The sequence below is a fragment of the Arthrobacter sp. BC5 genome (assembly GCF_056680255.1).
This window is the reverse complement of the sequence record NZ_CM155273.1, coordinates 3,276,314-3,390,026: the sequence shown is the minus strand read 5'-3', so window position 1 is coordinate 3,390,026 and position 113,713 is coordinate 3,276,314. Positions and strand designations below refer to the sequence as shown.

The 113,713-nt window shown below is 67.6% G+C and carries 107 protein-coding genes, 1 tRNA gene and 2 riboswitches (2 of these 110 cut by a window edge); of the genes, 65 read left to right on the top strand and 43 right to left on the bottom strand.

What is annotated here, in order from left to right:
* From AC1MFI_RS15955 to AC1MFI_RS15855, 21 genes are all read left to right on the top strand, one after another.
* Positions 1–1,481, top strand: partial view of an APC family permease gene (locus AC1MFI_RS15955; RefSeq protein WP_479818093.1) — the 3' portion only. 496 nt of this gene lie to the left of the window's left edge; the window shows 1,481 of its 1,977 coding nt (coding positions 497–1,977); its start codon lies off the left edge, out of view; its stop codon occupies positions 1,479–1,481.
* A 9-nt stretch (positions 1,482–1,490) separates the two neighbouring features.
* On the top strand, positions 1,491–2,873 hold the full coding sequence (locus tag AC1MFI_RS15950) for a class I SAM-dependent RNA methyltransferase (RefSeq protein ID WP_479818091.1): 1,383 nt from the start codon (positions 1,491–1,493) through the stop codon (positions 2,871–2,873).
* A 123-nt stretch (positions 2,874–2,996) separates the two neighbouring features.
* Positions 2,997–4,970, top strand: a complete 1,974-nt coding sequence (dxs, locus tag AC1MFI_RS15945) for a 1-deoxy-D-xylulose-5-phosphate synthase (protein ID WP_479818089.1) — start codon at positions 2,997–2,999, stop codon at positions 4,968–4,970.
* A gap of 444 nt (positions 4,971–5,414) precedes the next feature.
* On the top strand, positions 5,415–8,765 hold the full coding sequence (locus AC1MFI_RS15940; protein WP_479818087.1) for an Rne/Rng family ribonuclease: 3,351 nt from the start codon (positions 5,415–5,417) through the stop codon (positions 8,763–8,765).
* Between the two features lie 107 nt (positions 8,766–8,872).
* Positions 8,873–8,986, top strand: a riboswitch (TPP riboswitch).
* Complete coding sequence (thiD, locus tag AC1MFI_RS15935; RefSeq protein ID WP_479818085.1) at positions 8,977–10,560, top strand: bifunctional hydroxymethylpyrimidine kinase/phosphomethylpyrimidine kinase; 1,584 nt, start codon at positions 8,977–8,979, stop codon at positions 10,558–10,560. It overlaps the preceding riboswitch by 10 nt.
* Before the next feature lie 257 nt (positions 10,561–10,817).
* Positions 10,818–11,126 (top strand): 50S ribosomal protein L21, encoded by a 309-nt coding sequence (rplU, locus tag AC1MFI_RS15930; RefSeq protein ID WP_479820918.1) that lies wholly within the window; start codon positions 10,818–10,820, stop codon positions 11,124–11,126.
* A 57-nt stretch (positions 11,127–11,183) separates the two neighbouring features.
* Positions 11,184–11,444 carry a 50S ribosomal protein L27 gene (rpmA, locus tag AC1MFI_RS15925; protein WP_087073579.1) on the top strand — a complete coding sequence of 87 codons (261 nt, stop codon included), beginning with the start codon at positions 11,184–11,186 and terminating at the stop codon, positions 11,442–11,444.
* Between the two features lie 116 nt (positions 11,445–11,560).
* Positions 11,561–13,144, top strand: coding sequence for a GTPase ObgE (gene obgE, locus AC1MFI_RS15920; protein ID WP_479818082.1), 1,584 nt, complete (start codon positions 11,561–11,563; stop codon positions 13,142–13,144).
* Between the two features lie 6 nt (positions 13,145–13,150).
* Positions 13,151–14,308, top strand: coding sequence for a glutamate 5-kinase (gene proB, locus AC1MFI_RS15915; RefSeq protein WP_479818080.1), 1,158 nt, complete (start codon positions 13,151–13,153; stop codon positions 14,306–14,308).
* Positions 14,309–14,356: 48 nt separating this feature from the next.
* Complete coding sequence (locus AC1MFI_RS15910; RefSeq protein WP_479818078.1) at positions 14,357–15,676, top strand: glutamate-5-semialdehyde dehydrogenase; 1,320 nt, start codon at positions 14,357–14,359, stop codon at positions 15,674–15,676.
* Between the two features lie 108 nt (positions 15,677–15,784).
* On the top strand, positions 15,785–16,021 hold the full coding sequence (locus AC1MFI_RS15905; protein WP_479818076.1) for a hypothetical protein: 237 nt from the start codon (positions 15,785–15,787) through the stop codon (positions 16,019–16,021).
* A gap of 38 nt (positions 16,022–16,059) precedes the next feature.
* On the top strand, positions 16,060–16,776 hold the full coding sequence (nadD, locus tag AC1MFI_RS15900; RefSeq protein ID WP_479820916.1) for a nicotinate-nucleotide adenylyltransferase: 717 nt from the start codon (positions 16,060–16,062) through the stop codon (positions 16,774–16,776).
* A gap of 7 nt (positions 16,777–16,783) precedes the next feature.
* On the top strand, positions 16,784–17,920 hold the full coding sequence (locus AC1MFI_RS15895) for a hypothetical protein (RefSeq protein WP_479818074.1): 1,137 nt from the start codon (positions 16,784–16,786) through the stop codon (positions 17,918–17,920).
* A 27-nt stretch (positions 17,921–17,947) separates the two neighbouring features.
* On the top strand, positions 17,948–18,358 hold the full coding sequence (gene rsfS, locus AC1MFI_RS15890) for a ribosome silencing factor (RefSeq protein WP_400484461.1): 411 nt from the start codon (positions 17,948–17,950) through the stop codon (positions 18,356–18,358).
* A complete protein-coding gene (locus AC1MFI_RS15885; protein WP_479818071.1) occupies positions 18,355–19,035 on the top strand; it encodes a histidine phosphatase family protein in 681 nt (226 codons plus the stop codon). The genes rsfS and AC1MFI_RS15885 overlap by 4 nt, the downstream gene beginning before the upstream one ends.
* A 97-nt stretch (positions 19,036–19,132) precedes the next feature.
* Positions 19,133–19,205 (top strand) — tRNA-Ala (locus tag AC1MFI_RS15880).
* A 171-nt stretch (positions 19,206–19,376) separates the two neighbouring features.
* Positions 19,377–20,039, top strand: a complete 663-nt coding sequence (pnuC, locus tag AC1MFI_RS15875; protein ID WP_479818070.1) for a nicotinamide riboside transporter PnuC — start codon at positions 19,377–19,379, stop codon at positions 20,037–20,039.
* Positions 20,036–21,139 carry an AAA family ATPase gene (locus AC1MFI_RS15870; RefSeq protein WP_479818069.1) on the top strand — a complete coding sequence of 368 codons (1,104 nt, stop codon included), beginning with the start codon at positions 20,036–20,038 and terminating at the stop codon, positions 21,137–21,139. Before pnuC ends, AC1MFI_RS15870 begins: the two co-directional genes overlap by 4 nt.
* Complete coding sequence (locus tag AC1MFI_RS15865) at positions 21,139–21,882, top strand: NUDIX hydrolase (RefSeq protein WP_479818067.1); 744 nt, start codon at positions 21,139–21,141, stop codon at positions 21,880–21,882. The genes AC1MFI_RS15870 and AC1MFI_RS15865 overlap by 1 nt, the downstream gene beginning before the upstream one ends.
* On the top strand, positions 21,879–22,277 hold the full coding sequence (locus AC1MFI_RS15860; protein ID WP_479818065.1) for a hypothetical protein: 399 nt from the start codon (positions 21,879–21,881) through the stop codon (positions 22,275–22,277). The genes AC1MFI_RS15865 and AC1MFI_RS15860 overlap by 4 nt, the downstream gene beginning before the upstream one ends.
* Positions 22,274–23,119, top strand: coding sequence for a class I SAM-dependent methyltransferase (locus AC1MFI_RS15855; RefSeq protein WP_479818063.1), 846 nt, complete (start codon positions 22,274–22,276; stop codon positions 23,117–23,119). Before AC1MFI_RS15860 ends, AC1MFI_RS15855 begins: the two co-directional genes overlap by 4 nt.
* A 217-nt stretch (positions 23,120–23,336) precedes the next feature.
* Here the strand turns inward: AC1MFI_RS15855 and AC1MFI_RS15850 are convergent, their stop codons facing one another.
* From AC1MFI_RS15850 to map, 3 genes are all read right to left on the bottom strand, one after another.
* Positions 23,337–23,738 (bottom strand): tautomerase family protein, encoded by a 402-nt coding sequence (locus AC1MFI_RS15850; RefSeq protein ID WP_479818061.1) that lies wholly within the window; start codon positions 23,736–23,738, stop codon positions 23,337–23,339.
* A gap of 174 nt (positions 23,739–23,912) precedes the next feature.
* Positions 23,913–24,296, bottom strand: a complete 384-nt coding sequence (locus AC1MFI_RS15845) for a hypothetical protein (protein ID WP_479818059.1) — start codon at positions 24,294–24,296, stop codon at positions 23,913–23,915.
* Positions 24,297–24,759: 463 nt separating this feature from the next.
* Positions 24,760–25,539, bottom strand: a complete 780-nt coding sequence (gene map / locus AC1MFI_RS15840; protein ID WP_479818057.1) for a type I methionyl aminopeptidase — start codon at positions 25,537–25,539, stop codon at positions 24,760–24,762.
* A gap of 65 nt (positions 25,540–25,604) precedes the next feature.
* Here map and AC1MFI_RS15835 point away from each other — a divergent pair, with 65 nt between their 5' ends.
* From AC1MFI_RS15835 to AC1MFI_RS15820, 4 genes are all read left to right on the top strand, one after another.
* A complete protein-coding gene (locus tag AC1MFI_RS15835; protein WP_479818055.1) occupies positions 25,605–25,907 on the top strand; it encodes a helix-turn-helix domain-containing protein in 303 nt (100 codons plus the stop codon).
* Between the two features lie 118 nt (positions 25,908–26,025).
* Positions 26,026–26,748, top strand: coding sequence for a cation efflux transmembrane domain-containing protein (locus AC1MFI_RS15830; RefSeq protein ID WP_479818054.1), 723 nt, complete (start codon positions 26,026–26,028; stop codon positions 26,746–26,748).
* A gap of 41 nt (positions 26,749–26,789) precedes the next feature.
* Positions 26,790–27,473: a DsbA family protein gene (locus AC1MFI_RS15825; protein ID WP_479818052.1), complete on the top strand. Its 684-nt coding sequence runs from the start codon at positions 26,790–26,792 to the stop codon at positions 27,471–27,473.
* A gap of 33 nt (positions 27,474–27,506) precedes the next feature.
* On the top strand, positions 27,507–28,148 hold the full coding sequence (locus AC1MFI_RS15820) for a vitamin K epoxide reductase family protein (RefSeq protein WP_479818051.1): 642 nt from the start codon (positions 27,507–27,509) through the stop codon (positions 28,146–28,148).
* Positions 28,149–28,202: 54 nt separating this feature from the next.
* Here AC1MFI_RS15820 and AC1MFI_RS15815 read toward each other — a convergent pair whose 3' ends face one another.
* From AC1MFI_RS15815 to AC1MFI_RS15805, 3 genes are all read right to left on the bottom strand, one after another.
* Positions 28,203–29,042 carry an HNH endonuclease gene (locus tag AC1MFI_RS15815; RefSeq protein ID WP_479818049.1) on the bottom strand — a complete coding sequence of 280 codons (840 nt, stop codon included), beginning with the start codon at positions 29,040–29,042 and terminating at the stop codon, positions 28,203–28,205.
* Positions 29,030–29,497: a hypothetical protein gene (locus tag AC1MFI_RS15810; RefSeq protein WP_479818047.1), complete on the bottom strand. Its 468-nt coding sequence runs from the start codon at positions 29,495–29,497 to the stop codon at positions 29,030–29,032. Before AC1MFI_RS15810 ends, AC1MFI_RS15815 begins: the two co-directional genes overlap by 13 nt.
* Positions 29,498–29,598: 101 nt before the next feature.
* On the bottom strand, positions 29,599–29,952 hold the full coding sequence (locus AC1MFI_RS15805) for a hypothetical protein (protein ID WP_479818046.1): 354 nt from the start codon (positions 29,950–29,952) through the stop codon (positions 29,599–29,601).
* A 188-nt stretch (positions 29,953–30,140) separates the two neighbouring features.
* Between AC1MFI_RS15805 and AC1MFI_RS15800 the strand changes: the two genes are divergently transcribed.
* Both AC1MFI_RS15800 and AC1MFI_RS15795 read left to right on the top strand, forming a co-directional pair.
* Positions 30,141–31,280: an App1 family protein gene (locus tag AC1MFI_RS15800; RefSeq protein WP_479818044.1), complete on the top strand. Its 1,140-nt coding sequence runs from the start codon at positions 30,141–30,143 to the stop codon at positions 31,278–31,280.
* 25 nt (positions 31,281–31,305) lie between these two features.
* Entirely contained in the window at positions 31,306–32,223 is a 918-nt protein-coding gene (locus tag AC1MFI_RS15795; RefSeq protein WP_479818042.1) for a methylenetetrahydrofolate reductase, read from the top strand.
* A gap of 66 nt (positions 32,224–32,289) precedes the next feature.
* Here AC1MFI_RS15795 and AC1MFI_RS15790 read toward each other — a convergent pair whose 3' ends face one another.
* Positions 32,290–33,327, bottom strand: coding sequence for an SDR family oxidoreductase (locus tag AC1MFI_RS15790; RefSeq protein ID WP_479818041.1), 1,038 nt, complete (start codon positions 33,325–33,327; stop codon positions 32,290–32,292).
* Positions 33,328–33,419: 92 nt separating this feature from the next.
* Positions 33,420–34,373, bottom strand: a complete 954-nt coding sequence (locus AC1MFI_RS15785; protein ID WP_479818039.1) for a LysR family transcriptional regulator — start codon at positions 34,371–34,373, stop codon at positions 33,420–33,422.
* Between the two features lie 157 nt (positions 34,374–34,530).
* On the opposite strand from AC1MFI_RS15785, the gene AC1MFI_RS15780 reads away from it, so the two are divergent.
* From AC1MFI_RS15780 to nrdF, 5 genes are all read left to right on the top strand, one after another.
* Positions 34,531–36,219, top strand: coding sequence for an alkaline phosphatase D family protein (locus AC1MFI_RS15780; protein WP_479818037.1), 1,689 nt, complete (start codon positions 34,531–34,533; stop codon positions 36,217–36,219).
* Between the two features lie 413 nt (positions 36,220–36,632).
* Positions 36,633–36,878: a glutaredoxin-like protein NrdH gene (gene nrdH, locus AC1MFI_RS15775; protein WP_400484928.1), complete on the top strand. Its 246-nt coding sequence runs from the start codon at positions 36,633–36,635 to the stop codon at positions 36,876–36,878.
* 39 nt (positions 36,879–36,917) lie between these two features.
* Entirely contained in the window at positions 36,918–37,391 is a 474-nt protein-coding gene (nrdI, locus tag AC1MFI_RS15770) for a class Ib ribonucleoside-diphosphate reductase assembly flavoprotein NrdI (RefSeq protein WP_479818035.1), read from the top strand.
* Entirely contained in the window at positions 37,388–39,547 is a 2,160-nt protein-coding gene (nrdE, locus tag AC1MFI_RS15765) for a class 1b ribonucleoside-diphosphate reductase subunit alpha (protein ID WP_479818033.1), read from the top strand. Before nrdI ends, nrdE begins: the two co-directional genes overlap by 4 nt.
* 98 nt (positions 39,548–39,645) lie before the next feature.
* Positions 39,646–40,620: a class 1b ribonucleoside-diphosphate reductase subunit beta gene (nrdF, locus tag AC1MFI_RS15760; RefSeq protein ID WP_104179488.1), complete on the top strand. Its 975-nt coding sequence runs from the start codon at positions 39,646–39,648 to the stop codon at positions 40,618–40,620.
* Positions 40,621–40,792: 172 nt separating this feature from the next.
* Here the strand turns inward: nrdF and AC1MFI_RS15755 are convergent, their stop codons facing one another.
* From AC1MFI_RS15755 to AC1MFI_RS15725, 7 genes are all read right to left on the bottom strand, one after another.
* Positions 40,793–41,611, bottom strand: coding sequence for a hypothetical protein (locus AC1MFI_RS15755; RefSeq protein ID WP_479818031.1), 819 nt, complete (start codon positions 41,609–41,611; stop codon positions 40,793–40,795).
* Positions 41,612–41,695: 84 nt separating this feature from the next.
* Complete coding sequence (locus AC1MFI_RS15750) at positions 41,696–42,310, bottom strand: DUF4230 domain-containing protein (RefSeq protein WP_479818029.1); 615 nt, start codon at positions 42,308–42,310, stop codon at positions 41,696–41,698.
* Positions 42,310–42,777, bottom strand: a complete 468-nt coding sequence (locus AC1MFI_RS15745) for a hypothetical protein (protein WP_479818028.1) — start codon at positions 42,775–42,777, stop codon at positions 42,310–42,312. Before AC1MFI_RS15745 ends, AC1MFI_RS15750 begins: the two co-directional genes overlap by 1 nt.
* 124 nt (positions 42,778–42,901) lie before the next feature.
* On the bottom strand, positions 42,902–46,096 hold the full coding sequence (locus AC1MFI_RS15740) for a type I restriction endonuclease subunit R (RefSeq protein ID WP_479818027.1): 3,195 nt from the start codon (positions 46,094–46,096) through the stop codon (positions 42,902–42,904).
* A 96-nt stretch (positions 46,097–46,192) separates the two neighbouring features.
* A complete protein-coding gene (locus tag AC1MFI_RS15735) occupies positions 46,193–47,374 on the bottom strand; it encodes a restriction endonuclease subunit S (protein WP_479818025.1) in 1,182 nt (393 codons plus the stop codon).
* Positions 47,374–49,014, bottom strand: a complete 1,641-nt coding sequence (locus AC1MFI_RS15730) for a type I restriction-modification system subunit M (RefSeq protein ID WP_479818024.1) — start codon at positions 49,012–49,014, stop codon at positions 47,374–47,376. Before AC1MFI_RS15730 ends, AC1MFI_RS15735 begins: the two co-directional genes overlap by 1 nt.
* A complete protein-coding gene (locus AC1MFI_RS15725) occupies positions 49,015–51,087 on the bottom strand; it encodes a hypothetical protein (protein ID WP_479818022.1) in 2,073 nt (690 codons plus the stop codon).
* Positions 51,088–51,311: 224 nt separating this feature from the next.
* Here AC1MFI_RS15725 and AC1MFI_RS15720 point away from each other — a divergent pair, with 224 nt between their 5' ends.
* A complete protein-coding gene (locus AC1MFI_RS15720; protein WP_479818021.1) occupies positions 51,312–51,992 on the top strand; it encodes a hypothetical protein in 681 nt (226 codons plus the stop codon).
* A gap of 35 nt (positions 51,993–52,027) precedes the next feature.
* Positions 52,028–52,660, top strand: a complete 633-nt coding sequence (locus tag AC1MFI_RS15715) for a DUF4352 domain-containing protein (RefSeq protein ID WP_479818019.1) — start codon at positions 52,028–52,030, stop codon at positions 52,658–52,660.
* Positions 52,661–53,001: 341 nt separating this feature from the next.
* Here AC1MFI_RS15715 and AC1MFI_RS15710 read toward each other — a convergent pair whose 3' ends face one another.
* Positions 53,002–54,036, bottom strand: a complete 1,035-nt coding sequence (locus AC1MFI_RS15710; RefSeq protein WP_479818018.1) for an AAA family ATPase — start codon at positions 54,034–54,036, stop codon at positions 53,002–53,004.
* A 182-nt stretch (positions 54,037–54,218) separates the two neighbouring features.
* On the bottom strand, positions 54,219–55,592 hold the full coding sequence (locus tag AC1MFI_RS15705) for an HNH endonuclease (RefSeq protein ID WP_479818017.1): 1,374 nt from the start codon (positions 55,590–55,592) through the stop codon (positions 54,219–54,221).
* Positions 55,593–55,751: 159 nt separating this feature from the next.
* On the opposite strand from AC1MFI_RS15705, the gene AC1MFI_RS15700 reads away from it, so the two are divergent.
* Positions 55,752–55,967, top strand: a complete 216-nt coding sequence (locus AC1MFI_RS15700; RefSeq protein WP_479818015.1) for a hypothetical protein — start codon at positions 55,752–55,754, stop codon at positions 55,965–55,967.
* Here AC1MFI_RS15700 and AC1MFI_RS15695 read toward each other — a convergent pair.
* Positions 55,962–56,222, bottom strand: a complete 261-nt coding sequence (locus AC1MFI_RS15695) for a hypothetical protein (RefSeq protein WP_479818014.1) — start codon at positions 56,220–56,222, stop codon at positions 55,962–55,964. The genes AC1MFI_RS15700 and AC1MFI_RS15695 overlap by 6 nt on opposite strands.
* Before the next feature lie 1,003 nt (positions 56,223–57,225).
* On the opposite strand from AC1MFI_RS15695, the gene AC1MFI_RS15690 reads away from it, so the two are divergent.
* The 4 genes from AC1MFI_RS15690 (at position 57,226) to AC1MFI_RS15675 (ending at position 60,299) form a co-directional block, all read left to right on the top strand.
* Entirely contained in the window at positions 57,226–57,492 is a 267-nt protein-coding gene (locus tag AC1MFI_RS15690; protein ID WP_479818013.1) for a hypothetical protein, read from the top strand.
* 100 nt (positions 57,493–57,592) lie between these two features.
* Entirely contained in the window at positions 57,593–57,820 is a 228-nt protein-coding gene (locus AC1MFI_RS15685; protein ID WP_479818011.1) for a hypothetical protein, read from the top strand.
* Between the two features lie 123 nt (positions 57,821–57,943).
* A complete protein-coding gene (locus AC1MFI_RS15680; RefSeq protein ID WP_479818010.1) occupies positions 57,944–59,164 on the top strand; it encodes a polysaccharide pyruvyl transferase family protein in 1,221 nt (406 codons plus the stop codon).
* On the top strand, positions 59,154–60,299 hold the full coding sequence (locus tag AC1MFI_RS15675) for a glycosyltransferase (protein ID WP_479818008.1): 1,146 nt from the start codon (positions 59,154–59,156) through the stop codon (positions 60,297–60,299). The genes AC1MFI_RS15680 and AC1MFI_RS15675 overlap by 11 nt, the downstream gene beginning before the upstream one ends.
* Before the next feature lie 501 nt (positions 60,300–60,800).
* Here AC1MFI_RS15675 and AC1MFI_RS15670 read toward each other — a convergent pair.
* Together AC1MFI_RS15670 and AC1MFI_RS15665 are read right to left on the bottom strand one after the other, a co-directional pair.
* Entirely contained in the window at positions 60,801–61,076 is a 276-nt protein-coding gene (locus AC1MFI_RS15670; RefSeq protein WP_479818007.1) for a hypothetical protein, read from the bottom strand.
* Positions 61,077–61,162: 86 nt separating this feature from the next.
* Positions 61,163–61,606, bottom strand: coding sequence for a rhodanese-like domain-containing protein (locus AC1MFI_RS15665; protein ID WP_479818006.1), 444 nt, complete (start codon positions 61,604–61,606; stop codon positions 61,163–61,165).
* 179 nt (positions 61,607–61,785) lie between these two features.
* Here AC1MFI_RS15665 and AC1MFI_RS15660 point away from each other — a divergent pair, with 179 nt between their 5' ends.
* Positions 61,786–62,085: a hypothetical protein gene (locus AC1MFI_RS15660; protein WP_479818005.1), complete on the top strand. Its 300-nt coding sequence runs from the start codon at positions 61,786–61,788 to the stop codon at positions 62,083–62,085.
* Between the two features lie 111 nt (positions 62,086–62,196).
* On the top strand, positions 62,197–63,600 hold the full coding sequence (locus AC1MFI_RS15655; RefSeq protein WP_479818004.1) for an acetamidase/formamidase family protein: 1,404 nt from the start codon (positions 62,197–62,199) through the stop codon (positions 63,598–63,600).
* Between the two features lie 18 nt (positions 63,601–63,618).
* Here the strand turns inward: AC1MFI_RS15655 and AC1MFI_RS15650 are convergent, their stop codons facing one another.
* The gene (locus tag AC1MFI_RS15650; protein WP_479818003.1) at positions 63,619–64,500 is read right to left on the bottom strand and encodes a ribonuclease Z; all 882 of its coding nucleotides are present in this window, start codon (positions 64,498–64,500) and stop codon (positions 63,619–63,621) included.
* A 257-nt stretch (positions 64,501–64,757) separates the two neighbouring features.
* Between AC1MFI_RS15650 and AC1MFI_RS15645 the strand changes: the two genes are divergently transcribed.
* Positions 64,758–65,528: a CPBP family intramembrane glutamic endopeptidase gene (locus AC1MFI_RS15645; RefSeq protein WP_479820914.1), complete on the top strand. Its 771-nt coding sequence runs from the start codon at positions 64,758–64,760 to the stop codon at positions 65,526–65,528.
* Positions 65,528–66,166, top strand: coding sequence for a DNA alkylation repair protein (locus tag AC1MFI_RS15640; RefSeq protein ID WP_479818002.1), 639 nt, complete (start codon positions 65,528–65,530; stop codon positions 66,164–66,166). The genes AC1MFI_RS15645 and AC1MFI_RS15640 overlap by 1 nt, the downstream gene beginning before the upstream one ends.
* A 14-nt stretch (positions 66,167–66,180) precedes the next feature.
* Here AC1MFI_RS15640 and AC1MFI_RS15635 read toward each other — a convergent pair whose 3' ends face one another.
* The 6 genes from AC1MFI_RS15635 to AC1MFI_RS15610 form a co-directional block, all read right to left on the bottom strand.
* A complete protein-coding gene (locus AC1MFI_RS15635) occupies positions 66,181–66,942 on the bottom strand; it encodes a glycosyltransferase family 2 protein (protein WP_479818001.1) in 762 nt (253 codons plus the stop codon).
* Positions 66,943–66,983: 41 nt separating this feature from the next.
* The gene (ypfJ, locus tag AC1MFI_RS15630; RefSeq protein WP_479818000.1) at positions 66,984–67,889 is read right to left on the bottom strand and encodes a KPN_02809 family neutral zinc metallopeptidase; all 906 of its coding nucleotides are present in this window, start codon (positions 67,887–67,889) and stop codon (positions 66,984–66,986) included.
* A 58-nt stretch (positions 67,890–67,947) separates the two neighbouring features.
* Positions 67,948–68,607, bottom strand: coding sequence for a response regulator (locus tag AC1MFI_RS15625; RefSeq protein ID WP_479817999.1), 660 nt, complete (start codon positions 68,605–68,607; stop codon positions 67,948–67,950).
* A complete protein-coding gene (locus tag AC1MFI_RS15620) occupies positions 68,604–69,797 on the bottom strand; it encodes a sensor histidine kinase (RefSeq protein WP_479817998.1) in 1,194 nt (397 codons plus the stop codon). The genes AC1MFI_RS15625 and AC1MFI_RS15620 overlap by 4 nt, the downstream gene beginning before the upstream one ends.
* Before the next feature lie 103 nt (positions 69,798–69,900).
* The gene (locus AC1MFI_RS15615; protein WP_479817997.1) at positions 69,901–71,139 is read right to left on the bottom strand and encodes a serine hydrolase domain-containing protein; all 1,239 of its coding nucleotides are present in this window, start codon (positions 71,137–71,139) and stop codon (positions 69,901–69,903) included.
* Positions 71,140–71,261: 122 nt separating this feature from the next.
* Positions 71,262–73,010: an alkaline phosphatase D family protein gene (locus AC1MFI_RS15610; protein ID WP_479817996.1), complete on the bottom strand. Its 1,749-nt coding sequence runs from the start codon at positions 73,008–73,010 to the stop codon at positions 71,262–71,264.
* A gap of 224 nt (positions 73,011–73,234) precedes the next feature.
* Between AC1MFI_RS15610 and AC1MFI_RS15605 the strand changes: the two genes are divergently transcribed.
* The gene (locus AC1MFI_RS15605) at positions 73,235–74,092 is read left to right on the top strand and encodes a Rieske (2Fe-2S) protein (RefSeq protein WP_479817995.1); all 858 of its coding nucleotides are present in this window, start codon (positions 73,235–73,237) and stop codon (positions 74,090–74,092) included.
* 63 nt (positions 74,093–74,155) lie between these two features.
* Here the strand turns inward: AC1MFI_RS15605 and AC1MFI_RS15600 are convergent, their stop codons facing one another.
* On the bottom strand, positions 74,156–75,688 hold the full coding sequence (locus AC1MFI_RS15600) for an MDR family MFS transporter (RefSeq protein WP_479817994.1): 1,533 nt from the start codon (positions 75,686–75,688) through the stop codon (positions 74,156–74,158).
* 297 nt (positions 75,689–75,985) lie between these two features.
* Between AC1MFI_RS15600 and AC1MFI_RS15595 the strand changes: the two genes are divergently transcribed.
* From AC1MFI_RS15595 to AC1MFI_RS15565, 7 genes are all read left to right on the top strand, one after another.
* Positions 75,986–76,762 carry a thioesterase family protein gene (locus AC1MFI_RS15595; RefSeq protein WP_479817993.1) on the top strand — a complete coding sequence of 259 codons (777 nt, stop codon included), beginning with the start codon at positions 75,986–75,988 and terminating at the stop codon, positions 76,760–76,762.
* A 129-nt stretch (positions 76,763–76,891) separates the two neighbouring features.
* Entirely contained in the window at positions 76,892–77,176 is a 285-nt protein-coding gene (locus AC1MFI_RS15590; RefSeq protein ID WP_479817992.1) for a DUF427 domain-containing protein, read from the top strand.
* 40 nt (positions 77,177–77,216) lie between these two features.
* Positions 77,217–78,248 (top strand): aldo/keto reductase, encoded by a 1,032-nt coding sequence (locus AC1MFI_RS15585; RefSeq protein WP_479817991.1) that lies wholly within the window; start codon positions 77,217–77,219, stop codon positions 78,246–78,248.
* 88 nt (positions 78,249–78,336) lie between these two features.
* Positions 78,337–78,435: riboswitch (TPP riboswitch) on the top strand.
* 40 nt (positions 78,436–78,475) lie between these two features.
* Positions 78,476–79,348 (top strand): hydroxyethylthiazole kinase, encoded by an 873-nt coding sequence (gene thiM / locus AC1MFI_RS15580; protein ID WP_479817990.1) that lies wholly within the window; start codon positions 78,476–78,478, stop codon positions 79,346–79,348.
* A complete protein-coding gene (gene thiE / locus AC1MFI_RS15575) occupies positions 79,348–80,007 on the top strand; it encodes a thiamine phosphate synthase (RefSeq protein ID WP_479817989.1) in 660 nt (219 codons plus the stop codon). Before thiM ends, thiE begins: the two co-directional genes overlap by 1 nt.
* A gap of 200 nt (positions 80,008–80,207) precedes the next feature.
* Positions 80,208–80,921 carry an alpha/beta hydrolase gene (locus AC1MFI_RS15570; protein WP_479817988.1) on the top strand — a complete coding sequence of 238 codons (714 nt, stop codon included), beginning with the start codon at positions 80,208–80,210 and terminating at the stop codon, positions 80,919–80,921.
* A gap of 368 nt (positions 80,922–81,289) precedes the next feature.
* Entirely contained in the window at positions 81,290–82,612 is a 1,323-nt protein-coding gene (locus tag AC1MFI_RS15565; protein WP_479817987.1) for a DUF2254 domain-containing protein, read from the top strand.
* A gap of 68 nt (positions 82,613–82,680) precedes the next feature.
* Here AC1MFI_RS15565 and AC1MFI_RS15560 read toward each other — a convergent pair whose 3' ends face one another.
* From AC1MFI_RS15560 to AC1MFI_RS15535, 6 genes are all read right to left on the bottom strand, one after another.
* On the bottom strand, positions 82,681–83,442 hold the full coding sequence (locus tag AC1MFI_RS15560; RefSeq protein WP_479817986.1) for a hypothetical protein: 762 nt from the start codon (positions 83,440–83,442) through the stop codon (positions 82,681–82,683).
* Complete coding sequence (locus AC1MFI_RS15555; RefSeq protein ID WP_479820912.1) at positions 83,442–83,966, bottom strand: DUF421 domain-containing protein; 525 nt, start codon at positions 83,964–83,966, stop codon at positions 83,442–83,444. Before AC1MFI_RS15555 ends, AC1MFI_RS15560 begins: the two co-directional genes overlap by 1 nt.
* A 338-nt stretch (positions 83,967–84,304) precedes the next feature.
* Positions 84,305–85,552: a cation:proton antiporter domain-containing protein gene (locus tag AC1MFI_RS15550; RefSeq protein ID WP_479817985.1), complete on the bottom strand. Its 1,248-nt coding sequence runs from the start codon at positions 85,550–85,552 to the stop codon at positions 84,305–84,307.
* 310 nt (positions 85,553–85,862) lie between these two features.
* The gene (locus tag AC1MFI_RS15545; RefSeq protein ID WP_479817984.1) at positions 85,863–86,558 is read right to left on the bottom strand and encodes a potassium channel family protein; all 696 of its coding nucleotides are present in this window, start codon (positions 86,556–86,558) and stop codon (positions 85,863–85,865) included.
* A 376-nt stretch (positions 86,559–86,934) separates the two neighbouring features.
* On the bottom strand, positions 86,935–88,014 hold the full coding sequence (locus AC1MFI_RS15540; RefSeq protein ID WP_479817983.1) for a hypothetical protein: 1,080 nt from the start codon (positions 88,012–88,014) through the stop codon (positions 86,935–86,937).
* Between the two features lie 58 nt (positions 88,015–88,072).
* Positions 88,073–88,867 (bottom strand): hypothetical protein, encoded by a 795-nt coding sequence (locus AC1MFI_RS15535; RefSeq protein WP_479817981.1) that lies wholly within the window; start codon positions 88,865–88,867, stop codon positions 88,073–88,075.
* Positions 88,868–89,142: 275 nt separating this feature from the next.
* Here AC1MFI_RS15535 and AC1MFI_RS15530 point away from each other — a divergent pair, with 275 nt between their 5' ends.
* Together AC1MFI_RS15530 and AC1MFI_RS15525 are read left to right on the top strand one after the other, a co-directional pair.
* Complete coding sequence (locus AC1MFI_RS15530) at positions 89,143–89,751, top strand: DUF1440 domain-containing protein (protein WP_479817980.1); 609 nt, start codon at positions 89,143–89,145, stop codon at positions 89,749–89,751.
* Between the two features lie 97 nt (positions 89,752–89,848).
* A complete protein-coding gene (locus tag AC1MFI_RS15525) occupies positions 89,849–90,661 on the top strand; it encodes an SDR family NAD(P)-dependent oxidoreductase (protein ID WP_479817979.1) in 813 nt (270 codons plus the stop codon).
* A gap of 83 nt (positions 90,662–90,744) precedes the next feature.
* On the opposite strand, the gene AC1MFI_RS15520 is transcribed toward AC1MFI_RS15525, so the two are convergent.
* Complete coding sequence (locus AC1MFI_RS15520; RefSeq protein WP_479817978.1) at positions 90,745–90,960, bottom strand: hypothetical protein; 216 nt, start codon at positions 90,958–90,960, stop codon at positions 90,745–90,747.
* Positions 90,961–91,122: 162 nt separating this feature from the next.
* Complete coding sequence (gene opgC / locus AC1MFI_RS15515; protein ID WP_479817977.1) at positions 91,123–93,594, bottom strand: OpgC domain-containing protein; 2,472 nt, start codon at positions 93,592–93,594, stop codon at positions 91,123–91,125.
* 570 nt (positions 93,595–94,164) lie between these two features.
* On the opposite strand from opgC, the gene AC1MFI_RS15510 reads away from it, so the two are divergent.
* Entirely contained in the window at positions 94,165–94,917 is a 753-nt protein-coding gene (locus tag AC1MFI_RS15510) for a lipoate--protein ligase family protein (protein WP_479817976.1), read from the top strand.
* 30 nt (positions 94,918–94,947) lie between these two features.
* Here AC1MFI_RS15510 and AC1MFI_RS15505 read toward each other — a convergent pair whose 3' ends face one another.
* The 3 genes from AC1MFI_RS15505 to AC1MFI_RS15495 all read right to left on the bottom strand — a co-directional run bounded on the left by AC1MFI_RS15505 (position 94,948) and on the right by AC1MFI_RS15495 (position 97,017).
* On the bottom strand, positions 94,948–95,577 hold the full coding sequence (locus tag AC1MFI_RS15505) for an MBL fold metallo-hydrolase (protein ID WP_479817975.1): 630 nt from the start codon (positions 95,575–95,577) through the stop codon (positions 94,948–94,950).
* Complete coding sequence (locus AC1MFI_RS15500; RefSeq protein WP_479817974.1) at positions 95,577–96,662, bottom strand: S-(hydroxymethyl)mycothiol dehydrogenase; 1,086 nt, start codon at positions 96,660–96,662, stop codon at positions 95,577–95,579. The genes AC1MFI_RS15505 and AC1MFI_RS15500 overlap by 1 nt, the downstream gene beginning before the upstream one ends.
* 97 nt (positions 96,663–96,759) lie before the next feature.
* A complete protein-coding gene (locus AC1MFI_RS15495; protein WP_479817973.1) occupies positions 96,760–97,017 on the bottom strand; it encodes a mycoredoxin in 258 nt (85 codons plus the stop codon).
* Between the two features lie 263 nt (positions 97,018–97,280).
* Between AC1MFI_RS15495 and thrS the strand changes: the two genes are divergently transcribed.
* The 5 genes from thrS to AC1MFI_RS15470 are packed head-to-tail and all read left to right on the top strand — an operon-like array spanning position 97,281 to position 101,470.
* Positions 97,281–99,275: a threonine--tRNA ligase gene (gene thrS / locus AC1MFI_RS15490; protein WP_479820910.1), complete on the top strand. Its 1,995-nt coding sequence runs from the start codon at positions 97,281–97,283 to the stop codon at positions 99,273–99,275.
* Positions 99,276–99,298: 23 nt separating this feature from the next.
* On the top strand, positions 99,299–99,886 hold the full coding sequence (locus tag AC1MFI_RS15485) for an HIT family protein (protein ID WP_479817971.1): 588 nt from the start codon (positions 99,299–99,301) through the stop codon (positions 99,884–99,886).
* Positions 99,886–100,506, top strand: a complete 621-nt coding sequence (gene pgsA, locus AC1MFI_RS15480; RefSeq protein WP_479817969.1) for a phosphatidylinositol phosphate synthase — start codon at positions 99,886–99,888, stop codon at positions 100,504–100,506. The genes AC1MFI_RS15485 and pgsA overlap by 1 nt, the downstream gene beginning before the upstream one ends.
* A 42-nt stretch (positions 100,507–100,548) precedes the next feature.
* Positions 100,549–100,899 carry a VOC family protein gene (locus AC1MFI_RS15475; RefSeq protein WP_479817968.1) on the top strand — a complete coding sequence of 117 codons (351 nt, stop codon included), beginning with the start codon at positions 100,549–100,551 and terminating at the stop codon, positions 100,897–100,899.
* A 55-nt stretch (positions 100,900–100,954) separates the two neighbouring features.
* On the top strand, positions 100,955–101,470 hold the full coding sequence (locus AC1MFI_RS15470) for an isochorismatase family protein (RefSeq protein ID WP_479817967.1): 516 nt from the start codon (positions 100,955–100,957) through the stop codon (positions 101,468–101,470).
* 158 nt (positions 101,471–101,628) lie between these two features.
* On the opposite strand, the gene AC1MFI_RS15465 is transcribed toward AC1MFI_RS15470, so the two are convergent.
* Positions 101,629–102,540 carry an AraC family transcriptional regulator gene (locus AC1MFI_RS15465; RefSeq protein WP_479817965.1) on the bottom strand — a complete coding sequence of 304 codons (912 nt, stop codon included), beginning with the start codon at positions 102,538–102,540 and terminating at the stop codon, positions 101,629–101,631.
* Between the two features lie 123 nt (positions 102,541–102,663).
* On the opposite strand from AC1MFI_RS15465, the gene AC1MFI_RS15460 reads away from it, so the two are divergent.
* The 3 genes from AC1MFI_RS15460 (at position 102,664) to nhaA (ending at position 106,752) form a co-directional block, all read left to right on the top strand.
* A complete protein-coding gene (locus AC1MFI_RS15460) occupies positions 102,664–103,443 on the top strand; it encodes an SDR family NAD(P)-dependent oxidoreductase (protein WP_479817964.1) in 780 nt (259 codons plus the stop codon).
* A 652-nt stretch (positions 103,444–104,095) separates the two neighbouring features.
* Entirely contained in the window at positions 104,096–104,866 is a 771-nt protein-coding gene (locus AC1MFI_RS15455; protein ID WP_479817963.1) for an SDR family oxidoreductase, read from the top strand.
* Between the two features lie 26 nt (positions 104,867–104,892).
* Positions 104,893–106,752, top strand: a complete 1,860-nt coding sequence (gene nhaA / locus AC1MFI_RS15450) for a Na+/H+ antiporter NhaA (protein ID WP_479817961.1) — start codon at positions 104,893–104,895, stop codon at positions 106,750–106,752.
* Positions 106,753–106,985: 233 nt separating this feature from the next.
* Here the strand turns inward: nhaA and AC1MFI_RS15445 are convergent, their stop codons facing one another.
* Entirely contained in the window at positions 106,986–107,729 is a 744-nt protein-coding gene (locus AC1MFI_RS15445) for a methyltransferase domain-containing protein (RefSeq protein WP_479817959.1), read from the bottom strand.
* 123 nt (positions 107,730–107,852) lie between these two features.
* Here AC1MFI_RS15445 and AC1MFI_RS15440 point away from each other — a divergent pair, with 123 nt between their 5' ends.
* Together AC1MFI_RS15440 and pdxS are read left to right on the top strand one after the other, a co-directional pair.
* The gene (locus AC1MFI_RS15440) at positions 107,853–108,074 is read left to right on the top strand and encodes a hypothetical protein (RefSeq protein WP_479817958.1); all 222 of its coding nucleotides are present in this window, start codon (positions 107,853–107,855) and stop codon (positions 108,072–108,074) included.
* 137 nt (positions 108,075–108,211) lie between these two features.
* A complete protein-coding gene (gene pdxS / locus AC1MFI_RS15435) occupies positions 108,212–109,126 on the top strand; it encodes a pyridoxal 5'-phosphate synthase lyase subunit PdxS (RefSeq protein ID WP_479817957.1) in 915 nt (304 codons plus the stop codon).
* A 91-nt stretch (positions 109,127–109,217) separates the two neighbouring features.
* On the opposite strand, the gene AC1MFI_RS15430 is transcribed toward pdxS, so the two are convergent.
* Positions 109,218–109,934 (bottom strand): GNAT family N-acetyltransferase, encoded by a 717-nt coding sequence (locus AC1MFI_RS15430; protein ID WP_479817955.1) that lies wholly within the window; start codon positions 109,932–109,934, stop codon positions 109,218–109,220.
* A 25-nt stretch (positions 109,935–109,959) separates the two neighbouring features.
* Positions 109,960–111,969, bottom strand: a complete 2,010-nt coding sequence (locus AC1MFI_RS15425) for a M3 family metallopeptidase (RefSeq protein WP_479817954.1) — start codon at positions 111,967–111,969, stop codon at positions 109,960–109,962.
* Positions 111,970–112,176: 207 nt separating this feature from the next.
* Here AC1MFI_RS15425 and AC1MFI_RS15420 point away from each other — a divergent pair, with 207 nt between their 5' ends.
* On the top strand, positions 112,177–113,713 hold the 5' portion of the coding sequence (locus AC1MFI_RS15420) for an alpha/beta hydrolase domain-containing protein (RefSeq protein WP_479817953.1). It continues 17 nt past the right edge of the window; the window shows 1,537 of its 1,554 coding nt (coding positions 1–1,537); the start codon lies at positions 112,177–112,179; its stop codon lies beyond the right edge, outside the window.

Below are 113,713 nucleotides of genomic sequence, written 5' to 3'. Positions count from 1 at the left end.
TCACGCGCGGTGTCCGAGCCCGTGCCGTGGTGACCTACGCCTTCCTCGCGGGGATCTTCGCCCTGTGCGCCACGGGGATTGCCCAGGCACTCGCGGGAGACCTCGACCAGGCACCGAGCGCACAGTTCGAGATCGTCCCGGACGCCGCCTTCGATGCGGGCCTCGTCGGTCTGGCCGGTGCACTCCTGATCCTGCGGGCGTTCTCGGCCGGGGCCGCGGCGCTGACGGGCCTCGAGGGCCCCGGGTCCAACGTGCCGCGCTTCCAGGCCCCCCAGGGCCGGAACGCCGCGACGACGCTCCTGGTCCTCGGCGTCGTCTCCTCCGCGATGCTCGCCGGCGTTCTCTACCTCGCCAACGCCACGCGGGTGCACGTGGTGCAGGATCCGTCGGCACAGCTGCTGCTCGACGGGCAGCCCGTACCCGAGGACTACATCCAGGCACCGGTGGTCAGCCAGCTGGCGCGGACCGTCTTCGACGCGGCTCCGCCGGCCTTCTACCTCGTCGTCGCGGCGACGGCGCTCGTGCTGATGCTCGCCGGCCATGCGGCCTTCAACGCGTTCCCCGTGCTGGCCTCCATCCTGGCGCAGGACGGCTACCTCCCGCGGCAGCTCCGGACCAGAGGGGACAGGCTGACCTTCAGCAACGGCATCCTCGCGCTCGGCCTGGGGGCCGTGGTGCTCATCCTGGTCTTCCAGGCGGACGTCACCGCCCTGGTGCAGCTGTACATCGTGGGCGTGTTCGTCTCCTTCACCGGGGGCCAGTTCGGGCTGATCCGGCACTGGAACAGGACCCTCCGCAGCACCGTGGGCAAGCAGGAGCGCTGGCGGATCCACAAGTCGCGCGCCATCAACTCGCTGGGCTTCGGCCTCACCGCCGCCGTCCTCGTCGTCGTCCTCGTCACGAAGTTCGAATACGGGGCGTGGATCGCGGTGCTGGCCATGGCCATCCTGTTCGCCGTGATGCGCAGCATCAAGAAGCATTACGACGCGGTGGCGGAGGAACTCGCGATCGACGACGCCGTGCGCCTGCGTGCCCTCCCGTCCCGCGTGCACGCCGTGATCCTCGTCTCACATGTCCGGAAGCCCGTGCTGCGAGCCCTCGCCTTCGCGCGCGCCTCGCGACCGTCCCGCCTGGACGCCATCACCGTGGACGTCGACCCGGACCAGACCCGCCGCACGCTCGCCGACTGGGAGAAGTACGAGATCCCGGTGCCCATCACCGTCCTGGCCTCGCCCTACCGCGACACCATCACGCCGATCCTCGAGTACATCAAGTCCATGCGCCGCGATTCGCCGCGGGATCTGATCGTGGTCTACATCCCCGAGTACGTGGTGGGAAAGTGGTGGGAGCAACTGGTCCACAACCAGACCGCCCTGCGCATCAAGGCGCGCCTGCACTACGTGCCGGGGGTCATGGTCGCCAGCGTGCCGTGGCAGCTCGCGTCCTCCGACGCGGCCCAGATCTACCAGGACCTGAAGTAGGAAGACACCATGACCGACCAACCAGCCGCTGACCCGTCCACCGCCGGGGCGGAAGAGGTACTCCCGGCCGACACCGTCCACACCGGCGGCCCGGCCGACACCGCGGAACTCACCGTCGAGCGGCCGGCGCACGGCGGCCACTTCGTGGCCCGGCACGAGGGCCGTGTGGTGTTCGTGCGGCACGCGCTGCCCGGGGAGCGGGTACGCGTGCGTCTCACCGAGACCGACGACGACGCCAGCTTCTGGCGCGCCGATGTCGTCGAGGTGCTCGAGGCGTCTCCTCACCGGGTGCCCCACCCCTGGCCCCTCGCCGATGCCCTGAAGGCAGCAGCGAAGGGCCGGTCCGCCGTCGGCGGTGCCGAGTTCGGACACATCCGCCTGGACGAGCAGCGGAGCCTGAAAGCCGCGATCTTCGAGGAACAGCTGTCGCGCCTGGCGAAGACCGAGCGGCCGGTGGTGGCAGAGCCCGCTCCGGGCGAAGCCGACGACGGCCTGGCCTGGCGCACGCGCGCGGCCTTCGCGGTCGACGCCGCGGGCCGCCTCGCGATGCACCTGCACCGCTCGCACGAGGTGCTCCCGGTCCGGGAGATGCCGCTGGCCGTCGCGGCCGTCAACGACCTCCGCCTGTGGACCCTGGACCTCAGCGGCATCGAGCGGGTCGATGTCGCCGTGCCCTCCGGCGGGGGAGAGCCCCTCGTCCTGCTCGTGCCCGCTGCCGGGACCTCCCCGCGCCGGGTAGCGGCCGTGGCGAACTCGATCGACGGCGCGTCGGTGGGCGTGCTCGAGCCGGAGTCCGGCGCGGTGCAGCGGCTGAAAGGGCGGACCTGGCTTCAGGAGAGCGTCCTGGGTACCGACTACCGCGTCACGGGGGCCGGTTTCTGGCAGATCCACCGCGGAGCGCCCGAGGCCCTGGTCTCCGCCGTCCTCGACGGCCTCCAGCCTGCGCACGGGGAGCGCCTCGCCGACCTGTACGCCGGTGTCGGCCTGTTCACCGTGCCGCTCGCCCGCGCCGTGGGGGCGGAGGGTGCCGTGCTGTCGGTCGAGGGTTCCGCCGGGACGAGCCGCGACGCACGCCGCAACCTGCACGGCCAGGACCAGGTGGCCATCGTGCAGGGCCGGGTGGACGCCGTGCTCGGACGCTGGAGCGAACCGCTCGACGCCGTCCTGCTCGACCCGCCGCGGGCGGGAGCCGGGAAGAAGGTCGTCCGGCAGATCGTGGAGGCCAGGCCGAGGGCCGTGGGGTATGTGTCCTGCGACCCGGCGTCGTTCTCGCGCGACCTCGGCTACTTCCTCGCCGCCGGCTGGTCCCTCGACACACTGCGGGTGTTCGACCTCTACCCGCACACCCACCACATGGAGTCCTTCGCGCGCCTCCTGCCGCCGCCGGCCTGAGCGGGGACCGGCCCGGTCCTCGCCCAGGTGCCGTCGATGGCACCCCCTCCGAACCCCGAACGTTAGAGTTAATGGAATCGAAGGCGATTTTCTCGCCACGCCGAACGAACCGAGGAGGCGCCGATGGGACTCTTGGAGACGATCCACGGCCCGCAGGACCTGAGCAAGCTCAGCGAAGCGCAACTGGCCGCGCTCGCGAAGGAGATCCGCACCTTCCTGGTCAGCAACGTCTCGCGCACGGGCGGGCACCTGGGCCCCAACCTCGGGGTCGTCGAGCTCACGCTCGGTATCCACCGCGTCTTCGACTCGCCGCGTGACAGCGTCATCTTCGACACCGGGCACCAGTCCTACGTGCACAAACTCGTGACCGGACGCCAGGACTTCAGCACGCTGCGCCAGCAGGGCGGTCTGTCCGGCTACCCGTCGCGGGCGGAGTCCGTGCACGACGTCGTCGAGAGCTCCCACGCCTCCTCCTCGCTCTCCTGGGCGGACGGCATCTCCCGCGCGCGGGTGCTGAACGGAGAGGGCGACCGCTACACCGTCGTGCTCGTGGGCGACGGCGCCCTGACCGGCGGGATGGCGTGGGAGGCGATCAACAACATCGCTGCGGACAAGCGTCGGCGGGTCGTGATCGTGGTCAACGACAACGGCCGTTCCTACGCCCCGACCATCGGAGGCGTGGCGGACTACCTCGCCTCCCTGCGTCCGACCCTCGACTCCGTGCGCACGCACCGCCGCTACGAGCGCACCCTCGACTGGTTCAAGCAGCGCATGCTGAACGGCGGCACGGTCGGCGAGTTCAGCTACAAGAGCCTGCACGCCATGAAGAAGGGCATCAAGGACTGGTGGGCACCCCAGGGGCTCTTCGAGGACCTCGGCATGAAGTACGTGGGTCCCGTGGACGGCCACGACCAGTCCGCCGTCGAGCAGGCCCTGCACCTCGCCAAGAACTACGAGGGGCCCGTGATCGTCCATGCGATCACGGAGAAGGGCCACGGGTACGCCCCGGCCCGTGCCCACGAGGCCGACCAGTTCCACGCCGTCGGCATCATCGACCCCGAGACGGGCGAGCCCGTCGGCGCCGCCGGGCAGCAGTCCTGGACCTCCGTCTTCGCGAACGAGATCGCCGACATCGCCGACGAGCGCCCCGATATCGTCGGCATCACCGGTGCCATGCTCATCCCGGTCGGCCTGCACCGTTTCGCCGCCCGGCACCCCGACCGCGTGTTCGACGTCGGCATCGCCGAGCAGCACGCGCTCACCAGTGCAGCCGGCATGGCCTTCGGCGGCCTGCACCCGGTGATCGCCCTCTACGCGACCTTCCTGAACCGCGCATTCGACCAGCTCCTGATGGACGTCGCCCTGCACAGGGCGGGCGTGACGGTGGTCCTCGACCGCTCCGGCGTCACCGGGCCCGACGGCGCGAGCCACCACGGCATGTGGGACCTGGCCATGCTGCAGGCCGTGCCCGGGCTGCACCTGGCCGCTCCGCGCGACGCCTCCCGGCTGCGTGAGGAACTGCGCGAGGCCGTCGCCATCTCCGACGCCCCCAGCGTGGTCCGCTACTCCAAGGGGTCCGTCGGCGCGGAGGTCGAGGCGATCGAACGCCTCGCCGACGGCGTCGACGTCCTCTCCCGCAGGCCCGCCGGTTCGAGCTCCAACGACGTCCTCGTCGTCAGCGTGGGGGCGATGAGCGAACTCGCGCTCGACGTCTCCAACAGGCTCGGAGCGCAGGGCATCAGCTCCACGGTGATCGATCCCCGCTGGCTCCTGCCGGTCCGCCGATCGGTGATCGACCTGGCCGCCGAGCACCGCATCGTGATCGTCATCGAGGACGGCGTGCGCGCCGGCGGTGTCGGCTCGAGGATCCGCCAGGAGATGCGCTCGGCCGGCGTCGACACGGCGCTCAACGAGGTGGGCCTCCCGGTCGAGTTCCTGGACCACGGTTCGCGGAACCAGGTCCTCGAGCGCGTGGGCCTGACCGCCCAGAAGATCACGCACGACGTCGTCGCGCAGGTCCTGGGCACGAAGGTGCCCGTCGCCCGGCCGCTCGCCGGCGACCACGCACCCGCCACGGGCCAACTCCCGAAGCACTGATCGTCAGTACCCTTCACGGCGGGAGCCGCGGAGGGTACTGCGCGTCCGCGGTCGTCGGCCTGTTCCCGGCGGGTCCGGCCCGGCCGAGGCCCCTTCCCGAGGGCGATGTGAGACAATGGCCAAGGCTGGCGGGGGAACCACATTCCCGCGCCGGTCCAGTGACAGGCTTCCGTTCCACGAGCGATGCTTCCGTCCTACCGAGTCCGCCATGTCGGCGGAAGTAGGCGGAATCCGCTGGCGGGACCCACCGTCCACACGGGCGGCTGAGTTGGAAAAGCGCCACTGGTCGCCGAGCGATTCCGCACCCCAATGTCGGTGTGACCTCGGACGACATGACAACGACTTCCGGTCAGCCGCCGGGCGAAGGGCCCGCGGCCGGCCGACATACCGCCCTGGAGGGCGCTGGAATGTGGACGGTGCCGCAGGGGCTTGGAGCGAGTACCCATGGATCAGTCAGAACAGCAGGGGAACGAACAGGACGTCACGGAAGCATCCGCTGCCGTGCAGGAACCCCGGGAGCAGGCCGCCCCGGTGAAGGCACCGCGGAAGCGCCGCACCGCGAGCGCACCGGCCGGAGCGCCACCCAGCGTGCCGGAGCCGTCGCCCGAGGCGGCAGCGGCCGCCGAGCCCGTCCGCAAGAGGGCCACCCGGGTCCGTAAGCCGGTCGTCGTCACCGACGAGACCGCCGACGAGACCGCCGCCGAGGCTCCCGCCCGGGCCGCCGCCGCGATCGACGACGTGCCCACCGGCGGTACGGCTGGTGCGCCGGCCGGGTCCGACGCCCCGCCGACCGCACCCGCCCGCGCGCCCCGCACCCGCCGTCGTGCCGCGACGGCCGAAGCCGGCCCGGCCCGCCCGGTCGAGCAGCCCGCCGCCGCGGAGACCACCGCCACCGATGCGCCGGCCCCCGCTTCCGTTCCCGAAGCGGCGCCGGCCGAGTCCCTGCCTGCGCCGGCAGACGCCCGGACCACGGGCAGCACGGAGGCCGATGCACCCTCCTCCGAGAAGCCGGCGCGGACCCGCCGCACCTCGAGCCGGACCCGCACCCGCAGGGCGTCGGAGCCCGTGCAGGCCGAAGACACCGCGCAGGCCGAAGACACCGCGCAGGCTGATGCCGGCGCAGCACCGGACGCCGCCGCGGCGGCCCCTGCCGGCCGTGCATCGCGGCCGGCCTCCGCACCCGCCGCGGGCTCCACCTCGGCCGCCGCCGCGCCCGAGGACGCCGGACAGGACGGATCGGAGCCGGAGAACCGCTTCGACCCGTTCGCCGTCCCCGAGTCACCGCTCTCCCTGCTGTTCCACGCCCCGGACCTCACCGCCGTCGCCGTGCCGTCCGTCAGGATCGCGCCGTCCCCCGAGGAGGACACGGAGGAGGAGGAATCCGAGGAGTCCGGTCGCCGGTCGCGTCGGAGCCGCCGCAGCAGGAACCGCACCCGCGGCGACGCGGGCCAGCCGGACGCGGGCCGGACGGACGCGGAGCCGGACGCAGCCGACGCCGAGGGTTCCGACGAGCGCCCGCGCTCCACCGGACCGGAGGACGGTGCGGGAGTCACCTCACGCCGGCGCCGCCGTCGTCGGCGTGGTGACCAGGACCTCGAGCTGTCCGGCGGCGAGGACGACGACCCGCCCAACACCGTCACCCGTGTTCGCGCCCCGCGGCAGGCCGGCGAGCCCGTCTCCGACCGCGTGACCAGCGTCCGCGGCTCCACGCGGCTCGAGGCCAAGAAGCAGCGCCGTCGCGAATCACGGGACACCGGTCGCCGCCGCCAGGTCATCACCGAGGCGGAGTTCCTCGCGCGCCGTGAGTCCGTGGACCGCCAGATGATCGTGCGCCAGCGCGACGACAGGATCCAGATCGGCGTCCTCGAGGACGGCATCCTGGCCGAGCACTTCGTGTCCAAGACGCAGCAGGACTCGCTGATCGGCAACGTGTACGTGGGCAAGGTGCAGAACGTGCTGCCCAGCATGGAAGCGGCGTTCGTGGACATCGGACGCGGCCGTAACGCCGTGCTCTACGCCGGTGAGGTCAACTGGGACGCTGCGCGCCTCGAAGGCCAGCCGCGCCGCATCGAGCTCGCGCTGAAGTCCGGCGACCCCGTGCTCGTGCAGGTCACCAAGGACCCGGTGGGCCACAAGGGTGCCCGCCTGACGAGCCAGATCTCGCTGCCCGGCCGCTACCTCGTGTACGTGCCCGGGGGCTCCATGACCGGCATCTCGCGCAAGCTGCCCGACGTCGAGCGCAACCGCCTCAAGCGGATCCTCAAGGACCGCCTGCCCGAGAACGCGGGCGTGATCGTCCGGACCGCGGCCGAGGGTGCCAGCGAGGAAGAGCTCACCCACGACATCAACCGGCTGCGGGCGCAGTGGGAGGAGATCGAGCGCAAGGCGGGCTCGACCAAGACCCTGGCCCCGGAGCTGCTGTACGGCGAGCCCGACCTCACCATCAAGGTCGTCCGCGATGTCTTCAACGAGGACTTCTCCAAGCTCGTCGTCTCCGGCGAGGAGGCCTGGGACACTATCGAGGCCTACGTCATGTACGTGGCGCCGGACCTCGTCGGCAGGCTCGAGAAGTGGACGAGCGACGAGGACATCTTCGCGGCCTCGCGCATCGACGAGCAGATCTCGAAGGCGCTCGAGCGCAAGGTCTTCCTGCCCTCGGGCGGCTCGCTCGTGATCGACCGCACCGAGGCCATGACCGTGGTCGACGTCAACACCGGAAAGTTCACCGGCAGCGGCGGCAACCTCGAGGAGACCGTCACCAAGAACAACCTGGAGGCGGCCGAGGAGGTCGTCCGCCAGCTGCGGCTCCGCGATATCGGCGGGATCATCGTGATCGACTTCATCGACATGGTCCTCGAGGCGAACCGCGACCTCGTGCTGCGCCGCCTCGTCGAATGCCTCGGCCGTGACAGGACCAAGCACCAGGTCGCCGAGGTGACCTCGCTCGGGCTCGTGCAGATGACGCGCAAGCGCATGGGCACCGGCCTGCTCGAGGTGTTCGGGGAGGACTGCGAGCACTGCGCGGGCCGCGGTGTGGTCACGCACATGGAACCCGTGGAGCACCGCAGCCACACGCCCGTGCAGGACCAGCAGCAGGTGCGCCAGGACAAGATGTCCCGCAGCGAACGCAAGCGGAACCGGGGCCGGGGTGGCCAGCACGAGGAAGCCGCCGTCGCCCTGCCCGCAGCGCCGGTCGCGGAGAGTGCCGACCGTGCAGCGAAGGCGGAGGCAGCCCGTGCCGCACTGGCGACCATCGCGGCCGCCACGCACCACGCCCACGAGGAGCCCGCCGGGGAACCGGAGGCCCCGGCTGACATCCAGGTGACCGAAGCCGTCCTGACCATCAACGGCGAGACGGTGACGCTTCCCCGTGCGGACAACCGCCGCCAGGAGGTGCAGGACCGCCAGGAGGCGCCGTCGACACGCCTGACGCTGGACAGCCTCAGCGAGGCGTTCAACAGGAAGCCGGCAGCGGATGACGCCGGCGCAGGCGTCGACGAGCCCGCGCTGCAGGCAGGCGAGTCCGACGGCGGGAACGCGCCGGAGCCCCCGGTCGCCGCACCCGTTGCGGAACCGGCTGCAGTACCGGCCCGCCGCACGCGTCCGCGCCGGCGGGTGGCGCGCAGCGCCCAGGGAGCAGCGGATACGACGATCGAGACGCAGGGTGCCGAGGCGCCCGTCGAGCACGCGGGGACGCGGCACGTCGCCAAGGCTCCTGCTCTCGCACGGAGGCCCGAGCCGTCCGCGGCCGAGCCACTGATCTTCGGCGTGGGCGTGCCCGCCTCGGAGCTGTAGGACCACCGGGGCGCCCCGTCCCGTACTGTGAACCACGAAGGCCGGAGTCCGCGAGGACTCCGGCCTTCGCCGTCCGCAGCCGGGGCCGTGCGGACTGCTATAGGCTGGATCCCGACACGGGGTGCCCTGCCGGATGCAGGGCTGAGATCAAACCCGTCGAACCTGATCTAGTGGGCGCGCGGCGCCCGAGGCCTAGCGGAGGGATGTCGCCATGGAAACTGTCCGTGCATCGGGGAGTCCACGCTCCAGGATTCCCAACATCCTCAGCATCGCGGGTTCGGATCCCAGCGGCGGTGCCGGCATCCAGGCGGACATCAAGAGCATCAGCGCCGGCGGTGGCTATGCGATGGCGGTCGTGACGGCCCTGACCGCGCAGAACACCCTCGGCGTCGCAGGAGTGCACACCCCGCCCGTGGCATTCCTGCGGCAGCAACTCGACGCGGTGGCCGGAGACGTCGCCATCGACGCCGTGAAGATCGGCATGCTCGGCAGCGCCGGCATCGCCCGCTGCGTCGCCGGATGGCTCGATGAGGCCCGCCCTCCCGTCGTGGTGCTCGATCCCGTCATGGTCGCCACGAGTGGCGCCCGGCTGCTCGACGACGACGCCGTGCGCGCCGTCGTCGACCTCGCCCGCCGCGCCTCGCTCGTCACCCCCAATATCGCGGAGCTCGCAGTGCTCGTCGGAGCCGCGCACGCGCGGTCCTGGCCCGAGGCCCTGGAGCAGGGCAGCGCCCTGGCGGAGCAGCTCGGCACGCGCGTCCTGGTCAAGGGCGGGCACCTGCCGGGGGAGCGGTGCCCGGACGCGCTCCTCGTCCCCGGGGCGGACGCGGCGGACGCCCTGGTCTTCGACGGCCGGCGGATCGGGACGACGAACACGCACGGGACGGGATGCTCCCTGTCGTCGGCCATCGCGACGAGGCATGCCGTCGGAGGGGACTGGCCCCAGGCGGTACGGGAGGCCAAGTTCTGGCTGGAGGGGGCACTCGAGGCCGCCGACCTGCTCGACGTGGGGAACGGCAGCGGGCCCGTCCATCATTTCCATGCCGCCCAGGATCCGCGCATGCTGCAGCGCTTCACCGATCTCGCCTGGAGGGACACCTCAGCGATCCGCGGGGAGATCCTCGGGCTCGGCTTCATCGCCGGCATGACCGGGGGCACTCTGCCGGCAGCGGACTTCGCCTACTACCTGCAGCAGGACGCCCTCTACCTCAGGGAGTACTCGGGCGTGCTCGCCCGGGCGGCAGCCATGGCCCCCTCGGAGGACGAGCAGCTGTTCTGGCTGGCCTCCGCGACGTCGTGCCTGCAGACCGAGGCCGAGCTCCACCGGACGTGGCTGGCGCGGGAGACGGGTCTGCGGTTCGGTGAGGGTGCCGCCGGTCCCGTCACGCGCGCCTACTGCGACCACCTGGCGGCCGTCGCCGCACGCGGCTCGTACGCCGAGCTCGTCGCTGCGGTGCTGCCGTGCTTCTGGCTCTACGCGGCCGTGGGCGACCACGTGCAGGAGAAAGTCCGTGACGGCGACCATCAGAAGCCCGGCCACGACGGCGGCACCCACCCCTATGCGGAGTGGATCCGCACCTACGCGGACCCCGCCTTCGCGGCGGCGACGGCGCAGGCGAAGCAGATCGTGGACCGCGCGCACAGGAGTGCCTCGGCAGCCGGGAAGGATGCCATGCTGAGGGCGTTCCGGTGGTCCGCCGTGTACGAGCGCGATTTCTTCGACGCCCCCCGGGTCCACGGCCCGGGCGCCACGCCGCGGCCCGCTGATTTGCGGGAAGACGCTGTACTGGCGTAATCTGGACCCTCGGTGCACTCGCCTGTTAACCGGCATGTCCGGCGGCAGCAGAGCAAGCTTTGCAGACTATGCGGTCAGCAGAACGTGCAGTCAGCAGGACGTACAGGCTGTCCATCAGGCACGAGCGGCTCCCGGGCCGCGGTGTCGAGGATGCACGGTGCGGGTCCGGCACGAGGAGCAACCTCCCGGATTGCTGCCGAGGCGCACCCAGGTTTTTTCATCAGAAGTCAAGAATGTCGAGAGAAGTGAGTTCCCAAGTGGTGTACGCGATTGTCCGCGCAGGCGGCCGCCAAGAAAAGGTTTCTGTAGGAGACCTCGTTACCCTTGACCGCGTCACCGGTCAGGCAGGAAGCACGTTCAAGCTCCCCGCCCTCCTTCTGGTAGACGGCGCCAAGATCACCTCCGCAGCGGAGGACCTCGAGAAGGTCACCGTCACTGCCGAGATCGTCGAGAATCTTCGTGGACCGAAGATTGTCATCCAGAAGTTCAAGAACAAGACCGGCTACAAGAAGCGCCAGGGTCACCGTTCGGAACTGACCCGCGTCAAAATCACAGGCATCGCGTAGTCCCTTCGGGCTACCGATCGGTTCCGCAACACACTTCAGCGAAGGCAGGCATAACTCATGGCACATAAGAAGGGCGCAAGCTCCACTCGCAACGGTCGCGACTCGAACGCTCAGTTCCTCGGCGTGAAGCGCTTCGGCGGCCAGGTCGTCAAGGCCGGCGAGATCATCGTCCGCCAGCGCGGCACCCACTTCCACCCGGGCGCCAACGTCGGCCGCGGCGGCGACGACACCCTGTTCGCACTCGAGGCAGGTGCCGTCGAATTCGGTACCCGTCGCGGACGCAAGGTCGTCAACATCGTAGGCGCCGCAGCAGAGTAATTCTGCCGGCGCACGATGCACCAAGCATTCGGGTGGGGTGAGCCTCTACGGCTCGCCCCACCTTCTTTTAAGCCGGCCAGGCCGGCACAGTGAAGCATTTGTAGAAGGAGACCGACGTGGCGAGCTTCGTTGACCGCGTAGTCCTGCACGTATCCGGAGGCACGGGTGGCCACGGCTGCGTGTCCGTCCACCGCGAGAAGTTCAAGCCCCTCGGCGGGCCCGACGGCGGCAACGGCGGCGACGGCGGCGACGTCATCCTCCGGGTCGACCACCAGACGACCACCCTCCTCGACTACCATCACGCTCCCCACCGGCATGCCACGAACGGCGGCAACGGGATGGGTGACTGGCGCGGCGGCAAGAGCGGCGAGACGCTGATCCTCTCCGTGCCGGACGGCACCGTCGTCAAGACGAAGGACGGGGAGGTCCTCGCGGACCTCGTCGGCCAGGGAACCGAGTTCGTGGCGGCGGCAGGCGGCCAGGGCGGTCTCGGCAATGCCGCACTGTCCTCCCAGAAGCGCAAGGCCCCCGGCTTCGCGCTGCTCGGCATCCCCGGCGACGAGCGGGACGTCGTCCTCGAGCTGAAGTCCATCGCGGACATCGCCCTCGTGGGCTTCCCGTCGGCCGGCAAGTCGAGCCTCATCGCAGCGATGTCGGCCGCGCGCCCGAAGATCGCCGACTATCCCTTCACCACGCTCGTGCCCAACCTCGGCGTCGTCGAAGCCGGTTCCACCCGCTTCACCATCGCCGATGTCCCCGGCCTGATCGAGGGTGCCAGCGAGGGCAAGGGCCTCGGCCACCACTTCCTGCGCCATGTGGAGCGCTGCGCGGCCCTGGTGCACGTCCTGGACTGCGCCGCCCTCGAGACGGACCGCGATCCGCTGAAGGACCTCTCGATCATCGAGGGTGAGCTGGAGAAGTACTCGGTCGACATGAGCTTCGCGGGTCCCGACGGCGACGTCGTGCCCCTCAACGAGCGCCCCCGACTGGTCGCCCTCAACAAGGTGGACGTCCCCGACGGCAAGGACATGGCGGAGTTCGTCCGCCCCGAGCTGGAGGCGCGCGGCTACCGGGTCTTCGAGGTGTCCGCCTCGAGCCACGAGGGACTGCGCCAGCTGGGGTTCGCCATGGCGGAGATCGTCGAGGCTGCGCGCAAGGCCGTGGCCACCGCGCCCCCGAAGGTCGAACCTCCGGTGCTGCGCCCGCGCGGAGTCAACGCGGCCCCGTTCCGGATCCGCCATGAGGAGAAGGACGCCCTGCCGCTCTTCCGCGTGCTCGGTGAGAAGCCCGAGCGCTGGGTCAAGCAGACCGACTTCACGAATGACGAGGCCGTCGGCTACCTCGCGGACCGCCTCGCCAAGGTCGGGGTCGAGGAGCAGCTCTTCAAGTCCGGTGCCAAGCCGGGCGACACCGTGGTGATCGGCGAGGGCGACGGCGTCGTCTTCGACTGGGAGCCGACCATGATGGGCGGGGCCGAGCTCCTTGCCGGACCGCGCGGCAGCGACCTCCGCCTGGCCGAGTACGTTCGGCCCACGCGCGAACAGAAGCGTGAGGAGTACCAGGAGCGCAAGGAGGCGAAGGCCGCGGCCCGAGCCGACCTGGAGGCGGACCGCAAGGCCGGTATCTGGACCGAATCGGTGCAGAACCGCAACCAGCCTGCACCTGCCCAGCAGGAAGCAGACGCCGAGTCCGGGGAGTAGGCGCGCGTGGTCGTGGACCAGCCGCGCCAGCCCCTCGCGTCGCGGTCGGGGCTCGCCTCCGCGGGGCGGATCGTCGTCAAGGTCGGCTCGTCGTCGCTGACCTCCGTCTCCGGGGGGATCTCGGGTGACGCCCTCGTCGGGCTCGCCGACGTCCTCGCCCGACGGCGCACGGCCGGCACGGAGGTCATCCTGGTGTCCTCCGGGGCGATCGCTGCCGGACTTGCGCCGCTCGGTCTGGCGCGCCGTCCGTCCCAGCTCTCCACCCAGCAGGCGGCAGCGAGCGTGGGACAGGGTCTGCTCATGGCCCAGTACTCGCAGGCCTTCGCGGCCCACGGCGTCACGGTGAGCCAGATCCTGCTGACCGCCGAAGACCTCGTCCGCCGGTCCCACTACGCCAACGCGCACCGCGCGATGGAGAGGCTGCTGAACTTCGGCGTCGTGCCCATCGTCAACGAGAACGACACCGTGGCAAGCCACGAGATCCGCTTCGGCGACAACGACCGCCTCGCGGCCCTCGTCGCCCACCTCGTGAAGGCGGAGGCCCTCGTGCTGCTGTCCGACGTCGACGCGCTCTATGACGGGCCGCCGAGTGCCGGGGCCAGCCGCATCCCGCTCGTCGGCTCGGCAGCCGACCTCGAGGGCGTGACGATCGGACGCGCGGGCAGGGCGGGTGTCGGCACGGGCGGCATGGTCACGAAGGTCGAGGCTGCGACGATCGCCGCGGCATCCGGCATCCCCGCCCTCGTGACCTCGACCGCGAACGCCGCGGCAGCGCTGCGGGGGGACGACGTCGGCACCTGGTTCACGGCGACCGGCAAGCGCCAGCCGATCCGCCTGCTGTGGCTGGCCCACCTCGCGCGGGTGCTCGGCACGCTCGTGCTCGACGACGGCGCGGTACGGGCCGTGGGCGAGCGCCGCCGTTCGCTGCTCCCGGCCGGCGTGGTCGACGTCTCGGGCGCCTTCGAGGCCGGGGATCCCGTGCAGCTCGTCAGCGGCGACGGGACCGTCGTGGCGAGAGGCCTCGTGAACTACAGTTCCGCGGAGCTGCCCCGGATGCTCGGCCGCTCCACGCACGACCTCGCGGACGAGCTGGGCGCCGAGTACGAACGCTCCGTCGTGCACGTCAACGACCTCGTGGTGCTGCGCGCTTCCGGCACGTCATGAAACGACCTCCGGGAGCCCCCATCCGCCGGTCGTCGATAGAATGGCGGGATGACCGACCTGCACGCCGAGACCACCACCCGGACCGACGACGCCGCAGCACTGTCGCCGGAGGAGCTCACCCGGGCGGTCCACGCCATCGCGGACAGGTCACGCGTCGCATCGCGTACCCTGGGCCGCGCGAACCGCGCCCGCAAGGACCGCGTCCTGCTCGCCATCGCCGATGCGCTCGTCGCACGGCGTGACCTCGTCCTCGAAGCCAACCGCGCCGACGTCGAGCGCGGACGTGCGTCCGGCACCTCCGACTACCTGCTGGACCGGCTGAGCCTGGACCCCGAGCGCATCGGACGGCTGGCCGACGCCCTCGCCGCACTGGCGGCACTGCCCGATCCCGTCGGCACGGCCGTCCGCGCTGAGACCCTGCCCAACGGTCTGCGGATGCGGCAGGTCCGCGTACCCCTCGGCGTCGTCGCGGCGATCTACGAGGCACGCCCCAACGTGACCGTCGATATCGCCGGCCTCGCCCTCAAGAGCGGCAACGCCGTGATTCTCCGTGGCGGCAGTGCGGCCGCTGCCACGAATGCCGCGCTCGTCGGAATCATCCGCGACACCCTCGAGGACCATGGACTGCCCGACGACGCCGTCCTCACCATCGACGAGTTCGGCAGGGACGGCGCACGCGTGCTCATGGAGGCCCGCGGACGCGTCGACGTGCTGATCCCGCGCGGCGGACGCGAGCTCATCCAGTCGGTCGTCACCAACGCACGCGTTCCCGTGATCGAGACCGGGGAGGGCAATGTGCACATCCTCCTCGACGAGAGCGCGGACGAGGGCATGGCCATCGACATCCTGCTCAACGCCAAGACCCAGCGCCCCAGCGTCTGCAACACCGTGGAGACCCTCCTCGTGCACAGCCGTTCGACGGCCGCTCCCGCCGTCCTCGCCGCACTCGGGCGCGCGGGCGTGAAACTCCACGCCGACGACCGCTCACGCGCGCTGCTCCCGGAGGGGACGGACGCGGTGCCCGCCACGGAGGAGGACTGGGGGCGCGAGTACATGCAGCTGGACCTCGCCGTGCGGACGGTCGACACCGTGGACGAGGCGCTGCAGCACATCCGTCGATGGAGCACGGGCCACAGCGAGGCCATCATCACCAACAGCCTCGCCTCGTCCGAGGAGTTCGTCGCCGGAGTCGATTCCGCTGCCGTCCTGGTCAACGCCTCCACGCGCTTCGTCGACGGCGGCGAACTCGGGCTCGGCGCCGAAGTGGGCATCTCCACGCAGAAGATGCACGCCCGCGGGCCCATGGGCCTGGCGGAGCTGACGACGACGAAGTGGATCGTGCAGGGCGAGGGGCAGATCCGCCGCTGACGGCGCTTCCGTCGCCGGGGGAGGAGCCTGCCCCTTTGCGCGTACCATTGGAGAAATGCCCAGGCCGGGCTGAATGACCGGCAGAACCTGACGTACAGAGGAACCACGATGCTCTACTCCCTCGGCAGCGCACTGCTGGCGAACGAAGCCATGGAACACCACACCGAGCTGCCGATGTCGCCCATCGCATACGGGTTGATCGCCATGGGCATCCTGCTCACCCTGATGATCGTCACGGTCTCCTTCTCGAACGTGCGGAACCGCCACGAGGCCGTCGAGGAGCACATCGACCCGCACAAGCAGCACGCCAACAACCACGACCACGGCGAAGCGAACCGGCACTAGCAGTCCTGGTGGCAGCAGACGGTATCGAGCGGGACGTCATGGGCGGCCTGCGGCAGCGGCATCGCGACGGCTCGCCCTGGCGCCTGGGCGTGATGGGTGGGACCTTCGATCCGATCCACCATGGCCACCTCGTGGCAGCGAGCGAGGTCGCCTCTGTGTTCGACCTCGACGAGGTGGTCTTCGTCCCCACGGGCCAACCGTGGCAGAAGGCGGACAAGGATGTCACCGCGGCCGAGCACCGCTACCTGATGACCGTCATCGCGACGGCGTCGAACCCCAGTTTCACGGTCAGCCGCGTCGACATCGAACGCCCCGGACCGACGTTCACGATCGACACGCTGCGTGACCTGAAGGTGGAGCGGCCCGACGCCCAGCTGTTCTTCATCACGGGCGCGGACGCGATGGCCCAGATCCTCACCTGGAAGAACGCGGAGGAACTCTGGTCCCTCGCGCACTTCATCGGGGTGACGCGCCCGGGCCATGAACTGGACGGACGGGGTCGCGACGTCAGCCTGCTGGAGGTGCCTGCCATGGCGATCTCGAGCACCGACTGCCGACGGCGCGTGGGGGAGGGCAAGCCGGTCTGGTACCTGGTGCCGGACGGCGTCGTGCAGTACATCGCCAAGCACCGCCTGTACCGGCGGATGGCACGGCCGGGGGACGGGCCGTCCTCGGGCCTCGAGGGCGAGGGCGCCTTTTCGACGGAAGGAAAGCACGGGGGCAACCCCAGCTCCGTACAACAACCGACTGGGTGAATCTGTGATGAGCAAGGCGAACGACGACGCACGGGTCTCCGGGTCTCTCCAAGCGGACCGTGACGCGTCATGGGGGCTGGATCCGTCGGCCGGTGACAACCCGGGTTCCGTCGACGACGGCGGCGGTCCCGCGACAACCGACAGCGTGTCCCGGCGCAGCAGCAGGCGCGCTGCCGAGGCTGCGGTCGACACCGTGCCCGATCCGCGCGCGGAGCGTGAATCGCAGGCGCGCGCCCGCAACAGGGAAGCGCTGCGCGCCTTCCGCGCGCTGGCCGAGGCGCAGGCGATGCAGGACGACGGACGCACCCGGATCGAGACGCCCACCCGCCGCCAGCTGAGGCTGGAGCAATCGCAGGGCCGGGCCATCGCGCCGGCCGCCGTCGACCTGACGGCGACGGCGCTGGGCGTGCCGCGGTCGCCCGTGCCGGGCGGGCGCAGGGACCGTCGACGCCAGCAGACATCCCGAACACCAGCGGTGGGACCGGCCGAGGAGTCCGCTGCCGAGGCAGCCCCGGACATGAGCGTCGAGGAAGCACTCTCTGCGCGGAAGGCCATCGCCACGGAGGCCGGCGAACACCTCGCCGCGCTGCAGGCAGCCGGTCCCGACGATCCTCTCACCGTGGACCCCGAGGTGCTGGAGCAGCAGAAGGCCCTGGCCGAACGGGCCGCCATCCTCAATGCGCGGGCGCGGCGGATGCAGGAGCTCTCGGAGCAGAACCAGCAGCGCAAGACCGTCCCCAACGATCCGGGCGCGGCCGACAACCTGTCCATCATCACGCCGCCCGAGTTCGTCCAGGTGCCGGGTGGGCTCCAGTCCGTCCTGCGGGCACCGGCCACGTCGCACATCCCGGTGGTGCTGGCGCGACCGCGGGAGTCCCCGGCCGCCTCGCCGTCGAGGACCGGGGCAGACACCGGCACCGAGCGTGAGGAGGCCGCGCCGGAACGCGCTGTCGTTGCCGATACCGACGTCGGGACGGAGCCCATCCAGGCCCGGAGCGCCTTCGGGCTCGAGCCTCTCGATGCCATGACCGCGGGCCTCGGCAGGCTGCGACGACTGCGCTATATCCAGTATTCGATGCTCGGTGTGGGCGCAGCAGCGCTCGCAACCGGGATAATAATGACCGTCAGCTCCCTCAATGGGTGAAATTGCTGGCTACACACAAGGAGATCAGTGAGCGCTACCGAACAGTCCATTGGCATTGCCCGCACCGCGGCGCACGCGGCGGTGGACAAGATTGCCCAGGACATCGTTGCCATCGACGTCAGTGACCGGCTGGCCATCACGGATATCTTCGTGATCGCATCCGCGCCGAGCGAGCGGCAGGTCAACGCGATCGTGGACGGCATCGAGGAGGAGTTGTCGAAGCAGGGCCTCAAGCCGGTGCGGCGTGAAGGCCGCAGCGAGGGCCGTTGGGTCCTCCTCGATTACGCGCAGGTCGTCGTTCACGTCCAGCACGAGGAAGACCGCGTGTTCTACGCCCTCGACAGGCTCTGGAAGGACTGCCCCTCCGTGGACCTCCAGCTGGAGGGAGCGCTGCAGAGTTCCCCGCAGGTCGCAGCGTCCGACGACGTCGCGGAGTGACGCGGTACCCCCACGCCGATCCTGCGGCTCGCCGCGTCATCTTCTGGCGTCACGGGCGCACGGAGTGGAACCGCTCCGGGCTGTTCCAGGGCCAGGAGGACATCGACCTGGACGAGACGGGCCGTGAGCAGGCGGTGCGTGCGGCAGAGGTGCTCGTCACGCGACGGCCGTCGATGATCGTCTCGTCCGATCTCCGGCGTGCAGCTGATACAGCCGCTGCCCTGGCTGAGCTCAGCGGCGTGGAGGTCACCTTCGACAAGCGGTTGCGCGAGACGGACGCCGGGCGATGGCAGGGCTTGTCGTTCGCGGAGATCGACGAGCAGTTCGCGGACGACAACGCCGCGTGGCGGGGTGGCGACCCTAGGGTGCGTGCGGGCGGCGCGGAGAATCGGCTCGATGTGGGAGAGCGCATGCTGGCTGCGGTCAACGACGCGGTGTCTCGCATCGCGCCGTCGGAGACCCTCGTCATCGTGAGCCACGGCGGGGCCATCAGGGCGGCCCTCGCCGCGCTGATGGGACTGCCGCCGGAGCGCTGGGGCACCCTGGCCGGGTTGTCCAACTGCCACTGGTCCGAGGTGCATGAGGTCGTGGGGAGGGCCGGGGCGCTGTTCTCGTGGCAATTGACGGAACACAACGTCGGCCTCGGCTCGCTACCCGTGGAGCCACTCGAGGGCTGAGCGGGCCCCGGCCGGCCGATTTGGTGAAGCCGCCAGAATTTACTACACTAATCAAGTTGCTTCGGCGGGGTGAGAACCTCCGGAAGCAGCCGAGTGAGGGGCTATGGCGCAGCTGGTAGCGCACCTGCATGGCATGCAGGGGGTCAGGGGTTCGAATCCCCTTAGCTCCACAACGAACCGCTGGAACCCAGGGCGAAAGCCCTGGTCCGGCGGTTTTTTGTTGCCTCGAACAGGCCCGTGTGTCTCACGTCCTACCTGCTCCCCGTCGCCGGGGGTTCCGTTCTGCCCGGCGTGGGCCTATAGTATTTATTGTCAGAACGACAATAAAACAGGAGCGAGACATGAACGCAGTACTGGACTGGATGAACTCCCCGGCCGCGCAGCTGCTCGGAGCACCCGTGAGCTGGATCGAAGTCGTCGGCTTCATCACCGGCGCAGCCTGCGTCTACGGCGTCGCACGGCAGCGGGCCTGGAACTGGCCGGTCGGCATCGTCAACAACATCGCGTTCATGATCCTGTTCCTCGGCGCCGGTCTTTACGGGGAGACCGTCCTGCAGGCCGTGTTCGCCGCCGTCGCCGTCTACGGCTGGTACAACTGGGTCCGCGGAGCCAGGGACACCGAAGTGACCGGCGACCTGCCCATCCGCGCTGCGACCCGCAACGAGATCCTCCTGGGGCCCGGCGCCGTCGTCCTCGCCACCGTCGGGATCGCGATGATCCTCACCCATGGAACGGACTCCCAGGTCCCCTGGCCCGATGCCTTCGTCCTCGCCGCCTCCCTGCTGGCGACGTACGGGCAGGCCAAGAAGATCCTCCAGCACTGGTACGTCTGGATCGCCATAGACCTCGTGAGCATCCCGCTCTACTTCTCCCGCGGCCTGAACCTCACCGCGATCCTCTACGTCGGTTTCACCGCCCTGTGCGTCTATGGCCTCATCGACTGGAAGCGCACCCGCACCGACCAGACCACCCCCGCCATCGAGACCCAGAAGGTGCCGGCATGACCATCGACCAGGGACTCGTCATCGGGAAGTTCTACCCTCCCCACGCAGGCCATCGGCACCTCATCGCCACCGCCGCCGCGGCCAGCACCAGGCTCGCCGTCGTCGTCCTCGGGAACCGCTTCGAGAACATCTCCGTCGAGGACCGGGTGACGTGGCTCGCCGCAGAGTTCGACGAGACCAATGTGACCGTCATCGGGATGCCGGACGACTGCCCCGAGGACTACTCGTCCAGGGCCATCTGGAAGGCCCACAACGAGCTGATGCGCATCGCCCTGAAGCTGAAGGGCATCACGGCCGTCGACGCCGTCTTCAGCTCCGAGGAGTACGGCAAGGAGCTGGCCGCCGACTTCAACGCCGAGCACGTCATGGTCGACGACGCCCGCACCGCCTACCCGGTCAGCGGGACGCTCTGCCGCGACGACCTCACCGCTGCCTGGCGGAACATCGTCAAGCCGGCACGGCAGGACATGGCCGTGCGGATCATCCTCGTCGGCGCCGAATCCACCGGCACCAGCACACTCACCCGGGCCCTCACCGAGCACTACCGGACCCAGTACCCCGAGCTGGTCGACGTCCCCGAGTTCGGTCGCCAGTACACCTACGACAAGTTCGCCGCCGCGCAGGCCCAGGACCCTGACGCTGTACTCTCCGACCTCGTGTGGACGTCCCAGGACTTCTCCGTCATCGGTGAGCGGCAGAACGAGATGGAGAACGAGGCGGCAGCGCGTTGCCCTCTGGTGATCGCCGACACCGACAGCCTCGCTACAACTCTCTGGGAGAGGTTCTACATCGGCGAAGGCAGCCACGGCTCCTACCGGGCGCTGGACCAGCTGCCGCACCGTGACATCTACCTCATCACCGACCACGAGGGCGTCGCCTTCGAGGACGACGGCTGGCGCGAAGGCGAGCACCGCCGGGCAGAGATGACCGAATGGTTCAAGGAGGAGCTCACCGCCGCCGGCCACTCGTGGATCCTCATCACCGGCACCCCGGCCGAGCGCACGGCCACGGCGACTGCGATCATTGATCTGATCATCGCCCAGCGGAACCGCTTCACCTCCCCGCCGTGGGCCAGGCGCACAGTACTGGCAGGAGACTGATGTCCACCGAAGAGCAGTTCCTCAAGGACTACGAGCCCGAGGAGTACCCCTCCGTTGCGCTGACCGTGGACCTCGTCGTCTTCGCCGTGACGGGCGGCGTCCTCCACGCGGCGTTCGTCCGCCGCGGCAGTCACCCGTTCAAGGGAGCCCTGGCCCTGCCCGGAGGATTCGTGCAGCCCGACGAGGACGCCCTCCACGCCGCCTGGCGGGAGCTCGAGGAGGAGACAGGACTGGACCTCGGCGAGCACCGCGCGCACGTCGAGCAGCTCGCCACGTACAGCTCCCCGAAACGGGACCCGCGCATGCGCGTCGTCTCCGTCGCCCACCTGGCACTGCTCGCCACCGACGGTAGGACCCTGCCCGAGCTCAACCCCGGCAGCGACGCCGGCGCCGCGCACTGGATGCCCGTCCACGACGTGCTCGCCGACGAGGAGCTGGCCTTCGACCACCGGGAGATCCTCACCGCCGCGCTCGAGCGCCTGGCGGGCAAGATCGAGTACACGCTCACCGCGGCCAAGCTCGTGCCCGAGGAGTTCGCCCTCTCCCAGCTGCGCCACGTCTACGAGGCCGTCTGGAACACTGCGAAGCTCGACGCCGGCAACTTCACGAGGAAGATGACCGGGGCCCTGACCGACACCGGCCGTAAGGTCGCCCGGTCCAAGGGCGCGCCGGCCGCCGTCTTCACCGTGAAGGACGAGTACCTCAGCCCGCCCATGGCCCGACCCTCGGCGGATACCCTGTGACCAGCGATGCCGCTCAGGCGAAAGACCGAGTTCCGCGCGCATTCCGGGCCACAGCCTACTACCGCACCTCCCGGTGGCTGCGCCGGCAGGAGCGCGCCTTCCGCTACGACGTCCTCTGGGCAGACGGATCCGTGGACCACGACATCGAGCTCGTGAAGGTCATGTACCGGCGGGCGCCGGCGGACTTCGAGGTCACGGTGCGGCACGGCGTGAACCTCGACGCGGTGCTCCAGGGCGGACGCTACCCGGCGGACCGCTGGTCTACCGAGCACGGGGCTCGGTCTGCGGTCGACCAGTGGGTGGACTACCCCTCCGGGCGTCCGCTCCGCCGACGGCAGCCCCGACCGGTAGTACGGCCGAGAGTGCCCTGCGCAGCTTCTAAGCTCGCTTCATGAGCGATGAGCGAATTGTGATCGAGTGGGATGCTGCACGCGCGAGTAACCGGGAGAACTGGGAAGACCGCGTTCCCCTGCACGAGAAGGCGTACGGCATCGATGAGCTCGACGATCCCGACCAGCTGAGCTCCGTCATCCGGGCGGATCTGGAAGCTCTGGTGCCGTTCCTGCCGGGCGGTGGAGTCGCCGGCCTGGACGTGTGCCACCTCCAGTGTCACATCGGCACGGACACGGTGTCGCTGGCCAGGGCGGGAGCGAGGGTGACCGGCGTCGACTTCTCTTCAGCAGCATTGGCATCCGCTGCCGGCCTCGCGAAGCGGCTGGGCCTCGATGCGACGTGGGTGGAGACCGATGTCCTCGATGCTCGCGCCGCAGTGAACGGTGACTTCGACCTCGTCTACACCAGCATCGGGACCATCACCTGGCTCCCGGACCTGGACCGCTGGGCAGCACAGGTAGCCGGGCTCCTCCGACCCGGCGGAACGTTCTACATCCGCGACGGACACCCTGTGCTCTATGCACTCGATGAGCATGCCGACGGGTTGCGCCTCCGGTACCCGTACTTCAACACCGGTCAGGCGCAGGTGTGGGACGAGGAATCGACCTACGCAGGAGATGGCACCGTCGCTCATGCCCGGACGTACCAATGGGCACACCCCTTGTCCGACATCATCAACTCCCTCCTCGGTGCCGAGCTGCGAATACTCCGCGTCGATGAGGGGGAAACACTCCCCTGGAAGTTCTCACCGCGCATGGTCGAGGTACCCGGGGGCTTCGCATGGCCGGAATCCGAGCGGGACCTCGTTCCCTGCACCTACACGATCGTCGCCCGGAAGCCATGAGTCCCACGGTGCCCGAGCCCGTCCCGCCACGCCGAAGACCTATCACAGCGCCTGATCCGGCGAGATGGGGGACACGGCCGTCATTGTCGTTGTGCCATCGGCCGAGACGCTCAGGCTCCTGCACGTGGTGAAGACCTCGCGCACTCCGGCTGCGTCGCCTGTCCTGGCCGGCTGGAGGACAGATGAGGCAAAGACCTCCGGGGCATGCTCAGCCGCATCACGTCCCGTGTGCGACATCCACCACATATCCGAGTTCGAGGTCGGCCGCGTTGGTTCCCCTGATGCCCCAATTCACCCTCGGCGTCTCCGTGATGGTGATCTCGACGCTGTGAGGAGCAATTCCCGCCTCCGCGTCGATGCGGCGGAACAATTCGCGGATCAGTTCGCGCTTTGCTGCCTCTGACCTTCCTTCGAACATCGAGATCTCGATGATCGTGTAGGCCCGGCCCCGGTCCTGTGGGTGGATGAAGTCGCGAGGGTCGAGTGCAACGAACCGGTGGAAGCGTTTCTCGGAGGGGTACGCCAGTGCGGACACGACGGCCCCGTGAATCGCATCGGAGATCTCATCTCGGTGCCGGTCGATCGACTCCCGGTGACCGTAAACGATGATCTGCGCCATGTCGGCCACCGTATATCGCACGTGCCACTCCGGCAACCGGTTTCCGGTGCTGAGCCCGGCGCACACGCGCTGCGGAAGCCGAGTGCGCCGACGTGCCACCGCCTGCAACGCCTGGGCGGGCCGCGGCGTTTCGAGTCGCCCTCCAAGGGCCTTGGCAAGTCCTGACGGCGGTCGTCACCGGCCCTTGCGGAAGTGCTGACCTTCGCGCGAGTGGCCGGCAAGGGAACCGGGGAGACCGACGACCTTGGCGAGGCCGGCGAGGCATCCGATGATGACGACCGAGAGGACGGCGAGCAGCGGGATGTTCGGGCCCTGCCGGGAGTTGGCGGGCTCGAACGCGGCAGCCTCCGGGGTCGCCGTGGCCGAAGCCGTGGGAGTCGGGCGAGGCGTCACCGAGGGCGATGCTGGCGGCGAAGCCTTCACCGTCGCGGTTTCGGTCGGCGGAGCCTCTGCTGCTGTTTCCTCGGGTGGCTGCACCTCGTCCAGCACGACGTCGGGCGCCACCTCCGGCGCGGCGGGAGGCAGGATCGACGGGCCGACCTGCTGGATGGGCTGCACGGGCTGAACATTCACAGGTGCGGGGGCGGGTGTCGTCTGAACGGGCGCTGGTGTGAGCGTGGTCGAAACGGGCACTGGGGCGGTTTCGGGCGCCAGGGGAGGGTCTGGCGTCGGCAAGGGTGGGGGATCCAGGGGAGCCGGTGTGGTTTCGGTCGGCCCTGATGTCGGTGTCGCCGTCGGCGTCGGATCTGGTGTCGCCGTCGGATCTGATGTCGGGTCCGTCGTGCCAAGACCAGGAGGGGGCGCGGTGGGTAGGTTCGCGCACCCCACCGCGGTCTCTGGCGGCGGGCACTCCGCTGCCGACGCCGCCGGCGCACCCAGCGTCAGGCCGACCAGAACGACAGCGGCGGACAGTGCCCGGTTCAGATGCTTGCTCAAAGGACTCCCCAGTCTGCAGGCCTTGTGCCTGCGCCGCCAGTGTATCGGCAGAGTCGGCATAACACCTCAGGGCGGACGCGCTCCCTCAGCGGGCCCAGGTCGGCAGGGTGAGGATCTCGGCGCCGGAGTCGGTGATGGCGATGGTGTGCTCGCTGTGCGCCGTCCGGCAGCCCGTGGCGCTTCGGAGCGTCCAGCCGTCGGGGTCGGTGATGAGCTCGGCAGTGTCGGCCATGATCCACGGCTCCAGTGCGAGCATCAGCCCAGGGCGCAGGATGAAGCCCCTGCCCGGGCGTCCGGTGTTCGCGATGTGGGGGTCCTGGTGCATCGTGGAGCCGATGCCGTGGCCCCCGAACTGGGTGTTGATCGGGTAGCCTGCCTCGCCGAGCACGGATCCGATGGCATGGGAGATGTCGCCGATGCGGGCACCGGGTCCGGCGACCGCAATCCCCGCAGCGAGTGCGCGTTCGGTGGTGCCGATCATCGCGACGCTCTCCGGGGGCGCGGAGTCGCCGACGACGAAGCTGATGGCGGAGTCCGCCGCGACTCCGCCCTTGATGACGGCGATATCGAGTGTCAGCAGGTCGCCGTCGGCGAGCGCGTAGTCATGGGGCAGTCCGTGGAGTACTGCGTCGTTCACGGAGGTGCAGATGTAGTGGCCGAACGGCCCGCGCCCGAAGGAGGGGGCGTAGTCGACGTAGCAGGACTGAGCTCCGGCCTCGAGGATCATCGCCTGGGCCCAGCGGTCGATGTCCAGGAGGTTCGTGCCGACGGTGCTCCGGCTCCTCACGCTCTGCAGGATGTCGGCGACCAGTGCACCCGTCACTTTCGCCCGCTCCAGCTCCGTGCGGTTGAGGATCTCGATCATGGGAGGCCTTTCCGGGGGACCAATAACTATCCCGGCCATATTATCCCGGTACTAGAATCGGAGCCATGGTCAGATTGCCGCTCACACCCGCCGAGGTCGAGCGTGGACAGCGTCTCGGGGCCCTGCTCCGTAGGGCCCGCGGGGAGCGTTCCATGCTCGAGACCGCGCTCGACGCCGGTGTCTCCCCGGAGACGCTGCGGAAGATCGAGTCGGGCCGGGTTGCCACCCCCGCCTTCCCCACCATCGCCGCCGTCGCCTACATCCTCGGCCTGTCGCTCGACGAGTTGTGGGCCGAGGTCAGCAAGCCGGAACCCGGTGCCGCCCCGACCGTCCCTGGTTCCGGTGCAGCCGCCCGGCTGGCCTCCTAGGGGGCCCGCGGTCAGTACACAGCCCGCTGTACTATGGGAGGGTGGAACTACCTTCTGAGCCTTCGGCCCGCTGCGGCTGCGCCTCGATGAGGCGTCCTGGCGCACGGGCGTGGCGCGGATGAGCACCCACGCACCGGCGCAGCCGGTCCCTCCCGTGGCGCGCCGGGCGGTCCTGTCCCGCAGGATCCGCCTGCTCGTCGCCGCGACGATCACCTACAACATGATCGAAGCGGTCGTCGCGATCAGCGCCGGAACCATCGCCTCCTCGAGCGCCCTGATCGGGTTCGGCCTGGATTCCATCGTCGAGGTCCTCTCGGCAGCCGCTGTGGCCTGGCAGTTCGCCGGTCGGGACCCCGAGGCGCGCGAGAAGACCGCCCTGCGGCTGATCGCCTTCTCGTTCTTCGGCCTCGCGGCGTTCGTGACCTTCGACGCCGTCCGCACCCTGCTCGGCGCAGCAGAGCCCGAGCACTCGCTGGTCGGTATCCTCCTCGCCGCGGTCAGCCTCGCCGTCATGCCGTTCCTGTCCTGGGCCCAGCGCAGGGCAGGACGCGAGCTCGGCTCGCGATCCGCCGTCGCGGACTCCCGGCAGACCCTGCTCTGCACGTACCTGTCGGGGGTCCTGCTGGTCGGCCTGCTGCTGAACAGCACCCTCGGTTGGTCCTGGGCGGACCCCATGGCTGCCCTGGTCATCGCCGCCGTCGCCCTCAAGGAGGGGCGGGACGCCTGGCGGGGCGATGCCTGCTGTGCGCCTTCCCTCGGTACCGCCGATACGGCACTGATCGAGCCCGACGCAGCACCTCCGGCCACGTCGTCGTCCTGCTCCTGCTGCACCCATACCTGACCGTCACAGCCGCACACCGCACATCCCGAGGAGACACACCCGTGCCTGCCGCCTTTCCCATCAGGGCCCTGAGCCTGCAGAACCGCATCGCGATCGGCCTGCTCCTCGCGGCCGCCCTCGTCGTGGCACTGGTGATCCTCGTCAACAACATCGGGTCCGGAGGATCCGGGGCCCCGGGCTCCGGCGACTCCCAGGTGCAGGTGGTGCGGGAGGACAGCCACCGCCTGTCCCAGGCGCCGGATGAGAAGGCCGTCCTGGTGGAGTTCCTCGATTTCGAGTGCGAAGTCTGCCTCGCCGCGTACCCGCTCGTGGAGGAGCTCTCCGCGGAGTACGGGGAGAACCTGACCGTGGTGTCCCGGTACTTCCCCCTGCCGGGTCACCCCAATTCCGAAACGGCCGCGGCTGCCGTGGAGGCCGCCGCCCGGCAGGGCAGGTTCACGGACATGCACGCCCTGATGTACGACAAGCAGACCGAGTGGGCGCACACGCCCGAATCCAGGGCCGGCACCTTCCGCGAGTACGCGCAGTCCCTGGGCCTGGACATGGCGGACTACGACGCCGCGATCGCCGACCCCGCCACATTGGATCGCGTGAACAGCGACAGGGCTGACGGCCTCGCGCTGGACGTCGAGGGTACGCCCACCTTCTTCCTGGAAGGTCGGAAGATCCAGCCCGCCAGCGTCGAGGAGTTCCGCAGCCTCATCGAAACCGCCATCGCGGACTGATCCGAACCAACGACGACGAGGACCGACAAGGCCATGGCATACGCGACCGCTCCTCCACCATCCGCCGGCACCGGGTCGGGGGAGGAGACGCACCTGCCCGTGTTCGCCCGCCGGGTCCCCTTCGGGGTGATGCTCCTCGTCACCGGGATCACGGGGTGGGTTGCGGCCGGCATCCTGATCCTCGAGAAACTTCAGCTGCTGCAGGATCCGGACCACGTCACGAGCTGCGACATCAACCCGTGGGTGTCCTGCGGCCAGGTCATGCAGACCTGGCAGTCCGAACTCCTCGGCTTCCCGAACCCCTTCATCGGGCTCGTCGGATTCGCCGTCGTCATCACCACCGGCATGGCGCTGCTCGCGGGGGCCCGGTTCGCCCGCTGGTACTGGGCGGGCCTGCAGGTGGGCGTGACATTTGGCGCGGTGTTCGCCGTCTGGCTGTGGAGCCAGGCGCTGTTCGACATCTACATCCTCTGCCTGTACTGCATGGTCGTGTGGGCGGCCATGATCCCGCTCTTCATCCTCACGACCGTCCGCAACATGGCCCACGGTGTCATCCCCGCACCCGCTGCCCTCACCCGATGGCTCGCGGCCTGGGTGGGACCGGTCATCGCCATCACCTACATCGCCGTCGGCGCCTCGGTCTTCTTCCGGTTCCTGCACGTCTTCACCACCTGACGCTGATGTGCGTGGTGACGGAGACAGGGCGGCGCCGGCCCGGTGACGGCGTCGTCAGGCGCCGAGGATGCGCGCGGCAGCCGCCTCCGCTTCCAGATGCTCCTCGGTCGCGACCGTTCCGCGAAGAAACCCGCGCGAGCGCAGCATCATCCTGATGTCCTCGACCGTGTAGGGCTCGGGCCAGCGGCTGTGGGCGACCGCATGGCAGGTCGGGCACAGCGGAACGAGATCGACCAGCGGGTCGATCTCGTAACCCTGCGTGATGTGGGCGAGGGGCGTGATGTGGTGCACCTGGACGAGGTCGGCTCCCGGAGCGCCGTAGGCCAGTTCGAGGTCCAGCCCGCAGGCGCGGCACGCGGAGCCCCCGTTCGCGATGGCCCTCCTGCGCAGCTCCGGGTCCCGCTCGAAGCCGCTGGCCGGTACACGCTTCACCTGATCCGAGGGCAACGCGCCCGGAACAGGATCCAGCGTGCCCGGTTCGGGCGGATTCGTCTCCGCCCACAGCTCGCGCAGCGACACCTCGTCCGCACCGGTGAGTGGGACCGCGCTGACTCCGGTGACGTCCAGTCCAGGCAGCCGTTCCAGGAGTTGCGCCAGCGGCACCTGGTCCCCGTGGGGGAGCAGCAGGTCGATATCGATGTCCGCGCCGACCGAGGACGAGCCCGGCAACGGCGTGGCCCCCCTCACGATGCCGTGTCCGATCAGGCCCCGCGCGGCCGGGTGGTCCCCGACGACGACCAGCCAGAGATCCACGCCGACGTCCACCGCCGTGCTCCCGGGAAGCTCCCGCCGCAGCCTCAGGACGCCGGTGCGCCGCACGGTCACGACATCCCTGGCATAGACCCCGGGCCATGCGTGCTCATCGGGATTCCACGGAAGGACTACGGCCGCCATGGCTCCGAGTGTGCCATGTCCGGGCCCGGCGTGCGTTGGCCCGGCAGCAGCCATTGCATGGCCTCGTCCCGGTCCGTGAAGAAGCGGGTCTCCGTCGGGGACCGCACGGCGAAGGCGGTCAGTACCAGATCGACGGCGTCGGAACCGAGGATGGCGATGGGAGCGGGGTGGGCGTAGGCGACGAACGCCTCCCGTGCATCCCAGGTGATCTCCCGGAGGGCTGTCACCTCCACCAGCAGGGGGAGCGCGCAACTGTCCGATGCCACGACGGCCGATCGTGCCCGGGCGATGTCGGAGCGGTCGATGACGAGCCCTCGCCGCCATCGGAGCTGGAACAACGTGGGAAGGACGGTGAAGGAGAACCGCTGGTAGGCGTCGTCGCGCATGGCTGTGCCAGGTATCGGCACGCTCACGGTCGTATCACTGCCGGCCTCGGACTCCAGGTGGGCCGCCACGGCGGCAGGCGCGCCGGATGGACCCGCCCTCCATCACTTCGGAGTGGTGCCGGACCCGGATGGGTGAGGTCGACGACCGTTCACGGGGTCGGTGCGGCGGGTCAGAGGTCCCAGGCGGGCTGACCGTCCCAGAGCCCGCGCTCGCGGAGCCCTGCGATGACGTCCCGGACACCGGGGGCGAGGGTGGGAAGGCCCTCCGCCACGGCGATCAGCGGCCCGTAGTGCCGTAGCTCCGCCATCTCATTGGCGAAGTGGAGGGCACGGGCATGATCCGTGGTGAGCCCGGCACCGCCGGCAGAGATTGCTTCGAGGGCCGCCTGCGCCCTCCCGAAGAGGATGGCATGGGCCAGATCATTCGCGGTGGTCTCGGGATCCTGCTCCGCGGCCGCGTCCCAGCCCTGCAACCGCCTGTCCTCCTTCAGCCGCACGCCGACCTGCTCCCACTCATGTGCCATTGAATCCCCCGACCGTCGTCCCCTGCATCGAACAATCAGCGTCTCAGCCCGTTCCTCCCGCCTACAAGTGCGCGCAACGGGGAAAGCCAAGTTGTTAGCCCTCCGTGACCTGTGCACCCTGAACCGGCAGGGACACCGCTTGCGCCTGTGACTCGTCTACCGAGTATCGCCGTGCCAGACTGGAACGCATGTGTCCACGCCCGGCAAAGCCGCACACTTCCTCCACCAGTCCGAGCAATAGCAGTACGACGACGCCGGGAGCCGAGGTCCGCCACCTCGCGGTGCGTCTCGATGACGCCTGGCTCCGCTTCCAGACGCGCCGCTCGATCCGGCGCGGGAGGGTCGAGACCGTCATTCCGTATACCGGGTACGGCACGACGGCGTGGGTGCGGGTCCTGGCCCGCGTGGTCCTGAGTGACCCGAGGGATACGGGACACAGCAAGGATGACGGGCCGCTCAAACCCCTGCAGGAGGGCATGCGGGGGTGGCGCAATTTCACGAGCGCTCCGGTGGCCCACGCCGTCGTCCACGTGACCATCGGCGGCACGGTGCACGACGTCGAGGCGGACCGTGGCGGTATCGTCGATGCCCGTATCCCGGTGGCGCTCGACGCCGGCTGGCACACCATCACGGTGCAGTCCGGGGAGTCGAAAGTGGTGGAGGCTCCCGTGCGGGTCGTCGCCGACGGCACCGAGTTCGGCGTCGTCTCGGACATCGACGACACCGTCATGGTGACCGCCCTGCCGCGGCCGTTCCTGGCCGCCTGGAACACGTTCGTGCTCGACGAGCATGCGAGGACACCCACTCCCGGTATGGCTGTGCTGTACGAGCGGGTCGTGCGCACCCTCCCCTCGGCTCCCGTGCTCTACCTCTCGACCGGGGCATGGAACGTGGCGCCGACGCTGTCCCGGTTCCTGTCCCGCAACCTTTACCCGGCCGGACCGAAACTGCTGACCGACTGGGGGCCCACGCGAGACCGCTGGTTCCGTAGCGGGCAGGACCACAAGCGCACGTCGCTCGAGCGCCTCGCCGAGGAATTCCCCGACATGAAGTGGCTGCTGGTGGGGGACGACGGCCAGCACGACGAGACCATCTACTCGGAGTTCGCACAGCGCCACCCGCAGAACGTCCGTGCCATCGCGATCCGCCAGCTGTCCGCCGGCGAAGCGGTGCTCGCAGGTGGCCGCTCGAAGACCGGGGTGCAGCCGACCCCGGGCATCCCCTGGATCTACGCTCCGGACGGTGCCGGCATGTCGGCGCAGCTCGAGGAGCTCGGCATCATCGAGAACGACGTCCGCTCCGCGGGTGTGCCCGAGGAGACCGACTGATCCCGCACGTGGACGGGATGCGCCCATGACGGGCACCCAGCTGCCGCCGCTGTCCTACCCGGCCCTGTCCTACGAGCTGTATCCGCCGCGGAACGGGCATGCGGAGGAGTCCCTGTGGACGACCATCCGCAGGCTCGAGGACACGCGCCCCGACTTCGTGTCGGTCACGTACGGGGCGGCCGGCAGCAACAGGGAGACGGCGATCAATCTCCTGAAGCGGCTGCTGACCGAGACCACCCTCAAGCCGCTGGCGCACCTGACGTGCGTCGGCAGCAGCCGTGCGGAGCTGACGGGGATCGTCGAACGCCTTCTCGGCGGGGGTGTGCGCGGCATCCTCGCGCTCCGCGGGGACGCTCCGGAAAACGTCGAGCCCCGGCCGGGCGACGTCGAGCACGCCGACGAACTCGTCCGGTTGATCCGCGACGTCGAGTCGCAGCGGACCGCGCAGCTCGCGGCCGGCAGGGTGTCTGTGGGTGTGGCCGCGTACGCCACGCGGCATCCCGATTCGCCGAGCTTCGAGCAGGACATCGAAGTGCTCCTCGCCAAGGAGGACGCGGGCGCCGACTTCGCGATCACACAGGTCTTCTTCCAGCCCTCCGACTATGCGCGGCTGGTGGACCGGGCGCGCCGCGCCGGGGTCACCATCCCGATCATCCCGGGCGTCATGCCGATGACCAGCACGCGGAGGCTGACGAAGCTGGGCGGGCTTGCGGGGATCGACGTCGACGAGGCCCTACGGGCCCGGCTCGAGGGAGCACGGACCGACGAGGACCGCCGCCGGGTCGGGGTCGCCGCCACCGTCGAACTCGCCAGGGCGGCCCTCGACGACGGCGCACCCGGCATCCACCTCTACACGTTCAACGAGCACGCAGCCGCCCTGGACGTGCTCGACGCCCTGGAGCTCGAGCGGCCCCCGCAGGCAGGTCTCGCGGCCTCGCTGTAGCCGGGCCCCGAGCGTGGGTCCCGCGTCGATCCCCATGTGCAGGGAGGCGGGTGCGAGCGCCGCGGGTCAGGAACTCCTGCCGACGGCCCGACCGACGGCGGCGGCCGCTCCTGCCACCGCCGGAGCGGCAGCCTTCAGCCTGTCGCCGAACACCACCGCGCCGGCGCCTAGGAGGGCGGTTCCGAGGACCATCCGCTGGGCGGTGCGCCGTCTGCCGCTCCAGCCGCCCGAGACCGACGCGTTGGCGGGATCCAGCGAGGGGCCGTACAGGTTGCCGGTGGAGTCCTCCGCCGGTTCCTTCTTCGACAGGTGCGTGTGTTCCACCTGGTGCGCCATCACCCTCTCGAGCCGGCCCGGCATGAGCCGGTGCTGCCGGACCATGGACCGGCCGATACGCCCGACCGCGACCTCGCGGACCGGGACCTCGACGACATCGAGGATGGCCTTTGCGACCCGGTCCGCGCTGTAGACCGGGGGCATCGCCACCGCCCGCCGTCCCGTGTAGTTCGCGGCGTAGTCGAAGAACGGCGTATCGATGGTGGGCGGCAGGACGGTGCATACGTGGATGTGCTTCTTCCTGTCCAGGGTGAGCTCGGACCGGAGGCTCACGCCCAGGGCACGCACCGCGGCCTTCGACATCGAGTAGGCGGAGGTGTAGGGCTGGGGGATCTCACCGACGATCGAGGCCACGTTGACGAGGACACCGGAGCCCTGCTCCTGCATGCGTGCCAGGGCGGCCCGTGCCCCGTAGACATAGCCCATGACGTTGACGTCGATGACGCGTTCGAAGTCCCGGAGGGGTACCTCGAGGAAGGGCGAGAAGAAGGACACCGCTGCGTTGTTGACCCAGACGTCGATACGCCCGAACTCCTCGACGGCCCTGCTCGCCAGCTCCTGCACGGCCTCGTACTCGGAGGTGTCGGTGGGCACCGCGATGGCCCGGGCGCCGAGGGCGGTGCACTCGGCGACGAGCGACTCGAGTGCCTCCACGCGCCTGCTCGCGAGGACCAGGCAGGCCCGACGTCGGGCGAAGCGAAGGGCGGTCGCGCGTCCGATGCCGCTCGCCGCCCCGGTGATGACGACCACGCTGTTCTTGATCCGCATTGGTTCCTCCCCGAAGAGTGTGGATTCCGGCGGACCCGTGCCCGCGTCTGTCCCGAAGGTACAAACCGTCACGGGACGGGCGCAACGGTGGATCAGCGGCCGGAGGAGGGTGCGTATCCGGGGGCGGTGTGCTTGGGGGCGATGCTCTTGCCGCGGAGGATCTCGGCCAGGTGGTCCATGAAGAGGCGCACGCGGGCGTCGTCGGCGTCACCCGTGCGCAGCGCGAAGATGCTGCGGGCGAGCCGGATCTCCGGGACGTCGAGCGCCACGATGCCCTCGGGCCGGTTGACCATGGCGAGTTCGGGCACCAGGGCGGCCCCCAGTCCGGCCGCCGCGAGCTCGAGGCTGGCGTTGAAGTCGTCGCAGTAGGCGGCGATCCGGGGGTGGAGGTTGCAGCTCGCGAAGAGCCGTTCGATGACCGTCGCGTCGGCCGTCCCCGGATGGTGCATGATCCACGGCATGTCGGCGAGCTGGTCGGCGGTGACGCGCGAGCCGCTGCGGATGCCCCAGCCCTCCGGCAGGATCACCCGGAAGTCGTCGTCGCCGATCCACTGGCGGCTGAGCGTCGACGGCCAGGCGAGGCCCGCCTGTCCCACCTGGTAGACGAGCGCGAGGTCGAGATCCCCGCCCGTCCGCAGGCCCTGGATGGTGTGGGCGGGTTCTCCCACGAAGAGGCGCAGCGACACACCGAGCCGCTGCCACTCGGGCATGCGGAGCAGCCGGGGGAGGGCGAACGTCGCGAGGCTGGGGAAGATGCCGAGCCGGAGTTCGTGCGCCGGGCCGGAGCCTGCGCGGGCGGTGGAGGCGAGCAGTGCGTCGATGTCCGTCAGCACCTTCGCGGCGTGGCGGGACATGGCGATGGCCCCGTCCGTCGGAAGGGCACTGCGGGCGGACCGGGTGAAGAGCGTGGCACCCGTGTCGCGCTCCAGCGCGGACATCTGCTGCGACACGGCGGAGGCGGTGTAGCCGAGGCTGGTCGCGGCTCCGCTGAAGGATCCGTGGCGGATGACCTCGAGCAGCGTCCGCAGGTGGATCGGATTGATCAACTGACACCCTCCATCCCGGTGGTCTTTTCCCGCCGAGCCTACCCGCGAGGGCGGGAGGCGGCCGCTCCGGGGGTGGCACCCGCCTGTTCAACGCGGCTCTACCGGTTGTTCACGCGCGGGAAAGGGTCCATGTTCCGGGCCGCGGAAGCCTGAGGAGATGACGTCCGACTCCTCCTCCGGTATCTCTCGCCGCACCATCGTCAAGGGCTCGGTCCTGGCCGCCGCTCTGGCCTCCGTTCCCGCCGCCGCGTATGCAGTGGCACCCACCCGGTCCCCTGCCGGGGTCGCGCTGGTCCGCAACCGCCTCACGCTGCCCAGCGGCATCGCCACCGGCGACGTCACCTCGGACTCGGCGGTGCTGTGGTCGCGATCGTCGGGCGCCGGGCAGATGAGGGCGGTGCTGCGCGCCGTGGACGACGGCGGCGGGGTCCTTCGCGGCCGCGGTGCGTTCGAGCGCACCCTCCGGGGGCCCCGTGCCAACCAGGCCTCCGACTTCACGGCCAAGATCCACGCAGGCAACCTGCCGTCCAACACGCGGTTCGCCCTGGAGATCAGCTTCGAGGACGACGGCGGCGCCGCGGGGGAGACGGTTCGGGGAACCTTCCGTACGGCCCCCGACGCCGGGACGTACAACGGCAAGGGCCGCACCGGTGGGAAGAGCGACGGAGGCGACATGCCGTCGTCCGCGCAGAGCTTCGTCTGGACCGGTGACACCGCCGGCCAGGGCTGGGGCATCAATGAGGAGATCGGCGGGATGCGCGGCTACCGGGCCATGCACCGGACGCGCCCGGACTTCTTCATCCACTCCGGCGACACGGTGTACGCGGACGGGCCCCTGGCCGAGACCGTGGTGGAGCAGGACGGGCAGGTATGGAGGAACCTCGTCACGGAGGAGGTGTCCAAGGTGGCCGAGACCCTCACCGAATACCGCGGCCGGCACCGGTACAACTCGATGGACGCCAACATGCGCGCCCTCTTCGCCGACGTCCCCGTGATCGCCAACTGGGACGATCACGAGACCACGAACAACTGGTACCCCGGCGAGATCCTGGACGATCCCCGCTACACCGTCCGGGACGTCAACACCCTGGCAGCACGCGGACGGCAGGCATGGCAGGAGAACATGCCCATTCCGGACAGCGCCGCCCTGTGGCGGCCGGGAACGTTCGACGACGCCGGCCAGTACCAGCCCGCACGCATCTACCGGAAGATCAGCCGCGGCCCCCAACTCGACATCTTCTGCCTCGACATGCGCACCTTCAAGTCCCCGAATACGGACGGCAAGGAACCCTACGCCACCAGCATCCTCGGGCAGGAGCAGGTGGACTGGCTCATCCGCGAGGTGACGAAGTCCAGGGCCACCTGGAAGGTGATCGCCGCGGACCTGCCGCTGGGCATCATCGTGCCCGACGGTCCGATGCACCAGGAGAGCCTCGCGAACCGGGACCCCGGTGCCCCACTGGGCAGGGAACTGGAGATCGCGGGGGTACTGAGCGCCTTCAAGCGGAACCGGGTGAAGAACGTGGTCTGGCTGACCGCCGACGTGCACTACTGCGCCGCGCACCACTACTCGCCCGAACGGGCTGCGTTCACCGATTTCGACCCCTTCTGGGAGTTCGTCGCAGGGCCGATCGCGGCCGGTTCGTTCGGGCCCAATGCCATGGACGGCACCTTCGGACCCGAGGTGGTCTTCTCACGGGCCGGCCGCTTCCCCGGCGAATCACCGCGCGACGGGGAGAACCAGTTCTTCGGGCACGTCCAGCTGGAGGATGACACCTTCACCGTCAGCCTGCGGAATGCCAACGGCGCCACGGTCTACTCCACGGTGCTCACCCCGGAGCGGTAGCGGTACCGATCGTCCTGGCGGCGCGTTCCCTGTTCGCGGTTCGTCGTCAAGCAAGTCCGCGCGACACGCCGCAGGAAACGCGACACGGAAGTTTTTCAGCCTGTGCGGAAGTACTCCACAGCGCTGTGGACGGACTCCTCCGAACACCTCCGATCGGCTCGTTTCCGGGCTTTCCGAAGGCCCGCATCTGTGGACATCGTGTGGACTACTCGATCGTGTAATGACATACTTGTAATACATCATCTAGGGGTTCACTCCAGTGGGTCGCACTAGATGTAGTATCGAAGCACAGAAACAACCGCTGGACGGGCATGGGCCCGGAAGCGCGGAAATCCCCGGATTTCTTCCCCTATCCGGGGCCGCGCGCCGCCCATGACACAGCACGACAGCAGTACAGAAAAGGGGACCAGGACATGACCGTCACGGTTTACACGAAGCCGGCTTGCGTACAGTGCAACGCCACCTACCGCGCTCTGGACAAGAAGGGCATCGCCTACCAGAGCGTCGACATCTCGCAGGATCCTGCCGCCCTCGAGCGCGTCCGCTCCATGGGGTACATGCAGGCTCCCGTCGTCATCACGGACAACGACCACTGGTCCGGCTTCCGCCCCGACAAGATCAGCTCCCTCGCGGACTCCGCGGTCAGCTCGGTTGCCTGAACGGATCCCCTCGGGGGATCCGCCGGACCGGCATCAGCAATGACCGCCACCGCAGTGGACGACCGCTCCACCTCCGCCGACCCGGCTCCGACCGGTGACTCGGAGGGGCCGGTCACCGATGCGCCGCTGATCTACTTCTCGTCGGTCTCCGACAACACCCACCGCTTCGTGCAGAAGCTGGGGGTCCGGGCTGCCCGCATGCCCCTGCTCACCAAGGAGCCGACGCTGCGGGCAGTCCGGCCGTACGTCCTGGTCCTCCCCACCTACGGGGGAATCACGGGCAAGGGCGCGGTACCGCGCCAGGTCGTGAAGTTCCTGAACAACGAGCAGAACCGCAGCCTCCTCCGGGGGGTCATCGGGGCGGGTAACACCAATTTCGGTGAGACCTACTGCCTTGCCGCCGACATCGTCGCCGCCAAATGCAACGTCCCCGTCCTGTACAGATTTGAAGTCATGGGCACGTCCGAGGACGTGGACCGAGTAGCCAAAGGATTGGAAGAGTTTTGGACATGAGTGTTGCAGAGACGGAGACGGGCGCACCCGCAGCCGCAGTGGACCGCTTCAAGGACATGGGCTATCACGAGCTCAACGCCATGCTGAACCTGTACGGGCCGGACGGAGAGATCCAGTTCGACGCCGACCGCGAGGCTGCGCACCAGTACTTCCTGCAGCACGTCAACAACAACACGGTGTTCTTCCACGACCTCGAGGAGAAGCTCGACTACCTCGTGAAGAACGAGTACTACGAGCGCGAGACGCTCGACCAGTACTCGATGAACTTCATCCGCGGCCTCTACAAGCGTGCGTACGCCAAGAAGTTCCGCTTCGAGACGTTCCTCGGGGCGTTCAAGTTCTACACCTCGTACACGCTGAAGACGTTCGACGGCAAGCGCTACCTGGAGCGCTACGAGGACCGCGTGTGCATGGTCGCCCTGCACCTGGCCCGCGGCAACGAGCAGCTCGCCGAGCAGATGGTCGACGAGATCATCGACGGCCGCTTCCAGCCCGCCACCCCGACCTTCCTCAACGCCGGCAAGCGCCAGCGCGGCGAGCTGGTCTCCTGCTTCCTGCTCCGCATCGAGGACAACATGGAGTCCATCGGTCGGTCCATCAACTCGGCCCTCCAGCTCTCCAAGCGTGGTGGCGGCGTCGCCTTCGCCCTGACCAACATCCGCGAGGTCGGTGCCCCGATCAAGCAGATCGAGAACCAGTCCTCCGGCGTCATCCCCGTGATGAAGCTCCTCGAGGACAGCTTCTCCTACGCCAACCAGCTCGGAGCCCGCCAGGGCGCCGGCGCGGTGTACCTGCACGCGCACCACCCGGACATCAACCGCTTCCTCGACACCAAGCGCGAGAACGCGGACGAGAAGATCCGCATCAAGACGCTGTCCCTCGGCGTCGTCGTGCCCGACATCACGTTCGAGCTCGCCAAGCGCGACGAGGACATGTACCTGTTCTCGCCCTACGACGTCGAGCGCGTCTACGGCATGCCGTTCTCCGACATCTCGGTCACCGAGAAGTACTACGAGATGGTGGACGACGCCCGCATCAAGAAGACCAAGATCAAGGCACGCGAGTTCTTCCAGACCCTGGCGGAGATCCAGTTCGAGTCGGGTTACCCGTACATCATGTTCGAGGACACCGTGAACCGGGCCAACCCGATCGACGGCAAGATCATCATGTCCAACCTGTGCTCGGAGATCCTCCAGGTCTCGCAGCCCACCACGTACAACGAGGACCTGTCCTACGACACCGTGGGCAAGGACATCTCCTGCAACCTGGGGTCGCTGAACATCGCGAAGACCATGGACTCGCCCGATTTCGGCCGGACCATCGAGACCGCCATCCGCACCCTCTCCGCCGTCTCGGACATGAGCCACATCAGCTCTGTGCCCTCGATCGCCGCCGGGAACGACGCCTCGCACGCCATCGGCCTCGGCCAGATGAACCTGCACGGCTACCTGGCCCGTGAGCGCGTCCACTACGGCTCCGAGGAGGGCCTGGACTTCACGAACATCTACTTCTACTCCGTGGTGTACCACTGCATCCGGGCGTCGAACCTGATGGCCATCGAGACCGGGCGGACGTTCGCCGGCTTCGAGAAGTCCAAGTACGCCAGCGGCGAGTTCTTCGACAAGTACACCGAGCAGGCGTGGGAGCCGGCGACGGCGCGCGTGCGTGAGCTGTTCGCCGACGTGCGCATCCCCACGCAGGAGGACTGGCGGGCGCTCAAGGCCTCGGTCATGGAGCACGGTATCTACAACCAGAACCTGCAGGCCGTCCCGCCGACCGGCTCGATCTCGTACATCAACAACTCGACGTCCTCCATCCACCCGGTGGCGTCGAAGATCGAGATCCGCAAGGAAGGCAAGCTGGGCCGCGTGTACTACCCGGCGCCGTACCTCACCAACGACAACCTGGAGTACTACCAGGACGCGTACGAGATCGGTTACGAGAAGATCATCGACACCTACGCCGCTGCCACGCAGCACGTGGACCAGGGCCTGTCCCTGACGCTGTTCTTCAAGGACACCGCCACCACGCGAGAGATCAACAAGTCGCAGATCTACGCCTGGCGCAAGGGCATCAAGACCGTCTACTACATCCGTCTCCGCCAGCTCGCGCTGGAAGGGACCGAGGTAGAGGGCTGCGTCAGTTGCATGCTCTAAGCAACTAGATTCTGCCAGGCCGGGCGGTATGCCCGGCCTGGCACTCCAGGCTCCACCGGGACGACCGGCACTACTTTTACCCAGACAAGGAACACACCATGAGCGAGAAGCTTAAGCTCGTAGACCAGGTCCAGGCCATCAACTGGAACCGTATCCAGGACGACAAGGACGTGGATGTCTGGAACCGCCTGGTGAACAACTTCTGGCTGCCCGAGAAGGTGCCGCTGTCCAACGACGTGCAGTCGTGGGCCACCCTGACGCCGGAGGAGCAGCAGCTCACCATGCGCGTCTTCACCGGCCTCACCCTGCTCGACACCGTCCAGGCGACGGTCGGCGCGGTCAGCCTCATCCCGGATGCGCTGACCCCGCACGAGGAGGCCGTCCTCACGAACATCGCGTTCATGGAGTCGGTGCATGCCAAGAGCTACTCGTCCATCTTCTCCACGCTGGCTTCCACCAAGGAGATCGACGAGGCGTTCCGCTGGTCCACGGAGAACGTGAACCTGCAGAAGAAGGCGCACATCGTCACCGACTACTACCGTGGCGACGACCCCCTGAAGCGCAAGGTCGCCTCGACGCTGCTCGAGAGCTTCCTGTTCTACTCCGGCTTCTACCTGCCGATGTACTGGTCCTCCCGCGCCAAGCTCACGAACACGGCGGACCTGGTGCGCCTCATCATCCGTGACGAGGCCGTGCACGGGTACTACATCGGGTACAAGTACCAGCGCGGGCTGGAGAGCGCGACGCCGGAGCGCCGCCAGGAGCTGAAGGACTACACCTTCGAGCTGCTCTTCGAGCTGTACGAGAACGAGGTCCAGTACACGCACGACCTCTACGACTCCGTGGGCCTGGCCGAGGACGTCAAGAAGTTCCTGCACTACAACGCCAACAAGGCGTTGATGAACCTGGGCTACGAGGCGATGTTCCCGTCCTCCGTGACGGACGTGAACCCGGCGATCCTCTCGGCGCTGTCCCCGAACGCCGACGAGAACCACGACTTCTTCTCGGGCTCGGGCTCCTCGTACGTGATCGGCAAGGCTGTGAACACCGAGGACGAGGACTGGGACTTCTAGTCCTCCTCATTCTTCGCCGGCCGGTGTCCAGAGGAAGCCGGTTTTTAAACACGAGAGACTCCGCACTCAGCAACGTGCGGGGTCTCTCGAGCTTAAGCAGGAGCCACGGCTAGATCCGGGCGACGCCCTCCTCGGGCGGTCTGAGAGCCGGTAATGGTGACTCGACTGTCGACTAGGAGTCGCTGAGCACCGTTTCAGCGGTGGCTTCAGCGTCGACGATGATGACCTCGTCCGGGCGAAAACCCGGCTTGGTCAACTCCAGACTGGCTAGGTGCTTCTGCAGCCGCTTTGACATGGGAAGGAAAGTGCTCAGGGTAAGACCACCCGAAAGGACTGCGCCGACTAGGGGGATCGCCTTTGCAACCCCGCTCGCGAAGACCTTCTTCGTCATGCTCACACCGAGGTAGCTGGCAACCTTCTTCACGATCGGATAGATGATTCCCTTCGTGAGCGCCTGCTGTGGCAGCTTTTTTGCCACATTGGCGGCGATCATGCCTGCAACTTTCGACACTCCACTCTGAGCGATCTGCACGCCGAACATCACGCCCACGAACAGAATCAGCATGCTCTGAGTTGCCTCATCGATATCGTCTCCGTCGTCGTCAGCAAACAGATCAGGCCAACTGTAGATGTAGGCGAGTTTCTGGGCGATGCGGAGCATGTGACCGATGTACTGAGCCAGGTCCGCCGGTACGGTACCGAGCATTGCGAAACCACCAGGGACGCCAGCGAGAGTAGACAGGCCGGTTACTTTGCTCGTCTCGTAAGCGATGGAACCGTTCGCGATTTCCGAGATGACCTTGAGCGGGATGCCCGCCGCCGCAGGGCTTTCGGCGACTGCCCGCTCGATATCTGCCTCGGTGCAGTGACGCTTGAGTGCTGCACGGAGATAGGCGGCCCTATCGATCTTCACACCGGGCAGCTTCGCTGCCGTCTCCAGCACTTGTGTGAAGTTCACTCCAGAATTGACGATATTTTGGTTGTCGGTCATTTGTGAATAGTATCGGTGGCCGCACCCATTTCGCGGCATTCGCCAACAGAGAATCGGAGAGTTTAGATGACGCGATATTGGGCTTCAGTCTGTTGCGCCATCGATGAATGCGACTTCCAGTCCGAGAGAGCTGCACAAACCGGTCAGCATCGTCCGTGTATTCTCGGCAGCTTGACTGCGTAATTCTGACTCCTCGGCGGCCGCCGTCAGCTTCGTCTCGGCAAGCTGGTAGAACTCGGCCTGCTGCGGTGTGTCGACGGCATCGGAGATTCGTTCGAGCACGCCACGGTTCTGACTGAAGACGTAGGACCGCTTGGAGTCGAGGTTCGGCTTCTCGAGTTCCGGCTCGGGCAACCGTATGGTTGCCAATTCGCCGTCCGAGGAGAGCATCACGTCCTCGTCACTCAGACCGGAAAAGTCGACATACGCGTCTACCGTTCCTGCCGCGACAAAAAGCGTCCGCCGTCCATCGATGAAGTCTGGGATCCAGGTCGCGTCGTCCTCCACATCGACCACGACCTCGAGGTTTCCGGTCGCTGCGGTGTAGCGGCTGGCTTTCTGAATCGACACCAGAAGTGCGGGCTGGCTCCGGTCGGTCTGCGTCGATTGGAACGGGCTGAATCCGAACGTGCTTGCTGCGCCCAGCCCAGCCACAGCTACGAGCACACCAATGAGAACCAGGACGATTTGTTTGATCATCAGGCTGTGGTGACCTCTCTTGACAGCCTGCGTTTCGCTTCCGTAGATCCTGCTCTGTCGAACCCGCGAATGATCAGCTCGCTGGCGACACCGAGACCAACCAGGAAGAGCAGGCTGCCGTTCCGTGCGGATGTGGCAGCAAGGTGAGTGTTTTGGGATGCCTGAACAACCGCTATGTCATTCGCGTACCAACCGTTGACGACGGCCTGTTGAGGAGCGCCCTCCGTTTCTTCGTTGTTCAACTCATTGATCATTGCCGCGCTGTCGAGGTCCGAAATCCAGTCTGAGGGCGAGCCGGCAGCGTTCATAGCGGTCGTGCCCCCTATCCAGGTCACGGTGAGTAGTACCAGGAGCACAATCCCGAGGATGAGTCGCGCTATCTGAACTGCTCCGACCTTCCGACGAAGTGCCTGCAGCTTTCCCTTGCGAGCTGACCCGTTATGGCTCGATGTGTTCTCCGGCGCCATGCGCGGTTCCTCCGCAGGTACCGGTGGCAGATGGTGCGCCTCAGGAGCAGTTGGTTGATCGTAGGCAGACATGTTTCCCCTTATTGAGTGATTGAGACCTGAAACAGTGGAGGCCAGTTGATGGCTAGACGCGTGCGTCCGCGAAGCGCGGCGCCATGGATTCCATCTGCTCCATGACGAGCTTGATGGCTTCTGGCTGCCTGTCCGGCGGATAACCGAACTTGACGAGGAGCCGCTTGATGGAAGAGCGGAGCTTGGCCCGGACGTCGTCGCGCACCGTCCAGTCCGTCCGCACGTCGCGCCGCATCACCGAGACGAGCTCGCGCGCGATGTCGGCGAGCACACCTTCGCCCTGAACCTCCACCGCGGACTCGTTCGTGGCGACAGCGTCGTAGAACGCGAGCTCGTCGGAGTTCAGTGGGGGAGTAAACTGCGCGCCGCGGTTGCCCTCCGCGGCAACCTCTCTGGCGAGTTCGACCAGCTCGGCAATGACTTCAGCGGATGTGAGCTGCTGGTTCGTGTACTTCTTCATCAACTCGGTGATGCGCTCCGAGAAGGCGCGCTGCCGAATGACGTTGTTGCGGGTCGAAGCCGTCGACTCGTCAGCGATGAGCTTCCGCAGCGCCTCGATGGCGAGCTGTGGATTGCGCGCCTGCTGGGTCTTCGCGATGAATTCCGGGGTCAGGTCATCCAGCGACGGCTTCGGCATGCCGGCCGCCTCGTAGATGTCCAGCACCTCGCCCGACGACGTCGCCGACGCGATGAGGTCACCCAGCAGCCGCTGAATTTCTTCCGGTACCGGCTCACCGCTGGCCTGCCGGTCGGCGGCGTCGTACTTCGCCATCCAGACGCGGATCTCCTCATACACCTGGATCTCAGGGCGCAGTTCCGCAAGTGTCTCGGACCCTGAACTCAGGGCCCAGGCGCGGGAGAGCTGACCGGACAGACGACGGTACGTAGAGGCAAGTGTCTCCTCGCCGTCGGCGGGCTGGTTGCCCGGCGTACCAGGGTTGCGGAGATAGCTCACCGCGCCGGTGACGGCGTTCAGGAAAGCCTTGGGGCCGCCCCTTTTCAGCACTGCTTTCCAGTCGTAGCCGGACAGCAGTCCGCGGAGGGTTTCGACCAGCGATACCGTCAGGCCCACCGCCTCGCCGATGTTCTTGCCGACCGGCTTGTTCGCCCGATCGTCCTTGGTATATTCGCCCAGCGCCTTCGCGAGATTGTCGGCGAGCGGTGCGTACGCGACCAGCAGCCCGTCCTGCTTGCCGCGGAAGGTGCGGTTCACCCGCGCGAGGGTCTGCATGAGCAGCGCGCCCTTCAGCGGCCGGTCGAGGTACAGGGTGTGCAGGGGAGGGGAGTCGTACCCGGTGAGCATCATGTCCTTGACGATCACCAGTTCAAGCTCGTCGTCGACGTCCTTGAGCCGTTCCTTCACCAACGCATTCAGCGAGTCACGGCGTACGTGATCGGCGACCGGCGGGACGTCGGAGGCCGTTCCGGAGTACACCACCTTGATTTTTCCCCTGGACAGATCATTGGAGTGCCAGTCCGGCCTCAGCTTGACGATCGCCGAGTACAGCCGGGCGCAGATCTCCCGGGTCCCGCCCACAATCATGGCCTTGCCCGGCGCCTCGATGAACTTCCCCATGCGGGTCCGGCGGTTCTCCCAGTGCTCCACGAGGTCGGCAGCCAGCGCCGCGATGCGCTCCGGCGCGCCGTAGACGGCATTGACGACGGCGACGCTCGCCTCGAGGCGAGCCCGCTCGGTGTCGTCAAGTCCTCGAGTTGCCTCGTCAGCGGCCTGGTCGAGTATTTCCTCGGTGACATTCTCGGCGAGCCCGACTCGGATCAGCCGTGGCTCGAAGTAGACCGGCACCGTCGCCCCGTCCTCGACGGCACGGGACAGGTCGTAGATGTCGATGTACTCGCCGAACACGTCCTGCGTGTTGCGGTCATCAAAGGAGATCGGCGTGCCGGTGAACGCGATGAGTGTCGCGTGCGGCAGCGCGTCGCGGAGGTGTCGGGCGTAGCCGTCGAGGTCGTCGTAGTGGGAGCGGTGCGCTTCGTCCACGACGACGATGATGTTGCGTCGGTCGGACAGCAGAGGGTGATCCGTGCCGGCGTCCTTCTCTGACTTGCTGCGTCCGAACTTCTGCAGCGTGGTGAAGTAGATCCCACCGGTGGTGCGGTTGGTCAGCTCGTCGCGCAGTTCGGATCGCTTTTTGATCTGCCGCGGGGACTCCGCCAGCAGCAGGCTCCGGGAGAATCCCTCGAAGAGCTGGCCGTCCAGCTCGTTGCGGTCGGTGATGACGACGACGGTCGGGTTCCGAAGCTTGGGGTGCCGTGCCACCAGGTTGGCGTAGAGCTCCATCTCCATGGACTTGCCGGATCCCTGGGTGTGCCAGACGACACCTGCCTTGCCATTACTCTCCACCGCCTGAACGGTGCTGCCCACAGCCTTGGTCACCGCGAAGTACTGGTGCGGCTTCGCAATGCGCTTAGACAGTCCATCCGAGCCCTCGTCGAACGCGGTGAAGTTGCGGACCAGTTGCAGGAAACGTTCCTGGTTGTAGAGACCCTGGAGAGCGATCTCCAGTGCGGTTACGGCTTCGCCGTCCTCCATGTACCCGGGCGCTACCGGCACCCCATCGTCGTCGACATTCCACGGTGAGAAGTGGTTTAGAGGAGTGAACGGTGTCCCATACTTAGCCTGAATGCCGTCCGAGGCCAGCGTGAACACACAGAAACGGAACGCCATGGGGAACTCACGCAAGTACGTCTGCAGCTGAGCGTGAGCAGCGGCGACGTCCGCGGTGGCACTGCCGGCTTTTTTCAGTTCGATCACACTGACCGGCATGCCGTTGCAGTACAGGACGACGTCGAAGCGGCGTTTGTGGTCGCCCTGCACCAGAGTGACCTGGGTGACGGCGAGCCAGTCGTTCTGGTCCGGGTCGGCGCTCAGCAGGTGAATCGTCGGATTGGCTTCGGTGCCGTCCGTGTCGATGTAGCTGAGCCGATACCCGTTGACCAGGTAGCTGTGGATGCGGTGATTCTCGGTGATGGCGTCGTTCGACGTGGGCGACGCGATTTCAGCGAGGGCCTGCTGGAGGTACTGCACCGGCACTTTTGGGTTGTACCGCTGCAGGGCAGCGAGCAGCCGGGGACGAATCAGCAGCTCGTCCCAAGTGTCCCGTTCGCCCGTGCCGGGCGCGATAGCCTGCCCTGACATCGGCTCCCAGCCGAGCGGCTCGGCCAGGAGCTCGAGCGCCATGCCCTCCCAGTCGGCTTCCGAAAAAGCTAGTGCAGGTGTTGCTGTCATTGATCTTCCCCCTGATGAACCTGACATTCTTCTGAGACCTTCTTGCATGCCCTGCTTTGGTGCCCGAGACGGCACTGAGTTTTAATCCGGTCTAAATCACACTCCCGCTTCGTCCAGCGCTCTCGCGGCATCCTTAACCCGCAGCTTGCCGGACATGAACTGAGGTAGGAGGGCGTCACGGATGTCGGCCAAAGCTTTATTCTCGCGGAGTGAAGACTCCACGGCGCGTCGAACACCAGACACCCGAGCACTGAATTCCCTAGCTTCAGAAAGACCTGGCCAGGGGATTTCCACGGCAGCAAGATCTTTCCAGCTAGTCCGAGGCATTCTCGTACCTTCACTCGCGGCCGTTGCACGCTCGACAACGGAATCGCTTGCCACGCTCGCCAGAGTAAAGCCTGACAGATCTTCCGAGGTCGGCTGAAGGACCAGTATGTCAGTAGAACAAATTCCGCCGGATGGCGCACTAATCACCTTGTGAAAATAAGGACGAAGCTTCCCGAAGAGGACGTCGCCACCTTCAAACGCAGCCTTGGTGCTAGTAACTGATTTAGAAGTTCCAGCAGATTCTGCCCACATCATTCGCCGAGGCAAATGCTCAAGGCCGAGATACATTAGATCAGCTGTAATAGCCATCGGTTCGACCAGTGTTTTCCTGTTGATCGCGAGTTCACCTAAGCGAATCGTTTGTTCTGACGTAGCGAGGAGGCCCGCTAGGCTCGCCCGGATCCACTCATCAGCCGTAGCGGCCAGTTTGGTGTTGGCAGCGATCCTATCGTCGAGCGCTGCCAACACCTCCTCAATAGCTCGCTGTTGGCCCATATCTCGGTGGATGGAGAACCTCAGCTTGCCAAAATCTCCCTTCTTGAAATGAGGGATCATTGATCCTACGTGCATGTTATTTATTTTCGCCTGAACTGCGGGAGACTTCAGCGCGTAGTAAAGGTAGCGCGGCGAGACAACCTGTTGGTTAGCTCTTAGCGCGACCATGTCTTGTGCGATACAGAACGGGACTGGATCTGGGACCATGGCGACCCGACCCGGTGACCCTTTACACACAAAAATGATGTCGTCAGGCTGAGGATGGCCGCGGAACCAGGTACGAACGGTCTCTTCGTTGACGTAGCGAATATTCTCAAAGACCGGGTATAGGCGGTCATCCTTTATGCAGTTCGTCGCGATCAGTGGTAGGCCGTCGTCAGCAGTAGGACATGTGCGGCCGCGGTTGTCCACAATCTTCTCTAAAAGGTCGGTGAAGGAGCGCTCATCCATCTCCATTACGACACCCTGCTCAACTGCTCGCGCACGACAGACGCAAGCCGCTCCGACTCGTCGAACTGCTCCAGTAACTCCTTCGACAGCCGCGCGATTTTCTCCTCGATCGGTTCGCCGTCGTCTTCGACATCCGCTGCGCCGACGTAGCGTCCAGGGGTCAGGGCATAGTCCGCTGCCTTGATTTCGGCGAGCGAGGCCGAGTAGCAGAAGCCGGCTTCGTCGTCGTACGTCAGGCCATCCTCAGCAGCCGACGCGGTGCCACGCCACGCGTGATAGGTGCCCGCGATCTTGGCGATGTCGTCGTCGGACAGGACGCGCTCCGCGCGGTCCACCATGTAGCCGAGGTTCCGGGCGTCGATGAAGAGCACCTGGCCCGTCCGGTCAACGGAGCCACGCGTCCCCGCGGTCTTGTCCTTTGCGAAGAACCACGTGCAGACGGGAATGCCGGTCGAGCGGAACAGCTGGGTGGGCAGGGCCACCATGCAGGAGACGAGGTCGGCCTCCACCAGTTCGGCGCGGATCTCGCCCTCTCCGCCCGAGCTCGAGGACATGGAGCCGTTGGCCATGACCACGCCTGCGCTGCCGCCGGGAGCGAGCTTGGAGATGATGTGCTGGATCCACGCGTAGTTGGCATTGCCAGCGGGCGGGATGCCGTACTTCCAGCGCGGGTCGGACTCGGAGCGCGCCCAGTCCTTAATGTTGAAGGGTGGGTTGGCCATGATGAAGTCCGCGCCGTTGGCACCGGTGAGTTCGGGGTGCTGGTCGCGGGCGAAGGTGTCGCCCCAGCGGGAGGCCAGGTTGGCGTTGAGCCCGTGAATGGCGAGGTTCATCTTCGCCATCCGCCAAGTGCGCTCGTTGAGCTCCTGCCCGTACACGGAAATGTCCGAGCCCTCCTTCTGGTGGGCTTCGAGGAACTTCTCGGTCTGCACGAACATGCCGCCCGACCCACAGCAGGGGTCGTACACGCGTCCGCGGTTCGGCTCGAGCACCTCGACGAGCACCCGGACCACGCCGGCGGGAGTGTAGAACTCGCCGCCCCGTTTGCCCTCGGCACGCGCAAACTTCTCCAGGAAGTACTCGTACACCTCACCGAGCAGGTCGCGGGCCTTGCTGACGCCCTGGCCGGTGAACCGGGCCGAGTTCAGCAGGTCCAGCAGTTCACCGAGGCGGCGCTGGTCCACGTTGTCGCGGTTGAAGATGCGGGGGAGCGTGGCCGCGAGCGACGGGTTGGACTTCATGACGGCGTCCATCGCTTCGTCGATCAGCTGACCGATGGACTTCGGCTCATCTCCGTTCATTGCTGGGAGGCCCTTGCCGTTGGCGGCGAGGTACTCCCAACGCGCCTCGGAGGGTACCCAGAAGACGCCGCGGCCGGTGTACTCGTCGACGTCGTCGATGAGCTGGCCGATCTGGTCCTCATCGAGGCCCTCGGCTTCGAGCTCGGCGACGATCTGCGAGCGCCGCTCCTCGAAGGCGTCCGACACGTACTTCAGGAACACGAGTCCCAGGATCACGTCCTTGTACTGGGAAGCGTCCATGGAGCCGCGCAGTTTGTCGGCGGCCTTCCACAGGGTGTCCTTCAGTTCCTTCATGGTGGAGGGGGCGGCAGGAGCCTTTGCGGCGGCTCGCGTCTTCGGGGGCATTCAGGCATTTCCTTCGGTTGTTGCTGCGGGTGAGATCGGCTCCGTGAGGGTAAGGCTTCCGCCGGTGACACCGTCCAGAATCAGACTAGCCAGTTCCTCCACGTCTGCGAGGCGTTGGCGAACGATGTCCCGTTCGTGTTGCAGCGCTGCCAGCGCGCCATGGAGCGGATTGCGCTGGTGGTCGGGCATGCGGCGGAGCGCCCAGTGGCGCCAGTTCTTGTCGGCGTCGGGCAGTGCATTGATGTCCGCGGCGACGACGTCGGCATGCAGGCCGCCGGGGTCGCCGTCATCGATCCGCAGGACACGCGCAGGGAACACGACGACGGAGCCGCCGGACGCGTCGACCATCGCGGCGGGCCGCGGGCTGGTGCAGAAGACGACGTCGCCCGCCTGCGTCAGCCTGCCCGAGGGCGAATCGGCGGCGAAGTCGAGCAGCGTGGTCCTGCGAATCGGAGCGTCACGCTGCACCAGGTCGGGTGGTCCGATGAGGCGCGGCCCGCCGTCGTCGGTCGTGATCCGTGCCGCTGCATGACCGAGTCGATTGCCCTGGATGTACCGGAGGTGCCCGGCCGCCATCAGTTGCGCGACCCTCGCTGGTCCCGGGACCTGTCCCTGGTCCGAGGGAATGACGGAGACGGCCAATGAGGAGCTGTTGCTGGTGCCCAGACGACGGAGGAGGTGCTCAGCCCGCAGGGCATCGTCGGCGGAGCGGCGCGGCGGGAGGTCCTCACGGACCGCCGGGGGAGTCACCAGGGCCCCGCGGGCTGCCAGCAGGGATCGCGTACGGACCAGCCGCGCGAAACGGAAGGAGTGCGCTCGCACGGTCGGAAGGTCTCCCATGGAGGCGACGACGTCGCTGATCAGGTCCTGGGCGACGTCGCCGGTCAGGCGTTGCTGGCTCAGATCGGCGACCATGGTCCACCGATCAGCGATGCTGACATCTGCATAGGACGGCCCGAGCACCCAGAGCGCCTGAGTCTCGCGGGGCTTTGCGCGCAGCAATCCCTGGGGGAGGCGGGCGATGGCGCGAACCCTGCCCGATCGCAGCAACCCGGACCGCAGCTCGGGGGCGTCCTTTCCCCCGAGTGCGTCGCACAGCACACGGGCCGGGGCGATGATGACGGCGCGTTGACTGTCATCCAACTGCAGGGCGGTCTGTTCGATCGCGGCGAGGACCGCCGCCGCGTCCATGCCGGTGTTCCCGGGCGATGGGTACTGCGCCACATGGACGGCCGGCACCTGGGCGCCGAGGGTGCCATCCGTGTTCACCCGGACGGATGCGTTCTCCACACCGTGCACCCGCAGGCGCCGGCGCACGAGCCGGGCAGCAGGCCCGCCGTCGTTCCCTGTCAGCACAGTGAACGGACCCTTGTCGCTGTACGCCTCCACGACGGCCAGCAGCACATCGCTGCCACCGCTGGTCGAATCGACGAAGACCGGGTCGCCGTCGAGCTCCACAGCGAGGTCGACGGCGGCCGAGGCCACCAGTTCTACGGCTGCATCGCTCAGGGCCGTGTCCGAGTGTTCGCGCAGGTCCGTGCGGAACCGGTTGGCGAGCAACCCCTCGAATGCTTCGGCCTCGTTGTAGGCGCTGTCGGCCAGATGGTCGGCGAACCGTGCCAGAGATGTCACGGTCGGACCCAGCGCCTCCAGCTCGGAATACAGGAAGAGATCGTCGGGATCGTGCTCATCGGCGGCGTCCAGAAGATCATCCCTGTCGAATTCGCCGAGCGATGACCCCAGGAGCGCCTTGAGCGTGAGGAGCGACGTGAGGCCATCGAAATTGGGCCGCATCCGCTGCTGGGCCGACTCGCCTTCCACCTGCGGCAGGTGCGAGAAGGACGCAAGGTCCGCAGCAGCGTCCGGATTGTTGCCCCGGCCCGTTGTGCCCAGCCACACCGCGACCTCGTGCGCGTCGAAGACGTCGAGTCCACGCTCGACGCCGACCGGCGCAGGAAAGGGGTCAGCGGAGCCGGCGCTTCGCTTACGCCACATGGAGACGACCGGCCGTTGCACCCTCGCAAGCGCTGCAACATCGGTCAGTGTCATGCAGAGCGCCGCTGTGTCTTCCATGAATCCCCCTGGTTGTCGGTTCCTTCAGCCTAGGCACCCTTTCCGACATACAGCTCTTGCGGGTGATAAGGCCGGTTATCAGCCAGGGCGGCGGAATCGCACACAAGGCTTCCTACAGTTCATCGTGCAGCTACCGAGTACGTCTCGGAGCTGCGGCAGCGGCGGGCGGTGACGTGGGGATCCGGTTCCGCCGCTGTCACCAGGAACGAGACATGGGGAGCACAGTGACCGACAACGACCATCAAGAGGATGATTCACAAGCCGCGGCTGATGCCGGGGTCGAGGGCCCCGGCAGACGAGGAAACACCCGCGTTCGGAAGCGCTCGGTGCTGGGCGGGCTTGCGGCGCTGGCCCTGGTGGGAGGCGGCTTGGGCATCGGCAGCACACTCCCGGACCCGACCACCAGTGACGCGTACCGAGAGCTGGATGCCCAGCGGTCCAGCGTGCAGTCCGAACGGGATGTACTGAAGGCCGACTATGGCTCGCTTACGGAGAAGTACGACGCCGTGACGGGGGAGTACGAATCGCTGCGGGACGGCATTCAGGCGCGGGAAGAAAAGGTGGCCGCTCGGGAGGCAGACGCCGACAAAGCGTCAGCCGACGCCAAGGCCGCTGAGGCGGCTGTCAGGAAGCGTGAAGAAGCAGTCACTGCCGCCGAGCAGACGAAGGCCGCCAACACCATCGGCGACGGCACGTGGACCGTGGGGACCGACATCGAAGCCGGCACCTACCGGTCCGCCGCGAACGTGGGCTCGAGCTGCTACTGGGGCATCTATCAGAGCGGCTCCAACGGCGCGGACATCATCGAGAACGACATCCCCGGCGGAGGGCGGCCCGTCGTCGCACTGTCGCCGGGTCAGGACTTCAACTCGACCCGCTGCGGCAGCTGGGAAAAGCAGCCGTGAATCTCTTCTCATCAAACACCTCAGGAAGGACCATCATGTCCCGTACCACCAGCTTCCGGCTGCCCTCGCCCGCTGCTTCCCTCCGCCCCGCGCCAGCCACCCGGGCCAGGCGCTTTTCGGTGCCGGTGGCGGCCGTGCTGCTCAGTGTCGTGCTCGGAGGGTGCTCAACGGGTGAGGCAGCCGGCGTCGCGACTCCGGCAGCTCCTGCCAGCTCAGCTGCTGCGTCGGAAGGCGCGCCGGCCGAGGTGCCAGCGGCTCCGGCTGACGCTCCGGCAGCAGCGGCTCCTGCCGTAGGAACACCGTTCAGCGCCGACATGGGCAACGGGAACATCGCCCGCATCACAGTGCTTTCCGCCGTACGGACCGACACTGTCAGTGCCACCCTCGGCACGCCAGCGAAGAACGGGAGCTATCTTCTGCTCGACGTCCTGTGGGAGACCGAAGCGGGGGAGACCAGTTCCAACCCCTTCTACTTCAGCGCAAAGGATGCGGAGGGTCGTAGTGCGGATCTCGACCTGTTCGCCGACGGTCAGCTTGGGTCCGGCCAGGTGCTGCCCGGAGACAAGTCCCGCGGATTCATCGCCTTCGACATAGCGGCAGGTCCTGTCACGGTATCGATCACTGATCCCCTGATGCAGGCGGCTGCTCGGATCGAGATTCCGGGCTAGGTATCAACGCCCGTCGTGCGGCGGAGGTCTGCCGATGCCGGGCTTCACCAGTGGACACCCTTAAGTTGGACGAGCCTCCGAAGTAACACATTGCTGCTGCAGACCGATAGGTGCTGTTAAGTGCGCTACTACCTCTGTTGGAACCTGTGGTCGTTTCTCGGCGGCAGGCGTGGCTTGTTGCCACTTTATCTTTGAAAAGTCAGGAAGGGCGCTCATGGCTGGGTCGGTCGACGATTGGTTCTTGGATCACAGTGACGATTCAATGGGGGATTCGCTGGACGATGAACCGGTAGAGCGCGGAGATCCCTGGGACTGATCCAGGCGGTCGCCCTGGCCTCGAATCAGGTCAGCCAGCTCCACCAGCGTGATGGCTCCGGCTCGGGTCGGGGTTCCGGCTCCGGTTCGCCGCCCAGCGCCTGCGCAGCCTCGACGAGATCGTCCGCGGTGAGCGTCATGACGTCCTCCCGGTCGAGCGCATCGAAGTCGCGGTCCTCGTCGAGTGACAGCCTCAGCGCCTGCCGGTTCAGCGCCTGCTCGAACAGTGTGCGGGCAAAGCGGGCGTTTCCCGAGTCCTCACCGACATGGAGGCCTGAGAAGATGCGGCGCAGCATGTCGTCGGCGCCGGGCGCCAGGATGTACTCGTGCTGGGCGAGCATCTGGTGGAAGATCGTCTGCAGCGCGCTGACCGAGTAGTCCGGGAACGTGATCTCCCGTGCGAAGCGCGACCGGAGGCCGGGATTTGAGAGGAGGAACGCCTCCATCAGCTGCGGGTACCCGGCCACGATGACCACCAGGCGATGACGGTGATCCTCCATCCGCTTGAGGAGGACCTCGATGGCCTCGGGACCAAAGTCCATCCGGCCGTCCTCCGGAGTCAGGGCGTACGCCTCATCGATGAACAGGACGCCGTCCAGTGCACGCCGGATCACGCGGTCCGTCTTGATGGCTGTCGCACCGACGTACTGCCCCACCAGCCCGGACCTGTCGACCTCCACGAGATGGCCCTTCTGCAGCAGCCCGACGGCGCGGTACATCTCGGCGAGGAGCCGAGCCACGGTGGTCTTGCCGGTACCCGGGTTCCCGAGGAACACCAGATGCTGGGAGGTGGCAACCTCCGGCAGGCCGTGGGCCTTGCGACGGGCCTGCACCTGCAGGAGGGCGACGAGCGCTCGCACCTGCTCCTTGACGGTGTCCAGTCCGACCAGGGCGTCGAGTTCGGCCTGCACGTCGGCCAGCGGGCGAGCCGGACCGGGACGCACCGGGAAGTACTCGCCGCGCAGGTCCTCGACGCGGTCCGACCCCGATGATTTGAGCTGGTCCGTGAGATGGCCGAGCGTCTCGCGCAGGTCATCGAGTGGATTGCGGCTGGCGGCCATACTTTTTCTCCTGAGCGACTCAAGAGCAGGGAGTCGATAGATTGCGGTGAGTGGGCCTGAACGCGTCGCCGCCGAAGCGGCCCATGCATTGATTCGATGGGATTGCGTCCAAGCTACCGCACCAGGACGGGGAGCAGGAGCTCGCTATCGTCCGGCCTGATAGCTCTCCACCGGAATTCACATCAGGCGATGAGCGGATCTGCCCGGCGGGCTCGCCGAAGCGCCTTCAGCTGCTGCCGCCGGAACTGTCGGTGTCGGCGAAGTGAAGCATCATGTGGCTCGACGACGCCGGTGCCGGGTGGAGGGGGCGCCGTCGACCTGTAGGTGTGACCGGTGGGGGTGCGAAGCTCGATGGCGTGCCGTACCGCCGAGTGCGGCCTCACTGTCCAGCCGTGGAGTTCCTTGGTGTGATTGCAGCCCTCGCAGAGACCGGCGCCGTTGGGAAGACTCGTCGATCCGTCGTCGCGCCAGGGGACGATGTGGTCGAAGTGGCGGATGGGCGCGTCGCAGTATGGGGTTCGGCAGCAGTCGTCACGAGCCTCCAGGAATCGGCGTTGACCCGCCGTGAAGAGCCTGGACCGGGAGTCGACGGCCAGGAGATCGCCGCTCCCAGGGGCGGTGTAGAGGCGCCGGATCCAGGTTACGAAGTCCCTGCGGTGCTGGAGGTCGGGAGAATCCCCGCGGTCTGCCACGGGTCGACGTGGGTGCGTGGCCAGCAAGGCACGAGCCCAGCCACCGGGGACGACGCCGCACCCGGCGAGCCGCGCCGGTTCGGAGTCTCCCTGGAAGAGCGTGCGGTCCGTCATGATGAGCTGGATCTCCACGCCGGATACACCGCCCGGGGTGCCGGTGACCCGCTCGACGAGGGCATCGGCCATGAGCTGGCCTCGGCTGCGGTCATCACCGTCCGAACGACACGAGTCGGCGTGCCGGGCGAGACCTGCATAGGCTGCCACTCCCTCGGCGACGGGGAGGAGGGCGGTCAGGTACGTCATCGTGTCGGGCGCCGGCCGGAGGCTGACATGCCGCTCGGCCGAAGCGCGGCGCGAGCGGTCCGTGACGGAGCGGGGATCCCTGCGGTACGACGCCGTCCGGGCGGCGCCGACGATCGCCTGATCACCGGCGCCCTCGAAAGCACCCGTATCGGCGGATAGCTCCTCGTCCACCGCACAGCGATCCGCCGCGCTCAGGCACGCTGTCTCCCTGACCAGGAGCATCGCTCGCCATTCGTTCAGCTGACCCGTTTCGAGCGCCGCGAGAGTGTGCGGCATCTCCGTCACCAGTGCTTTCGCCAGGCCCAGCAGGCGGCTTCCGCGGGAGGGGGACTCGCGACGGGCGAGGGCGACCTGCGCGGCGACGCCCTGACCCTGCTTCGCCTCCGGGACGTCGGCGTCGGACTGCACGCGTCGCTCAATCTGGTCGAAGGCGACTGCGATCCGCGCCTGTGCGCCGGCGACAGCGGACTTGAGGTCCTCGAGCTGACGCAGCTGGCCGATCAAACCGGCGCTCTCGGCGCAGGGCCGCAGTGTGGTGACCTCTTCGATGAGATTCCGCATGCGTGCCTGACGGACAGCGGCGTCCGTGGGAGCGCCACAGCACTGTGTGGCTGACTCCCGCCGTGCTGCTCCGTCGCTGTCCATGCCCCATTTTCCCGCGTACCACTGACATTTTGATGCCCGGAGGGACCGTTATCCACACCCTCTTCCGATGGAGCGATGGAGCAATGGACCGACGGACCGACGGACCGACGGACCGACGGACCGACGGACCGACGGGCCGACCGGCCGTGCCGCCGCGCTGCCGTCATCGCCGTGCAGGCCGCGCCGTCGTCGCCGCGCCGCCGTCGTCGCCGCGCCGCCGCCGCGCCGCCGCTGTGCCGCCGCCGCCGTCGTGCGCTGATCCAAGGAGAAGAAAGCCCGGCTCGGCTATAGGTTAGAGTGGTCGTCGCCGTCCCCGCCGAAGAGGTTGCGTCGGAGGGCGTAGACCTGGCCTCCGACGAGTATCACGCTGATGAGGATGGCCAGCGGCCAGGAGAGGCTCGTGGCGTAGATGAGGACGAAGGCGATGGATACGGCGAAGACCGCCATGGCCAGCAGGAGGACGGACCTCAGCCACCATTTGCGCCGGACGGCCTGAGTCCGCGGAAGCTGTGATGCGCTGTGGTCGCGATACTTGTCGTCGGTCATTTCGTCCACCCCTGACGGATGCTCCTGCGTCTGCCCAACCGGGTTCGGCCGCCGTCGCTCCGTGGAGTGGACGGCGGAACGGCTTGGATCACTACCATCGTGACCCGACGTCCGCGTCTTGGCCAGTGCCGCGCAGTGATCCCGCTCCGAGCCTGGCCGATACTCGAGGAGGTGCTTTTCTATTCGGTTGGAGCCGGAGCCGTCCGCAAGAGCGCCATGTCAGCTCGAAATCTCTCAGCATCCACCCGAATCGCCCCTGGCCGCAGATGACGCGTTCCACCCCGCTCGGAGAACGCGTGAGATGAGGGCGATTCCGCAGCCGGCTCCAGCGATGGCAGGTCAGCCTGGGACATCCCGATCTCGGGCCGACCAGGATCACGGCCTTCTCGGCGAAGAGCAATCCGAGTACGGTGCACCCACCTTGACCAAGACGGATCCGCTGCTGGTTCCGACGGGATGGTGAGGAGGCACGTCGACGGATGCGGCGGTCCAGTGGTGTCCGCCGGGGCTCGTGATACCCCGCCCCTCATGACCGATTGGTCCGTCGCCGGTCGCAGCGAGAGCACAAAGGTCTGTCTGCTCTGGCGGGACACGGGTTCTCAGGTCCGGCCGACGTCGGTGCTCGTCACGAGACCGACAAGCTCGGTAGGTCTGTGCCGGGATTGCGACGTGGGGGCCGCGGGCTCGAAGGCTGGCGAGGAGCTCTTTCATCTCCTCGATGTCCGCGCTCTGAGTTTCGACGATGGTTTCGGCCGCCTCGATCGTCTCGGGATGCTCGCCGTCATCGATCTCGGTCCGGGCAGGGAACCTGGGTGGTCGCTGTCCGCTCATGATGTCCTGCATAACCAGAGCCTTGTGCGGTAACGAACCCGATCAGGTGGAAAGGCTTCAGGAGTAACAGGTGACCCTGGAACAGGTTCTACAGGCAGTATTCACGCAGCTTTCACGCGTAGCACGCCGATCGTGTGCTGGTCGTTCGGGGGCCGAGCTTAGGCTCGGGTTCATGATCGCGCTCACCGCACTGCATCCGGTGCATTCTCTCTCAATCCTTCCTGCTGATAGTCCCCTGCGTGAGCGCCAGATCCTGATGCTGCAGCAGGCGCTTCACAACGCACGGGTTATCACCCTGCAGGAGCGTCTGACAGTGATTCAGCGGTGTACCGGTCGTCCCATCACTTCGCTGCGTGAAGTCCGTCAGAACGAGCTACGGCCGATCCTGACCCATGTGAACGACATGGCGGCAGCATTGCGAGAAGCAACGGGGACCTGACGCAGGTGGACCCCCTCCCCGTCCTTCGTATTCCCGCCAGTGAACTCTGGGGGTGGGGCTCGCAGTGGAAGCTGTAAGAGCGAAGTGGTTGGCTGATGGCATGACACCACCATCCGAGGGGCAGCTGCCCGAGAGCGCGCACCTCCGCCAGGACATCAACATCCCGAAGCAGGCCACCGGCGAGGACATCGACCCGGTCCGGCAGGCCGGTAGCGCCGCGTCATTGAACGCACGTCAGCAGGTACCAGGCTTGAGCCCGGTCGATGAATACCGCTCAGGTGCTGCTGACGACCAGGCAGGTAGGAAGACGGCTTCAGAAGAGAGCTGAACTGCCCCCTCCTGGGTGGAGCCGTTCCACCGTGAAGCGGCCGCCTCGCCGAGGACCGGTTGTTTCAGATCGAGTTCATTCGAGTGTCGGTTGGTCGTCATGTCGTGGGAATAGCGTCGGCCCATGGGTGAACTGGTGTATCTGGTTTCGGTGGCGGGCCACCCGAACTTCGGCGACGAGGCGATCGTTGCCGGCTGGCTGCGGTTCATCGCCCGCGCCCGTCCTGAGGTGGAAGTAGTTCTGGATTGCCCACACCCTGTTGCTGCCCGGACTCTGTTTCAGGGTATACACCCGCAGCTCGATGTGGTCGATGCTTTGTGGCGAGCCTGCGACAGGAGCCCGCAGAAGGACCTTGCCGGAGTATGGGCGGACGTTGAATCGCTTGTCCTGGCTGAAACCGAACCCGACTTCGAACCGCTGAGTCGCGCGGCATCGATCCACCTGCTCGGCGGCGGGTACATCAACGGGGTGTGGCCGCACCAAACCGCCGTGGTGGCCGGTGTTGCGGCCGCCCAGCAGCTCTCGGGGGCCGCGGTGTACGGCACTGGACTGGGCTTGTTGCCCGCGTGTCCGGACCTGCCCCAGCTGGCGTCCGCACTACAGGGATTCGATCATGTTTCCTGCCGGGACCGGCCCAGCGCTCAACGCTTCGGGCTACCGATCGGGTTGGACGACCTGTTCCTGGGCATCACGACGGACCTGCCGCCGTTCCAACCGGCCACGGACGCGGTCAGAGACGTCATGGTCTGCGTTCAGCAGGACCTCATCCAACCCGAGGCCTTCGCACTGGCAACCACACTGCTGAGAAGCCGCGTCAGGGATTGCCTGGATGAGGGAAGAACAGTCGGATACGTCGAGGCACTACCGGGATCGGACCGACGGATGTTCGAAGCTCTTGAAGGGTTGCTGTCGGAGGCGGATTTCGTCCCCTTCGCCAAGCTCTGGAATGGCGGGTTCCCCGCCCGGCCCGACCAGCACTGGTATACCTCGAGGTTCCACCTGCACCTCTCAGCGGCAGCCCTCGGCGCCGCCGGAACGGCCCTCGGGGTAGCGCCGGGCTACTACGACATCAAGCACAGGTCGCTACAGGAGCTTGGCACGGGCTGGGAGTATGCCGGGCTGGAGGGTCTGGGGACCATGCCCTACCCGGACATCGATCCTTTTTTCCCCGAGCGGTGCCGCAGCTATGCGGCAGCGAAACAGGCAGAAGCTAGGTCCCTGTATGCTCCGGCCGGCCCTGCGAGCGCGCACCCGGCTACAGAGACAGCACTGACTGGTGTCCCGTCGGCCGGCCGCGCAGAAATGCCCGCCGACCACTATGTAAGGACTGTTCATGCACGATGAAGTAATCGTTCTGTCCCATCTGCGCTGGAACGGGGTCTGGCAGCGTCCTCAGCAGCTCATTTCCCGGCTCGGCGAACTCCGGAAAGTCTGGTTCGTGGAGGAGCCGGCGACGTCTCCGGCAAGAACTGTCACCGGTAGGCGACTGGTGTCCGAGGAAACGGACAGTGTCACTCGGGTGTGGCTTGAGATCCCGGAGCAGGGACGCCATGTCGGATATGAGGACGACCTGATTCCTGACTACGCCGACCAGTTGCCGGAACTCATCGGGCCTCCCCGGGGACAACGCGTCGTCTGGCTGTACACGCCCCTGGCGCTGGACATCGCGTTGGCACTACGAACCAGCACTCTCGTATATGACGTCATGGACGACCTGGCTTCCTTCAAGAACGCCGCCCCAGCCTTGCCGGACCAGCACCTGCGCACACTAGACCGTGCCGACGTTGTCTTTGCAGGAGGACGGTCACTGCACCGGAGCGTCGTCCGGCAGGGACGGCATGACGCTGAATTCTTCCCAAGTGGTGTCAGCCCGGAGCACTATGCCGCGGTGCGGTGCCGGCCAACTGATATGAAGCCGAAAGAAGGTAGGACTTATGTTGCGGGCTATGTAGGAGTTCTCGACGAACGCCTCGACCTCGGCCTCATTGCGGACCTCGCGGAACGACTACCCGAGTGGGAGATCAGAATGATCGGGCCCCTTGCCAAACTCGCTCCCGGGCAGCTTCCTCAGGCGCCCAACATCACGTACCTGGGACAGCAGGCCTACGAGGACCTACCGCGCTTGATGGCGGAGTTCGACGTCGCATTGATGCCCTTCGCATTGAATGATCAGACAAGCTCGATCAGCCCGACCAAGACCCTCGAGTACCTGGCCTGCAATCTGCCCGTTGTCTCGACCCGGGTGCCGGATGTCGTCACCGAGTTCGGGCACGTCGTCTACCTTCGCGACGAAGCAGCGGGCTTTGCCGACGCATGCCAGTTGCTGCGCGATTTCGACACCTCGGAGCTTCAACCGACGCTCCGGAAGCTGCTCAGGAAATACAACTGGGACACGATCGCCGAGCGGATGGCAGAGCATGTCTTCCAACCCGAGGAAACCCGGAACGACGCCGCAACCGTCGGGTCCCGACATCTATGACTGTGTCCCTTCAAGGGCCTTGTTCCAGCCGGTCGTTGCAACACCACCGCGGCTTCGGCCTGAGTGATGACGGTGATCCGCGGTGTGAGTGCTCCAACGAGTCCAATGGCCTGGCCCCGGTCGTGGGTGAGAGCGAGGTGATCGACACGTACCGGTCCGGGCGCGAGTACCGATCACTGATCCGGGTCGCGACTGCTGGACCTGACACTGACGGCATGGCCGGCAAAGCGGACACGCTGGTTCAGAAATTCCTGCTCGAGCGGCGACTCACGATGCAACAGCGACTGGCGAACACCGCACTGGACCGACCGCTCAGCCGGACGCCCAACCAACACGCAAGGTAGCGCGTGCTTGGAGGTGAGGTGACGGACCTTGCAGAGCGCTCTCACCGCCACCATCGGATGGGCCCCAACGACGTCGGGCTCCGCATCCGATGGCAGGGGATCGCCCGATGTCTTTCCAGAAGGCACCCCGACATTCATCGGCTGCCCCGCTCTGCCCCTAGCTCCGGGGCGTGGTGTTCGCGCTGCAGCGCTCGAGCGACGGGGCGAGGGCCCGGATGACGATCCCAGCACCGATCAGGGTGGTGCCCATCGGTATCATCGCCCAGCGGACGAGGGTCAGCACGATGTCCACCGCCCCGACTCCGATGGCTGCAGTGGAACCGGCCGTTTCCGCCAGAAGGCCGAGCAGCTGCGGGAGCAGCACGAGGACGAATCCTCCTGCGAGGACGAGGACGACGCCCCACTGGATACACTTCCTGGCCGTTGACTGCATTGTTCCCCCATGACACCTCGTGCAATGACACCTCGTGTGTTCACCGAGTGTAGCCACGAACAACGCTGCAGAGCGGTCGATGAGCTCTACGGCGCGACGGCGGCGACTACGTCGGTCACGGGAGCTGCAAGGGGGTCCGGGGACCGCCGTCCGCGGCCGTCGTCGCTGACGGTCGCGAACCCCTCGCGTGCCCAGTACTCGAAGCCACCGATGAGTTCGCGGACGTTCGTGTAGCCCAGCGTCGCGAGGATCAACGCGCCGCGCGTACTGCCGTTGCAGCCGGGCCCCCAGCAGTAGACGACGATGGCGGCGTCCTTCCCGGGGGCGACGTCGCCGATACGCGCTGCGAGGTCCGCGTTCGGGATGTGGACGGCGCCCGGGATGCGGCCCTGGCTCCAGGAAGCAGCCGAGCGGGTGTCGATGACGATCGGCGGGTGACCGGACGCCCGGTCGGCAGCGAGGTCGGCCGGGTCTGTCTCATAGGCGAGTTTGGCGGCGAAGTAGTCAGCGGCGGAGAGGGAAGCAGGCATGGAGCCATCGAACCGCTTCAGCCGCGTCAAGGGAACAGCGCGTCGCGGAACGGTGGCTTTATGACGGCAGTGTTCACCCGGCCTTCACGGGATGCTTCCCGACGCATGCCGCCCGATCACCTGCCCGGTCTAGATTCGGCCCATGGCACTGTGCACCGGACCCCGTGGGAAGGAGAGGCATGTCGCTCTCCGAGGATGAACGGCTCGCGTGGCGGGAACTCGAGCGGTCCCTGACCGCCGGACCCGGCACGGTGCTCCTGCAGGACCCGTGGACCCTGACCGTGCCGTCGGCGGCCTGGCACCTCTTCCTGCCGAGGCTGGTCGCCGCCGTCGGAGTCTTCGTCCTCCTCACCGGGCTGATCATCGGCGTCCCCCTTTTCGTGATCGCCGGGATCGTCGTGCTGTTCCCCTACCCGAGCCGCCGCCGCCGTCGCGCTCGCGACAGGCACCTCTGCTCGCCCGGTGCCGGCCCGCCGTAAACGGTCGGGACTCCGACACATTCGGTCCGATTCCCGTCCGACTCCTGGTCGAAACGTCGTCGAAACGAGCCCCCGTTACCGTCGGCCTTTCGACGCGTGGAGGGAACCAGCATGAGTGACAGTTTCGGTCGGGACGCAGCGGAGACCCTGGTGTCGGGGCTCGGCAGGCGCAGGTTCATGGGAGCGGTCGCGGCCCTCGGGACGCTGACGGCGGCGACGGCCTGTACGGCGGCACAGCCGGTGGCCACCGGAGCTACCGCAGGGTCGACGGCGGTAGCGTCGGCAGGAGCGTCGGCTTCCGCAGGGGGAGCGCCGTCCGCGAGCGGCTTCGGGGAGATCCTGCAACCGGGCAAGGGTACGATCCAGGGCGACGCGTACCTCGCCTCGACTCCCGATGAGGTCCTCTGGGGGTACGTCCCCACCGTCCATGCCACTCCGGCGCTGTCCATCCGCTCCGGCCAGACCGTCACGATCGACGCCCTGTCCCACGAGGGCATCCTCGAGGACCAGGGACGGAATCCGCTCGAGTACTTCGGGGCACTCGGCGTCCCCGAGAGCAGCATCCTCGAGGACGCCGTGAGCATAGCCGCCGGCTACACCAGGACACCGCGGAACTTCGACGCCGACGGCCCGCACATCGTGACGGGGCCCGTGGCGGTCGAGGGCGCCGAGCCCGGCGACGTCCTGAAGATCGAGACCCTCGAGGCCGTGCCGCGCGTTCCGTACGGCGTCGTCTCCAGCAGGCACGGGAAGGGAGGGCTCGCCGTGCAGCCGAACGTCCAGCCGCCGGCGGGCATCAGCCTCGAGGAGATCATGCCGCCGGTCGGCACCGACAACCGGGCCTCCGGCATCCCCTCGGACTACGGGAACGTCTCCGTGTTCACCGCGATCGAGGACGGCAGGGGAGTGATGACCAGCGGGGACATGACGGTCCGGTTCCCGCTGCGTCCGTTCCTGGGGATGATGGGCGTGGCCTTCGCCGAAGCGGAGGGCCTGACGTCGCCCGAGGCGAACTCCGTCCCACCCACGCTCGGAGGCGGCAACATCGACATCCGCCACCTCGGCCCCGGCTCCACCTTCTACCTGCCGGTGAAGGCGGACGGCGCGCTGTTCTACGTGGGCGACCCGCACATGGGCATGGGCGACGGCGAGGTTGCCCTGACGGCGATGGAGGGATCGCTGCGGGGCACGTTCCGGCTGACCGTGTGCAAGCCCGGCTCGGGCGACGCGCCGTCCGTCGCCTACACGTACCCCTTCGGGGAGACCGCCGAGTCCTGGATACCGATCGGCCTCTCCGATCCGGACGGCCTCGCCGGAGGAGGAGTCGGCGGCGACCTCAATGTGGCGATGCGTCGGGCCATCATCAACGCCCTGGACTTCCTCCAGAACGACCGCGGCATGGACCGGGCGGTGGCCTACGCCTATCTCTCCGCGGCGGCGGACTTCGCGGTGTCCCAGGTGGTCGACCGGACGGTCGGGGTCCACGGGCTCATCCGCAAGGCCGATTTCGACTGACGGAGCAGGGGCCGGCTCTCACCGACGCTGGGGGAACGGGATGCGGTCGAGGTCCGACGCGGCGAGGACGGTGGCCGGGCCGGCCGCCTCCCGTGCCTGCGCCGCGAGCACGCCGACGTCGTCGTACCGGGACGAGAAGTGCGTGAGCACGAGCGTCTCCGCACCGCCGCTGCCGGCGAGGGCGCCGGCCTGGCCCGCCGTCAGGTGCAGGTACTGGTCGGCGAGGGCGGCGTCGTCGTCGCTGAAGGTACTCTCCGTGACCAGCAGGTCCGCGCCGGCCGCGAGCGCGACGGCGCCGTCGCACACCGCCGTGTCCATGATGAAGGCGAAGCGCCGCCCCGGCCGGTGCACGCTCACGTCCTCGAGCCGCACTGCGCCCAGGCGGCCCTCGCGCTGCAGCCGCCCGACGTCGGGCCCCTGGATCCCGGCGGACGACAGCCGCTCGGGCAGGAAGGTGCGGCCGTCCGGTTCCGCCAGGCGGTAGCCGTACGCCTCGATGCGGTGCCGCAGCGGCTCGACGTCGATCCCCGGGGCGATGGGTCCGGCGGCGCCGTGGGGGAGCAGGCGGAGATCCAGTCCCGGCGTCGCGAGGGAGACGAGGGCCCGCACCACTTCCCCGCCGGAGGCCGGGTAGTGGAGTTCGACGGGGTGGGCGACGCCGTCGAGCACCATCCGGGAGAGCACGCCCGGCAGGCCGAAGCAGTGGTCGCCGTGGACGTGCGTCAGGCAGATCCGCGTGATCCGCGACGCGGGGACGCCCGCGTGGATCATCTGCCGCTGGGTGCCCTCGCCGGGATCGAAGAGGATGCCCTCGCGCTCCCACCGCAGGAAGTAGCCGTTGTGGTTGCGGGTCCGCGTGGGGACCTGCGATGCCGTGCCGAGGATGACGAGCTCACGCATGCCCCCAGTCTCGCATCGGGCGGCACCGGGCGGCGCCGGGTGGTGCCGGGTGGTGCCGGGCGGCGCCGGGTGGCCGCGGGGGAGTGGCGGGGCCCGCGGTGGACCGGAAGGAGGGCACGCGAAAGAATGGTGGCCGGGACCCGACAGAGGAGCACGATCAGGTGGAGCAGCAAGCGCACGCGGCAGCGCGGAGGCTGCCGGAGGAGACGCGTCAACGGGCCTGGAAGCAGGGTGCCTGGAACACGCCCTCACGGGAGCTGGTCCCGGCCGCCCTGGTGTCGTTCGCCGGGTTCGCGCTGTTCGTGCTCCACCAGGCGGTGATCGGCTATGCGTCGCTGGTGGTGGCGCTCGCAGCCGCCGCAGTGATCAACCGTGCGCTCTTCCGCGACCTGCTGCTCGTCGCGTTCAGCCTGGCCGTCATGAGCCTCGTGCCGATCACCACGGACATCGGCTTCGAGCACATGGGCGTCATGGGGACGGCGATGATCCTCGCCGTCGGTGTCCCCTACGCGGTCTCCCGCTTCGCCTACGGGGACCACGCCGTCAGGTTCCCCGTCCGTACCGGGGTGCCCTGGACCCGCACGGAGAAGTGGTACCTGCCCGCCGTCGTCGTCATCGGCTACGCCCTCCTCCCCGTCTACATGCTCGGCACCGGGGTCTACACGAACTGGCCGGCGGCCTCCACACCGAACGAGATCACCCGCCTGTTCATCGGCACCAACGGGCTCGGGATCTGGGACGAGCTGTTCTTCATCTGCACGGTCTTCGCACTCCTGCGCCGGCACCTGCCCATGGTCCAGGCGAATCTCCTGCAGGCCGTGCTCTTCACCTCGTTCCTGTGGGACCTGGGCTTCCATGCGTGGGCGCCGCTGTTCATCTTCCCCTTCGCGCTCCTGCAGGCGTTCATCTTCACGCGGACGCGGTCGCTCTCCTACATCATCTGTGTCCACCTCCTCTTCGACTTCGTCCTGTTCCTCGTCCTGATCCACGCGCACAACCGCGCGTGGATCGACATCTTCCTCTACTGATGCCGACGGGCAGGGTGCCGGCGAGCGATCCCGCCGGGTTCATCGACGAGTCCCTCCAGTACGAGAGTTCGTGGGAGCGGGCGGAGGACTACGAGCGGCGGTTCGGGACGGACCTCGAGTACTACGGGGCGTCCGTGGGCGCGGTCCGCGGGACCGTGCGCAACGCCGGGCGCCGGTACCCGGACCTGGGGCACGACGACGTCACCGCCCTCGCGTCGGAGCTGTGGGCCCGACCGGTGTTCGAGCGTCGTCTCGCCGCCGTCGTGCTGCTGCAGTCGGCCGGGCGCCTGCTACGGCCGTCGGACCTCACGCGCATCGAGGGATTCCTGCGTGCCGCCCGGCTCCCCGAGCTCGTGGACCCGCTCGCCGTCCACGTCGTCGGGCCCCTGCTCCTGCGGCTGCGCGGGCAGGATGCCGTGCGCGCCACCGCCGTCCTCGACCGCTGGGCCGCGGCGGACGACGCCTGGCTGCGGCGCGCTGCCGTCCTCGCGCACCTGCCGGCGTTCCGGTCGGGCGAGGGCGACGACGCCTCCTTCCGCCGGACCGTGCGCCTCGTCTCGGCGGCGCAGCAGGGGCGAGTGGCGGTGGTCGAGGAAGCACTCGACCTCGTGCGGCTGAGCGGAGCCGGCCAGCCGTAGCGCTAGCCGTACTGCTAGCGGATGTCGATGGTCCGGCTGATCCGGCCCCGCAGTGACGGCACCATGTGGTGGAGGCCCATCCGGCCCAGGCCGTAACGGCGGACGCGCCGCATCGAGGTCGCCACCCTCAGGCGGGGGTCGATCCGGACGGCACGGAAGCCGAGCCGGTGAGAGACCCGCACCGAGAAGTCGATGTCCTCGTCGCGCTCGTCGATCGCTGTGCGCCCGATCCCACCGGTCGCGAGGTACGCGGAGGCCCGGACCGCCATGTTGTGGCCGGCGACGAAGCGCAGGTAGGCGATGTCCAGGTGGTTCACCGCCATCATGATGCGCAGGAGCCTCAGCGCGGCGGGCAGGAGCATCCCGTCACCCCACCGGTGGTACACGTCCCGCAGCGGGATGCTGGTGCCCCCCACGAGCTGCACCTCGGGGTGCCCGGCGAACACGGTGAGGATGCGGCTGCCCCAGTCCTCCAGGGGCTCGCTGTCCCCGTCGGTGCGGGCGATCAGGGTGAAACCGTCGGCGATCGCCGTCCGGAACCCCGTATCGCACGCGGCTCCCGTGCCCTTCTGCAGCTCATGCAGGATCCGTACATCGAGGGCGGGGTGGGCCGCCGAGAAGCGTTCGACCCGCTGTACCGTGTCGTCGCTGGAGCCGTTGTCCACGACGTAGACCCGCAGGTCCGGGCAGTCCCGCTGCCTGAGGAGCGCGTCGAGGGTGCGGGCGACGTCCGGCTCGTTGTACACGGGGACGACGACGGCGAGTTGGTCGGTCACGGTTCGATCCTCGGGGTGTGAACAGGGGCGGGATGCATGGGTCAGGGGTTGTCGAGGTCGCGTGCGGCCAGCGTGTCGCAGGACCGGATGTCGCCGGTCTCGAACCCCTGGGAGAACCAGGCCTGGCGCTGTTCGCTCGAACCGTGGGTCCAGCCTTCGGGATTGACCTGTCCTGTCGCCGACTCCTGGATGCGGTCATCGCCCACGGAGGCAGCCGCGGAGAGGGCGTCCTGGAGGTCCGCGGCGGAGAAGGCCCGGAGGAAGGGTTCGCCGGATTCCGGATCGGGGACCGAGGTGGCGTGGGCCGCCCACATGCCGGCGAAGCAGTCCGCCTGCAGTTCCACGCGGACACCGCCGGATTCCGCCCCCTGCGGATCCTGCTGGGCGGCACCGAGGGTGCCGATGAGGTTCTGGATGTGGTGCCCGAATTCGTGGGCGACGACGTACTCCTGCGCGAGCGGTCCGCTGGAGGAGCCGAAACGCGTCACCAGGTCGTCGAAGAAGGCGGTGTCGTAGTACGTCTGCTGGTCCGTGGGGCAGTAGAACGGGCCGACGGCGCTGGTCGCCGCTCCACAGCCGGTATCGGTGCTTCCGGTGAAGAGCACGACGCCGGGCTGGCTGTAGGCGACGCCGAACTGGTCCAGGTACGGCGTCCAGAAGCTGTCGAGGCTCTCGGCCGTACCGAGGATCCGGCAGTCGAGCCGTTCGTTGGCCTCCACGCCCGTCAGGCACTCGTTGATGGCGCTCTCGCCACCCGGCTCCTGCTCCTGGGTGGTCGCCGTACCCTCGTCGAGGCCGAGTTGGTCGACGACGCCTGGGCCGAAGATCAGGGAGAGGATCAGGATCAGTCCGCCGCCCAGTCCGCCGCCCACGGCGACGCCGCGTCCACGCCCACGCCGGTCACTGACACGGGACGGGTCGAAGCGTGCATTGTCATTGAAGCTCATGACACAACAATAAGCGTACTTAGCGTTCCCCTGGGCACGGCCCGTCGTGGCCGCGGCCTCAGTCCGGTACGCTCCCGATGCGGTGGCGTAATCCCCACAGTGCGGCGTGGAGCCGGTCCCGGCTTCCCGTTTTCGAGAAGATGCTCTGCACGTGGTACTTCACCGTTGTCACTTCGATGAAGAGCTCGCGGGCGATCTCAGCGTTGGACAGCCCTCGGGCGATGAGGTCGAGCACTTCGAGTTCACGCTGTGTCAGCAGCTCGAGGGCTGCTCGTGTCGGTACTGGGGATGCGCGACGGCGGCCGAATTCAGCAAGTACTTTCCGGGTTATTCGTTGATCCAGGGTTCCGTCGCCCGCGGCGACCGAGTGGATGGCCGCGGCAATGGCTTTTTCTTCAGCCCCTTTCAGGAGGAATCCGGCGGCACCGGCTTCAAGAGCCGCGAAGATGTCTTCGTCGATGTCGAAGGTCGTGAGGACGAGCACCCGCACCGCCCCTCCATGCTCGGCGACGATCTGCCGGGTCGCGGCGATGCCGTCCATCCCGGGCATGCGCACGTCCATGCACACGACGTCCGGGCGGAGCGAGGACGCCAGTCGCACAGCCTCCTGTCCGTCCGCTGCCTGCCCGACGACGAGCAGATCCGGTTCCGCGTCGAGTACGACGGTGAGCCCTGCCCGCACGATGGGCTGGTCGTCGACGATGAGTACGGTTGTCACGGATGCTCGTCCTTGTCTGCGGGAGCTGCGGGAGCTGCGGGAGCCGTGGGCAGCGTGAGAGTTGTCTGCCATCCGGAACGAGTCGGGCCGGCATCGAGGGTGCCGCCGACCAGCATGAGTCGCTCGCGCAGGCCGGCCAGGCCGTAGCCGCTTGTCGGCACCGGCAAGGGGCTGGCGGTGGTGGAACCGTTTTCGATGGCTACGCGCAGCTCGGCGCCGCTCCACGTCGCGATGACGGTGACTGGGGCGTTCGGAGCGTGTTTGCGGGCATTGGCAAGAGCCTCCTGAACGCCCCGGATGACCACGACTCCGGCGACCGGCCCGATCGTGCCGGGCTCTCCCACCGTATCGAGATCTACTGGTGTCCCGCGATGCGCGGCTTCCTGGACGACGCGTGGGAGATCGTCGATGCCGGGGGCGGGCAGGACACGGTCTCCATCCTCCGAACGCAGGAGCCCCACCGTCAACCGGAGGTGGTCGAGTGCTGCGCGCGCGTCAGCCTGCAGGGCGGCAAGATATTTCCGCTGCTCGGGACGGTCGCGGTCGGCGAGGGCACCGGCGGCCTGCGCACTCACTATGATGCCGGTGAGATGATGGGCGGCGATGTCGTGCAGCTCACGGGCCATCTGAGTGCGTTGCTGCTGCACCACGTGGCGGGCCGTGGCCGCCTGCTCACGTTCCGCAAGTTCTGCCCGTTGCCGCAGTGCCTCGATGAGCTGCACCCGGCTCACCGCGACCTCGGCGAGCAACGCTGGAATCCCGAACAGCAGCACCATCCGAGCGACGCCGAACGGAACGACCCAGGCGCCCTCGATCCCGGCATGTGGACCGGCTATCACCGCTGCGGCGACACTTGTAGCGGCGAGCGGTCCGATCCACATGACGGCCCGCCCTCGATCCAGTCCGCGCCGCGCTCCGTAGACGGCGAGGACGGTGCCGAGACTGCCGGTGCTGTTGCCTGGAGAGGCCACGAGCAGCGCGCAATCGATGAGCGCCACCACGGCCAGAACCGGGCCCGGGAACCGACGCCCCCCTAGAAGGGCGATCGCCTGGGCGACGAGGGCCGATACGGTGAGCGACACCGTATCGGAAGGGGAGGCCTCGGGCAGGGCAAGCAACACGGGCACGAGGACGAGGATGAGGAGCGACGAGAGAAGCGGTCTGGCATCTCGGGTGACGAACTGCTGCACGGCCGGTGTCCTTCGAGCCAGTAGGGTCACGGACGCGGGACCGGGGTCGGTGTCCAGATGCACGGGCGCCGCAGACTGATCGGCGTCGGCCTTCGCGCTTCGCCTAGCATAGGGCGTCGTTCATCGCCTGGAAAACGCTGCGGTAGCTGGCGAGCAGGGCCTTTTCGTCGGCGGGGTCGATCACCGTGGAGGGCAATGCTGTCACGGCTACGGTGACAGCGTCGCCGCGCTCGTTCACGGCGTTGCGGGTCTCATAGCCGAGGATGTCACCGCCGTGTCCCCAGGCGACACCGCCGCAGGTCAGGGGGTAGGACTGGACGCCGAGCCCGTAGCCCGAACCGGGCCACACCTCGTCCTCCGCCGGAACGGTGGTGAGCATCTCCTGCAGTGCCGCAGCGCTCGTGAGCTTGCCCGCGAACAACGCCTGCATGAAGGTATTGAGCTCGGACGGCGTCGAGACCATACCTCCCGCCGCCCAGGTCGCTCCAGGGTCGAGCGCAGTCGTGTCGACGAGGTCACCGGTCGCGGCGTCAGGGTGATACCCCAGGGGGTGATCGCCCTCAATCCTGCGATCTCCGCCGTGCGGCAGCAGGGTGGCTGTCAATCCCAGTGGCTCCACGATGCGCTCGTCGATCTGCTTGTCGAGCGGCTCCCCGGTGATGCGCTCGATGAGCAGACCGAGTACCTGGTAGTTGGTGTTGCTGTATTCCCAGCGTGCGCCCGGCGCGAACGCCGCAGGTCGGGTGAACGCCATGTCGAGGGTGTCCCGGGGCGACCAGTACCGGGTCAGACCATCCTCGTGGCCGAGCAGAGTAGCGACGTACTCGGGCAGTCCGCTCGTGTGCTGCAACAGATGCCGGACGGAGATCCGTCCGGCATCGATCCCCTCACCTGTCACCAGACCCGGTAGGTAGGTCTCAATCGATTCGTCGAGTGCGATATCGCCCTCATCGACAAGCTGCATCACCACCGTCGCAGTGAACATCTTCGTATTGCTGGCGATGCGTACCCGTCCGTCTGGCGCTGCCGGCCGCCGGTCTTCGAGGCTGCCGAGACCGGAGGCCAGGCTCGCGCGGTCCCCGTCAGCCTCCGTGAGCGTACCCAGTGCGGCAGGAAAACCATCCTGCACGAGCCCGTCGAGGCTTGTCTGCAGCCGGTGGCCGTCAACCTCCGCCGAGGCTTTCCCGTCACGGGGACTGGTGTCGCTGATCCCCACGCATCCTGTCAGGGAAACCAGTACGAGCCCCGCGGCTGCGGCGGCAGTGCATCGTTGCATCGATCGCTGCATTCTTGCCATCGTCCACTCCTTTGTCCTTACCCTGTCGCCGAAGGTCGCCGACACGTCCAAGTCCAGCCGAATGACGACGTTTCCGCCCCGGGCCCGAGAACAGGATCTCCCTCCTCCTCGAGGACAGGCTCCAACTGCTGATCGTGAACGACTCCCGGCGCTGGAGGCGCGGCCTACTACCGCCGTCCCCTCCGTGCCCGAGTGCCCCTGGACGTCGAAATCGCTGCCTCCGGCACGGCTTCCCCTCCCGGCGCGTTCCCGGACCCACGCCGCGGCACCGTCATGGCGGCAACCTCTGTGAGCCGGGGGTGAAGATGGTCATCGCCGTCCACCGTTCCCGATTGCCACGAGAGCGTGAGCCCGTCCGGGGTGTCCTCGAGCGACGCGAGGTTGTTGTCGAACCACGGTCCCCTGATGTTCCGCCAGCGGAACGGTGGGTCGGGTACCTTCACCGAGCGCGCCATGAGGGCCCCGAGAGGTGCCGCCACCCCGTAGGAGAGGATCGCGGTCGAGGAGCGCAGGAGCCGCGGCAGCGGATTGCGGATCGGGGAGCAGACCAGCTGGAGGATACGGCTGCCCGACGTCCTGTCCACCTCCGCGACGTACGAGAAGTGGACGTCGCCCGAGAGGAAGGCCACCGTCTCCGGTGCCGGGCCCCGCTTGCCGTCCGCCACCTCCGTCGCCATGAGGGCCACGGCGCGGAAGCTGTTCTGGAAGGCGGCCCAGTGCTCGAGATCCATGCCCTGCCGCAGCTTCTCACCCAGCCGTGCGCCCCACCCGCCCCACGCACCCTGGGCGAGGGCCTCGTCCCACGACTCGATGTGATGCAGCCCCAGCGGCAGGAGGAACGGCAGCGAGGTTCCCACCAGCAGGTGCCGGAATCCGCCCACCATCCTGTCATCCAGCCACGCCGTCTCCTCCTCGCTGAGCAGGGCCCGAGCATCGGGTGCCAGGACGCGGGACACGCGGGAGTCGACCACGATCAGGCGCGTGTCGTCGAAGTCGCGGCAGTAGCTCCAGCGGTAGCTCGCCGGGTCCTTGTCCGCCCGGTCGGCGAAGGCGTCGAGCTCGTCGCTCAGGTCGAGCTCGGCGTCGTCGTCATGGTTGACGATCCGCTGCCAGATGGGGTCCTCGGCGCGCCGGTCCGGTGACAGGTTGCCGAGGTGCTGGTACACCCAGTACGACGCCAGGCCCGCGACAATGCGGTCCTGCCACCAGGAGGTCGCCTCCATCTCCTGCTTCCAGGAGATGGAGGCGTTCCAGTCGTCGCGGATGTCGTGGTCGTCGAAGATCATGGCGCTGGGAAGGGTGGACAGCAGCCAGCGGTTGGCGCTGTCGGACCAGGCCAGGTTGTACAGGTGGGCGTACTCCTCGTAGTCCTTCAACTCGGCGCCGGGCTCCTCCTCGATGTCCCTCCTCGCGCGGATGAACTGCTGCATCTCCTCACTGGTGGAATCGGCGTACACCTGGTCGCCGAGGAAGAGCATCAGGTCCGGCCGCGGTGGATTGTCGTCCTGCGTCCGGCTGAGCGCGTAGGCACGCATGGCATCGACGCCGTGGGTCCGATTGCCCTCCTCGGTGTGGGGGACGCTCGTGCGGCAGGACCCGAAAGCCAATCGCAGGGGCTTCCCCGGAGTGAGCGTCGCAATGCTCGACGGCGGGAATCCGGGAACCGATCCGGGGTCGGGCCAGACCTGGTGTCCGTCGATCTCCACGGTGTAGGAGGTGACGCTCCCCGGCTCGAGTCCGTCCACCTCGACGAGCGCGTAGTGGTGCCCGTGGACCGCGAACGTGCGTGCTTCCCAGGACCGCCGGGCGGCCCGGACGACGACGCGCGCCGCGGTGCCGACCTCCACCCAGATACTCGCCGAGGTTCCATCGACGTACCGGAGTATGGGGCCAAGGACCAGGGGAGTCGGAGTCATACGTAAGTTCTACCCCTCTGTTGTTCTGCCCGCAGGTGGATGGTTGAGAGCTCGCCTCCGCGGAGGGATTCTCGCACCGAATCTCCTCGGGACCAAGGAAAACCTCGGCGCGTCCGCACGGGTTGTCAGGTCCAGGAGCTGCTGGAACGGTGGGGACGGTGCGGCGCCGCGGTCACCACCCGCTGGACCGGCGCACCGCCGTCCCCGATCTGAAGGAGCAACGCATGAACATCCTGCACACGATGCTGGACGGACTGGAGCATGCCACGTCGCTGGACCGGATCGCGGACCCCCTGGCCGCTGCGGTCGCCAAGGCCGTCAGACCGCGCGCCGTCCGCAACGTGCTCAGCGGTACCGCCATCGGCCACCACCTGCATCCCATGATGATCGTCGTCCCGTCGGGCGCCTGGAGCATGGCCTCGTTCCTCGACCTCGCAGGCGGCAGGAGCTCCCGCAAGGCGGCCGATCTCCTCGTCACGGTCGGGATCCTGTCGGCGGTGCCGACGGCGGTCGCGGGCCTGCACGACTGGTCGGACACCCAGGAGAAGGAACGCCGCGTGGGCATCGTCCATGCCGCGGGCAACTCCCTCGCCCTGGCGCTCTACACGGCCTCCGCGGTGGCCAGGGCGAAGGACAGGCGCGCCCTCGGCGTCCTGCTCGGCCTCGGCGGGCTCGGGTCGATGCTGTTCAGCGCGTACCTCGGTGGCCACCTGAGCTACGCGAGCGCCGTCAACGTGAACCGGACCGCCTGGCACGAGGCGCCCAAGGACTGGACGCGCGTGGCGAGCGATGCCGACGTCGTCGAGGGCGGACGGCACACGGTCGAGGCCAACGGCGTCCCCATCCTGCTGCTGCGCCACGAAGGACGGCTGACCGCGATGGACAGTGTCTGCAACCACCTCGGAGGGCCCCTGGAGAAGGGCACCATCGAGAACGGCTGCATCACCTGCCCCTGGCACCAGAGCATGTTCAGGCTCGACGACGGCAAGAACTACCGCGGCCCCGCCGCCGTGCCCCAGCCCGTCTACGAGACGCGCGTCACGAGCGACGGCTTCATCGAACTGCGCCAGCCCGGGTCCTGACCAGCCCGCACGAAAAAGCCCTGCCGGGCGCACCCGGCAGGGCTTTGTCGTGATGACCTGCTCCTAGTGCACGGGGGATGGGGCGTCCCCGGTCTCCTCGGGTGCACGCACGAAGAACGAGGCGACGACGGCCAGCAGGAAGATGACGGCCCCGTACAGGAAGGCCGAACGGATACCGCCCGCCAACGCCGGCAGCTCGGCGACCCCCTCCGCGGCGAGGGCCGTGCTCTGCAGGGTCATCACCGAGATGAACAGCGCCGTGCCGGCCGCTCCGGCCAGCTGCTGCGCCGTACCGAAGACGGCGCTGCCGTGCGAGTACAGGCGCGGCTTGACGGACCCGAGGGCCGAGGTCAGCAGGGGAGTGAACATCAGGGCCAGGCCCACACTGAGCAGGACGTGCGCCACCAGCACCAGTGCGACGGGCGTGGTCTCGGTGAGCCGCGTCATCGACCAGAACACCGCGCTGACCAGCAAGGCGCCCGGGACGAGGAGCACCCGGGGTCCGCGGCGGTCGTAGATCCTGCCGACGACCGGTCCGAGGAGGCCCATCGCGAGGCCGCCGGGAAGGAGCAGCAAACCGGAGGCGAGCGGATCCATGCCGAGGACGGTCTGTACGTAGATCGGGATCAGGATGATGGTCCCGAAGAGGGCCATCATGCTCACGGCGATCGCGACGATCGAGATGCTGAAGTTGCGCGAGGTGAAGACCCTGAGATCGAGCAGCGCGGCGTCGCGCCGCTGCAGCACCAGCTGGCGGGAGACGAAGGCGGCCAGCCCGAGGACGCCGGCGACGAGCGGGAGCCACGCGGGCACGGCGCTGCCGGTCGAGGCCTCACCGAGTTGGCTGAGACCGTAGATGATGCCGCCGAAGGCGACGGCCGACAGGATCACCGACGGGACGTCGATGGCCGACCTGCGGGGTTCGGTCACGTTCTGCATCTTGGCCGAGCCGACGGCGAGCGCCGCGAGCGAGATCGGCAGGACGAGCCAGAACATCCAGCGCCAGTCGAGCACGCTGAGGATGGCTCCGGAGATGGTGGGGCCGAGCGCTGGTGCCACGGAGATGACGATCGAGATGTTGCCCATGATCTTGCCGCGCGAGGCGGGCGGTACGAGGGTCATCACCGTGGTCATGAGCAGGGGCATCATGATCGCCGTCCCGCTCGCCTGGACCACGCGTCCCACCACCAGGACCCCGAAACCGGGTGCCAGGGCGGCGATCAGCGTGCCGAGGCTGAACAGCCCCATGGCGGCCATGAACACCGGCCGGGTGTTGAACCGCTGCAGCAGGAAACCGGTGATCGGGATGACGACGGCCATGGTCAGCATGAAGGCCGTGCTCAGCCACTGCCCCGCACCGACGGTGATGCCGAGGTCCTCGACGAGGCGGGGGATCGCGACGCCCATGATGGTCTCGTTCAGGATCACCACGAAGGCAGAGATCAGCAGCAGCGTGATGACGAGCCGGCCGCGGGCCGGCAGGGTACCGGGCGCGCGGTCGCTCGTGGTGGTGTCGGCGGGCGCGCCACCGGACGGGGCGAAGCCCTCGGGACTGGGAGTCGCGTCGGAGACGCGGGACGGGGGGCTCTGGGTCATCGTGATCCGCTCGGTTCGATCTGCTACGCGGCTGCGACGGAGGTGATGCGTCCGGCGGCCGTGGCTGAATACTGGGTGGGACCGGGGCGCTGAATCGTTCGCCCGGTCAATCAACTGAACCGAGGACACCCGGACTCTATTCCGGCCGGGCCTCGGTCCACCGGCCGGTCCGCCTCGAGGCGTCGACGAGCAGGTGCTCCATTAGCATAGGGCGGGTGCCGCCCCCGGGGCCATGCCCCCGGGCTCCCGCGTGCTGCCCGCAGTACACCCGGCTTCCCCGATGAAGGAGATCTCCCCGTGCCAGATTCTTTCTACCGCGACCTCGGTGGCGGAAGGTTCGAATCGACCGTCCATGCCCAGGGCGCCTGGAACCCGGAGGAGCAGCACATGGCTCCCATCTCCGGCCTCCTCACGCAATGCCTCCTCGAGTGCGAGCCTCGCGACGGCATGCAGCTGAGCCGTATCAGCTTCGACATCCTCGGGATGATCCCCGGCGGCGAGTTCGAGGTCTCCACCGCCGTCGTCCGGCCCGGGCGGACCATCGAGCTGCTGGAGGCCCGGATGGAGGCGGGCGGGCGGACGGCGATCGTGGCGAGGGCCTGGCGACTGGGCGCACAGGACACGGCCGCCGTGACCGCGGTGGAGGATCCCCGCATGCCTGGCCCGGACGAGGCCGGTCCGCACGAGGCCATGACGGCGTGGCCCGGAGGCTTCATCCGTTCGCTCGAGGTCCGCGTCGTCCCGGGGCACCGCCCCGGCCGCGGGCAGGTGTGGATGCGGAATCCCTACTCGATGCTCGAGGAGACGACGACGTCCGACGTCGTGCGGCTCGTCGGCATGATGGACGCCGCCAACGGCATCGCCGCGCGCGTACCGCCCGGAGGGGACAGTTGGATGTTCCCCAACGTGGACCTCCAGATCCACCTCCACCGACTGCCTAGGGGCGAGTGGCTGGGGCTCGACACCCGGGTCACTTTCGGTGAGCACGGGGTAGGGCTGACCTCGAGCGTCGCGCACGACCTCGACGGGCCCTTCGGCCGCCTCGAGCAGATCCTGACCGTCCGGAAGCTCTGACCCCCCGGAGGCGGCCCGCGCTCGGAATGCTCCGGCTCCCCAGGGAGTTGGGGAAGGTACTGGTGCCCTCGCCGACAGGCAGGAGGCGCCCTCCGCGCCCGCGCGGGGAACCTTCGAGGAAGAGGAATCATGCCGAAAGCAATCTGGAACAACACGATCATCGCGGAATCAGCGGAGACGGTGATGGTCGAGGGGAACCACTACTTCCCGCCGACTTCGATCTCGCAAGAGTATTTCGTTCCGACCCGCACCCAGACCGTCTGCCACTGGAAGGGCACGGCGAGCTACTTCACGCTGGAGGTGGGCGGTGAGCAGAACAAGGATGCGGCCTGGAGCTACCCGGAACCGAAAGAAGCGGCGGAGAACATCCGTGGTTACTACGCTTTCTGGAAGGGCGTCACGGTCAGCGAATGACCACCGCGCACAGGGCGCCGTCCACTGACGAAGGAGAACCATGGAGTACCGGAAACTCGGCAACAGCGGCACCTCGGTATCGCATCTCGCACTCGGCACGATGACCTTCGGCGCGGAAGCGGACGAGGGCGCCTCCCACGCCATCCTGTCGGACTACGCGGCGGCGGGCGGCAACCTGATCGACACGGCCGACGTCTACACGGCCGGCACCTCCGAGGAGATCATCGGGCGGTGGCTCGCCAGGAACCCGGCAGAGCGTGACCGGATGGTCCTGGCGAGCAAGGGCAGGTTCCCCATGGGTGAGGATGTCAACGACCTCGGGTTGTCCCGGCGCCACCTCCGCCGGGCGCTGGACGCCTCGCTGACGCGGCTCGGGGTGGACCACATCGACCTGTACCAGGTGCACTCGTGGGATCCGCTGACTCCGCTCGAGGAGACCCTCGGGTTCCTCGACGAAGCGGTGGTCCAGGGCAAGATCGGCTACTACGGGTTCTCGAACTACACCGGCTGGCAGCTCACGAAGGCGGTCATGATCGCCCGCCAGCGGGGCTACTCCCTGCCGGTGACGCTGCAGCCGCAGTACTCGCTGCTCGTGCGCGAGATCGAGGCCGAGATCGTCCCTGCGGTACTCGACGCGGACATGGGTATGCTGCCGTGGTCGCCGCTCGGCGGCGGCTGGCTGACCGGCAAGTACTCCCGCGACACCGAGCCCACCGGTGCCACGCGGCTCGGGGAGAACCCGCAGCGCGGCATGGAGGCCTGGGAGAAGCGCAACGCCCAGGACCGGACGTGGCGGATCATCGATACCGTGACCGGCATCGCCGCCGAGCGCGGCGTCAACGCCTCGCACGTGGCCCTGGCCTGGGTCGCGTCGAAGCCCGCCGTGACGTCCGTGATCCTCGGAGCGCGCTCGCAGGAGCAGTTGGCGGACAACCTCGCGTCGGCGGACCTCGAGCTGACACCGGAGGAACTCGGCAGCCTCGACGACGTCAGCGCGCCGACGTTCAGTGACTACCCCTACGGGGGCCCCGGCAGGGAGCAGCACAGCCGCCGGATCGAGGGCGGCCGCTGATCCCTGGGCGGGTGCACGTGCCTGCTGCACGGGTGCCCGCCCGTCCGCGCCCCGGCTTGGATGCTCCCCGCCGAGGCGTTATCGTTCGAACAGCGACACGGGGTGTCCCTCCACGGGAGGGGCTGAGATAAGACCCGTCGAACCTGATCCAGCTCATACTGGCGAAGGGATGTCCTGCCGGGCCCTCGGTCCGTCCGTCCTTCCGCTCCACCCAGCGAAAGGCAGCCATGACCGAGACACACGCGGAACCACGCCCCACAGCGCCGGAGCGCGGCGCAGCAGCGCAGGACGGCCCGGTCACCGCCGAAGCATGCGCGGCACTGCTCGCGGACCTCCGGACCGCCTCGCCGCTGGTCCAGTGCGTCACCAATGCCGTCGTCACGAACTTCACCGCCAATGTCCTGCTCGCCCTCGGTGCCGCTCCCGCCATGGTGGACATCCCCGGGGAGGCCGGCCAGTTCGCGCCCGTCGCCTCGGGGGTCCTCGTCAACCTCGGCACGCCGACCGACAGCCAGCGCGCTGCCATGAGGGAGGCCGCGCACGCCGCCGGGTCGGCCGGCACCCCGTGGGTCCTCGACCCCGTGGCCGTGGGCTTCCTCACCGTCCGGACCGACGCCGCGCGGGAGCTGGTCGCCCTCGGGCCCACGATCATCCGCGGCAACGCCTCCGAGATCATCGCCCTCGCCGGTGCAGGAGGCGGAGGACGCGGGGTGGACTCCACCGACGGGACCGCAGCGGCGCTCGGCGCCGCCCGCTCGCTCGCGCAGCGCCACGGATCGGTCGTCGCGATCTCCGGCCCCGTCGACGCCGTCGTCCCCGCTCGCGGCGCGGTGCTCCGGGTGGACAACGGCACTCCTCTGCTGACGCGCGTGACGGGCGGCGGCTGCGCGCTCGGCGCCGTCATGGCCGCCTTCGCCTCCCTCACACCGGATGCGCTGCTCGCCGCGACCGCCGCCACCGGTGTGTACACGCTCGCGGCCGAGAAGGCCGCCGCACTCGCGGCGGGTCCCGGCACCTTCGCACCCGCTTTCCTCGACGCGCTCGCCGCCATCACGCCGGCCGACGTCGTGCAGGGCCTGAACCTCCCGGACGGCGACTGATGCCGCGCCCGCTCCCGGCGTCGTACCTGCCGCTCTACCTCGTGACCGACACGCTGCTGTGCGCTCCCCGCACCGTCGCGGACGTCGTCGCGGCAGCCGTGGCGGGTGGTGTGACGTGCGTGCAGGTGCGGGACAAGCACGCGGGAGGCCGTGACCTCGTCGCGCTCCTGGTCGCGGTGGCCGAGGCAGTCGGCGACCGCGTGCCCGTGCTGGTCGACGACCGGGTCGACGTGTACCTCGCGGCACGCGAGCAAGGCGCCCCGGTCCACGGCGTCCATGTGGGCCAGTCCGACCTTCCGCCCGGCCTGGCGCGGAGCATCGTCGGCCCCGACGCCGTCGTCGGCCTGAGCGCGGCGACGCCGGAACAGTCCGCCGTCGCCCATGCCCTCCCGCCCGGCACCGTGGACTACCTCGGGGTGGGCGCCGTGCGCGCCACCGCGACCAAGCCGGACCACCCGACACCGCTCGGCGTCGACGGCTTCGCCCGTCTCGCAGGCGGCTCCGTGCTTCCCTGTGTGGCGATCGGTGGCATCAGCGCCTCGGACGCCGCTCCACTCCGCCGGGCAGGTGCGGCGGGAATCGCCGTCGTGTCGGCCCTGTGCTCGGCACCTGATCCTGCTGAGGCCGCCCGATCCCTGCTCGGAGCCTGGGACTCGTAGGAGCCGGGCGACGACCCCGTGCCGGGGCTGTCTGCTCGCGAGGCTCTGCCCGCTGCTAGCCGACTTCACGGCGGACGGCAACCGGGATCAGGGCGTGCCGGGAAACCTAGACTCCGTGTGTGGCAACGAGGAGATCCGTGCTTGCCGGTGCGATGATCGCGCCGCTCCTCGTGGCTGCGACGGCCTGCGAGGGAGGACCCATGGATACAGGACAGCGTGAGGACAGGCAGGATCCCGCCGTGCTCACAGCCCGTCCGGGCGCCGCGGACCCCGGCCCGGCGATCAGGACGGGGGTACACGCCCTCGGTGTCGCGGGGACCCGGGATCCGATCGTGTACGTCCCGGAATCCCTGGCCGCCGATGAACCGGCCCCGCTGCTCGTGGCCCTCCACGGAGCAGGCGGGGACGCGCAGGGCGGCCTGTCGGTGCTGCGCGCCGCGGCAGAGCAGCTCGGGATCGTCATCCTCGCGCCGGCGTCGCGCGGCGGCACCTGGGATGCCATCCGTGGGGGTTTCGGGCCGGACACGGAGGTCATCGACAAGGCACTCGAGGAGGTCTTCTCGTTCGTCCCGGTGCATCCGGAGCGGATCGGTGTGGCCGGCTTCTCCGACGGAGCCTCCTACGCGCTGGGGCTCGGACTGGCGAACGGCGACCTCTTCCGCAAGGTGGTCGCGTTCTCGCCCGGTTTCGTTCCGCCCGGGCCGCAGAACGGACAGCCGGCCGTCTTCATCTCGCACGGCACCGAGGACTCCGTCCTCCCGATCGATGCGACGAGCCGCCGGGTGGTCCCGACCCTCAAGCGGCGCGGTTACGAGGTCGTGTACCGGGAGTTCGACGGGCCGCACACCGTGCCGGCGGCCATCGCGCTCGAGGCCGGGTTGTGGCTCGACTGGACTCCTTCGCCGACGCCCTGACGTGCTAGCGGGGTCGATGCCGCGTGGGGCAGGCGTTCCCGGGCCGAGCCAGCAGGTTCCGGGCGGCGACGATTCCGATCGCGATGACGCTGCTGGCGCGGGGCTGCATCGCCGCCTGCATCTTCGCCGGTACGCCCTCGATCAGCGAGGGAGTACCGGAGTGTGCACCGCCTCCCCTGAACTGATCAGCCGCGGCGGCCCGAGCGGGTGCGGATCCCTTCGCCTGGTGCGCGAGTGGCAGCGGGGGCGCCGGGCCCCGTCCCGCACCCTTGGTGGTCCTCAGGCAGCCCTCGTGGACAGTATGGTTGCGGTTCGATGGTTCCGCTGGTGAACGACAAGGATGAGGAGGTCGATCCAGGGTGAGTCGTATGGATGGGCAGTCTGTTCGGGAGTCCCTCCGAGCCCAGCTGTGGCCGGTTCCGCTGGCTGCTGTCCTTGTCGCACTCGTCCTGGGGCAGGTTCTTCCGTTCCTGGATGAGCGCCTCGATGACAGCATGCCTGTGGTCGTGTCGGGTGTTCTTTTCGGCGGGGGACCCGAGGCGGCACGGTCGTTGCTGGAGACGATCGCGAGTTCGACGATCACGGTGACGTCGCTGACGTTCTCCCTGACGGTCGTTACCCTCCAGCTGGCCAGCAGCCAGTTCTCCCCGCGCCTGCTGCGTACCTTCACCAGGGATCGGTTCGTCCATAACACGCTCGCGTTGTTCCTTGCGACGTTCGTCTTCGCTTTGACCGTGCTCAGAAGCATCCGGGTGGAGAGTAGCGCCGGCGCCGGCTTCGTCCCGGAGATCGCCGTCACCACCGCGTTCATGCTGACCGTCGCAAGCGTCGTGGGGCTCGTCCTGTTCCTGGCTCACCTGGCGCGGCAGATCCGCGTGGAGACCATGCTGCGCGATGTGCACCGCGAGGCAGAGCACACGCTGAAGCGGATCTACCCCGACCAAGGATTCAGGGAGAATCAGGAACGGCTTTCCCGCTCCGGAGGCCTACCGCTGCGGGCCCCGCGCTCAGGCTTCCTCACCCGGGTCGACGAGTACACCCTCCTGACCAGTGCTACCCGACGGGAGGTGTTCGTCTGCGTCGACGTCAGCCCCGGAACCTCCCTGGTCGAAGGCATCCCGGTTGCCCGGATGTGGAGCACGGATGGGGCGCCACTCGACGACGGACGAGGCGAAGAGGCAGCGCAGGAGGTGCTTGCGGCGTTCAGGACCGGGTTCGAGCGCACCTCGACCCAGGACCCGTCCTTCGGTCTTCAGCAGCTCCTGGATGTCACCGACAAGGCGCTGTCTCCAGGGGTGAACGACCCCACCACAGCCGTCCACGCTCTCAGCCACATCTCCGCGATCCTCTGCTCCCTCACCGGCCGGTCCACAGGACCACGAACGCTCACCGATGGTGAGGGGAACGCCCGGGCGCAGCTGACGCTTCCGACGTTCACCGGTCTCCTCGAACTCGTGATGGATCAGCTCATCACCTACGCGTTCAGCGATCCGCGCACAGCCGCCCGGACCATCGACATGCTCGCGGAAATCACCCTCAGCGCCACCCGCGCCGGCTCACTGGCCGACCTCACCACCCCGCTCCTCGCGCAGATTGAACGAGTGCGGACGTCGATCGATGGTTCACCCTTCGACGCGGTGATTCAGCACGATCTGACGAACAGGCTCACCGGCATAGAGCTGTGGGAATAATCTGCGGCCCTCAACGACCGAACCCTTCCGGAAGCCACCGCAGGTGGTTCTGAGCCGGGGCGCCCCGGTCACGGGTGTTCAGTCGTCGATGGCTGGTCGGGTGAGGGTGAGGACGGGTCGGTTCCGCGCAGGAAGAAGGCACCGAGGGATCCGGCGAGAGTGGCGAAGACCGCGACCGAGTAGACAGCAAGGATCACCTGCAGGATGCGGGCGAAGGACGTTGTGGGGGTGAGACCGCTGCCGGTGATCGTCGCCATCGCGGACTCGAACAGGGCATCGGCATAGGAAGCGTGGGTGCCTGTCGCGTACAACAGCTGGCTCGAGGCGAGGATGACGACCGCTGTCACGGCCGCCAGCCAGCCGATCCGACTCGACAGCAGCCGCCCGGCTGATCGTGAGCCGCGGACCCCTGCGGAGACGATGCCGCCGAAGCGCGCGAAACGGGCCAACCGTACGAAGCGTAACGCCTGCAACGCACGGAAGAAGCGCAGGAACGGTACCAGGAGGAACACGACCTGCCACCAGTTCTTCTTCCAGAACGTCCGGCTGAACCCGGCGATGTAGGCCCTGAGCAGGAATTCCGCGACGAACACCGCCCAGAACACCCATCCCACCACGGTGAAAAACAGGACCATGCCGTTGCTGGTGGCCAGGATCTGCCCGAGCACCACGAACAGGAAGATGACGCCCAGGATGCCCATGGGCTTGTCCAGACGATCTGCCACGGCCTCAGCGCGGAGCAGGCCCGTGTCCCGCCCCGTCACCGGTTCGTTCACGGAGTCGACTCCGACGGTGCGTCCGGCAATGCCTCGACCATCAGTGCTGGCCATCACTCGTGTTCGCGGGGGTAGCCGTCGATGCCGCGCATGGCGGAGCCGCTACCGAGCTTTTGCATCGGGATGACACTGAGTTTCCCGTTGGTCTCCAGGACGACGGCGGCAACTGAGGACAGATCCCCGGTGCCGGTGCTGCGCACCGCCTGCAGGACTTCGGACTCGGTAAGCCGATTCCGGCGGAGCTCGTCGAACTGCAATCGCCCATTCACGACGAGGGCGGTGGGTTTAGCGGTCACCGTGTTCCTTGCGCCGGGCCAGCGCGCGGAAACCCAGGCGACGATCAACTGCAGTCCCGCGAGGAGGAGGAGAGCAGCGAGTCCTTCGGCGTAGGCGACATCGGAGCTGAGCAGGATGGTCGCGAGGGTCGATCCCAACGCGACGGTGACGATGAAATCGAAAGCGTTGAGCTGGCTCAGAGTCCTCTTGCCGGAGAGCCGCAGAACCCCGATGAGCGTGCCGTAGGCGACTGCTCCCACGACAAGGACCCGGACGATGTCCGACCACGAGTCAAACCACATCGTCGCCACCCCCGCGTCCACTGATGGTGCTGTCCCCGGACCTGGCCGGCGGGAACCTCCTTGCAGCTATGGTGCTGGGGTCAATCATCAAGTCCTCCTCCGACGCAACCAGCGCAGACCTTTGAAACACTGCTCCGACAATACGCTGCGACGAGGAGCCAGGTACGACCACCGGATTCTGCTCCGGGTCGGATCAGCGCCTCCATCACGCTGCGTGGCGGAGGGCGGCGTCGGCAAAGGGCGGCCTTCTCCCTTTTCCCGCTGCAACGACGACCGACAGATCACACCTGCAGAGGCCTTCTGCCGGGAGACGGTTCTCAGCCGTGGATGGCAACGGACTACGCGTCGGTTTCCCTTTGCTCCTTTACCTGTGGTTCGTGGTGCTTCAGCCAGGCGCTGAAAGGTGCCGAGGTGAGCCCGTGGACCAGTACGGATACGGTGATGGCCAGGGTGGCGTAGACGAAGATCTGGTGGTTACCGGTGTGGCGTTCGGCCAGGGTCGCATAGAACAGCGCGGAAACTCCCACGGGCGCGAACCAGCTCAGGAATGCTGTTTCGGAGCGGTCGTGAATGCCCTTGAACAATGGCCGCAGCGACCACGTCGTGACCAGCCTGCGCAGTAGCACCGCGGCAGCGACCACCACGGGAGTGATCCAGCCGAGCGCTGCCCATTCGCTGATCGGCAGCGCTACTCCGAGAAGGAGGAAGACCGGCAACAGGAATAGCCGTGCCACGGCGTCGTTGACCTTTTCCTCCTGTGCTTCCTCACGCGGGGGGATGACCTGACCGAAGACGGCCACGCCCACGAAGACGGCCAGGAGGGCATCGGTGCCGATGAGTTTGCCGGCCCCGAGCAGGAGTAGGGCCAGGGGCACGATGAACGCCAGGTAGGAGCTTTCCTCCATGAGGCCTTTGGCCTGCACGAGGACGAAGGCCTTGCCCAGCAGGTACCCTGCGATGAATCCGACGACGGCGGCGCCGAGCACTTCCCACAGCAGGACCTTCGTCAGCAGTTCGTGCCATGCCTGCTCCGGTTCGGTGATCAGCAGGACGGGTAGCATCACGAACAGGTAGGCCAGTCCGTCGTTGAGTCCGCTTTCGGCGGAGAGGTTGTGTCGGACCCGTTCGGGTACCTTCTGCTCGGCCTGGGACCCGGTGACGATGGGAGTGGTGACCACCGGATCGGTCGGGGTGATGATCGCCGCGAGCAGCAGCGCGACCAGGAACGGTACGCCCAGCCCCCACGACAGCACCCCGGTGGCGACGACGAGCATCAATGCCATGCCCAGGCCGATGATGACGGTGATCCACCGGGCGTTGTCCCGCCAGTAGCCGTGGGGAAGGCGTAGTGCCACTCCGGCCAGGCCGACCGCGAGGGTGATGCGGGCGGTCTGCTCGAGCAGTGTGCCGGTGGGTACCCCGAAGTCCTCCATCCGCAGCAGGCCCAGGGCGTGGGGTCCGATCAGCACCCCGAACACCAGGCACAGCAAGGGCCCGGGCAGGCTGGCACGCTGCAGCGCGGTGGAGAAGGCAGCGAACACGAGTAGGGCGCCGGCGAACAGGGCCAGCACCACGTTGATATCCATGCCGATCCTCGATTCTCCCTGCGGGCTCCGGCCCACACACGCGCACCGGTTCCGACTTCACCGGTTCCATGGGGTTCACCGTAGCTTTCCCGGGGAGGGCCTGCCATGAACAAATCGGCGGGCACGCAAGGAGGGCCCGTGCGGGTACCGCTTCGGCCGGCCAACGGGCGAGGAGGAACGGGAGCCCGCGTGAGACGTCGCCGTGGGCGCCGTACAGCTCGGCCGGCAAGCAGCTGGAACTGCCATCCGCTAGCGCCGGTTGTCACGCGGGCAGGACCGTGCCTGGTCGGAGATCCTTGGTGCCCAGATGTCACTGCTGGGGAGGGTGTCCCTGGTCGGACATGAAGGAGGTGAAGATTTCCTCTGGTGAATCTCCCGGGAGGGAGAACTGTTGTGTGAGATGTTCCGCGAGGTCATCCAGGGCCGCCTGCAGGATCAACCCGTTCAGCCGTAGCTCAGGGGTGGGCGCGTTTCGTGCGGTGCTGCTGAGCGTCATCGCATAGGGGACGGAGTGAGCCAGGGACATCCGGGGATCGGTCTCCCGGAAGTAGTAGGTAACCGCGTTCTGTGTCATGTCCACCCGCGCTGCGGTGATGCCAGCGGCGACCTCTTCCACGACGCGGCTTCCCGCTGAGGCGCCGAGCTCGTTCAGGCTGTCGGCGTATCGGTTGTCCTTCAGCAGGTGCAGCCGGATGGCCAGAGCGCGCCTGCGTGCCAGCGCGGGGTAGACCTGGCTGAACCAGGACAGCGCTGCGGTAAGGAGGGCGAAACCGGTCAGGGCCTGGATGGGGGAGAAGAGGCGGATCCAGGGTTGGATGGGAATGACATCGCCGTACCCGACAGTCGCCAGCGATACCAGCGAGATGTAAAGAGCCTCCGCGAAGGTGTTGTAGCGGTCCGGATCGAGACCGGGTGAATAGCTGAAGCCTTCCGGGATGTGGGGGTAATAGATGAGCGCCCACCCAAGAGCCTGCAGGAGAGCCCACATGATGATGACCGCGACCATGGCAGCTGGACCGGCAATGTGACCGAACCGGTGACCGGACGTTCTTGAGAGCCTCCACGCCCCGGCAACGATCCGGTGACTGAGCCAACCTCTCCCGCTGGGGTGAAGCAGGGTGTGGAAGATGTCATTGAGGCCCACGGCCGCCACCGCGATCCCAAGGATCGTCAGAAAAGCATCCATGGCAGCGTTCACCTTCCTTTCCAGCAGGGTGCGGGAACCTCCTCGGCGTGGTTGACCGGGACCGGAACGACAAGGCTACTGTGGATCGGCTCTGGTCTCCCACCGGTCCCGTCATCATCCATGGATCAGATGCCGAAGCCTGCCGCCGGGCGATGCCCTTCCACCTTCCTTCGACGGATGATCCCAGGGACAATTCCTAGCCATCTCCGCGGTGAGCGGCATCATCAGGAGGATTTCCGGTGTCGGAGAGTTGTCTGCGCTGGTATTCGCGCCGGCTGTAGGTGGCTTCCCGGATCGCAGTGTCGCTGTCGAAGTTGGATCCCAGGGCGCCGGCGAGGGTGCCGAGGGAAGCAGCCAGCCAGGAGAGGTGCCCGTAGTCGAGGAGGGTGACGGAGTGACCGAGTTCGGAGTGGAGGTAACTGGCGGCGATGACGGCCAGAGCCACAAGGAAGAGCGCGGCCCACAGCAGTACGTACATCATGGCCACACCGAGCCCCACCGTGATGAGGGTCGACACGTTGTCCCACAGCGCGCGGCGTGGCAGATCGGCGCTCCGGACCCGATTCCACAGACCATTGCGAACAATCAACCATCCGCTGAGCGCACTGATCACCACCAGGGTGATGACCGCCAGCCGCACCGGATGGAGGGCATCGGACATGTTCCAGATCGAGGCATAGAAGATACCGAAAGCACCTGTCGCTGCAGCCGCGGCCATGCACCCGGAAAGGGCTGATAGCAGGCGTCCGGGCCTGTTGTTGTGGACCATGCCGGCCAGTAGCCGTACCCTGTTGGCCGGTCCGGGCACGACGATGTACGAGGTGTCGGTGTCCTCCGGGGAGAGCACGCGGTAGGCGATCGTGCTTCCCAGTACCCGTGTGATCGTCGCCGGGGGCGGAAGATCCCCGCGACCGTGCATGGACACTATGAGGGCACTGATGAGCTTCAGGGTTCTGGCGCGGAGGCGCCAGGTGCCCAGAGTCGGCAGGGAGATCAGGATCGCTTGATCGGGTACGCTCACCTCGCACACCATCGGTTCGTCCTCGAAGGTGCGGGGCAGATCTGTCAGGTACACCACGTACTCCCACCGGTGCTCGTCGCGCAGCCGGCCCGCATAGTCCAGTAACGGTATGTCTCCGTCCACGGTCAGCGGCAGGGATGCGCGGCTGACCTCTGTTTCCCAGTGCACGCCAGGAGCAGCAGCATCTGCGAGATCCCGGGAGAGCTGTGCACCGAGCGAGGAAGCTACTTTCTCCGGCAGGCCTGGGTCTGCCATCAATCCCACTGTCAGCCTGTCCATACGCTGATCCGTCGTTCGTTGCGGGAGGAGCGCATCAGGTGCTGAGGGCGGTGATGGTGCCGAGGAGGACGGCGTAGAGGACGAGGCCGATGGTGAACCAGAGGAAGCTCGAGTTCCGGTTCGACGGCAGTTCTTCCTTGAAGACGTTCAGCAGGATGGATCCTCCCAGAGCGGCGGTGAGCAGGGCGACCACCAGGGTGCTGTTCGGCGCGAAGAGGGCATCCAGGGCCCATCCGGCGATCAGTGCGGCAGCGAGGACGATCCGGCCTGAGCGCTGGAACCGGTGTCCGTAGTGTTCCTCCAGTCCACGGTCGGTGAGGATGAAGTGCAGTCCCATGGCGACGGTGAACAGCAGGGCGAACAGAATGCCGGTCTGCAGTCGAAGGGCCATCGTGTAGGTGATCAGTACGTTGTAGACGACGAAGGACCCGAGGTGGAGCCAGTACGCGCCGTTGGAGGGCGCAGTCCTCGCACCGTCGCGCAGGCCCTGGCGGGAGGCCATGCGCTCCAACCCGTAGAACACGGTGAAACCGGCGAGGGCCACCACGAAGATCCCCAGGTCGAGGAGGGGAGTGACGGTGACCGTGTCCTCCAGCGCCTCACCGATCGCCTCGTTCCCTTCGGCGATGTCCGGAAGCAGGTGCAGGAAGACATACGCGACCGCGAGGCCGCCGGCGAAGGAGCCCGTGTAGCGCTCTGGTACCAGAGGCAGCTTCCGGATCCTCGGGGCCAGCAGATGCAGGACCGAGAGCACCACGGCCAGCGCGAGGGCGCCCAGCAGGCTCTGCCCGGTTGTCATCTCCATGTTCACGGCGTCACCGGCTTCCACGTCATGTCCACGACCGTACGTGATCGAGGAGTGCCGCGACGTCCTGGGAGAGGTAGGAGGTGGACTTGCGCTAACTCGGGGCACGCTCATCCGAGGGCTGACTGCTCCATCCTGTTTTCTGCCGTCTCCTCCGACCAGAGGTGGTGATCGTCCGCTCGGGTAGCAGCAGGACATGCGTCAACACCGCGCGGGTTCGAGTTCTGTGGACCGCTGGAGGTGCGGAGCAGCTAACGTGGTCCGGAACTGAGGAGGACTCCTGCGGAAAGGTGAGGCACATGACGAAAGCCGGCCAGATCGAGTCGGATGACGACGCGCCCTCGGGGCAGGACACAACGGACATCCGAGGAACACCTCGTACAACACGCGGTGGGCGTTCCTCCGGTGGGATATGTGCGAGCCTGCTGCTCGGGGCCGCTGCTGGTGCTGCCGGGGTGTGGGTGATGGACCGGGTCGGCTGGGTCATGTACGACAACGAGGAATTCTCAGCACTTCAGCGCGAACACCGTGCCCGCCCGGGAAACCTCGACGTGGCTCATGCCGCAGCGGATAAGGCAGCCGCGCTCGTCGGGCGCCGGCTGCCGGCTCAGCCGAACATCGCCGGGATGGTGGTGCACTACGCCTTGGGCGTCCTGCCCGGCGCCGCCTACGGCGTGCTTCGACGCAGGGCCCCGGCAGTGCGGGCCGGCAGCGGAGCAGCCTACGGTCTGGCACTGTTCGCGATCATGGACGAGACGGCCGCGCCCTTGCTCGGCATCGCAGCAGGCCCGAGCCGGTATCCATGGCAGGCCCACGCACGCGGCGCAGTCGCTCACCTGGTCCTCGGGGTGACCACCGAAGCAGTGCTCCGGATGACCACACGGACCGGGCGTGCATCCCGCCCATGACCTCGTTCCGGCGAGGAGCCAGAGTGATCCCGGTCATGGCATCGGAGGCCCGTGCCGTGGATACCGCCGCAGAAACCATCATCGGTAAGGACGACGTATGGACATCGACAACAGGACCGGGGTGATCACCGGTGCCGGTAGCGGCATCGGACGATCCCTCGCCATGAAGTTCGGGGAACACGGCGGTAGCTTGCTGCTGGTGGGCCGGCGCCGCAGCCCCTTGGAGGAAACGGCGCAGATGGTGCGTTCTCTCGGCGGGCAGGCAGAGGTGCTGGCTGCTGATATCACCGGACCAGGAGCCGCCAGGAGGGTCGCCGACGCCGCCCGACGGCGCGGCCCGGTGGACCTCCTGGTGAACAACGCAGGGAACGTACGAGCAGGGCGCCTGGAAGATCTGCCGGAAGAGGATGTGCTGGCCATGATCGCCCTCAACCTCACCGCGCCGATCCTGCTCACACGGGCACTACTACCCTCCCTCAAGGAGGCAGCTTCTCCGCGGGGGAGTATCCTGCTCGCCGTCTCCAGTGGCATCGCCCTCACCGGTCTGCCCTTCTACACGGTGTACGCGGCAACGAAATCCGGTATAGCCCACTTCGGCGAGGCCCTCAGGCGGGAACTGCATGGCACGGGCGTCCATGTGGCCACGGCTTACCCCGGTGCCACGGACACGGACATGATGACCAGTTCCACCGCCGGTGAGGATCTCGGCTTCGGACGCAGACCGGTCGAGGACGTCGTCGACGAGATCTTGGCAGGGTTGGGTGCCGGCCACCACGAGATCAACACGGCGGCAGCCACCCGGCGCACGATGCAGGACCTGAACCGGAGTGACCCGCTGGCCGTAGACGCCATGCTGGCACCGCGCCTCGATGCCCTCGAGGATGCTGTACGCACCCACCGCAGTATCTGATCCCCGCATGACGGCTTGCGCCGAACGACGAGTATCCGCTACTTCCTGTCCGGAACATGACCTTCTCCCTGGTATCCGGGCGCTCACCGCCTGGCTGCGTCGGAGGGCACTTCCTCGAGGATGAGCAGGGCCGTTGCGATCAGCTGTGGCCGGATCAGGTGCCAGTCCAGGCTGTTGCCCTTCATCACCTTCGATGCCACGGCGAAGCCCAGGGCGGCCGAACCAGACGTTGCGGACGACCGCGGCGAACCCGGCGAGTAGCTCCACGCGGTCGCCCACCGCAGGCGCTGCAAGAGCATTGTCCTGAGATCCTCGGGCGGCAGACCGATCGCCAGGATCTCGCGGTGGACGCTTGAACGACGTCACGTCGATGAGGACGGTGCACGTGTGGGCACGGCGGTATGCCTCCCGGCAGATTCGCCGCGAGCTGTCGGTCGGTTGCCTGTCATGGGGTGGATGCATCAGCGGGGGACGATGCGGAACAGGAACCGGGTTCTCACCATGACCCACAACAGGATGAGGATCACCGCGTAGGCGACCGTGTTCAACCAGACATCCCCCTGGCGGAGAGCGGGGATGTTGGTGGCGGCGAGGATCAGGAAGACGTGGAGGATGAACACGTACAGGGTCGCCTGCCCCAGGGGTATCAGGAACCATCCCAGTATCCGTTCGAGGGGTTTCCAGTAGGCGGTGAGCAGGGCATACCCGGCGATCACCACCAGCAGTACGTTCAGCAGCCGTCCGGGTCCCAGGTAGGTCCGTGCAAAGAAGCTGTCGTAGACGGCACGGAAGGTCTGCTCGGGCAGCAACGCCAGCCGGACGTCGTAGGCATTGGTGAAGTACGTGCTGGTCGCGGAGAACACGGCGAGGGCGACGGCGAGGAGTACGCACGCCCATAGCAGGAGCCTCCGGCGCCGGTGGGAGAACCAGGCCACGATGTGGCGGCGGTAGTAGCCGGCGGTGATGCCCAGGACGAACAGCACCTGCCAGACCAGCAGGGGAAAGGAATCCTCGAACTGCGACGGCAGAAGCCTGATCTCTGTGGTGAAGCCGACTGTGTAGAGCCCGAGACTCGCTGCGAGGACCAGCCACACGAGGCCGCGACTGAGCGCGAGCAGCACGAGGGGGCTGATGGCGAGCAGGATCACGTACAGGCCCATGACGTTGAACTGCCAGGGCCCGATCTGCAGCAGGAACAGATCCGGGATGAGGTGTGCGGGGACGGGGAACCGGAACAGTCCATCCATGCCGGCGTAGAGGTCATAGACCGTTCCGGCGCCTCCGGTGCCGGCCGCTCCCGTGCCCTGGTCCGTGAACGTCGTCACGGCCGTGGCGTCGAGGAAGGGCAGTCGGCTCAGTGCCAGGACGAGGAGAACCACGACCAGGGCGGTGACGTAGAGCTTCCATGCCCGTTTGCTCGTACGGTCCACGACGTCGCCCAGCTGGTCCTTGATCCTGGGCCCGTAGACCAGGCCGAGGACGGCGCCCGAGAGCAGCACGAAGAGCTCGGCTCCGGAGACGACCCCGAGGGTCTCCTGGGTGAGGAGCTGGAACAGCGAGGTGAGGCCGACGTGGTTGACGACGACGAAGACGATGGCCATCCCGCGCAGCATGTCGATGCGCGTGTCCCGGGATTCTGTACCGGCATACGCCCAGCGCCGGACGGGACGCCAGCGCGGCAGCAGGCACAGGACCAGGGCCGCGGCCACGGCGGTGCCGGCCACGGTCCAGGCAACCGGCGCATGCAGCGTCGTGCCTGTGGCCGGTGGCGCCACGCCCTCCAGGACGGCTGGGGCGACGACAGGTCCGGTCACCGCTCCGCTCTCGGCCACCTGCCGGGCGAACGCGCCTGCCAGATCCGGTTCGGCGGTGACCCGCCACTCCACGCCGACCGTCCCTTCCTGGCGTTGTTCGACGGTCTCGTTCCACACGACGGCACCGATCAGTCCATAGCCGTCACCCGGCGCGGCCAGCACCTGTTCCCACCATGTGCTCTTGATCTCGCGTTCCGAGGATCCGCCGCGGACGTCCGAGCTGTAGAAAGCCGCGGTCTCCACCATCAGCCGGCGGCCGTGCCCGGCAGCGTATGCGGCGTAGAAGTTGTCGTCCGTCGCGGGACCGGTCGATGTCGCGGGCCCGAGCAGGGCCTCGAACTCGCCGGGCTCGGGAACCGCGTTCCGCACGGAGGTCTCGCCGGTCTCGTCGTGGTAGGCCGACAGGCCCACCCAGTCCACGACCTCGTCGCCGGGATAATAGGGTGCGTAGGCATCGTCATCGAGATCCCACACCCCGTTCCCATCCGTATCGAGCGACCCGAGTGCCCCGCCTGCGGGTCCTGTCCCGGACGGCTCACGGAAGGGGTAGTCCTCGGCAGCGGCGGGAGACCACACCATCACCGGGTCCTCGAGTTCCTCGTCCATCGCCGCTGCAAGAACCCGGAATGCGTCCCGGTATGCCTCGGGCTGTTGCCCCCACGGCACCCACGGAACGTTCATCTGCGGGGCGAAACGAACGAACACCCTGCCCTGGTAGCCTTCCGCGACATCGGCGATCTGCGCGGCCAATGCCGAGGCGTAGGGATCGTCGACGTCGTCCAGTGCGACGTCGGGGCGGACCGTGAGGAGGGCATGAGCGCCCTGGTCGGAGATCTGGCCGAAGTAGGCGCGCAGGTAGCCCTGCTCCTGGTCGCTCATGGGCAGCGGCACCGTCCGTCCATAGATCGCTGCCGGCGCTCCCAGGCGCCGCGCGTGGGCGGCGGATGAATCGGTGGCCCAGTCCAGCAGGGCCCCAAGGTACGGGCCTTCCAGGGGTTCCTGCCCCACCCCGACCCTGCCGCCGGCGCTCGCAGGCGCCGCCGCGACCGTCAGCAGTGCCAGCAGCAACGCCATGCATACCGTGAGCACCCGTCCGTGCCCGGACCCCTGACCGGTCATCCGTTCGTCCCTCGCGATCGTCCGAGACAGGCCGTCCTGTCCTGAGTGGTACTTCTGCCCCTGGGGGTTCGGAGGGCTAGGCGGCGACCGCTCGGCGAGGGGCACCGTGCGCCTGATGTGCCCCCGGATGCCCTGGGCAGGTCACACGACCAATGGCGAGTACCTTCATCCTGCGGGCACCACGACGCCGGAATCCCAGCAGCGCACACGCGACACTGCGTATCATCCGCCTGTCCTGCCTGATTGCCGCTCACCGTGTTCTCCTGGGACGTGGGGAGTGCGGGCACCAGGAACCAGGTTCCAGAAGCACCACTGGTGCCAGCACCGCAGACCAGGTCTTACGCCTCTATGCGTTCCAGCCATCGGGGCATAGCCGGATGCCCCATCGAAACAGTGAGCAGACCGGTCTGTCTAGCGCGGATCTGCATACGTCATCGCCTCGAGGAGCGCTCAGGAGCACGACGGCCGCCACACCTCCCAGGACCGCCGGGGGCAGGATTGTCACTGCTGGTCGGTCCTCATGGAGGGAGCTGTCGTTGCGGGTGTCGTCGCGTTGCCTACGATGGACGGATGAGTAATCCGTGGAAGGGCGCCGGCGAACTGGCGCTCGTCGTCGATCCGGTGTCGGGCTGTGCGGCTGCCGAGCTCGAGCGCGGGATCGCGCTGCTGCGCGACGTCGCGGCAGGTCTCCGGCCGCCGACGCTCCGCCTCTACAGGCCGAGCCCGACCGTCGCCTTCGGACAGCGTGACGCCCGGCTTCCGGGCTACGATGCGGCGAGCGCAGCCTCGGTCCGGCATGGCTTCGTGCCGCTCGTGAGGCGGGCCGGCGGGCGTGCGGCCGCCTACCATCGGGGCTGCCTGGTCGTCGACCACGTAGAACCCGCGCACGACGCCGTGGCCGGCACGCGTGCCCGCTTCGCCGCCTTCGGGGACTTCTTCGCCGGCGTGCTCGCCGACGTCGGACTCGACGCGCGCGTGGGCGAGGTGCCGGGCGAGTACTGCCCGGGCGAGTTCAGCGTGCACGGACGGCAGGGCGGCGTTCCTGCCCTCAAGCTCGTGGGCACGGCCCAGCGGGTGGTCGCCGGCGCGTGGCTGTTCTCCTCGGTGATCGTCGTCGAGGACTCGGCGCCGCTCCGCGCGGTCCTCACCGACGTCTACGCAGCCCTGGAGCTCCCGTGGCGGCCCGCCACAGCCGGCGCGGCCGAAGACCTCGCCGCCGGTGTGACGGTGGACGACGTCGAGGATTCGCTGCTGGCCGCGTACGCCGCGGCGGTCCGTCTCGAGGGCTCTTCCCCTGCGCCCTCGGCGTCCCGCGTGTCCTGAACGGAGGGCGGAACGCCGGGTACACGGGTGTCAGTGCCCGCGCGCGATCCATTCCTCGAGGTGCGGTGCCTCGTCGCCGATCGTCGTGCTGTCTCCGTGGCCGGTGCGCGCGATCGTGTCCGCCGGCAGGGTGAGCAGCCTGGTGCGGATGGACTCGATGATTGTCGGGAAGTCGCTGTAGGAACGTCCCGTGGCGCCCGGTCCGCCCTGGAAGAGAGTGTCGCCCGTGAAGACGGTGCCGGCCTCCTCGAGGTAGTAGCAGACGGAGCCGGGGGAGTGGCCGGGCGTGTGCAGCGCCGTGAGGGTCACGCCGGCTACCTCGATCGTGTCGCCGTCGGCGATGGACTGGTCGGGGCTCAGCTCGGGGAACACCATGTTCCAGAGCTCCCGGTCGCCGTCGTGGAGGTAGATCGGCGCATGCACGGCGTCGAAGAGGTCCCCGACAGCGCGGATGTGGTCGTCGTGCGCGTGTGTCAGGAGGATAGCCCGGACGACGCGCCCGTTGATCTGGTCGACGATCGCAGCGGCATCGTGCGGCGCGTCGATCACCACGCATTCCTCGTCGTCGCCCACGATCCACACGTTGTTGTCGACGTCCCAGGTGCCGCCGTCGAGCGAGAAGGTGCCCGAGGTGACGAGATGCTCGACCCTCGCTGCCATCAGAGCTCCACCACCGATCGGAGCACGGTGCCGCCGTGCATCTTCTCGAAGGCCTCCTCGACCTGGTCCAGGCGGATGCGCTCGGTGACGAACGCGTCGAGGTCGAGGTTGCCCTGCAGGTAGTGGCTGACGAGCATCGGGAAATCCCGGCTGGGCAGGCAGTCCCCGTACCAGGAGGACTTGAGCGATCCGCCGCGTCCGAAGACGTCGAGCAGCGGAAGCTCGATGGTCATCTCGGGCGTGGGGACTCCGACGAGCACCACGGTCCCGGCGAGGTCGCGGGCGTAGAACGCCTGCTGGTAGGTCTCGGGGCGCCCGACGGCGTCGATCACGACGTCCGCCCCGTTCCCGCCGGTGAGGGCGCGGATGGCTTCCACCGGGTCCTCGGTCTTGGAGTTCAGCACATGCGTGGCCCCGAGGCCCTTCGCGAGTTCGAGCTTCCGGTCGTCGATGTCGACGGCGATGATCGTGGTGGCTCCCGCGAGCTTCGACCCGGCGACGGCGGCGATGCCGACGCCACCGCACCCGATGACGGCGACGGAGTCGCCGCGGGAGACGTTGCCCGTGTTGATGGCGGCGCCGATCCCGGCCATGACGCCGCATCCGAGCAGCCCGACCGCGGCGGCATCCGCTGCGGGATCCACCTTGGTGCACTGGCCCGCGGCCACGAGGGTCTTCTCGGCGAAGGCGCCGATGCCGAGCGCGGGGGACAGGACGGTGCCGTCCTCGAGCGTCATCTTCTGCGTGGCGTTGTGCGTGTTGAAGCAGTACTGGGGCTCACCCCGGCGGCATGCCCTGCATTCGCCGCAGACCGCGCGCCAGTTCAGGATGACGCGGTCACCGGGGGCCACGGTCGTGACGCCGTCGCCGACGGCGCTCACGACGCCGGTGGCCTCGTGGCCCAGCAGGAACGGGAACTCGTCGTTGATACCGCCCTGCTTGTAGTGCAGATCGGTGTGGCAGACGCCGCAGGTGAGGATGTCGACCAGTGCCTCGCCGGGCCCCGGGTCCGGAACCAGGATGGTCTCGATGGTGGCGGGGGCGTCCTTCGCCCGCACCACGACGCCCTGAACTTTGTGCACCATGTCTTCGTTGTCCTTCCGCTGGGAGCGGTGGCCCGGAGAACGGAGCCACCGCTCCCAGCATATGGGGGACGGACGCGGTGCGCGGAGGCCGCCTGCGCTAGACGGCGACCCTGGCCCTGACCTCTGCCACGGACGGGTTCGTGGCGGTGCTGCCGTCGGGGAAGATCACGGTGGGCACCGTCTGGTTGCCCCCGTTGAGGGACGCCACGAGCTCGGCGGTGCCCTCGACCTCTTCGATGTTGACCTCGTTGTAGCCGATGCCCTGTGCGTCCAGCTGGGACTTCAGGCGACGGCAGTACCCGCACCACGAGGTGGAGAACATGGTGATGGATCCTGCTTCTGGCGTGTAGTCCACGGTGCTCCTCTTGCTGGGTGCGGTGGTACCGCACTCTGGTGTCGATGCGCGGGCAGTTCTCTCCCGCACCGGTGTCAACGCTGTACCCTCCCGGCCCATTCCTCCCGCCGGTCCCGCCCCGCAGCGGCGAGCTTGTTGGTCGGCCTCCCGGCCACCCGATACGATCAGGAGGGCGGTCCCGGCTCCGGTCGGATCCCGTCGCGCCCCCTGCGGGCACCCATTTCCCAGCCTCAAGGAGACCATCCGTGTCAGCGCCCCAGCCCATGAAACTTCTCGTCGACGGCGAAGAGAAGCAGGCGACCACGGGTATCACCGGCACGGAGCTGTTCGGCGAGCGGCGCGACGTCGTCGTCATGCGCGTGGACGGCGATCTGAAGGACCTGGACCAGGAACTGCCCGACGGCGCTTCCGTGGAGGGCGTCACGCTCGAGGACCCGGCAGGGCTCGAGGTGCTGCGGCACTCCGCTGCGCACGTCATGGCCCAGGCCGTCCAGCAGTTGCGCCCCGGGGCGAAGCTCGGCATCGGCCCGTACATCACCGACGGTTTCTACTTCGACTTCGACGTCGAGGAGCCGTTCACGCCCGACGAGCTCAAGCAGCTCGAGAAGATGATGCTCAGGATCGTCAACGCCAACCAGCGCTTCGTGCGCCGGGTGGTGTCCGAGGACGAGGCCCGCGAGGCCATGAAGGACGAGCCGTACAAGCTCGAACTGCTCGGCCTGAAGGGCGGGGCGACGGAGGAGGACGGCGCGTCCGTGGAGGTGGGGGCCGGCGAGCTGAGCATCTACGACAACGTGGACCGCAAGTCCGGCGACGTCGTGTGGCAGGACCTCTGCCGAGGCCCGCACCTGCCGAACACCAAGCTCATCTCCAACGCCTACGCCCTGACGCGGTCGGCGGCCGCCTACTGGCGCGGCAGCGAGAAGAACAAGCAGCTGCAGCGCATCTACGGGACGGCGTGGCCCACGAAGGACGCACTGAAGGCCTACCAGGAGCGCCTGGCGGAGGCCGAGCGCCGCGACCACCGGCGCCTCGGCACGGAACTGGATCTCTTCTCGTTCCCGGACGAGCTGGGCTCGGGCCTGCCGGTGTTCCACCCCAAGGGCGGAATCATCCGCAAGGCGATGGAGGACTATTCGCGCCAGCGCCACACGGACGCCGGGTACGAGTTCGTCTACACGCCGCACATCACCAAGGGTCACCTGTACGAAGTCTCCGGCCACCTCGACTGGTACCGGGACGGCATGTTCCCGGCCATGCACGTGGACGAGGAGCTCAACGAGGACGGCACGGTGCGCAAGCCCGGCCAGGACTACTACCTCAAGCCCATGAACTGCCCGATGCACAACCTGATCTTCAGGTCCCGCGGACGGTCCTACCGCGAACTGCCGCTGCGCCTGTTCGAGTTCGGCTCTGTCTACCGGTACGAGAAGTCCGGCGTCATCCACGGTCTGACGCGCGTGCGCGGCATGACACAGGACGACGCCCACATCTACTGCACCCGCGACCAGATGAAGGACGAGCTCACCGAGACACTGAACTTCGTGCTCGGGCTGCTCAAGGACTACGGTCTCGAGGACTTCTACCTGGAGCTGTCCACCCGGAACCCGGAGAAGTCCGTCGGCTCGGACGAGATCTGGGAGGAGGCCACCCGCACCCTCGCCGAGGTCGCCGAGGCCTCCGGGCTGGAGCTCGTGCCCGATCCCGGGGGAGCGGCGTTCTACGGTCCGAAGATCTCCGTGCAGGCCCGCGACGCGATCGGCCGCACCTGGCAGATGTCCACGATCCAGCTGGACTTCAACCTGCCCGAGCGCTTCGAGCTCGAGTACCAGGCGGCGGACGGCTCGCGCCAGCGTCCGGTCATGATCCACCGCGCACTGTTCGGGTCGATCGAGCGCTTCATGGGCGTGCTGACCGAACACTACGCGGGAGCGTTCCCGGCGTGGCTGGCACCCGTGCAGGTCCTGGCCATCCCGGTCGCCGAAGCGTTCAACGACTACCTGTTCGACGTCGTCGACAAGCTGAAGGCCGAAGGCATCCGCGCGCAGGTCGACGCCGGCTCGGACCGCTTCCCGAAGAAGATCCGGACGGCGAGCAAGGAGAAGGTGCCGTTCGTGCTCATAGCCGGCGGCGAGGACCAGGAGGCGGACGCCGTCTCCTTCAGGTTCCGCGACGGCAGCCAGGACAACCAGGTGCCCGTGGACGAGGCCGTCCGCCGGATCGTGGAGGCGGTACGCAGCCGGGAGGCCACGGTCTGATGGAGGACGCGGACAATCGGGGGATGCCCGCGTCCTACCCGGGCGACCCGGCGGTCACGGACGGTTTCGAGCTGGCGGGCGTGCCGGACGCCTTCCAGCGGCTGTGGACGCCGCACCGCCTCGCCTACATCAAGGGAGGGCAGGAGCAGGTCACGTCGGAGAAGACATGCCCGTTCTGCCGGGCCCCCCATCTGAGCGACGAGGAATCGCTCATCGTGCATCGGGGCACGCATGCCTTCGTGCTGCTGAACCTGTTCCCCTACAACGCGGGACACCTCCTGGTCTGCCCTTACCGGCACGTACCCGACTACACGGACGTCGACGAGGCGGAGACCGCGGAGATCGCCGCGCTCACCCAGACCGCCATGCGCGTGCTGCGCCGGGTCTCCAACCCGTCCGGTTTCAACCTCGGCATGAACCAGGGGGTCACCGGAGGGGCGGGCATCGCCGCCCACCTGCACCAGCACGTGGTGCCCCGGTGGGGCGGTGACGGAAACTTCCTCCCGATCATCGCGCAGACCAAGGCCATCACCCAGACGCTCGGCGAGGTCCGCGCTCAGGTCGCCGCCGCGTGGCCGTCCGAGGGCGGCACTCCAGGAGCGGGCGCCTGATGCTCAACAGGTACGCGCGGGGCTTCTTCACCAGGCTCTTCACGCCGTTGGCCCGCCTGCTGCTCAGATGGGGCGTCACCCCCGACGCCGTCACCATAGCGGGAACCGTCGGCGTGGCCGGCGGTGCACTGGTCTTCTATCCGCTCGGCCAGCTCTTCTGGGGCACGGTCTTCATCACCCTCTTCGTGTTCTCCGACGTCGTGGACGGGATCATGGCGCGCATGAAGGGCCACAGCGGGCTCTGGGGGAGTTTCCTCGACTCGACCCTCGACCGGATCGCGGACGGCGCCCTCTTCGCCGGCGTCGCCATCTGGTTCTTCACCGGTGGGCAGAACGCAGGCATCGCGGTGGCCGCCCTCGCGTGCCTCGTCCTCGGGATGCTCGTCTCCTATGCGCGGGCGAAGGCCGAATCGCTGGGCTTCACGGCGAACGTCGGGGTTGCCGAGCGTGCGGAGCGGCTCGTCTCCGTACTGGTGGTGACAGGCCTGACCGGACTGGGCCTGCCGGAGCCCTTCCTGCTGATGGTCCTCGTTCTCCTCGCGGTGGCGAGTCTCGTCACGGTGTACCAGCGGGTCCGGACGGTCCGCCGCCAGTCGCTCGCGGATCGACAAGCTCCCTGAGGCGGCCTTCTCCGCGCCCGCGGCCGATGCTAGCCTGCACCCATGAAACCCACAGCGGTGACCGTCGGCGTTCCCGTGCGTGATCTCGACGTGGCCGTGGCCTGGTACCGGCGCGCGTTCGATCTGGGCGAACCGGACCTGCGGCCGATGGACGGCCTCGCAGAGTTCGACCTCGGGTCCTTCTGGCTCCAGCTAGCCGTGTCTCCGGAGCAGGCGGGTGGCGAGGGCATATCGCTCAATATCAGCGTCGAGAGCGCGTCAGCCGAGCAGCAGAGATTTGCCGGACTCGGGCTGGACGTCACGGATGTGGAGCGTTTCGAGGGAGCCGTCGAGTTCTTCCAGCTCTCGGATCCTGACGGGAACACGATCGGGTTCGTCACCGAACTGGAGTGAGCCGGAGGCCGCGTCAGTGCGGGGGCGGTGTCGAGGGGCGGGTGTCGAAGCGGCCGTGGGACCGGGCGCCGGTCTTCCCATCGCCGTCATCCAGCACACTGCGGGCGAGGGAGCGCCCGTCTTCGCCCCGGGCACCCCCGGGTTCGAACTCCACCCCGACGTCGAGAGCCGGCGGACCGAGGCATGGAAGAACGTCGTGAAGCAGTACGGCTCGGTCTACGCCGGTACCGACCTGACAGGATGGCTGCGTGAGCACGACGTCGGGACCGTGACCCTCGTGGGCTACATGACCAACAACTGCATCCTCGGCTCGGCCGTCGAGGCGGAAGCCCTCGGCTTCACCACGGAGGTCCTCTCCGATGCCACGGGTGCGATCAACATCGCGAACGACGCCGGTTTCGCGGATGCCAGGACCGTGCACACGACCCTGCTCGCACTGCTGAACTCCAACTGGGCCTCCGTGGGCACCACCGGCGCCTGGGCGGCAGCCGTGAGCGCGCAGCAGGCACTGCCTGGAAGCGACCTGGGCACCTCGGCCGCAGCGGGAACGGCTCGAACCACCCTGTCGTGATTCTCCCCCGTGGTAGCAAACCAGTGCCGGGCCCTGTTCCGCGGGCATCACAGCTAGACGTGCGAGCGTGGTGAGCCGGCGCGTCCGCGGATGGATCGTCGTCCGGCTCCTGCCATTTCCCGACGAGCGGCGGCGATCCAACCGTACCCGGCTTCAGCTCAGGGTTTGATCGCGTGAGGTTCGAGGATCTTCCCGCGCAGGGACGCGACATCCTGTCGGGGCGAGCTCCCGAACTGGCGGCGATATTCACGGCTGAACTGGGAGGGACTTTCGTATCCGACAGCGTAGGCAGCGGCAGCGATATCTCCGGGGCGAGCAAGGAGCTGAAGCCGAGCCTCCTGAAGGCGGATGTGTTTCTGGTACTGAATCGGACTCATCGAGGTGACAGCCTGGAACGCCTTGTGGAAGGCCGATGGGCTCATGTGCGCCAATCGAGCCAGGTCCTCCACTCGAAATGATTCTGCATACCGGCCTCGTATGGACCTCACGACCTGACGTACGCGGCTGAGGCTACTGTCAGCCAGACCTAACTGCCGCACTGTTGCTCCCTGCTCGTCAGACATGATCAGCCACAGGATCTCCCGCTCGATCATCGGAGCCAGGACGGGGATATCCCTCGGAGAATCGAGCAGCCGCAGCATGCGGATCACCGCATCGAGCAGCCTCTGGGATGCCCGCCCGACCGCGATAGCCGGAGGAGCTTGCCCTCGTGCAGACCGCTGAAAATCTAAAGCAGAGGGATTCAACATCAGTTCGGCCACAACCTCGGGTCGCAACTCCAGACCGAACCCAAGGGCTGGCTTCTCAGGGGTCGCATCTGCGAACTCCCCTGACACGGGAAGATCCATTGATGCGACCAGATACTGACCTGGCCCGAAATTGTGGACCGTGTCGCCCACAGAGAGACGCTTGGTGCCCTGAGCAACCACAGCAAGGATCGACGTTGTCTCCGACTCCTCCTGCTTGCCTCCTTTCTCCATCCTGCTGACGAGCACGCCGGGGATTGCGGTAGGCGTAACCCCTGTTCCCGCATGCTTCTCAATCAACGCCCGAAACTCCTGCATCAACATTTCTCAATCTAAACAGTGATGTTCTCGCGAGAGTACTGAATGGCGATTGCGGTAGCAGGATCGGGCAAGAAGACGGTGGTTTTCCCCTAACTCGATGACTTGCCATTACGCGACGCTAGAAACATGAATGAGCAAATATCAGAACAGCGAGTGGTAGTTGTTACCGGTGCGAGTGCTGGAATCGGGCGGAGCGCCGCCATCGAGATCGCCGCACGTGGGTGCGGGGTAATTGCCACGTACCGGTCGCACCCCGACGGCGCGCAGGACACAGCGTCCGCCATCCGGGACATTGGGGGCCGAGCAGTTGCACTATCTCTGGACGTTGGGCGGAGCGAGACGTTCTCGGCTTTCAAAAGCGAGCTGAGCAGGGTCCTGCTCGAGGAATGGAACACCGACACCCTTCATGGCTTGGTGAACAATGCAGGGTTCGGCGGCGGCCTCGCGTTCGAGGACATGACAGAAGAAGCCTTCGACCAGTACTACCAGGTCCTCTTACGTGGACCGTACTTCCTGACCCAAACCCTCCTGCCGCTCATTCACGACGGCGGCGCGATCGTCAACACCTCAAGCAGCTCCGTCCGTCCTGGTGACACGGAGCCGGGGTATTCCGGGTACGCGGCTATGAAGGGCGCGCTCGTTGTCTCATCCCGCTACCTCGCGAAAGAACTGAGTCCTCGAGGTATCCGCGTCAACACCATTGCCCCAGGACCGACACGGACCCGCATCGGCGACGATGCGTTCGAGAAGTACCCAGACATCATCACCGGGCTTGCTGCCAGGACTGCACTGGGTCGTCTGGGCGAGCCGGAGGACATCGGCAGGGTCATTGCATTCCTCGTCTCGGATGATTCCGGATGGATCACAGGGGAGGACCTTCACGTCGCAGGAGGGTACGCGCTATGAGGAAGAGATCCGGCACGGTGGTACTGACCGGCGCCACCAGCGGAATCGGGGAAGCCTCAGCTCGTAGCCTGGCTTCTATCACAGAGGTGCTGATCGTTCCGGGTCCCGAGCCGGAGGCAGCGGTTGCACCAGTCACCCGACACATCCGAGCAGCGGGCTCCACCCGCCTGTCCGACGTCGCCCCTGCGCGGTTCACCCGACGACTCGTTCCATGGCTCGCACGAGGCGCGCGGATCGTCAACGTTGGTTCCACCGCGCATCACGTGGAGCACCTTCACTTCGATGACCGTGACCTCAAGCACGGTTACTGCCCGATCGCGGCCTATGCGCGAGCAAAACCTGCGATGGTCACATGGTCATCCCTGCTTGCGGAAGGACTACGGCCAGCGCGCGTCCGTGTGGTCGCACTGTGCCCCGGACTGGACGACACCCCTTTGAGTGCACCCAGGGTGGAACGGATAGGTGGCCCTCCCACTCACGGAGCCCGGCGTGTCATGCACGCCGCCGAAGCCGACGTGCCGTCCGGCTCCTATCTCGAGAACGATCAGGTCGTGATGCCAAGCCCGAAGGTCGCAGCTCCCGGTCACCGCGCACAACCCACGTCGCACTACTGGGAGCCTCTGCTGCCCCTCACCTCCCTGAAGGAGCAAGTATGAACGCGTACGCCGGCGCAACAGATTCCCTGAACGGCAGGGTCGCCGTCGTCTTCGGCGCTACCGGATGGATAGGGCGCGCAATCTGCCATGAACTGCTGCGAGACGGTGCGAGCATCGTCATCGTCGGGCGCGACCCCCTGCGTCTTGGCGCTCTCGAGCGCGAGCTCGCAGGCGGAGACCGAGTCCTCCCCACCGTCGCGGACGTCACCTCCCAACTCGAAGTCAACGACGCCCACGCTGCCGCGTTCACGCGCTATGGACATGTCGATCTCCTTGTCGTCGCCTCTGGAGTCATCACGGGGTCCGCTTTCGGGGAGGGGATCCCGGCGGATTGGGGCGAGATGATCGATGCGAACCTCCGCGGTCTGCTTCATGCGTGCCAGACCTTCGCCGATCCGTTGATGCAGGTCGCGCAGAGCGGATCACCGGCTGACATCATGCTGATAGGGGCGGTCAGCACCGACGTGAGGGAACCACGATTTGCTGTCTTCAATGCACTCTCAGCAGCAATCAAGCAACTTGCCCGTGCGCTTCGCCACGAATACGGACCCAACGGCATGCGGGTCCACATCATCGAACCGAGTTTCACGGCAGAACGTACCCGCCGTCAGCCGAACGAACCGCTGACCGGGGATGAGTCACAGCACGCCCGCGTCACCGCCGACGTGCAGCCGGAAGCAATCGCCGCCGTTGTAGCACTGGCCGCTGCTCTTCCTCGGACCGTGAACCTCGCCGAGGTACTCCTGCTACCCACAGCAACACCGTGACGGATCCACGTCGGGGTGTAGGCATCATGAATTCTTCCGTGAAGCCCCGCGGCCACCTGATCTCTCGCGTCCTGGCTACGCCCGAAGCCGTGCGCGGAACTCTCATCCTCATCGCAGGAACCGTTACCGCACTGCTATGGGCGAACCTGCCCGGTCATACCTATGACGCCTTCTGGCACCTTCCTCTCGGCTTCGACGTGGGCGGTTTCAGATTCGAGCTCGACCTGAAGCACTGGGTCAATGACCTACTCATGGCGACCTTCTTCGCGCATGTCACTCTCGAAGTCCGTCGAGAACTGGAGCTCGGGGAGCTCCGCGACTGGCGGACGGCAAGTATCCCGGTAATTGCCGCCGTCACCGGACTGATCATCCCCGCACTGATCTACATCGGCACGACGTGGAACACGGGAGCAGTCGGCGGCTGGGGAATAGTGGTGTCCACCGACACAGCTTTCGTGCTCGGTCTACTCGCCCTCGTCGGACAGGCCATGCCGCCTCAACTTCGAGTCTTTCTCGTCACCCTGGTCGTCGCGGATGATGTGGGTGCACTCGCTGTTGTTGCCTTCGCCTACACCGACGATTTCGATCCCTTGCCGCTGCTCATCGCAGCAGCGGGTCTGGCGATGATCGGCCTAATGCGTTTCTTCGGCGTATGGCGCGGTGCGCTCTACCTGCTGCCGTCAGCCATTGTCTGGGTAGGTTTCTTTCTCTCCGGCGTGCACGCCACTCTGGCCGGCGTTGCGATCGCACTACTGCTGCCGATCTTCCGCACACGGGCGGAAGACCTCCGCACCGCCCAGGATCACGTGCGTGCTTTCCAGATGTCCCCCACAGCAGGGTACGCACGAACAGCGGAGGACTCGCTCGCGCGGGCAATATCAGTCAACGAGCGAGCGCACCAAGCGCTTACTCCCTACATCACCTGGCTCATCCTGCCCATCTTCGCCCTCGCGAACGCAGGTGTCAGCATCACTCGAGAATCATTGGCTGACGCGTTCAGTTCCCGCCTCACCCTCGGCATCATCCTCGGCCTGGTCGTAGGAAAAATCGCGGCCATCTCACTTTCCACATGGATCATCACCCTGATCCGGCCAAATGCGCTTGGCCCCGAGATGCGCATGTCACACATTGTCGGTCTGAGCATGCTGGCCGGGATGGGCTTCACCATCTCTCTGTTCGTTGCAGAACTAGCCTTCGATGATCCTGTTGATGTTACCCGCGCGCAGATCGGAGTCTTCGCCGCGACCATCATCGCCGCGATCCTCGGATCGGTAGCCCTGACCACCATCGGTGCTGGAGATAGGCGACGCGCACCCCGCCGGCAACGACTCATCCGACCACTCGATCCACTCCAGGACCACGTTCTGGGCAACCCAGCAAGCTCCGTCGTGGCGGTCGTCGAGTATGGTTCCTACGCAACACCCTATTCACCGACCGCCGGCGAGATGCGACGCGAGATGGAAGGACGGTTCGGCGATGGAGTCGTCTACGCGTTCAGGTACCTTCCATCGGACCAGCCCCATGGGCGAACAGTAGCTCTCGCCAATGAGGCTGCGGCTGCGCAGGGGCGCTTCTGGGAGATGCGTGATGCACTCATCCAGGAAGCGCCTATCGAGAACGACCGGCAGATCATGCGGGCAGCGGCACAAGCGGGGCTGAATCTTCGACGGTTCGAGCGTGACTGGACGGTGGGGGTCGGCTCGGAGCGTGTCGACGAAGACTCTGCGGACTCCAGAGCGATGCGTCTTGAACAAGCTCCGACGTACTTCATCAACAACGTCCGGTATGAAGGATCGATCACCGCATCCGCAGTCAATGCTGCGGTAGCGACAGCACATGATGTCGCGTCGCCGCGCCATGAATCTGGGCTGGAGTCACATCCCTGACGAGCCGAAAGCACGGTGAACCAGCGTCGGTGCTACCAGTCCCTGCTGCGCGGTCTGTGGAGTCTTCCGCTCTGCGGGTTTCCCCCGGTACGAGGCAGTGCCGCCGGAGACGATGATGCGGGCGAGGTCGGCGCCCTGAAGAGCGCTGCGGATATTCAGGTTCTTGGTTTCGCCCTCGCGACGAGTCCGCCGCTGGTGGTGAGGTGCTCGAGGCTGCCCGCAGAGGATGGCGCCTACTCCTGCGGCACGGAGGCCACCACGATGATCTCCCTGCTGATGGAGGCATCGAAAGCCGAGCCGTCCCAGTCGCCGCGCCACTCGACGGCACAGTAGCCCGCCTCGTCGAGCAACGCGGCGAGCCGAGCGGGCGGTACGAAGCGGAGCGTGCTGGTGTCCGTCACTTCCGCTCCGTCCGCCTCGAACCGCGTCCACCCCTCGAACGTGACGAGTTCGCCCCGCACCTCGACCAGCGTCCACGCTGTGAGCAGCGGGCCCGCACTCGAATCGACGGCATCCGGACCGTCCGGGCTCTGCCAGTCCAGCCACGCCCGCCGTGCGGGGTTGCGCGTCTCGAACAGGAAGCGCCCGCCCGGTGCGAGACGGAGGCGAACCTCGGTCAGGGTCTCGAGGATCTCCTCGTCCGTGAGCAGGCACTGGAAGGCGTGCCCGGTCATCACTGCCGCGTCGAAGGGCCCGGTGGGCAGGTCGCGGGCGGTTCCATCCAGCCAGGTCACGCGGTCCGCGTCGGGTCTAGACCGCGCGACGGCCAGCATGCGCGGTGCAGGATCGACGCCGGTCACCGTGTGCCCCAGCTGTGCCAGCCGTACCGCGAAGGAGCCGGTGCCGCAGCCGACATCCGCGATGCGCAGGCCGGTTCCGCCGAGCTGTGCTGCATAGAAATCCGTGTCCCACGTCCCCTGGTTGAACTCGTCGTACAGCGCCACCAGGCGATCGTCCCCGTAACCGTCCACTGCCATTCTGTGCGCCTCCTGCTTGCTGGCCGATGCCCGTCACAGTACCGGGTGCTCCATCGCCGATGAATCGGCGGCCGATGCTCCGTCTAACCGGGAAGAGTCCCTACGACACGAAGGAGGGCCACCATGACGCACGCACCAGGGTTCCTGCCGACCGACCTGCAGATCGTCTCGGACGCCGATCTGCTCCTGCTCCAGCGCGGAGCGTCACCCCGGGGCGGCGCGGTCGGCACGGGCGGCACCGAGAGACGGTCCGCGCCGTGGCCCGAGGGGTCGCTCGACACCGTGCTGGACGAACTCGAGCGCCGGGAATTGGCGGTGGCTGGCGCCTCGACACCCTCCGCATGACGCCCGAGGCAGGCGGGGGCCACCCGCCCAGGAGCACGTCCATGACGGCCGGTCACGGGACGACGCCGCGGAGCCGGAGTGCGGCCCGGGCGGCGTATCATGAAGTGTCAGTTTTTATCTACCTTTAGGGGCAAGTTGTGTCCACCGTTGAAGACAATTCGGCAACCACAGCACGGACCGGTGGCAACCGGGTCAAGCGCGGAATGGCCGAAATGCTCAAGGGCGGCGTCATCATGGATGTCGTCACAGCCGAGCAGGCCCGCATCGCCGAAGACGCCGGTGCGGTAGCCGTCATGGCGCTCGAACGGGTTCCCGCGGACATCCGTGCCCAGGGCGGCGTCTCCCGCATGAGCGATCCCGACATGATCGACAGCATCATCGAAGCCGTGTCCATCCCGGTCATGGCCAAGGCCCGGATCGGCCATTTCGTGGAGGCACAGGTCCTGCAGTCCCTCGGCGTCGACTACATCGACGAGTCGGAGGTCCTCACGCCGGCCGACTACACGAACCACATCGACAAGTGGAAGTTCACCGTTCCTTTCGTCTGCGGCGCGACGAACCTCGGTGAGGCCCTCCGCCGCATCAACGAGGGCGCTGCCATGATCCGTTCCAAGGGCGAGGCAGGCACCGGCGACGTCTCGAACGCCACCATGCACATGCGCACCATCCGCGCCGAACTCAACCGCCTGTCCTCCATGGCCGAGGACGAGCTTTACGTCGCCGCCAAGGAGCTTCAGGCACCGTACGAGCTCGTCAAGGAGGTGGCCTCCGCCGGACGCCTCCCCGTCGTCCTCTTCACCGCCGGTGGCATCGCCACCCCGGCGGACGCCGCCATGATGATGCAGCTCGGCGCGGACGGCGTCTTCGTCGGCTCGGGCATCTTCAAGTCGGGCAACCCGGCGGAGCGCGCGAACGCCATCGTCCAGGCGACGACGTTCCACGACGACCCGGACATGATCGCCAAGGTGTCCCGCGGCCTCGGTGAAGCCATGGTGGGCATCAACGTCGACGAGATCCCGCAGCCGCACCGCCTCGCCGAGCGCGGCTGGTAACGACAACGGATCCGGAAGGACCGCAGCCCACGGGGCTGCGGTCCTTCCCTGTTCTCCCACCGATCACGTGCGCGCAGCGGGAGGCACGCCCTCAGAGGTGCAGGGAGTACGTCCTGCCGCGACCCAGCAGGGTGAATCCACGACGGGATAGGAATTCGTACCCCTGAGGGGTTGCGTTCACCGCGAGGTCCACCGCCCCCGCCTGAGCTGCGGCACGCGCCGTCGCGCTCAGCAGTACTGTCGCGAGTCCCTGCCGCTGGTAGTCGGGTAGGACTTCGAGATGATGGATGCCGCCGAGCTGCCGCAACCCAGCCACTCCGGACGGGTAGAACGAGTAGGCGGCACCCGAGACATTGCCGCCCCGAGCGTCCCTGGTCACGGCATGCCAGGACTGCCTCGGTTTGGAACGGACCACGCGCAGTTCCTGCTCGAGGGGTCCCGAGTAGTCGGGGACCTCGGTGGTGAGGAGGGCGTCGCCGTCATCGGGAACGACGACGGCGGAGACCGGCGCGGCCATCCACCAGGGCTGCCAGCTCGGGGAGAAGCCGAGGTCCGCGAGCTCGGTGGCGCTCACCGCGCCGTTGAGCCAGATCCGGGCCGAGGAGGCGCCGAGCCTCATGCCCTCGGCCAGGGCGGGCCGCACGGCGTGGGCGCCGACCGTGGGCGGGAACATCATCATGAGTTCCCGCCGGGCCGGCAGCCATACCCAGGTGGCACCGTGCGTCGAGAAGGTCCTTCCGCCGGTGGCCGTCGCCAGTGCAGCACACCAGGCGGTCTGCAGCCGCTGGCACTGGACGATCGTCACCATGGCGGCGCGATGTTCGGGATACCGCTCATGCCAGGCCGCGGCGCACGAGCAGGGGACGGAGGTCCGCGTCCCGGCCACGGAACCTGCGGAAGGCCTCCAGCGGGTCGATGCTGTTGCCCCGTGAGAGCAGTTCGCGCCGGAAGTGGTCGCCGTTCGAGCGCGTGAGCCCGCCGGAGGACCTGAACCACTCGACCGTGTCGGCGTCGAGCATCTCGCTCCAGATGTACGCGTAGTAGGACGCCGCGTACCCGCCGGCGAAGATGTGCTTGAAGTACGAGGTGCGGTATCGCGGCGGCACCGGGGCGAAGTCGATGCCCGCCTCGGCGAGGGCCGAGGCCTCGAAGGCGAGAGGATCCTCGATCACCGTGCCGGGGGAGAGGGAGTGCCAGGCCAGGTCGAGCAGGGTGGCGCCGAGATAGGCCGTCGTCTCGAATCCCTCGCCCCAGGCGCCGGCGGCGTGGATGCGGTCGATGACGTCCTGGGGAAGCGCTTCGCCGGTCTCGTGGTGGCGGGCGTAGTTCGCGACGATCTCCGGCCAGAGAATCCACATCTCGTTGACCTGCGAGGGGTACTCCACGAAGTCGCGCGGCACCGACGTGCCCGCGAAGAGCGGGTAGGTGACGTCCGAGAACAGGCCGTGCAGGGCATGGCCGAACTCATGGAAGGTGGTGACCACCTGATCGTAGGAGAGCAGCGTCGGCTCACCCGGGCCGGGCCTCGAGATGTTCAGGTTGTTGACGACGACGGCACGGGTCCCCTCGAGGCGCGACTGGTCCACGAAGGAGTTCATCCAGGCTCCGCCGCTCTTGGTGTCCCGCGTGTAGAAGTCGCCGAGGAACAGGCCGAGCCCCGAGCCGTCCTCGTTGAAGACCTCCCAGACGCGCACGTCGGGGTGGTAGCCCGCGAGGTCCGGGCGCTCCGTGAACGTCAGGCCGTACAGGCGGTTCGCGGCGTAGAACACGCCGTCGTGGAGAACACGCTCCAGCTCGAAATAGGGGCGCAGGGCGTCCAGGTCGACGTCGAACCGGGCCTTCCGCACCCTGGCCGCGTAGTACGCCCAGTCCCAGGGCTCGATGGGGTGGCCCGCCTCTGCCTCGAGTTCGGCCGCCTCGGCGCGCGCGTTGCGGACGGCCGGGGCCGCGAGCTCGCGCATGCGCTCCATGATCGCCTCCAGCGATGGCGCGGTCTGGCTGTCCGTGGCTGCAGCCGCGTGTGTGTCGAAGCCGAGCAGGGCTGCGCGCTCTGCTCGGAGCGTGGCCATGCGGGTGGCGATGGCGAGGGTATCGGCGTCGTTCCCGCGGGCCCCGCGATGGACGGACGCCTCGTGCAGCCGACGGCGGGTGTCCCGATCCGTGAGCGATTCCAGCGCAGGCTGCGCGGTCGGCAGGATGAGTGTCAGGAGGTACTTGCCGTCGTGTCCCGCCTCCGTGGCGGCCGACGCTGCTGCGGAGATCGCGTCGGCGGACAGTCCGTCCAGCTCCTCGGCGGTGTCCACCAGGAGTGCCGAGCTGTTCGTGTCCTTCAGGAGCTTCTGCGAGAACTCGGTGCTGAGGCCCGAGAGCTCGGAGTTGAGCCGGCGGAGGGTGGACTGGGCGTCGTCGTCGAGCTCCGCCCCTGCCCGCACGAAACTGCGGATGTACTCCTCCACGAGCCGTACGGACTCGTCGTCGAGCCTGTCCAGCGGAACCCCGCGGAGGCGTTCGAACAGCGCGCGGTTGAGCTTGATGTTGTCCTCGTGCTCGGCGAGGCGGGGGGCGATCTGCTGCTCGAGCGCCTGGACGGCATCCGTGGCATGGCTGACCGAGTTGCTGAAGAAGGCGCGCGACACCCGGTCCAGGGTGCTGCCCGCACGCTCGAGCGCGACGACGGTGTTCTCGAAGGTGGGATCCGCCGCCGAGCCGGTGATGCCCTCGATCTCGGCGAGGTGCTCCCCGATACCGGTGTCGAAGGCCGGCAGGTAGTGCTCGTCCCGGATGGCCGCGAACGGAGGCAGCTGGTAGTCGAGGGTGCTGGGCTCAAGGAAAGGGTTGCTCATGGGAACTAACTTTTGCACGTTGTTGCATCCGCGCGCACCACCCTTGACCCTGCCGAGCGGGAGTACCTACGGTCGGAATGCTTCGCCGCCTGATGATGGAGGGGACCCCAGGGGACCCCGGCTTCGGCGCAGGGGCACCCGGCACCGAAGCCGGAGTGCCGCGGAGCATCCCCGGGCAGCGCAGCCCGGTTCCGAGAAGGAGCACCGATGAGAACCCGTTCCCGCACATCCGTCCTGCTGACACTGGCCCTCGCACTGACCGGATTCACCGCAGCGGTGCCGGCCACTGCCGTGTCGCCGCCCTCCCCGCCACAGCCCGACGGGACGACGGCGATTCCCGCCGTCGAAGGACCCCTCGCCGCCACGGCCGAGTCCTACCCCTTCGGTGCCGCCGATCACCAGGAGGTCCCGCAGGACCTGGCGAAGCTCGGCTACGTGGAGGAGGAGTACCTGGTCAGCGGTACGTCCGATGTCTACACGTGGCCGGCGGACGGACCCGCCCAGGTCCGGACCGCCGACGCCCCGTACACCACGCGCGTGCTCGTCAGGAAACCCGCGAAAGGCCAGAAGTTCAGCGGCAACGTGGTGGTCGAGATGCTCAATCCGAGCAACCTGTTCGACCTCAACATCGGCTGGGCCGTCGCCCAGCAGCAGATCGTGGACAACGGTGATGCCTGGGTGGGCATCACCGCCAAGCCGATCGCCGTCGAGGCGCTCAAGAACTTCGATCCCGAGCGGTACGCGTCCCTCTCCTTCGCGAATCCGCTGTCGCTGAGTGATCCCCTCAACTGCACCTCGGTCGCCGCCGACTCCTCGAGGACCACCGAGAACGGGCTGGTCTGGGACATCTACTCGCAGGTGGGTGCGTGGCTCCGGAGCGACGACGCCGCGAATCCGCTCCGGTACGGCGAACCCACCACGCAGGTCGAGCACGCCTACGGGTTCGGCTACTCCCAGACGGGTGGCTATCTCGTGAACTACATCAACGGCGTGCATCCGCTCGTCGTCGAATCCGACGGGAAGCCGATCTACGACGCCTACATCGTCGCCGTCGCCGGGGGAGCCTTCGCCGGTGCCTACCCGATGAACCAGTGCGAGCCGGCGCCGCCGGCAGGCGATGCCCGCCGCCAGTTCGAGGACGTCGGCGTGCCGATCATGCGGATGATGTCGCAGTCCGACTATCTGCTGGGCATCGGATCCCGCCGGGCCGACAGTGACGCCCCCGGCGACCGGTACCGCCATTACGAGATGGCCGGCGCCGGGCACGCGACACCCGACGAGCTCGCCTTCTCGGCGTCGTCCGCGGATATCGTCGCGGCAAGCCGTGCCGTCCCACCGGCCTCGTGCAACGAGGGACCGCGGAGCAGGTTCCCGAGTTCCATCTTCTTCGACGCCGCACTGCGGAACCTCGATCTCTGGGTGCGCGAGGGCGTCGCCCCACCGCGTGCGGAGCCGATCCTGGTACGCGACGGCGCACCCGTGCTCGACGAGTTCGGCAACGTGCAGGGAGGCCTCCGTTCGCCGTTCCTCGACGCGCCGACCAGTACCTGGTACGGCACGGCGACCGGAGCGTCCTTCTGCTTCATCGCGGGGTACGAGCGGCCGCTGCCCCAGGAGACCCTCGATGTCCTCTACCGGAACCACGGCGCGTACATCCGCGCTGTGCGCGACAGCGTGCGCTCCCTCGAGGACCAGGGCTTCCTGACCGACTACGACGCGCGGGCCCTGCGCCGGGAAGCCTCGC

Bases quoted from the DNA above. Each gene is read 5' to 3' on its own strand.
- AC1MFI_RS15950 (WP_479818091.1), top strand. From the start codon at position 1,491: ATGACCGACCAACCAGCCGCTGACCCGTCCACCGCCGGGGCGGAAGAG.
- dxs (WP_479818089.1), top strand. From the start codon at position 2,997: ATGGGACTCTTGGAGACGATCCACGGCCCGCAGGACCTGAGCAAGCTC.
- AC1MFI_RS15940 (WP_479818087.1), top strand. From the start codon at position 5,415: ATGGATCAGTCAGAACAGCAGGGGAACGAACAGGACGTCACGGAAGCA.
- thiD (WP_479818085.1), top strand. From the start codon at position 8,977: ATGGAAACTGTCCGTGCATCGGGGAGTCCACGCTCCAGGATTCCCAAC.
- rpmA (WP_087073579.1), top strand. From the start codon at position 11,184: ATGGCACATAAGAAGGGCGCAAGCTCCACTCGCAACGGTCGCGACTCG.
- AC1MFI_RS15910 (WP_479818078.1), top strand. From the start codon at position 14,357: ATGACCGACCTGCACGCCGAGACCACCACCCGGACCGACGACGCCGCA.
- AC1MFI_RS15905 (WP_479818076.1), top strand. From the start codon at position 15,785: ATGCTCTACTCCCTCGGCAGCGCACTGCTGGCGAACGAAGCCATGGAA.
- nadD (WP_479820916.1), top strand. From the start codon at position 16,060: ATGGGCGGCCTGCGGCAGCGGCATCGCGACGGCTCGCCCTGGCGCCTG.
- AC1MFI_RS15895 (WP_479818074.1), top strand. From the start codon at position 16,784: ATGAGCAAGGCGAACGACGACGCACGGGTCTCCGGGTCTCTCCAAGCG.
- pnuC (WP_479818070.1), top strand. From the start codon at position 19,377: ATGAACGCAGTACTGGACTGGATGAACTCCCCGGCCGCGCAGCTGCTC.
- AC1MFI_RS15870 (WP_479818069.1), top strand. From the start codon at position 20,036: ATGACCATCGACCAGGGACTCGTCATCGGGAAGTTCTACCCTCCCCAC.
- AC1MFI_RS15865 (WP_479818067.1), top strand. From the start codon at position 21,139: ATGTCCACCGAAGAGCAGTTCCTCAAGGACTACGAGCCCGAGGAGTAC.
- AC1MFI_RS15855 (WP_479818063.1), top strand. From the start codon at position 22,274: ATGAGCGATGAGCGAATTGTGATCGAGTGGGATGCTGCACGCGCGAGT.
- AC1MFI_RS15850 (WP_479818061.1), bottom strand. From the start codon at position 23,738: ATGGCGCAGATCATCGTTTACGGTCACCGGGAGTCGATCGACCGGCAC.
- map (WP_479818057.1), bottom strand. From the start codon at position 25,539: ATGATCGAGATCCTCAACCGCACGGAGCTGGAGCGGGCGAAAGTGACG.
- AC1MFI_RS15835 (WP_479818055.1), top strand. From the start codon at position 25,605: ATGGTCAGATTGCCGCTCACACCCGCCGAGGTCGAGCGTGGACAGCGT.
- AC1MFI_RS15830 (WP_479818054.1), top strand. From the start codon at position 26,026: ATGAGCACCCACGCACCGGCGCAGCCGGTCCCTCCCGTGGCGCGCCGG.
- AC1MFI_RS15820 (WP_479818051.1), top strand. From the start codon at position 27,507: ATGGCATACGCGACCGCTCCTCCACCATCCGCCGGCACCGGGTCGGGG.
- AC1MFI_RS15815 (WP_479818049.1), bottom strand. From the start codon at position 29,042: ATGGCGGCCGTAGTCCTTCCGTGGAATCCCGATGAGCACGCATGGCCC.
- AC1MFI_RS15805 (WP_479818046.1), bottom strand. From the start codon at position 29,952: ATGGCACATGAGTGGGAGCAGGTCGGCGTGCGGCTGAAGGAGGACAGG.
- AC1MFI_RS15800 (WP_479818044.1), top strand. From the start codon at position 30,141: ATGTGTCCACGCCCGGCAAAGCCGCACACTTCCTCCACCAGTCCGAGC.
- AC1MFI_RS15795 (WP_479818042.1), top strand. From the start codon at position 31,306: ATGACGGGCACCCAGCTGCCGCCGCTGTCCTACCCGGCCCTGTCCTAC.
- AC1MFI_RS15790 (WP_479818041.1), bottom strand. From the start codon at position 33,327: ATGCGGATCAAGAACAGCGTGGTCGTCATCACCGGGGCGGCGAGCGGC.
- AC1MFI_RS15780 (WP_479818037.1), top strand. From the start codon at position 34,531: ATGACGTCCGACTCCTCCTCCGGTATCTCTCGCCGCACCATCGTCAAG.
- nrdH (WP_400484928.1), top strand. From the start codon at position 36,633: ATGACCGTCACGGTTTACACGAAGCCGGCTTGCGTACAGTGCAACGCC.
- nrdI (WP_479818035.1), top strand. From the start codon at position 36,918: ATGACCGCCACCGCAGTGGACGACCGCTCCACCTCCGCCGACCCGGCT.
- nrdE (WP_479818033.1), top strand. From the start codon at position 37,388: ATGAGTGTTGCAGAGACGGAGACGGGCGCACCCGCAGCCGCAGTGGAC.
- nrdF (WP_104179488.1), top strand. From the start codon at position 39,646: ATGAGCGAGAAGCTTAAGCTCGTAGACCAGGTCCAGGCCATCAACTGG.
- AC1MFI_RS15755 (WP_479818031.1), bottom strand. From the start codon at position 41,611: ATGACCGACAACCAAAATATCGTCAATTCTGGAGTGAACTTCACACAA.
- AC1MFI_RS15750 (WP_479818029.1), bottom strand. From the start codon at position 42,310: ATGATCAAACAAATCGTCCTGGTTCTCATTGGTGTGCTCGTAGCTGTG.
- AC1MFI_RS15745 (WP_479818028.1), bottom strand. From the start codon at position 42,777: ATGGCGCCGGAGAACACATCGAGCCATAACGGGTCAGCTCGCAAGGGA.
- AC1MFI_RS15740 (WP_479818027.1), bottom strand. From the start codon at position 46,096: ATGACAGCAACACCTGCACTAGCTTTTTCGGAAGCCGACTGGGAGGGC.
- AC1MFI_RS15735 (WP_479818025.1), bottom strand. From the start codon at position 47,374: ATGGAGATGGATGAGCGCTCCTTCACCGACCTTTTAGAGAAGATTGTG.
- AC1MFI_RS15730 (WP_479818024.1), bottom strand. From the start codon at position 49,014: ATGCCCCCGAAGACGCGAGCCGCCGCAAAGGCTCCTGCCGCCCCCTCC.
- AC1MFI_RS15725 (WP_479818022.1), bottom strand. From the start codon at position 51,087: ATGGAAGACACAGCGGCGCTCTGCATGACACTGACCGATGTTGCAGCG.
- AC1MFI_RS15715 (WP_479818019.1), top strand. From the start codon at position 52,028: ATGTCCCGTACCACCAGCTTCCGGCTGCCCTCGCCCGCTGCTTCCCTC.
- AC1MFI_RS15710 (WP_479818018.1), bottom strand. From the start codon at position 54,036: ATGGCCGCCAGCCGCAATCCACTCGATGACCTGCGCGAGACGCTCGGC.
- AC1MFI_RS15705 (WP_479818017.1), bottom strand. From the start codon at position 55,592: ATGCGGAATCTCATCGAAGAGGTCACCACACTGCGGCCCTGCGCCGAG.
- AC1MFI_RS15700 (WP_479818015.1), top strand. From the start codon at position 55,752: ATGGAGCAATGGACCGACGGACCGACGGACCGACGGACCGACGGACCG.
- AC1MFI_RS15695 (WP_479818014.1), bottom strand. From the start codon at position 56,222: ATGACCGACGACAAGTATCGCGACCACAGCGCATCACAGCTTCCGCGG.
- AC1MFI_RS15690 (WP_479818013.1), top strand. From the start codon at position 57,226: ATGATCGCGCTCACCGCACTGCATCCGGTGCATTCTCTCTCAATCCTT.
- AC1MFI_RS15685 (WP_479818011.1), top strand. From the start codon at position 57,593: ATGACACCACCATCCGAGGGGCAGCTGCCCGAGAGCGCGCACCTCCGC.
- AC1MFI_RS15680 (WP_479818010.1), top strand. From the start codon at position 57,944: ATGGGTGAACTGGTGTATCTGGTTTCGGTGGCGGGCCACCCGAACTTC.
- AC1MFI_RS15675 (WP_479818008.1), top strand. From the start codon at position 59,154: ATGCACGATGAAGTAATCGTTCTGTCCCATCTGCGCTGGAACGGGGTC.
- AC1MFI_RS15670 (WP_479818007.1), bottom strand. From the start codon at position 61,076: ATGCAGTCAACGGCCAGGAAGTGTATCCAGTGGGGCGTCGTCCTCGTC.
- AC1MFI_RS15665 (WP_479818006.1), bottom strand. From the start codon at position 61,606: ATGCCTGCTTCCCTCTCCGCCGCTGACTACTTCGCCGCCAAACTCGCC.
- AC1MFI_RS15660 (WP_479818005.1), top strand. From the start codon at position 61,786: ATGTCGCTCTCCGAGGATGAACGGCTCGCGTGGCGGGAACTCGAGCGG.
- AC1MFI_RS15655 (WP_479818004.1), top strand. From the start codon at position 62,197: ATGAGTGACAGTTTCGGTCGGGACGCAGCGGAGACCCTGGTGTCGGGG.
- AC1MFI_RS15650 (WP_479818003.1), bottom strand. From the start codon at position 64,500: ATGCGTGAGCTCGTCATCCTCGGCACGGCATCGCAGGTCCCCACGCGG.
- AC1MFI_RS15640 (WP_479818002.1), top strand. From the start codon at position 65,528: ATGCCGACGGGCAGGGTGCCGGCGAGCGATCCCGCCGGGTTCATCGAC.
- ypfJ (WP_479818000.1), bottom strand. From the start codon at position 67,889: ATGAGCTTCAATGACAATGCACGCTTCGACCCGTCCCGTGTCAGTGAC.
- AC1MFI_RS15610 (WP_479817996.1), bottom strand. From the start codon at position 73,010: ATGACTCCGACTCCCCTGGTCCTTGGCCCCATACTCCGGTACGTCGAT.
- AC1MFI_RS15605 (WP_479817995.1), top strand. From the start codon at position 73,235: ATGAACATCCTGCACACGATGCTGGACGGACTGGAGCATGCCACGTCG.
- AC1MFI_RS15600 (WP_479817994.1), bottom strand. From the start codon at position 75,688: ATGACCCAGAGCCCCCCGTCCCGCGTCTCCGACGCGACTCCCAGTCCC.
- AC1MFI_RS15590 (WP_479817992.1), top strand. From the start codon at position 76,892: ATGCCGAAAGCAATCTGGAACAACACGATCATCGCGGAATCAGCGGAG.
- AC1MFI_RS15585 (WP_479817991.1), top strand. From the start codon at position 77,217: ATGGAGTACCGGAAACTCGGCAACAGCGGCACCTCGGTATCGCATCTC.
- thiM (WP_479817990.1), top strand. From the start codon at position 78,476: ATGACCGAGACACACGCGGAACCACGCCCCACAGCGCCGGAGCGCGGC.
- thiE (WP_479817989.1), top strand. From the start codon at position 79,348: ATGCCGCGCCCGCTCCCGGCGTCGTACCTGCCGCTCTACCTCGTGACC.
- AC1MFI_RS15570 (WP_479817988.1), top strand. From the start codon at position 80,208: ATGGATACAGGACAGCGTGAGGACAGGCAGGATCCCGCCGTGCTCACA.
- AC1MFI_RS15565 (WP_479817987.1), top strand. From the start codon at position 81,290: ATGGATGGGCAGTCTGTTCGGGAGTCCCTCCGAGCCCAGCTGTGGCCG.
- AC1MFI_RS15560 (WP_479817986.1), bottom strand. From the start codon at position 83,442: ATGGCCAGCACTGATGGTCGAGGCATTGCCGGACGCACCGTCGGAGTC.
- AC1MFI_RS15555 (WP_479820912.1), bottom strand. From the start codon at position 83,966: ATGTGGTTTGACTCGTGGTCGGACATCGTCCGGGTCCTTGTCGTGGGA.
- AC1MFI_RS15550 (WP_479817985.1), bottom strand. From the start codon at position 85,552: ATGGATATCAACGTGGTGCTGGCCCTGTTCGCCGGCGCCCTACTCGTG.
- AC1MFI_RS15545 (WP_479817984.1), bottom strand. From the start codon at position 86,558: ATGGTCGCGGTCATCATCATGTGGGCTCTCCTGCAGGCTCTTGGGTGG.
- AC1MFI_RS15540 (WP_479817983.1), bottom strand. From the start codon at position 88,014: ATGGCAGACCCAGGCCTGCCGGAGAAAGTAGCTTCCTCGCTCGGTGCA.
- AC1MFI_RS15530 (WP_479817980.1), top strand. From the start codon at position 89,143: ATGACGAAAGCCGGCCAGATCGAGTCGGATGACGACGCGCCCTCGGGG.
- AC1MFI_RS15525 (WP_479817979.1), top strand. From the start codon at position 89,849: ATGGACATCGACAACAGGACCGGGGTGATCACCGGTGCCGGTAGCGGC.
- AC1MFI_RS15520 (WP_479817978.1), bottom strand. From the start codon at position 90,960: ATGCTCTTGCAGCGCCTGCGGTGGGCGACCGCGTGGAGCTACTCGCCG.
- opgC (WP_479817977.1), bottom strand. From the start codon at position 93,594: ATGACCGGTCAGGGGTCCGGGCACGGACGGGTGCTCACGGTATGCATG.
- AC1MFI_RS15510 (WP_479817976.1), top strand. From the start codon at position 94,165: ATGAGTAATCCGTGGAAGGGCGCCGGCGAACTGGCGCTCGTCGTCGAT.
- AC1MFI_RS15505 (WP_479817975.1), bottom strand. From the start codon at position 95,577: ATGGCAGCGAGGGTCGAGCATCTCGTCACCTCGGGCACCTTCTCGCTC.
- AC1MFI_RS15500 (WP_479817974.1), bottom strand. From the start codon at position 96,662: ATGGTGCACAAAGTTCAGGGCGTCGTGGTGCGGGCGAAGGACGCCCCC.
- thrS (WP_479820910.1), top strand. From the start codon at position 97,281: ATGAAACTTCTCGTCGACGGCGAAGAGAAGCAGGCGACCACGGGTATC.
- AC1MFI_RS15485 (WP_479817971.1), top strand. From the start codon at position 99,299: ATGCCCGCGTCCTACCCGGGCGACCCGGCGGTCACGGACGGTTTCGAG.
- pgsA (WP_479817969.1), top strand. From the start codon at position 99,886: ATGCTCAACAGGTACGCGCGGGGCTTCTTCACCAGGCTCTTCACGCCG.
- AC1MFI_RS15475 (WP_479817968.1), top strand. From the start codon at position 100,549: ATGAAACCCACAGCGGTGACCGTCGGCGTTCCCGTGCGTGATCTCGAC.
- AC1MFI_RS15465 (WP_479817965.1), bottom strand. From the start codon at position 102,540: ATGTTGATGCAGGAGTTTCGGGCGTTGATTGAGAAGCATGCGGGAACA.
- AC1MFI_RS15460 (WP_479817964.1), top strand. From the start codon at position 102,664: ATGAATGAGCAAATATCAGAACAGCGAGTGGTAGTTGTTACCGGTGCG.
- AC1MFI_RS15455 (WP_479817963.1), top strand. From the start codon at position 104,096: ATGAACGCGTACGCCGGCGCAACAGATTCCCTGAACGGCAGGGTCGCC.
- nhaA (WP_479817961.1), top strand. From the start codon at position 104,893: ATGAATTCTTCCGTGAAGCCCCGCGGCCACCTGATCTCTCGCGTCCTG.
- AC1MFI_RS15445 (WP_479817959.1), bottom strand. From the start codon at position 107,729: ATGGCAGTGGACGGTTACGGGGACGATCGCCTGGTGGCGCTGTACGAC.
- AC1MFI_RS15440 (WP_479817958.1), top strand. From the start codon at position 107,853: ATGACGCACGCACCAGGGTTCCTGCCGACCGACCTGCAGATCGTCTCG.
- AC1MFI_RS15430 (WP_479817955.1), bottom strand. From the start codon at position 109,934: ATGGTGACGATCGTCCAGTGCCAGCGGCTGCAGACCGCCTGGTGTGCT.
- AC1MFI_RS15425 (WP_479817954.1), bottom strand. From the start codon at position 111,969: ATGAGCAACCCTTTCCTTGAGCCCAGCACCCTCGACTACCAGCTGCCT.